Source organism: Pseudomonas asplenii (assembly GCF_001293465.1).
Lineage (GTDB): Bacteria > Pseudomonadota > Gammaproteobacteria > Pseudomonadales > Pseudomonadaceae > Aquipseudomonas > Aquipseudomonas fuscovaginae_B.
Genome location: NZ_JSYZ01000018.1, coordinates 295,058 through 385,499, shown reverse-complemented (window position 1 = coordinate 385,499; position 90,442 = coordinate 295,058). Strand labels below are relative to the sequence as shown.

General features: G+C 63.4%; 81 protein-coding genes and 4 pseudogenes. 46 read left to right on the top strand and 39 right to left on the bottom strand.

The features are described 5' to 3' along the window. The 8 genes and pseudogenes from PF66_RS33510 to puuE all read right to left on the bottom strand — a co-directional run. Nucleotides 1–155 (bottom strand): annotated as a pseudogene (locus PF66_RS33510) (OprD family porin); the annotation flags it as partial. A gap of 271 nt (nt 156–426) precedes the next feature. Beyond that, nucleotides 427–1,212 (bottom strand): outer membrane protein OmpK, encoded by a 786-nt coding sequence (locus PF66_RS23325; protein WP_054063938.1) that lies wholly within the window; start codon nt 1,210–1,212, stop codon nt 427–429. 203 nt (nt 1,213–1,415) lie between these two features. Further along, complete coding sequence (locus tag PF66_RS23320; protein ID WP_054063937.1) at nt 1,416–2,771, bottom strand: nucleobase:cation symporter-2 family protein; 1,356 nt, start codon at nt 2,769–2,771, stop codon at nt 1,416–1,418. Between the two features lie 226 nt (nt 2,772–2,997). Beyond that, the gene (locus PF66_RS23315) at nt 2,998–4,299 is read right to left on the bottom strand and encodes a urate hydroxylase PuuD (RefSeq protein ID WP_054063936.1); all 1,302 of its coding nucleotides are present in this window, start codon (nt 4,297–4,299) and stop codon (nt 2,998–3,000) included. Between the two features lie 132 nt (nt 4,300–4,431). Further along, complete coding sequence (locus tag PF66_RS23310; RefSeq protein ID WP_054057797.1) at nt 4,432–4,944, bottom strand: ureidoglycolate lyase; 513 nt, start codon at nt 4,942–4,944, stop codon at nt 4,432–4,434. A gap of 160 nt (nt 4,945–5,104) precedes the next feature. Continuing rightward, nucleotides 5,105–6,106, bottom strand: coding sequence for an allantoicase (gene alc / locus PF66_RS23305; protein WP_054057796.1), 1,002 nt, complete (start codon nt 6,104–6,106; stop codon nt 5,105–5,107). A 78-nt stretch (nt 6,107–6,184) separates the two neighbouring features. Further along, nucleotides 6,185–6,700, bottom strand: coding sequence for a 2-oxo-4-hydroxy-4-carboxy-5-ureidoimidazoline decarboxylase (gene uraD / locus PF66_RS23300; RefSeq protein WP_054063935.1), 516 nt, complete (start codon nt 6,698–6,700; stop codon nt 6,185–6,187). Continuing rightward, nucleotides 6,697–7,635 (bottom strand): allantoinase PuuE, encoded by a 939-nt coding sequence (gene puuE / locus PF66_RS23295; protein ID WP_054057794.1) that lies wholly within the window; start codon nt 7,633–7,635, stop codon nt 6,697–6,699. The genes uraD and puuE overlap by 4 nt, the downstream gene beginning before the upstream one ends. Before the next feature lie 408 nt (nt 7,636–8,043). Between puuE and uraH the strand changes: the two genes are divergently transcribed. Next, the gene (uraH, locus tag PF66_RS23290; RefSeq protein WP_054057793.1) at nt 8,044–8,397 is read left to right on the top strand and encodes a hydroxyisourate hydrolase; all 354 of its coding nucleotides are present in this window, start codon (nt 8,044–8,046) and stop codon (nt 8,395–8,397) included. 113 nt (nt 8,398–8,510) lie between these two features. Here uraH and PF66_RS23285 read toward each other — a convergent pair whose 3' ends face one another. The 3 genes from PF66_RS23285 to PF66_RS23275 all read right to left on the bottom strand — a co-directional run bounded on the left by PF66_RS23285 (nt 8,511) and on the right by PF66_RS23275 (nt 11,314). Continuing rightward, nucleotides 8,511–9,137, bottom strand: a complete 627-nt coding sequence (locus tag PF66_RS23285) for a LysE family translocator (protein WP_054063934.1) — start codon at nt 9,135–9,137, stop codon at nt 8,511–8,513. 74 nt (nt 9,138–9,211) lie between these two features. After that, nucleotides 9,212–10,561, bottom strand: coding sequence for an NCS2 family permease (locus tag PF66_RS23280; protein WP_054063933.1), 1,350 nt, complete (start codon nt 10,559–10,561; stop codon nt 9,212–9,214). A gap of 312 nt (nt 10,562–10,873) precedes the next feature. After that, a complete protein-coding gene (locus PF66_RS23275; RefSeq protein WP_054057790.1) occupies nt 10,874–11,314 on the bottom strand; it encodes a MarR family winged helix-turn-helix transcriptional regulator in 441 nt (146 codons plus the stop codon). Between the two features lie 83 nt (nt 11,315–11,397). On the opposite strand from PF66_RS23275, the gene PF66_RS23270 reads away from it, so the two are divergent. The 3 genes from PF66_RS23270 (at nt 11,398) to PF66_RS23260 (ending at nt 13,680) form a co-directional block, all read left to right on the top strand. Then, complete coding sequence (locus PF66_RS23270; RefSeq protein ID WP_054063932.1) at nt 11,398–12,564, top strand: PLP-dependent aminotransferase family protein; 1,167 nt, start codon at nt 11,398–11,400, stop codon at nt 12,562–12,564. Nucleotides 12,565–12,574: 10 nt separating this feature from the next. Then, entirely contained in the window at nt 12,575–13,177 is a 603-nt protein-coding gene (locus PF66_RS23265; protein ID WP_054057788.1) for a glutathione S-transferase family protein, read from the top strand. A 107-nt stretch (nt 13,178–13,284) separates the two neighbouring features. Then, a complete protein-coding gene (locus tag PF66_RS23260) occupies nt 13,285–13,680 on the top strand; it encodes a lysozyme inhibitor LprI family protein (RefSeq protein WP_054057787.1) in 396 nt (131 codons plus the stop codon). Nucleotides 13,681–13,739: 59 nt separating this feature from the next. On the opposite strand, the gene PF66_RS23255 is transcribed toward PF66_RS23260, so the two are convergent. From PF66_RS23255 to PF66_RS23235, 5 genes are all read right to left on the bottom strand, one after another. Then, nucleotides 13,740–14,111, bottom strand: a complete 372-nt coding sequence (locus tag PF66_RS23255; protein WP_054057786.1) for a glutathione S-transferase N-terminal domain-containing protein — start codon at nt 14,109–14,111, stop codon at nt 13,740–13,742. A gap of 101 nt (nt 14,112–14,212) precedes the next feature. Then, nucleotides 14,213–14,758: a GTP cyclohydrolase I FolE gene (gene folE, locus PF66_RS23250; protein ID WP_010449813.1), complete on the bottom strand. Its 546-nt coding sequence runs from the start codon at nt 14,756–14,758 to the stop codon at nt 14,213–14,215. 78 nt (nt 14,759–14,836) lie between these two features. After that, a complete protein-coding gene (locus PF66_RS23245; protein WP_054063931.1) occupies nt 14,837–15,394 on the bottom strand; it encodes a Smr/MutS family protein in 558 nt (185 codons plus the stop codon). Nucleotides 15,395–15,469: 75 nt separating this feature from the next. Continuing rightward, nucleotides 15,470–15,793, bottom strand: coding sequence for a hypothetical protein (locus PF66_RS23240; protein ID WP_054057784.1), 324 nt, complete (start codon nt 15,791–15,793; stop codon nt 15,470–15,472). 132 nt (nt 15,794–15,925) lie between these two features. Further along, on the bottom strand, nt 15,926–16,516 hold the full coding sequence (locus PF66_RS23235; protein WP_054057783.1) for a cysteine hydrolase family protein: 591 nt from the start codon (nt 16,514–16,516) through the stop codon (nt 15,926–15,928). Between the two features lie 219 nt (nt 16,517–16,735). Between PF66_RS23235 and prmB the strand changes: the two genes are divergently transcribed. Next, nucleotides 16,736–17,644 carry a 50S ribosomal protein L3 N(5)-glutamine methyltransferase gene (prmB, locus tag PF66_RS23230; RefSeq protein WP_054063930.1) on the top strand — a complete coding sequence of 303 codons (909 nt, stop codon included), beginning with the start codon at nt 16,736–16,738 and terminating at the stop codon, nt 17,642–17,644. A 110-nt stretch (nt 17,645–17,754) separates the two neighbouring features. Here the strand turns inward: prmB and PF66_RS23225 are convergent, their stop codons facing one another. Both PF66_RS23225 and PF66_RS23220 read right to left on the bottom strand, forming a co-directional pair. Continuing rightward, nucleotides 17,755–18,546: a hypothetical protein gene (locus PF66_RS23225; RefSeq protein WP_054057781.1), complete on the bottom strand. Its 792-nt coding sequence runs from the start codon at nt 18,544–18,546 to the stop codon at nt 17,755–17,757. Between the two features lie 100 nt (nt 18,547–18,646). Next, complete coding sequence (locus tag PF66_RS23220; protein WP_193394225.1) at nt 18,647–19,648, bottom strand: alpha/beta hydrolase; 1,002 nt, start codon at nt 19,646–19,648, stop codon at nt 18,647–18,649. A gap of 82 nt (nt 19,649–19,730) precedes the next feature. Here PF66_RS23220 and aroC point away from each other — a divergent pair, with 82 nt between their 5' ends. From aroC to PF66_RS33740, 4 genes and pseudogenes are all read left to right on the top strand, one after another. Continuing rightward, entirely contained in the window at nt 19,731–20,822 is a 1,092-nt protein-coding gene (gene aroC / locus PF66_RS23215) for a chorismate synthase (RefSeq protein ID WP_054057779.1), read from the top strand. Continuing rightward, nucleotides 20,822–21,976 (top strand): MFS transporter, encoded by a 1,155-nt coding sequence (locus tag PF66_RS23210; protein ID WP_054063928.1) that lies wholly within the window; start codon nt 20,822–20,824, stop codon nt 21,974–21,976. The genes aroC and PF66_RS23210 overlap by 1 nt, the downstream gene beginning before the upstream one ends. Nucleotides 21,977–22,000: 24 nt before the next feature. After that, nucleotides 22,001–22,546: an acireductone dioxygenase gene (locus PF66_RS23205; protein ID WP_054063927.1), complete on the top strand. Its 546-nt coding sequence runs from the start codon at nt 22,001–22,003 to the stop codon at nt 22,544–22,546. A gap of 397 nt (nt 22,547–22,943) precedes the next feature. Continuing rightward, nucleotides 22,944–23,123: pseudogene (locus PF66_RS33740) on the top strand (helix-turn-helix domain-containing protein); the annotation flags it as partial. A gap of 18 nt (nt 23,124–23,141) precedes the next feature. On the opposite strand, the gene PF66_RS23195 reads toward PF66_RS33740, so the two are convergent. Then, complete coding sequence (locus PF66_RS23195) at nt 23,142–23,414, bottom strand: DUF3509 domain-containing protein (RefSeq protein WP_017906369.1); 273 nt, start codon at nt 23,412–23,414, stop codon at nt 23,142–23,144. Between the two features lie 379 nt (nt 23,415–23,793). Between PF66_RS23195 and PF66_RS23190 the strand changes: the two genes are divergently transcribed. The 5 genes from PF66_RS23190 to PF66_RS23170 all read left to right on the top strand — a co-directional run bounded on the left by PF66_RS23190 (nt 23,794) and on the right by PF66_RS23170 (nt 29,575). Beyond that, complete coding sequence (locus tag PF66_RS23190) at nt 23,794–25,632, top strand: long-chain-acyl-CoA synthetase (protein ID WP_054063926.1); 1,839 nt, start codon at nt 23,794–23,796, stop codon at nt 25,630–25,632. A 108-nt stretch (nt 25,633–25,740) separates the two neighbouring features. Next, nucleotides 25,741–26,259, top strand: coding sequence for an ankyrin repeat domain-containing protein (locus PF66_RS23185; protein ID WP_054057774.1), 519 nt, complete (start codon nt 25,741–25,743; stop codon nt 26,257–26,259). Nucleotides 26,260–26,352: 93 nt separating this feature from the next. Continuing rightward, nucleotides 26,353–26,883, top strand: coding sequence for a hypothetical protein (locus PF66_RS23180; protein ID WP_054063925.1), 531 nt, complete (start codon nt 26,353–26,355; stop codon nt 26,881–26,883). Between the two features lie 76 nt (nt 26,884–26,959). Then, on the top strand, nt 26,960–27,151 hold the full coding sequence (locus PF66_RS23175; protein WP_010449788.1) for a PLDc N-terminal domain-containing protein: 192 nt from the start codon (nt 26,960–26,962) through the stop codon (nt 27,149–27,151). 342 nt (nt 27,152–27,493) lie between these two features. After that, nucleotides 27,494–29,575, top strand: a complete 2,082-nt coding sequence (locus PF66_RS23170; RefSeq protein ID WP_054063924.1) for an LTA synthase family protein — start codon at nt 27,494–27,496, stop codon at nt 29,573–29,575. Between the two features lie 75 nt (nt 29,576–29,650). Here PF66_RS23170 and PF66_RS32240 read toward each other — a convergent pair whose 3' ends face one another. Continuing rightward, nucleotides 29,651–29,803 (bottom strand): DUF3309 family protein, encoded by a 153-nt coding sequence (locus PF66_RS32240; protein WP_081005919.1) that lies wholly within the window; start codon nt 29,801–29,803, stop codon nt 29,651–29,653. 49 nt (nt 29,804–29,852) lie between these two features. Further along, on the bottom strand, nt 29,853–30,107 hold the full coding sequence (locus tag PF66_RS32820; protein WP_152973074.1) for a hypothetical protein: 255 nt from the start codon (nt 30,105–30,107) through the stop codon (nt 29,853–29,855). Between the two features lie 13 nt (nt 30,108–30,120). Here PF66_RS32820 and PF66_RS23165 point away from each other — a divergent pair, with 13 nt between their 5' ends. Together PF66_RS23165 and csrA are read left to right on the top strand one after the other, a co-directional pair. Continuing rightward, nucleotides 30,121–30,936 carry an SDR family oxidoreductase gene (locus tag PF66_RS23165; protein ID WP_054057771.1) on the top strand — a complete coding sequence of 272 codons (816 nt, stop codon included), beginning with the start codon at nt 30,121–30,123 and terminating at the stop codon, nt 30,934–30,936. A gap of 185 nt (nt 30,937–31,121) precedes the next feature. Further along, nucleotides 31,122–31,319 carry a carbon storage regulator CsrA gene (gene csrA / locus PF66_RS23160; protein WP_054057770.1) on the top strand — a complete coding sequence of 66 codons (198 nt, stop codon included), beginning with the start codon at nt 31,122–31,124 and terminating at the stop codon, nt 31,317–31,319. A gap of 10 nt (nt 31,320–31,329) precedes the next feature. Here csrA and PF66_RS23155 read toward each other — a convergent pair whose 3' ends face one another. The 4 genes from PF66_RS23155 to PF66_RS23140 form a co-directional block, all read right to left on the bottom strand. Continuing rightward, entirely contained in the window at nt 31,330–31,557 is a 228-nt protein-coding gene (locus tag PF66_RS23155) for a YheU family protein (protein WP_017906378.1), read from the bottom strand. A gap of 86 nt (nt 31,558–31,643) precedes the next feature. Next, on the bottom strand, nt 31,644–32,837 hold the full coding sequence (locus PF66_RS23150) for an osmoprotectant NAGGN system M42 family peptidase (protein WP_054057769.1): 1,194 nt from the start codon (nt 32,835–32,837) through the stop codon (nt 31,644–31,646). A gap of 215 nt (nt 32,838–33,052) precedes the next feature. Beyond that, nucleotides 33,053–34,798 (bottom strand): N-acetylglutaminylglutamine synthetase, encoded by a 1,746-nt coding sequence (ngg, locus tag PF66_RS23145; RefSeq protein ID WP_054063923.1) that lies wholly within the window; start codon nt 34,796–34,798, stop codon nt 33,053–33,055. A 4-nt stretch (nt 34,799–34,802) separates the two neighbouring features. Further along, complete coding sequence (locus PF66_RS23140; RefSeq protein WP_054063922.1) at nt 34,803–36,575, bottom strand: N-acetylglutaminylglutamine amidotransferase; 1,773 nt, start codon at nt 36,573–36,575, stop codon at nt 34,803–34,805. Nucleotides 36,576–36,846: 271 nt separating this feature from the next. Here PF66_RS23140 and PF66_RS23135 point away from each other — a divergent pair, with 271 nt between their 5' ends. Continuing rightward, a complete protein-coding gene (locus PF66_RS23135) occupies nt 36,847–41,679 on the top strand; it encodes an NEL-type E3 ubiquitin ligase domain-containing protein (RefSeq protein ID WP_241494421.1) in 4,833 nt (1,610 codons plus the stop codon). 1 nt (nt 41,680) lies between these two features. Here the strand turns inward: PF66_RS23135 and mnmC are convergent, their stop codons facing one another. Continuing rightward, the gene (gene mnmC / locus PF66_RS23130; protein ID WP_054063921.1) at nt 41,681–43,675 is read right to left on the bottom strand and encodes a bifunctional tRNA (5-methylaminomethyl-2-thiouridine)(34)-methyltransferase MnmD/FAD-dependent 5-carboxymethylaminomethyl-2-thiouridine(34) oxidoreductase MnmC; all 1,995 of its coding nucleotides are present in this window, start codon (nt 43,673–43,675) and stop codon (nt 41,681–41,683) included. Nucleotides 43,676–43,814: 139 nt separating this feature from the next. Here mnmC and pap point away from each other — a divergent pair, with 139 nt between their 5' ends. Next, nucleotides 43,815–45,341, top strand: a complete 1,527-nt coding sequence (gene pap, locus PF66_RS23125; protein ID WP_054063920.1) for a polyphosphate:AMP phosphotransferase — start codon at nt 43,815–43,817, stop codon at nt 45,339–45,341. A 102-nt stretch (nt 45,342–45,443) separates the two neighbouring features. After that, nucleotides 45,444–46,628 (top strand): thiolase family protein, encoded by a 1,185-nt coding sequence (locus tag PF66_RS23120; protein ID WP_054060553.1) that lies wholly within the window; start codon nt 45,444–45,446, stop codon nt 46,626–46,628. A gap of 76 nt (nt 46,629–46,704) precedes the next feature. On the opposite strand, the gene PF66_RS23115 is transcribed toward PF66_RS23120, so the two are convergent. Next, nucleotides 46,705–46,908 carry a DUF6316 family protein gene (locus PF66_RS23115; protein WP_017906389.1) on the bottom strand — a complete coding sequence of 68 codons (204 nt, stop codon included), beginning with the start codon at nt 46,906–46,908 and terminating at the stop codon, nt 46,705–46,707. 26 nt (nt 46,909–46,934) lie between these two features. Then, on the bottom strand, nt 46,935–47,120 hold the full coding sequence (locus tag PF66_RS32815; RefSeq protein WP_152973073.1) for a hypothetical protein: 186 nt from the start codon (nt 47,118–47,120) through the stop codon (nt 46,935–46,937). Between PF66_RS32815 and PF66_RS23110 the strand changes: the two genes are divergently transcribed. Next, nucleotides 47,119–48,081 carry a DMT family transporter gene (locus tag PF66_RS23110; protein WP_054063919.1) on the top strand — a complete coding sequence of 321 codons (963 nt, stop codon included), beginning with the start codon at nt 47,119–47,121 and terminating at the stop codon, nt 48,079–48,081. The two genes, PF66_RS32815 and PF66_RS23110, sit on opposite strands and share 2 nt — an antisense overlap. A 151-nt stretch (nt 48,082–48,232) precedes the next feature. Here the strand turns inward: PF66_RS23110 and PF66_RS23105 are convergent, their stop codons facing one another. Continuing rightward, nucleotides 48,233–49,627, bottom strand: a complete 1,395-nt coding sequence (locus tag PF66_RS23105) for a class II fumarate hydratase (protein ID WP_054060550.1) — start codon at nt 49,625–49,627, stop codon at nt 48,233–48,235. Between the two features lie 195 nt (nt 49,628–49,822). Between PF66_RS23105 and PF66_RS23100 the strand changes: the two genes are divergently transcribed. The 7 genes from PF66_RS23100 (at nt 49,823) to PF66_RS23070 (ending at nt 57,632) form a co-directional block, all read left to right on the top strand. Then, nucleotides 49,823–50,344, top strand: coding sequence for a DUF2059 domain-containing protein (locus PF66_RS23100; protein WP_017906393.1), 522 nt, complete (start codon nt 49,823–49,825; stop codon nt 50,342–50,344). Nucleotides 50,345–50,356: 12 nt separating this feature from the next. Beyond that, nucleotides 50,357–50,653 (top strand): BolA family protein, encoded by a 297-nt coding sequence (locus PF66_RS23095; RefSeq protein WP_054063918.1) that lies wholly within the window; start codon nt 50,357–50,359, stop codon nt 50,651–50,653. A gap of 101 nt (nt 50,654–50,754) precedes the next feature. Beyond that, nucleotides 50,755–51,693, top strand: a complete 939-nt coding sequence (locus tag PF66_RS23090; protein WP_054060548.1) for a rhodanese-related sulfurtransferase — start codon at nt 50,755–50,757, stop codon at nt 51,691–51,693. A 36-nt stretch (nt 51,694–51,729) separates the two neighbouring features. Beyond that, a complete protein-coding gene (locus tag PF66_RS23085; RefSeq protein ID WP_192842784.1) occupies nt 51,730–52,332 on the top strand; it encodes a DsbA family protein in 603 nt (200 codons plus the stop codon). Continuing rightward, the gene (locus tag PF66_RS23080; RefSeq protein ID WP_054063917.1) at nt 52,325–54,124 is read left to right on the top strand and encodes an ABC transporter ATP-binding protein; all 1,800 of its coding nucleotides are present in this window, start codon (nt 52,325–52,327) and stop codon (nt 54,122–54,124) included. The genes PF66_RS23085 and PF66_RS23080 overlap by 8 nt, the downstream gene beginning before the upstream one ends. 209 nt (nt 54,125–54,333) lie before the next feature. Further along, on the top strand, nt 54,334–56,793 hold the full coding sequence (locus PF66_RS23075) for an EAL domain-containing protein (protein ID WP_054060545.1): 2,460 nt from the start codon (nt 54,334–54,336) through the stop codon (nt 56,791–56,793). 83 nt (nt 56,794–56,876) lie between these two features. Beyond that, a complete protein-coding gene (locus PF66_RS23070) occupies nt 56,877–57,632 on the top strand; it encodes a TenA family transcriptional regulator (protein WP_416773450.1) in 756 nt (251 codons plus the stop codon). 57 nt (nt 57,633–57,689) lie between these two features. Here the strand turns inward: PF66_RS23070 and PF66_RS23065 are convergent, their stop codons facing one another. From PF66_RS23065 to PF66_RS23045, 5 genes are all read right to left on the bottom strand, one after another. Continuing rightward, complete coding sequence (locus PF66_RS23065) at nt 57,690–58,616, bottom strand: GGDEF domain-containing protein (RefSeq protein ID WP_054060543.1); 927 nt, start codon at nt 58,614–58,616, stop codon at nt 57,690–57,692. A gap of 363 nt (nt 58,617–58,979) precedes the next feature. Then, complete coding sequence (locus tag PF66_RS23060) at nt 58,980–59,720, bottom strand: YciK family oxidoreductase (protein WP_054060542.1); 741 nt, start codon at nt 59,718–59,720, stop codon at nt 58,980–58,982. Between the two features lie 124 nt (nt 59,721–59,844). Beyond that, nucleotides 59,845–60,516, bottom strand: a complete 672-nt coding sequence (gene mupP, locus PF66_RS23055) for an N-acetylmuramic acid 6-phosphate phosphatase MupP (RefSeq protein ID WP_054060541.1) — start codon at nt 60,514–60,516, stop codon at nt 59,845–59,847. 3 nt (nt 60,517–60,519) lie between these two features. Beyond that, nucleotides 60,520–61,218 carry a bifunctional 2-polyprenyl-6-hydroxyphenol methylase/3-demethylubiquinol 3-O-methyltransferase UbiG gene (ubiG, locus tag PF66_RS23050; protein ID WP_054060540.1) on the bottom strand — a complete coding sequence of 233 codons (699 nt, stop codon included), beginning with the start codon at nt 61,216–61,218 and terminating at the stop codon, nt 60,520–60,522. A gap of 64 nt (nt 61,219–61,282) precedes the next feature. Continuing rightward, entirely contained in the window at nt 61,283–62,614 is a 1,332-nt protein-coding gene (locus PF66_RS23045) for a TRZ/ATZ family hydrolase (RefSeq protein WP_054063916.1), read from the bottom strand. Between the two features lie 114 nt (nt 62,615–62,728). Here PF66_RS23045 and mtnA point away from each other — a divergent pair, with 114 nt between their 5' ends. The 13 genes and pseudogenes from mtnA to PF66_RS22980 all read left to right on the top strand — a co-directional run bounded on the left by mtnA (nt 62,729) and on the right by PF66_RS22980 (nt 78,930). Continuing rightward, nucleotides 62,729–63,805 (top strand): S-methyl-5-thioribose-1-phosphate isomerase, encoded by a 1,077-nt coding sequence (gene mtnA / locus PF66_RS23040; protein ID WP_054063915.1) that lies wholly within the window; start codon nt 62,729–62,731, stop codon nt 63,803–63,805. Between the two features lie 324 nt (nt 63,806–64,129). Next, entirely contained in the window at nt 64,130–66,928 is a 2,799-nt protein-coding gene (gene gyrA, locus PF66_RS23035) for a DNA gyrase subunit A (RefSeq protein WP_054056885.1), read from the top strand. 202 nt (nt 66,929–67,130) lie between these two features. Continuing rightward, nucleotides 67,131–68,216 (top strand): 3-phosphoserine/phosphohydroxythreonine transaminase, encoded by a 1,086-nt coding sequence (gene serC, locus PF66_RS23030; protein ID WP_054056887.1) that lies wholly within the window; start codon nt 67,131–67,133, stop codon nt 68,214–68,216. Next, nucleotides 68,216–69,310 carry a prephenate dehydratase gene (gene pheA / locus PF66_RS23025; RefSeq protein ID WP_017906408.1) on the top strand — a complete coding sequence of 365 codons (1,095 nt, stop codon included), beginning with the start codon at nt 68,216–68,218 and terminating at the stop codon, nt 69,308–69,310. The genes serC and pheA overlap by 1 nt, the downstream gene beginning before the upstream one ends. 11 nt (nt 69,311–69,321) lie before the next feature. Continuing rightward, entirely contained in the window at nt 69,322–70,434 is a 1,113-nt protein-coding gene (hisC, locus tag PF66_RS23020; protein ID WP_054056884.1) for a histidinol-phosphate transaminase, read from the top strand. 10 nt (nt 70,435–70,444) lie between these two features. Continuing rightward, nucleotides 70,445–71,362: pseudogene (locus tag PF66_RS23015) on the top strand (prephenate dehydrogenase/arogenate dehydrogenase family protein); the annotation flags it as partial. A 20-nt stretch (nt 71,363–71,382) separates the two neighbouring features. Further along, entirely contained in the window at nt 71,383–72,072 is a 690-nt protein-coding gene (gene cmk / locus PF66_RS23010; protein WP_017906411.1) for a (d)CMP kinase, read from the top strand. Between the two features lie 120 nt (nt 72,073–72,192). After that, nucleotides 72,193–73,878, top strand: a complete 1,686-nt coding sequence (rpsA, locus tag PF66_RS23005; RefSeq protein ID WP_010449734.1) for a 30S ribosomal protein S1 — start codon at nt 72,193–72,195, stop codon at nt 73,876–73,878. A gap of 193 nt (nt 73,879–74,071) precedes the next feature. Continuing rightward, complete coding sequence (locus PF66_RS23000) at nt 74,072–74,353, top strand: hypothetical protein (protein ID WP_054056882.1); 282 nt, start codon at nt 74,072–74,074, stop codon at nt 74,351–74,353. A gap of 133 nt (nt 74,354–74,486) precedes the next feature. Further along, nucleotides 74,487–74,783 carry an integration host factor subunit beta gene (gene ihfB / locus PF66_RS22995; RefSeq protein ID WP_054056881.1) on the top strand — a complete coding sequence of 99 codons (297 nt, stop codon included), beginning with the start codon at nt 74,487–74,489 and terminating at the stop codon, nt 74,781–74,783. 614 nt (nt 74,784–75,397) lie between these two features. Then, nucleotides 75,398–76,417, top strand: a complete 1,020-nt coding sequence (locus tag PF66_RS22990; RefSeq protein WP_054063914.1) for an MraY family glycosyltransferase — start codon at nt 75,398–75,400, stop codon at nt 76,415–76,417. 80 nt (nt 76,418–76,497) lie between these two features. Then, nucleotides 76,498–78,492 (top strand): polysaccharide biosynthesis protein, encoded by a 1,995-nt coding sequence (locus PF66_RS22985; RefSeq protein WP_054063913.1) that lies wholly within the window; start codon nt 76,498–76,500, stop codon nt 78,490–78,492. A 111-nt stretch (nt 78,493–78,603) separates the two neighbouring features. Further along, nucleotides 78,604–78,930 carry a ComEA family DNA-binding protein gene (locus PF66_RS22980; protein ID WP_054063912.1) on the top strand — a complete coding sequence of 109 codons (327 nt, stop codon included), beginning with the start codon at nt 78,604–78,606 and terminating at the stop codon, nt 78,928–78,930. A gap of 68 nt (nt 78,931–78,998) precedes the next feature. Here PF66_RS22980 and PF66_RS22975 read toward each other — a convergent pair whose 3' ends face one another. The 3 genes from PF66_RS22975 to eat form a co-directional block, all read right to left on the bottom strand. Further along, the gene (locus PF66_RS22975; protein ID WP_017906749.1) at nt 78,999–79,559 is read right to left on the bottom strand and encodes a TetR/AcrR family transcriptional regulator; all 561 of its coding nucleotides are present in this window, start codon (nt 79,557–79,559) and stop codon (nt 78,999–79,001) included. A gap of 99 nt (nt 79,560–79,658) precedes the next feature. Then, nucleotides 79,659–79,826, bottom strand: a complete 168-nt coding sequence (locus tag PF66_RS32235) for a DUF2897 family protein (RefSeq protein ID WP_081005883.1) — start codon at nt 79,824–79,826, stop codon at nt 79,659–79,661. 121 nt (nt 79,827–79,947) lie between these two features. Beyond that, entirely contained in the window at nt 79,948–81,312 is a 1,365-nt protein-coding gene (gene eat, locus PF66_RS22970; protein ID WP_054063911.1) for an ethanolamine permease, read from the bottom strand. 260 nt (nt 81,313–81,572) lie between these two features. Between eat and pyrF the strand changes: the two genes are divergently transcribed. Continuing rightward, entirely contained in the window at nt 81,573–82,271 is a 699-nt protein-coding gene (gene pyrF, locus PF66_RS22965) for an orotidine-5'-phosphate decarboxylase (protein ID WP_054063910.1), read from the top strand. 83 nt (nt 82,272–82,354) lie between these two features. Here the strand turns inward: pyrF and PF66_RS22960 are convergent, their stop codons facing one another. After that, nucleotides 82,355–83,362 (bottom strand): NADP-dependent oxidoreductase, encoded by a 1,008-nt coding sequence (locus PF66_RS22960; RefSeq protein WP_054056875.1) that lies wholly within the window; start codon nt 83,360–83,362, stop codon nt 82,355–82,357. A 250-nt stretch (nt 83,363–83,612) separates the two neighbouring features. On the opposite strand from PF66_RS22960, the gene PF66_RS22955 reads away from it, so the two are divergent. The 4 genes and pseudogenes from PF66_RS22955 to PF66_RS34015 all read left to right on the top strand — a co-directional run bounded on the left by PF66_RS22955 (nt 83,613) and on the right by PF66_RS34015 (nt 88,129). Continuing rightward, entirely contained in the window at nt 83,613–84,374 is a 762-nt protein-coding gene (locus PF66_RS22955) for an SDR family oxidoreductase (protein ID WP_054063909.1), read from the top strand. Between the two features lie 250 nt (nt 84,375–84,624). Then, nucleotides 84,625–86,049, top strand: coding sequence for a PLP-dependent aminotransferase family protein (locus PF66_RS22950; RefSeq protein WP_054056873.1), 1,425 nt, complete (start codon nt 84,625–84,627; stop codon nt 86,047–86,049). A 112-nt stretch (nt 86,050–86,161) separates the two neighbouring features. Further along, nucleotides 86,162–87,220 (top strand): annotated as a pseudogene (locus PF66_RS34020) (methyl-accepting chemotaxis protein); the annotation flags it as partial. 27 nt (nt 87,221–87,247) lie between these two features. Next, entirely contained in the window at nt 87,248–88,129 is an 882-nt protein-coding gene (locus PF66_RS34015) for a methyl-accepting chemotaxis protein (RefSeq protein WP_425299818.1), read from the top strand. A 131-nt stretch (nt 88,130–88,260) separates the two neighbouring features. Here PF66_RS34015 and PF66_RS22940 read toward each other — a convergent pair whose 3' ends face one another. Beyond that, nucleotides 88,261–89,451, bottom strand: a complete 1,191-nt coding sequence (locus PF66_RS22940; RefSeq protein WP_054056871.1) for a benzoate/H(+) symporter BenE family transporter — start codon at nt 89,449–89,451, stop codon at nt 88,261–88,263. A 218-nt stretch (nt 89,452–89,669) separates the two neighbouring features. Between PF66_RS22940 and PF66_RS22935 the strand changes: the two genes are divergently transcribed. Beyond that, nucleotides 89,670–90,425 (top strand): GntR family transcriptional regulator, encoded by a 756-nt coding sequence (locus PF66_RS22935; RefSeq protein WP_054056870.1) that lies wholly within the window; start codon nt 89,670–89,672, stop codon nt 90,423–90,425. Nucleotides 90,426–90,442: the final 17 nt, after the last annotated feature.

Below are 90,442 nucleotides of genomic sequence, written 5' to 3'. Positions count from 1 at the left end.
GGGTTGGTGAAGTTGCGGTTGAAGTAGGCGTTGCGCAGATTCAGGTTGGCGCTGGCATCGTCGACGAAACCCTCGGCACAGGCCAGGGAGGGGAGGGTCAGGGCGAGGCTTGCAGTGCCGGACAGCAACAGCGATCGGGAGGGGCGCATCATCATGAGGGTGAAGCTCCTGCGGTTTTTATTGTTATTGGTGTTATACGTCGTCGTACAACATTGAGCGGATTATCAACAGCTGAAAAACGCCTTGTCAACGTGCAGGCAGGCCGGGAAACAGGGGGAAGCCACAAGGAAGTGCGGGCAACCTGGCTTGGAGGCTTGAGTTGGAGCTGTCGGGCCCGACGGGAGAGGGGGAGGTATTTTTTGCGGTGATGCGATGGCGTGCGGGGCGACGCCGCAAACGGGGAGCCCGGCGGGCTCCCGTTCTGCCTCAGAAGTGGTACTTGACCAGCAGGCTCGCGGTGTCCTGGTTGGTCTTGAACGCACCGGAATCCTCGATGCCGTACTTGTTCTTCCAGTAGTCGTACTCGATACCCACGTACAACTGCTTGGCGCTCCAGTGCAGAGCCTTGCCCAGGTCGTACTTGATCTGCGGGTTGAAGTGCAGGTTGGCGTGGTAGGTGCCGCGTGAGGTCTGGTCGTTGTCGACCACCCAGTCCATGAAACCGTCGATCAGCACATTGGAGTCACCCACCGGGATGGTGTAGGACCAGACCGGCGTGATCTGCCAGACGTTGTCGCCAGGGCGGTTGCCTTCGGTCTGGCGCTGATAGAAGTTCAACTGGAAGTAGTCGAAACCGGGGATCGCCAGGTCAAAGCCCGGGCCGAACAGGTAGGATTCGCTGTCGCCTTCGCCGAACTCGTAGGTCAGTGCCAGCAGCACGTCCTTGATCGGGCCGAATTCCAGTTTCTGGTCGAGCATCTTGCCGAACGACAGGCGTGGGCTGAACTCGCCGTAGTAGGTGTTGGGGCCGACGTTGCCGTCGGCCTTGCCGTTGTAGAAGATCCGATCGAGGAAGAAGAAGTTGTCGCCATATTTCCAGGCGTCGGCGTGCTCGAAGGTGACGGTCTGCTGGATCTGCGGGTTGACCGCAAAATTCTTGCCCCACAGGTAGGTCAGGCTGTTGTTCTGCCACTGCAGTAGGTCGTCGGCCACGGCGGTACCGGTCGACAGCAGGGTCCCCGCGAGCATCAGGCTCGTGCAAGTACGTTTCATCAGGTTGCTCCCAAAGTTAAGAAGTTCGACGTCGAAGTCGTCCGGCGCTCTGGTGTGGCGCCTTTTTTCGGCTGTAAACGAGAGGGCGCGCAGGATACAGAGGCACGCCGGTGCTCTCAAGCCCGCGCGACAGAGCGTCGCCGGGCCGGGCGACAGGTTTCAGGCTGGCACCGGGGCAGCCTGTCGCGTGCCGCCCCGGTCACTCAGTGCGGGTGCACGTGCCCGCTGAGGGCGGCCCGTTCGGCGCCGCCGAGGACGTTGAACAGCAGGTTCAGGGTGACGGCGCTGACGGTCGCCATGGCGATTCCGCTGTGGGTGATCGGCCCCATCCACTGCGGCAGGTGCGCGAAGAACTCCGGACGGACCACGGGGATCAGGCCCATGCCGATGCTCACGGCCACCAGCAACTGGTTGCGGCGGTCGGAGATGTCGGCCTCCTGGAGAATCTTGATCCCGGTGGCGGCGACCATGCCGAACATGGCGATGGCCGCGCCGCCGAGGACTGCCGGTGGAATCGAGGCCACCAGGAAGGCCGCCTTGGGCAGCAGGCTGAGGACGATCAGCAAGCCGCCGGCGACCATGGTCACCGAACGGCAGCGCACGCCGGTCATCTGCACCAGGCCGATGTTCTGGGCGAACGAGGAATGGGTGAAGGTGTTGAAGAAACCGGCGAAGAACGAGGCGCCGGCATCGCACAGCAGGCCGCGGCGGAGCATCCGTGGGGTGACTTCCTGGCCGGTGATCTTGCCCAGGGCGAGGAACATGCCGGTGGACTCGACGAAGATGATCACCACCACCAGGCACATGGAGAGGATCGGCGCGAGGTGGAATTGCGGCAGGCCGAAATGCAGCGGCGTGACCACCTTGAGCCACGGTGCCTGGGCCAGGCCACTGAGGTCGACCATGCCGATCAGGCCGGACAGCACGTAGCCCAGAACCATGCCGATCAGCACCGAGATGTTCACCCAGAAACCGCGCATGAAGCGGTTGATCAGCAGGATGGTCGCCAGCACCAGGCCGGCGACCGTCAGGTAGATCGGCGAGCCGAACTGCGCCACGGCGCTGCCGCCACCAGCCCAGTTGACCGCCACGGGAAACAGCGAGAGGCCGATGGCGGTGATCACCGTGCCGGTGACCAGTGGCGGGAAGAAGCGCACCACCCTGGACATGAACGGTGCGATCAGCATGCCGAAGAAGCCCGCGGCGATGGTGGCGCCGAAGATCCCGGTCATGCCGATGCCGGGCATGCCGGCCATGGCCACCATGCTGCCGACGGCGGCGAAGCTGGCGCCCATCATCACCGGCATGCGAATGCCCAGCGGACCGATGCCGAAGGATTGCACCAGGGTGGCGATGCCGGCCACGAGCAGGTCGGCATTGATCAGAAAGGCGATTTCCTCACGACTCAGGCCGGCGGCCTGTCCGATGATCAGCGGTACGGCGACGGCCCCGCCATACATCAGCAGGACGTGTTGCAGGCCCACCAGCAGCAACTGCAACAGGGGCAGGCGGGCAAGGGCGGGTGCTTCGGGTATGCGCGGTTCGGATAGCTCGGACATGCAACACCTCGGATGTTTTTATTCTTGTGGTTCTGGCGCTGTGTGGTTGCCGACAGCGCTTGCTGTTGTCGGTAAGGCAGGCGTTTCACGGCGGGTCGCTGATCTCGAGGTCGCCCGCTGACCTGTGGGAGCGAGCTTGCTCGCGAAGTCCCTGGCGCCCTTGAGGGGCCTTTCGCGGGCAAGTCGGATCGCCGCATCGCCTGCTCCTGCAGGGGCCTGGTGCTCCTCAGGGTGTGTGTGCCCCCTGGTTGATCCAGGCGCCAATCAGGTCACGTTCCTGCTGGGTCATCTGGGTGATGTTGCCCAGGGGCATGATCTGGGTCGCGACGGCCTGGGCCTGGATACGCGGGGCCAGTTGCTGGATCTGTTGCGGGGTGTCGAACATGATCCCGGCCGGCGCGCTGCTGAACAGCGGGCTGGTGGGCTTGGCCGAATGACAGACCGCACAACGCTCCTGAATCACGCTGTGCACCTTGTCGAAGGCGACGGCATCAGCGGCTGGTGTCGCCGCCGGTGCGGGAGGGCTCGGTTCCACTGCCGGGGCCGGCTTGAGGCCACCGCCGAGGGCGGTTTCCGGCAAGGGCTGGTACTCGATCTTCGCCGGCGTCCTGGCGACTTCGGGGGCGCTCGGGTTCGATGCCGGGCCGGTGACGTAGGCCAGGCAGATCATGCCCAGCGCCGCGATCGGCAGGGTCCAGGCGAACTTCTGGCTGTTGTGCCGGGTGTTGAAGTAGTGCCGCACCAGTACCGCCAGCACCGCGATCCCGGCCAGGATCAGCCAGTTGTAAGGGCTGCCGTAGGTGCTCGGGAAGTGGTTGCTGATCATGATGAACAGCACTGGCAGGGTGAAGTAGTTGTTGTGGCGCGAGCGCAGCAGGCCCTTGGCCGGCAGGGCCGGGTCCGGCGTGCGGTTCTCGGCGATGGCCGCCACCAGCGCGCGCTGGGCCGGCATGATGATGCGGAACACGTTGCCGACCATGATGGTGCCGATGATCGCCCCGACGTGCAGGTAGGCTCCGCGTCCGCTGAACACCTTGCTCAGGCCGTAGGCCGCGGCGATCAGCAGGATGAACAGGATCAGGCCGAGCAGGGCCGGCCGCTTGCCCAGCGGCGAGTCGCAGAGAAAGTCATAGACGAACCAGCCGGCGACCAGTGCGCCGACGCCGATGGCAATGCCTTGCGCGCCACTCAGGCCGCTGCCGGGGGCGACCAGGTAGAGCAGGGGATTGGAGTAGAACACCACGCACAGCAGCGCGATGCCCGACATCCAGGTGAAGTAGGCTTCCCATTTGAACCAGTGCAGGTTCTCCGGCATGCTCGGCGGGGCCAGCTTGTACTTCTCCAGGTGGTAGATGCCGCCGCCGTGGATGGCCCACAGGTCGCCGGCCAGGCCGGTCCTGGGGTTGACCCGGTTGAGGTTGTTTTCCAGCCAGACGAAGTAGAACGAAGCGCCGATCCAGGCGACGCCGGTGATCATGTGAACCCAGCGTACGCTCAGGTTCAGCCATTCCAACAGATGTGCTTCCACAGTCTTTACCTCTCTCCCGTCGCACTTTTTGCAGAGCGATCGGGCCTTTTCTTATTGAAGACGGTGTGAAAACGCAGCGAGCGATGGCAAGCCGGGGCGGTGTTCAGCGCAGCCTTGCCTGGCACAGGGTTTTCACTCCGTCCGCTGGTGGGGGGCGAGGATCAACTGCTCATCCTCTGTGAAAAAATGCTCGTCGCAGTTGTTACCGCTGCCACTGCGATCAACCACCAGGAAGTCATCCCGCTTTTCGATCGTCAGGACCGGATGGTGCCAGACGCCGCGATGGTAATTTATGCCCTGCCTGCCATTGGTGATGAAGGCGCGGACCAGACCTGATACAGGTGCATCGCCAAGTGGCGCGACCACGATCAGAAAGGGGTTGCCGAGCAGCGGAATGAAAGCCTGGCTGCCCAGCGGATGGCGTTCGAGCATGCGCACGGTCAGCGGCATGTCCAGCGCATCGGCGCGGAAGATGCTGATGATCGCCTTGTCGTCGGGCGTCGCGGTTTCCACCGTGGCCAGGCGATGAAAGCGCTGGGTCGAACCGTTGTTGATCATGAAGTGGTCGCTGCCGTCGGTTTCGATCACGTCACCGAAAGGGGCGAAGGCTTCTTTGGTCAGCGGTTCAATCGTCAGTGTGCGCATGCTGTTCTTCTGTTCTCTAATTCGTTGGTTCGTTACCGCACGGTCCCGCAGGAGCCGGCGATGCGGCGATCCGACTGGCCCGCGAAGCTTTTCAGCGGCCTTGCGGGCCCATTCGCGGCGGTTCGGCGCTCCGACAAGCCAGGCTCCTGCAGGGTTTGCCTCAGCCTTGTCTGGCGACCTTGCCCAGCAGGCGCAGGCGGCTCACACCACCATCGGGGAACACGTTCAGGCGGACGTGGGTGATCGGGCCCAGCGCCTTGATCTGCTCGGCGAAGGTGTGCTCGGCGTGCATTTCCAGCTTCTGGCTCGGCAGCAGTTCGCGCCAGAACAGGCTTTGGGTCTCGATCTGGCTGTCGGTACCGCCCTTGACGTAGGCGCCCTGGATCGAGCAGCTGTCCGGGTAGTTGCCCTTGAAGTGCAGGGTATCGACGATGATCTTCTCGATCTCGCCCGGATGCCCCAGGGCGACGATCACCCAGTCATTGCCCGGCGTGCGACGGCGGGCGGTTTCCCAGCCGTCGCCCATGTTGACGCCGCGGCCCGGGTTGAGGATGTTGCTCATGCGGCCGAAGTGTTCGTCGGAGCAGGCCAGGGCGCGGCCGCCGTTGAGTGCGGCGGCGAGGTCTACCTGTTCGTTGTCGCCCACGGCCGACCAGTCGCGGTACGGAATGCCATGCACCCGCAGGCGGGCCACGCCACCGTCCGGGTAGATGTTGAAGCGCAGGTGGCTGAAGTGCTGCTCGTTGTGGATTTCATGGTAGTGGTGGCTGTTGCCCTGCAGCTCGACGGCCGGCAGTACTTCGACCCACCGGGTGTTTTCGTCCGGCTCGCCTTCGCTCAGGAAGCAGGCCTCCAGCGACGCCGAGGGCGGGTAGTTGCCGGTGAAGAACGAGGTATCGATGTCCACGCCCTTGATCGAGCCGGGTACGCCCAGGCGGATCACGGCGCTGTCGTAGCCTTCGAAGCGCTTGCGGCGCGATTCCCAGCCATCCATCCACTTGCCGTTGTCATCGAACACGCCTTCCTTCCATACCGCCGGCGTTGGTTGGAACAGGCGGTTGGCATCGGCGAACCAGTCGTCGGTGACGGAAATGATCCGGGTGCCCAGGCGGGCGTCGGCCAGGTTGACGAATTTTTCGAAAGGTGCGGCGTAAGCTTTCATTTTTCTTGTCTGCCTTTGAACAAGTGGCTGGGGATGTTCGCCGGACCCCGGGCCTCCTCGGCGCCGGGGCGTGGCGCGCTATAGGGTCAGTAATCGGAACAGGGCGATCTTGTTGATCTCGGCCAGCGCGCACTGGAACTCGGTGTCCACCGGGTTGTGGATACGCGTTTCGAACGCGGCAAGGATCTGATGCCGGTTGCTGCCTTTTACCGCCATGATGAAGGGAAACCTGAACTTGGCCTTGTAGGCCTCGTTCAGCTCGGTGAAGCGCTGGAACTCTTCGGCCGTGCATTGGTGAATACCGGCACCGGCCTGTTCGTGAGTGCTGGCGGTGGTCAGTTGGCCCTGGATCGCGGCCTTGCCGGCCAGGTCCGGGTGGGCGTTGATCAGGGCCAGCTGGCTGGCATGATCGGCGCTCAACAGGATGTCGCTCATGCGCTGGTGCAGGGTCTCGATCTGGTCGAGCGTCGCGTCCTGGCCCAGGTCGAAGGCCCTTTCGGCTACCCATGGCGAGTGTTCGTAGATGTCGGCGAAGGCCGCGACGAAGGCCGCGCGGTCCAGGGTCGACGGCTTGAGGGTCTGGAACGCGCTCATTGCGCCGGCTCCTGATAGGCGGGCTGGTAGGGGTGGTTAGCGTGCCAGTGGCGGGCGATGTCCACCCGACGGGCGAACCAGACCTGGTCGAAGCCCTTCACGTAGTCGAGGAAACGCTGCAGCGCGGCCAGGCGCGCCGGGCGCCCGATCAGCCGGCAGTGCAGGCCGATGGAGAGCATCTTCGGCGCCTCGGCACCCTCGGCGTAGAGCACGTCGAAGGCGTCCTTGAGGTACTGGTAGAAGTCGTCGCCCTGGTTGAAGCCCTGCACCTGGGTGAAGCGCATGTCGTTGGTGTCGAGGGTGTAGGGAATCACCAGGTGCGGCTTGCCGGTCGGGTTGTTCGGTTCCCAGTAGGGCAGGTCGTCGTCGTAGGTGTCCGAGTCGTAGAGGAAGCCGCCTTCCTCCATCACCAGGCGACGGGTGTTGGGGCCGGTGCGGCCGGTGTACCAGCCCAGCGGGCGTTCGCCGGTGATTTCGGTGAGGATGCGGATGGCTTCGTGCAGGTGCTCGCGCTCCTGCGCCTCGTCCATGTACTGGTAGTCGATCCAGCGGTAGCCGTGGCTGCAGATCTCGTGACCGGCCTCGACCATGGCGCGGATGACATCCGGGTGGCGCTGGGCGGCCATGGCCACGGCGAAGATGGTCAGCGGGATGTCGAGTTGCCTGAACAGCTTGAGAATCCGCCAGACCCCGGCGCGACTGCCATACTCGTAGAGCGATTCCATGCTCATGTTGCGCTGGCCCTGCAGGGGTTGCGCCGCGACCATCTCCGACAGGAACGCCTCGGACTCCTTGTCGCCGTGCAGGATGTTGCGCTCGCCGCCTTCCTCGTAGTTGAGCACGAAGGACAAGGCGATACGGGCATTGCCCGGCCAGCGGGGGTGAGGAGGGTTACTGCCGTAACCGATCAGGTCGCGTGGGTAGTCAGCGCTCACTGCAGTCTTCCTTCTTGTTCGTGGTGACGGTTGCGTGGCGTCCCGTTCTGGTCGGGTGGCGTCACGGCGATGAATTGATTGTATACAACTTTATCGCCGGTTTGTAAGCCCGTTTTTTTCCAGATGCTGCTGATCCTACCTGTTCCGTTCGTCACTGAAAACCTGTCTGATCGGTCAGCTAATGGATTCAAGGTCGGCTACTCACTGGGCTTCTGTCAAGATTCATGCCGACGGATGGAAACCCGGAAAAGCGTGAAATTTATTGTGTACAATTTTTCGTAAAAGTGTCTTAATCATTTCATTGCCGTATCTCCGGGGCTTTCCCCGCCGGTCCGGCATCTCCTTCATCCACTGACTCCGGGAGGCGCGAGACCCGGTCTGCCGCAGGCGGGCGGGTACGCAGAAGCAATGGGACGTTTGACTACGCATGTTTTGGATGCCGCGCATGGCTGCCCCGGCAGCTCGATCCAGGTCGAGCTGTATCGGGTCGAAGGCACCGTGCTGGAGCTGGTCGCCAGGGCCGTGACCAACGGCGACGGCCGCTGCGATACACCGCTGCTGCAGGGCGATGACTACCGTTCCGGGGTCTATCAGTTGCAATTTCATGCCGGTGACTACTATCGGGCCCGCGGCGTGACGCTGCCGGAGCCGGCCTTTCTCGATGTGGTGGTGCTGCGTTTCGGCATCAGTGCCGAGCAGGAGCACTACCACGTTCCCTTGCTGATCTCGCCCTACAGCTATTCGACCTATAGAGGAAGTTAGATCCCCTCAAGAACTGCGCAACCACTTCTTCGGTTCCTCTTGCCCGCCCACACTGCGGGCTTTTTTTGCCCGGTTGTTGTGTGGGATTTTCGGGCCCTTTCGCGTCATGCGCTCTACCGGCTCAACAGCGAAGCCGCCCCCGCCCCACTGAACAACCCGGCACTGACCCGATTGAACCAGCTCTGCCCCTTGCCACTACGCAGGTATTTCGCCGCGCCGTGGGCGCCCAGGCCGTAGGTCAGCTTGCACAGCAGGTCGAGCACGGTCCAGGTGGCGATCATCACCAGCAACTGGCCGAGGAACGGCTGGTCGGCCTTGAGGAACTGCGGCAGGAAGGCGGCGAAGAACAGGATGTCCTTGGGGTTGCTCGCCCCCAGCACGAAAGCGCGCCCAAACAGGGCACGAAAGCGCGGCACAGGTGCAGCTTCGGGCACGTTCGCCGCCCGTGCCGGCTGGCGCGACTGCTGCCAGCTCTGCCAGGCGAGGTAGAACAGGTACAGTGCGCCGACGACCTTCAGTGTGCTGAACAGTTGCTCCGAGGCCAGCAACACGGCCCCCAGGCCCAGGGCCGAGGCGCTGAGCAGGCAGATCGAGGCGCTGACGCCGCCCAGGAAGGCCGGGTACGAACGGCGCAATCCATAGTTCAGGCTGTTGCTGATCATCAGCAGCGACAGCGGCCCGGGAATGAGGATCACCACCAGGGCGGCTCCGCTGAACAACAACCAGGTTTCCAGGCTCATCAGGTTTCTTCCTCATGCAAGGGCCCCATCGCAATGGGGCCGGTTGTTTGGTTGCCGGCTACGCCAGTCTTCTCCTACAGGAAGATGAACTTGGCGATGAAAATGACGCACAGGACCCACAGACTGACGGAAATGTCCCTGAACTTGCCGGTTCCCGCCTTCAACGCCACGTAGGTGATGAAGCCCAGGGCGATCCCGTCGGCGACCGAGAAGGTCAGCGGCATCATGATCGCGGTGACGATCGCCGGAATGCTCTCCGTCGCTTCTTCCCAGGCGATATGCGCCAGGCTGCCCATCATCAGCATCGCCACGTAAATCAGTGCACCTGCGGTCGCGTAGGCAGGGATCATGCCAGCCAGCGGCGCGAAGAACATCGCGGCCACGAACAGTATGCCTACAGTAACAGCGGTCAGACCAGTCCGACCACCCGTTGCAACGCCGGCAGCACTTTCCACGTAGCTGGTGACCGGTGGCACGCCGACCACCGCACCGAATACGCTGGATACGCTGTCGGCCTTCATCGCCCGCGACAGGTTCTCGATGCGGCCGTCGGCGTTGACCAGGTTGGCGCGCTGGGCGACGCCCATCAGGGTTCCGGCGGTGTCGAACATGTGCACGAAGAGAAAGGCCAGGACCACGCTGATCATGCTGACGTTGAAGACGCCCGCCAGGTCCATGGCCATCCAGGTCGGCGCCAGGCTGGGCGGGGTGGAGAACACCCCGTGGTACTCGACCAGGCCCAGGCCCCAGCCGATCAGGGTGACACTGATGATGCTGATCAGGATGGCGCCGAATACCCGGTGGTAGCTGAGGATCGCGATCATCAGGAAACACATGGCGGCCAGCAGCGGGCCGGGCTCATGCAGGGCGCCGAGCCGGACCAGGGTGGCAGGGCTCGCGACGACGATCCCGGCGGTCTTCAGGCCGATGAGCCCGAGGAACAGCCCGACCCCGGCGCCCATGGCATGGCGCAGGCTGACCGGGATGCTGTTGAGCAGCCATTCGCGGACCCGGGACAGGGTCAGGGCCATGAACAGCACGCCGGAAATGAACACCGCGCCGAGGGCGGTCTCCCAGTGATAGCCCATGGTGCCGACCACGGTGTAGGTGAAGAAGGCGTTGAGCCCCATGCCGGGCGCCAGGCCCACCGGCCAGTTGGCGTAGAGCCCCATCAGCAGGCAGCCGAGGGCGGCGGCGATGCAGGTGGCGACGAAGGCGGCGCCATGGTCGATGCCGGCATCGGCCATGAGGTTGGGGTTGACGAAGATGATGTAGGCCATGGTGATGAAGGTGGTCACCCCGGCAATCAGTTCGGTCCTGACCGTGGTGCCATGCAGCCTGAGCCTGAACAGGCGCTCCAGCAGGCCGGTGCTCGAAGGCGGCGAGAGATCCAGCGTGGGTGCTTCGGATTTGCGGCTTTCCACAGCGATTACTCCTCAGGGTTTTATTGTTATTTCCAGGGCCGGACACGTCATGGTGGGCAGCGGCTCCTTGAGGGAGCGCGGATTTGTTGACCGAAAGGTCAGGAACTTACACGAAGCGGATTATGCTTTTGTATACAAAGAAAGCAAATAATGTTTTTGACGGTGTGTGCGATATTTCGGCGGGGCGGGCTATATGGGCTGCTGGTCGGCAGGGGCAGATGGGTCTTGAGAGGGCTGATGGCTTCGCGGGCAAGCCCACACAGCCGCTACAAAGGCTGTGGGAGCGGGCTTGCCGCGAAGCGCTCGGCGTGGTCAGGCCTGGCGGCTGTCACCCAACGCCCGATTGACCGCCATCCAGCCATCCACCGCCGCCTCGCCCGCCTGGGCGAAGGCCTTCTGCAACAGCTTGACCTGCTCGCGGCGCAACGACTCTTCCAGGCTGGTCCCGTCGGGGGTCAGGCAGAGCAGGCGTTTGCGCTTGTCCGTCGGTGAGGCGACGCCTTGCACCAGTCCCATCTCGGTCAACTGGCGCAACGGCATGTTCAGCGCCTGCTTGCTGACGCCCAGGCGATCGAGCAGTTCCTTGACGCTGAGGTCCGGATAACGTCCGATGAAAAACACGATCCGCTGATGCACCCGGCTCAGGCCACGCCGTTCGAGCATTTCGTCGGCCTTGGCGGTGAATGCCTGGTAGCCGAAGAAAAACGCCTCCATGGCGTCCTGTTGGGTGTTGGAATTTTTAAGGTCAAGCATATTGACGTATTGGTCCGTGGCGTCGTAATTTCGGTCAAGCAGTTTGACGTATTTTCCTTTCACTCCGCTACCGGTGACCTGTCATGGCCTTCTCCGAACGTGTTACGCGTCTTAAAAGCTCGCTGATTCGTGAAATCCTCGCTGCCGCCCAGCGTCCCGAGGTGATGTCGTTTGCCGGTGGGCTGCCGGCCGAGGCGATGCTGCCGACGCTGGAGTGGGAGGGCATGCCGCGGGCCATGGGCCAGTACGGCATGAGCGAGGGCGAGCCGGCCCTGCGTGAAGTGCTGGCGGCCCAGGCGCGGGCCCTGGGTGTCGACTGCCAGGCCAGCCAGGTGCTGGTGCTCGGCGGTTCCCAGCAGGCCCTCGACCTGGCCGCCAAGCTGCACATCGACAAGGGCACCGAGATCCTGCTGGAAGGGCCGACCTACCTGGCGGCCCTGCAGATCTTCCAGTTGTTCGGGGCCGACTGCCTGAGCATTCCCCAGGAATCGGACGGACCCGACCTGCAGCAGTTGCGCGCCCGCCTGGAGCGACACCGGCCGGCGTTCGTCTACCTGATCCCGACCTTCCAGAATCCGTCCGGCGTCTGCTACAGCGAGGCCAAGCGCGCCGGTGTTGCGGCGTTGCTGGACGAGTTCGGCGTGACCCTGATCGAGGACGAACCCTATCGTGAACTCAGCTACGACGGGGTCGATGCCGTGCCGATCGTCGCCGGTCTGAAGAAGGCCAGCTGGATCTACACCGGCACGGTCTCCAAGACCCTGGCCCCCGGCCTGCGGGTTGGCTACCTGATCGCCAGTCCCGACCTGTTCCCGCACCTGCTCAAGCTCAAGCAGTCGGCGGACCTGCATACCAACCGCGTCGGGCAGTGGCAGGCGCTGCAGTGGATCGGCACGGAAAAATATCGCCAGCACCTGCAGGCGTTGCGCAGTTTCTACCGGACCCGCCGGGATGCGTTCGCCGAGGCCCTGCAGCGGCATTTCGCCGACCTGGCCGACTGGCAGGTGCCCCAGGGCGGGCTGTTCTTCTGGTTGACCCTCAAGCATCCGCTGGACACCCGGACCCTGCTCGATGCCGCCCTGGCCCGGGATGTCGCGTTCATGCCTGGCGAGCCTTTTTTTGCCGAACCGGAGCGTAATCCGGGTAATCTGCGTCTGAATTTCAGCCATATCGCGCCGGAGCGCCTGGACGAAGGTCTGGGCCGACTGGCTGCTGTCGTACGTCATGCACAGGCCGCAAGAGCGGCTTAAGGGGAGGGCCATGTACAAGGTTTACGGGGATTACCAGTCGGGCAACTGCTACAAGATCAAGTTGATGCTGCATCTGCTGGGTCAGGAGTACCGTTGGCACCCGGTGGATATTCTCAAGGGCGACACCGAGACGGCGGAATTCCTGGCGAAGAACCCCAATGGCAAGGTGCCGGTGCTGGAGTTGGAGGACGGCACCTGCCTGTGGGAATCCAATGCCATCCTCAACTTCCTGGCCGACGGCAGCGAGTTCCTGCCGAGCGAGCCGCGCCTGCGTACCCAGGTGCTGCAATGGCAGTTTTTCGAGCAGTACAGCCATGAGCCCTACATCGCGGTGGCGCGTTTCATCGAGTTCTACCTGGGTTTGCCCGAAGAGCGGCGCGAGGAGTACCTCAAGTTGCAGAAGCGCGGGCACAAGGCCCTGAAGGTCATGGAGAAGCAGTTGCAGCAGACCCCTTACCTGGTCGGCGAGCACTACTCGATCGCCGATATCGCGCTGTACGCCTACACCCACGTCGCGCACCAGGGCGGCTTCGACCTGAGCATCTACCCGGCGATCCAGGCCTGGCTGCAGCGGGTGGCGAGCCATCCCCGGCATGTCGGTATGCTGGATTGAGCGAAAAGTCTGCAAACACTTGAACCGGCCCCAGGGCCGGTTTTCTTTTGCCGGCGGCGAGGGCCTGGCGCAAACTCAAGGGCCTATCCACCGACATGGGGACATCCATGAAATATCCGCTTGCAGCCTTCCTGACGTTCGCCCTGTCGGGCCTGGCCGCTGTCGCCCAGGCGGCTGACGGTTGTGATGCCAGCCAGGCGTCGATGAATACCTGCGCGGCCCAGGCATTCAAGCGGGCCGACGACGACCTGAACCGGTACTACAAGGCGCAGATGGACTATCTGAAAGGCCCGGCCGGCAAGGAGGCGCTCAGGGATGCCCAGCGCAAGTGGCTGGCCTTGCGCGATGCCGACTGCCGGTATCGGGTCGGCAAGCCGGAGGAGGGCGGCTCGATGTGGCCGATGCGCGACCTGCAGTGCCGAACCGAGCTGACCCGCCAGCGTGCCGCGCAGTTGAAGGCCTATACCGAGTGCCGCGGCGAATACGATCAGTGCCCCAACTGAAAAGGGTGTGACCGCCGCGAACAGGTTCCTGCAGGTGCCGAAGTTCTGACGCGGCCTTTTCAGGCCGCGGCGAAACGCTTGTCCAGGTAGTCGATGATCACCTTGGATTCGTACATCCAGGTGGTCTGGCCGTTTTCCTCGATACGCAGGCACGGCACCTTGATCCTGCCACCCTGTTCGAGCAGGGTCTGGCGGTCCTGTTCGTTGTTCTTCGCATCGCGCAGGGCCACCGGCACGTTCAGGCGGTGCAGGGTACGGCGGGTCTTCACGCAGAACGGGCAGGCATGGAATTGATACAGGGTCAGGCCTTTGGCGGCGGCGTCGACCTTGGCCTGGTTCTCGGCGCTGCGTTGCTGCTTGCGCGGGCGGGTGAGGAAGTCGATGAGGATGATGAGTTGGCCCAGGCCGACTCGAAGGGCTTTGACTAACACGCGATAGCCTCGTGGGCGGTGGAGGAGGCAGGCAGCTTACCTGATTTTCCCCAGGCGAAAAAAACCGGCGATGAACGCCGGTTTCTTCAGGTCGCCCGGTGTTACTTGATCAGGGCGAGGAATTCGCTGCGGGTCGCTGCATTCTCGCGGAATTCGCCGAGCATCACCGAGGTGATCATCGACGAGTTCTGCTTCTCGACACCGCGCATCATCATGCACATGTGCTTGGCCTCGATCACCACGGCAACGCCCAGGGCGCCGGTGACCTGCTGGACCGCATCGGCGATCTGGCGGCTGAGGTTCTCCTGGATCTGCAGGCGGCGGGCGTACATGTCGACGATCCGCGCAACCTTCGACAGGCCCAGCACCTTGCCGCTCGGAATGTAGGCCACGTGGGCCTTGCCGATGAAGGGCAGCAGGTGGTGTTCGCACAGCGAGTAGAGCTCGATGTCCTTGACCAGCACCATTTCGCTGTTATCGGAGCTGAACAGGGCACCGTTGGTGACTTCTTCCAGGGTCTGTTGATAACCGCGGCAAAGGTACTGCATGGCTTTGGCGGCACGCTTGGGCGTGTCGAGCAAACCCTCGCGGGAGACGTCCTCGCCGAGTTGACCGAGGATCGCCGTGTAATTCTGTTCCAGGGACATGAATCTACCTGTGGGAGTTTACGCAAAGGCCAAGGATACGGCGGCTGGCAGCCGCCTGCAAATTCGATGACAGTCCGGTTACTCGTCGCGGCCTTCCATCATCGTCCGCTTGAGCATCACATACACCGCTCCGGCCCCGCCGTGCCGGGCCTGGCAGGAGGTGAAACCGAGCACCTGGGCGTGCTGGCGCAGCCAGGTGTTGACGTGGCTCTTGATCATCGGGCGCTTGCCGTCCAGGCGCACGGCCTTGCCGTGGGTGACGCGCACGCAGCGGATCTCGAATCTGGTCGCTTCGGCGAGGAACGCCCAGAGGGTTTCCCGGGCCTTTTCCACGGTCATGCCATGCAGGTCGAGGCTGCCTTCGAAGGGGATCTGCCCAGCCTTGAGCTTGCGCATCTGGCTTTCCTGCACGCCGTCGCGGGACCAGTACAGCTCGTCTTCGGGGCCGACGTCGATCACGAACTGGTCGGACAGGCCGTCCACCGTGGCGACTTCGCTGCGCAAGGTTGCCGCCTGGCGCAGCTTGGCCAGTTGAGCGCGGTCGGACCTGGGTTTGCCGGTATCGGCACGATCGTGCTTGATCGGCTTTACGCCGCGGATCTCGCTTTGAAACAGGGAAAAATCGTCGTCTTGCATGTCAGTCTCCGCAGGAACCGCCAGTTTACCCAAGTGCCGGGCTTCACGTCACAGGCGATTCCTCGAAGGTCGGGATCAGTCGTGCCTTTTCATCAGGTGCGGGGCCATGTTCAGCGCCTGGCCACGGCGTCTGCGCCGACGGCAGCGCCGCCACAGCCAGACGCCGACGTACAGCACCAGCAGGCCCGCCACCAGGATCGCCGCCGAGGCGCCGGGGTTGGTGTTCAGCTCGCCCATGGCCGGGGCGTGCCCCAGCAGGCTGGCGGTGCCGGCCATGGCCAGCAATACGCCGAAAGTCGCCAACAGCGCCGCGAAACCGGCGCACAGACGCGAACGCCAGTTGCTTTCGCCCTTGGGGCGCAGCCGGCGGGCGTCGAATCCATCATCGGATATCTTCATTCCGATTTCCTCTTTGATTATCGGCCGTTCGACCGGGAGATGGTCGGCTTGTTCCGGACGTGAAGGGGAAATCGGAAAATGAGTGCGGCGCCAAGGGATGGGCGATCGCCTGGAGCGCCCATCCCGACGGGCTCAGATTAGGTCTCTGGTCAGTGCCAGGGTGGCGAAATTGTCGGCCATGATTGCCATTTCGGTGCGCTGAACCTGGGCCGCGCTGATGATCTCGCCCTTGTGGGGCAGGTCGCGGGTGGCGCAGGCGTCTTCCACCAGGGTGCAGCGAAAGCCCAGGTTCTTGGCGGCGCGCACGGTGGTGCTGACGCTGGAGTGGCTCATGAAGCCGCAGACGATCAGGTCCAGCGAGCCGAGGTCCTGCAGGTGCTTTTCCAGGCCGGTGCCATGGAAGGCGCTGGGCAGCAGCTTGCCGATCAGCGTTTCGTCGCCCTGGGGTTCCAGGCCGGGAATGAACTCGCCGCGTTCGCCCTGTGGATCGAACAGGCCGCCGACGGTACCCAGGTGGCGGATGTGCACGATCGGCCGGCCGGCCGCGCGGGCCGCAGCGACCAGTTGCTTGATGTTGTCGACGGCTTGCGCCATGCCGGACAACGCGAGCGGACCGCTCAGATATTCTTTCTGGGCGTCGATGATCAACAGGGTGGCGTGGCTCAGGTTGGCTGCCGCATAACCTCGGCCACTGAGTTGAAACATCGTCTTTGGAACGGACATTCGAGGGGCTCCTGTGCGTGGGGCTTTTACCCATTGTCCTCCGGCTGAGCGTTTATGTGAATCGCTACCGACGCAAGCGCCGTGGTTACTGGCCTGCAGCCATGTCAAGAGGTGAGCGCCGACGGTCGGAAAGGTCCGCGCCGAGGTCTTTTTGCCGGGTTTCCACCCGGCGTCCGTTTGGCTGTTAGAATTGCCCGTCGTTTTTTCAGGAGTCTACCCGTGATCACTTCCCGCCTGCGCACCCTGCGCGACCATATCCGTTGGGCTGTCAGCCGTTTTCACGGTGCGGAGCTGTTTTTCGGTCATGGTACCGACAATGCCTGGGACGAGGCTCGGCAACTGGTGCTGGGCGCCTTGCACCTGCCCTGGGAAATCGCCGACAGCTACCTCGACTGCCGCCTGGAGGACGAGGAACTGACACATCTGCAGCACCTGCTCAAGCGTCGGATCGAGGATCGCGTGCCGACCGCCTATCTGCTGGGCGAAGCCTGGTTCTGCGGCCTGCCGTTCATCGTTGACGAGCGGGTGCTGATCCCGCGCTCGCCGATCGGCGAACTGATCGAGAACCGCTTCGCCCCCTGGCTGGGTGCGGAGCCGGCCCGCATCCTCGACCTGTGCACCGGCTCGGGTTGCATCGGGATTGCCTGTGCCTATGAGTTCGAGCAGGCCGAAGTGGTGCTGGCGGACCTGTCCTTCGACGCGCTGGAAGTGGCCAACCGCAACATCGAGCGCCATGGCGTCGACGAGCGGGTGTTCACGGTTCAGGGCGATGGTTTCGACGGCTTGCCGGGCCAGCGTTTCGACCTGATCGTCTCGAACCCGCCGTATGTCGATGCCGAGGATTTCGCCGACATGCCGGCGGAGTACCACCATGAGCCGGAACTGGGCCTGGCCTGTGGTGACGACGGCTTGAACCTGGTGCGGCGGATGCTCGCCGAAGCGGCGGACCATCTGACCGAGAAGGGGCTGCTGATCGTCGAGGTGGGCAACAGCCAGGTGCATGTCGAGGCCTTGTATCCGCAGGTGGACTTTGCCTGGCTGGACTTCGAGCGTGGCGGGCACGGGGTGTTCATGCTGACGGCGCAGCAGTGCCGCGAGCACCAGGCGCTGTTCGCCTCGAAGATCTAGGTTGCCCGTTCGCGGATGAACCCTGCTCCCTCAGTGTCAGCGTTGTTCGCAGGATTCATGCGCGGCGCGAGCACTTGTGGGAGCCAACTGGCTGGGGGATATCCACCTGGCTAGCGGTGGGTGGCGATCCAGATCAGCAGCCCGGCCTGGAACACCGCGAAGGCCACCAGGCAGGTGATGGTGAAGCGCAGCCCGCTGTCTTCACGCTTGAGCTTGCTGACCCGTTCTTCCTGCTGGCGCAGTTTCACTTCCTGCTCCTGCAGATTCTGCTCGGCCTGCTGGAGCATCTGCGAGGCTTCGAGAATCTCCACGAACTGCACTTTCTCGGTGTTCCACTGGGCCAGCAGTTCGCCAACCTGCATGTCCTTGTAGCTGCCCTTGAGGTGCTGCGGGTCGGCGTAGACCACGTCGAAACCCTGGACCCGCAGGAAGTGGTCGCGGCGCAGGCGGGTGTCTTCGTTCAGCGCGTCCTTGTTCTGCAGGGGGGCGCCGTCGATGCGGTAGTGCGACCATTTCTTCTGCGCCCAGATCGCCGCCTGGGCCACCAGGAAGCGTCCGATTCCACGGTTCCACGGTTCCACCTGCAGGCCGCCCTCGGGCCCGAAGTGCACGCGTTTGGTGGTGTGGTCGACCCACATGTCGAGCTGGTTCTGTTCCTTGCGCACCTTTTGCGCCGGCAACTGGATGCTCATGCGCAACAGGCTGCGTTCCTTGCCGTTGCGCTCGGCGTAGCCGAACTGGACAAAGCGCAGCGGCCGTCCGCCGGTGTTGCGGTCGGTGGCCAGGGGGGCCAGGCGCAGCATCTTGAAGTGCTCGGGTTGCACATCGGCCCACGGCAGTTCCACCGGCGCGGGTTCGACGGCTTCGGCGTTGCTTTCGGGTGACGCTTGAGTTTCTGTCATTCGGCGAGATCCTGTCCGTGTCCAGCTTGCCAGTCACAATATCGATACCGGCAATGCCCTTATCGGCCGGTTCTGCCAGGACTGGAGGGCAAAAATCATCTCAATGGCGAGCAAGTCCGTCGATAAAGCCGGTAATCGGCTTTTCAAGGCCGGCGGCCAGCGGCAACTGCGGGTTATTGTAGGAGGCCAACTGCTGCCGGATATCGTCGGGCACGATGCGCAGGATGTGGTTCATGCCGTCGATGATCGCCAGTTGCGCATCCGGCTTGGCCGCCTGCAGCGCCTTGGCGTCGTCGACGCTGACCTGGATGTCGTTGCGCCCCTGGACGATCAGGGCCGGCATCGTCAGGTGGCTGAATGCCGCCGCCGGGTCCTGGCGGAACAGGCTGATCAGGTAGGGCTGGACGCTGGGGCGAAAGATCGGCTCCAGCGGCTGCGGGATATTGGCGTCCGGGTGTCCGGCCTTGAGGCTGTCGAGCAGTTCGTTGCTGCGCAGCATCAGCGCCGGTGGCAGGCGCCTGGCCAGTTGCTGGCGCAGTACCTGGTCGACCGGGCGACCGCTGCCCGACACGGAAATGACCCCGGCGGCCGCCAGCTTCGGCGCGGCGAGCGTGGCGATCAGCGCGCCCTCGCTGTGGCCGAGCAGGATCAACTGCCCCAGGCGTGGATCGGCCTTGAGCTTCTCGCCCCAGGCCACGGTGTCGGCGACATAGGCCTGCACGCTCAGGTTGCGCTCATTGGGCGTGGCCGCCAGGCTGGCCGCGACGCCACGCTTGTCGTAGCGCACGCTGGCGATACCGTGGCGGGCCAGCATCCAGGCCAGGCGCTTGAGGCTGTCGTTGCGTCCACCATCGGGATTGTTGCCATCACGGTCGGTGGGCCCGGAGCCGGCGACGATCAACACCACCGGTACCGGCCGGTCGGACTTGGGCAGCAGCAGCGAGCCGAACAGTTCACCGGTGCCGGTATCGAGTTCGATCGGCCGTTGCAGGACGACACCGGCCTGGGCAAGGCCGCTGAAGAGGGTCAAGGTCAGGAGCAGAATACGCAGCATCATCGGGCCATCATGGACAAGGTGCCGGTTGGACTCGCAACCGTCGATAAGGTTCGAGGATGAACTCGTCGGTCAGCCTGCGTATACTGGGCCGCTCGGTTATCTAGATCTGATTCGCGGAGCGCCCTGCATGTCCGGCAATACCTACGGCAAGCTGTTCACTGTCACCACCGCTGGCGAAAGCCATGGTCCGGCGTTGGTCGCCATTGTCGATGGCTGCCCGCCCGGCCTGGAGCTGTCGCTGGAAGACCTGCAGCGCGACCTCGATCGGCGCAAGCCCGGCACCAGCCGGCACACCACCCAGCGCCAGGAGCCCGACGAGGTGGAGATCCTTTCCGGGGTCTTCGAAGGACGGACCACCGGCTGCGCCATCGGCCTGCTGATCCGCAACACCGATCAGAAGTCCAAGGACTACTCGGCGATCAAGGACCTGTTCCGCCCGGCCCACGCCGACTACACCTACCACCACAAGTACGGTGAACGCGACTACCGCGGCGGCGGCCGCAGTTCCGCCCGGGAAACCGCCATGCGCGTGGCTGCCGGTGCCATCGCCAAGAAGTTCCTGGCCAGCCGGGGCATCGTCGTCCGTGGCTACATGAGCCAACTGGGCCCGATCGAGATTCCGTTCAAGACCTGGGACTCGGTCGAGCAGAATGCCTTCTTCAGCCCCGATCCGGACAAGGTGCCGGAGCTGGAGGCCTATATGGACCAGTTGCGCCGCGACCAGGACTCGGTCGGCGCGAAGATCACCGTGGTGGCCGAAGGGGTGATGCCCGGCCTCGGCGAGCCGATCTTCGACCGCCTGGATGCCGAACTGGCCCATGCGCTGATGAGCATCAACGCGGTCAAGGGGGTGGAAATCGGCGCCGGTTTCGCCAGCGTCGCCCAGCGTGGGACCGAACACCGCGACGAACTGACCCCCGAAGGTTTCCTCAGCAACAACGCCGGCGGCATTCTCGGCGGCATTTCCTCCGGCCAGCCGATCGTTGCGCACCTGGCGCTCAAGCCGACGTCCAGCATCACCACGCCGGGTCGTTCCATCGACATTCACGGCAACCCGGTGGACGTGATCACCAAGGGCCGTCACGACCCGTGCGTCGGTATCCGTGCCACGCCGATCGCCGAAGCGATGATGGCGATCGTGCTGATGGATCACCTGCTGCGTCATCGCGCGCAGAATGCGGATGTGCGTGTCAGCACCCCGGTGCTGGGCCAGCTGTAATGTCGGGAGCGCCGCTCCCTTACTGGCGGCTGTCCGGTTTCTACCTGTTCTACTTCGCCCTGCTCGGCGCCACGGCGCCGTACCTGGCGCTGTATTTCCATCATCTGGGGTTCGCCCCGGCGCGGATTGGCGAGCTGGTGGCCATTCCGATGCTGATGCGCTGCGTGGCGCCGAACATCTGGGGCTGGCTGGGCGACTACACCGGCCGGCGCCTGCTGATCGTGCGCTGCGGCGCGGCCTGTACGCTGCTGGCGTTCTCGCTGATCTTCCTCGACAAGAGCTACGCCTGGCTGGCGCTGGTGATGGCCTTGCACGCGTTCTTCTGGCACGCCGTGCTGCCGCAGTTCGAGGTCATCACCCTGGCGCACCTGCAGGGCCAGCCCGGGCGCTACAGCCAGATCCGCCTGTGGGGCTCGATCGGTTTCATCCTGGCCGTGGTGCTGCTCGGGCGCCTGTTCGAATGGTTGAGCCTGGATATCTATCCGCTGACGATCGTGGCGATCATGGCCGGCATCACCCTGAGCACCGCCTGGGTGCCCAATGCGCAACCGGCCGGCCATGAAAGCCGGCCCGCGGGCGAGGGCTTTCTCGGCCAGTTGCGCAGCCCGGGCGTGCTGGCCTTCTACCTATGCGTCGCGTTGATGCAACTGAGCCACGGTCCCTACTACACCTTCCTGACCCTGCACCTGGAAAACCTCGGCTACAGCCGCGGGCTGATCGGCATGCTCTGGGCCCTGGGGGTGGTGGCCGAAGTGCTGATGTTCCTCGGCATGAGCCGGATTCTCGCGCGGTTTTCCGTGCGCCGGGTGCTGCTGGCGAGCTTTCTCCTGGCGGCCTTGCGCTGGCTGCTGCTGGGCTCCTTCGCCGAACACCTGGGGGTGCTGCTGTTCGCCCAGTTGTTGCACGCGGCCACGTTCGGCAGCTTCCACGCCTCGGCCATTCATTTTGTCCAGCGCAGTTTCGGCTCGCGCCAGCAGGGGCAGGGCCAGGCGCTCTACGCCGCACTGTCCGGCACCGGCGGGGCACTGGGCGCGTTGTATGCCGGCTACAGCTGGAATGCCCTGGGGCCGACCCTGACTTTCAGTATCGCCAGCCTGGCGGTCCTGGCCGCCGCGATTATCATTGCCACCCGCATGCAAGAGGATCGGCCCTGAGCCTTTCCCGAGGAAATAGAAGCCATGAGCATTCTGTCCGTTTACCCCGTCAGCAGCCCGGAACTTGCGAACAAGGTCCTGACCCACGTCGACGATATCACTGCGACCCTGGCGGAGCAGGGCGTTCGCTTCGAGCGTTTGTCCGTCGCTACGCCGATTCGCCCCGGCACCCCTGAGGAAGACGTGCTCGAAGCCTGTCGGGCCCAGCTCGATCCCCTGATGAGCGAGCACGGCAGTGTCGCGGTCGAGGTCATCAGCCTCGACAACAGTCACCCGCAGAAGCTCGAGCGCTGTGCGCAGCTGTTGCGTGAGCAGCGCCAGCAGGCCAATGAGGTGCGGTGGTTCCTTGGCGGGCGCGGGCTGCTCAGCCTGCATATTGGTGATTATGTTTATGCGGTGCTGTGCGAAAGGAACGATCTGATCACCATTGCGGCCGGTACGTCGTACTGGTTCGACCTGGGCGAGGAGCCGCGTTGCGTGGCGGTCCGGCTGTTCGACAAGACTGAGGGGCGGGTTGCCAGCCCGGTCGAGGACGATATCGCCGGGCGTTTTCCCCGCCTGGACGACTGAAGGTCTGGAGCGCCGACATTAAACAGTCGCCACACGGCTTGAGTGATTAAAACTTGAGTCGGAAGTGAATGTTTCAATTTGTAGGATGCTGCCTAATGAAATGTCGGCCATCCCTGTTTATGTTTGTGGTCGGTTGTTAATTCCCACTTCTGTGTAACTCTCTGTTTTCGGCGGTTGTTCGGGCAACAACTGTGCGAACTGTTGAAAGTCACAGGGAGGAACAGACATGAGCATTCCCACTCTATCGGCGGCGGGCGTCGCGCAGATGGCCCGGCCTCGACCGGCCGATATCAAGGAGTCGAGGGACCCGCTTAAACAGGATGTTGTTCAGGTGGTGCTATTGCCGGCTCTGAAGAAAAATCGCCGCAATCGCCTCGCCAAGGCCCCGACCCTGAGCGAGAAGGAACTGGAAGTGCTCAAGTGGGCCAAGGCGGGCAAGACGGTGTGGGAAATCAGCGTGATCCGCAACGTGTCCGAAGCCACGGTGAAGTTTCATCTACGCAACATCTATCACAAGCTGGGGGTGAGCAACCGTGCCCACGCCGTTGGCGAGGCCGTCCATCGCGGCCTCGTCTAGCTCACCTGCCGCGCGGGCTCAATGATAGGAGGGCAGGGCAAAACGGTTCTGGCTTTGCAGCAGGGAAATGGCCGGCAGTTCGCTGGGCTGGCCGGCGAGGTCGCGGCGAATCGCGCTGATCACCCAGGTCAGCTGTTCCGCGGTGTGCAGCTGGGCGTAGGAGATTGAGCGTTTCATCTGCTTGCCGTCGCGGTCACGCAGCGTGAGCAGCACGCCACCGTCAGGGCGTGGCTGGGTGGTGACTTCGTAGTTGGAGAATACAGAAGAGAATTTTTCCTGGATCAGGTCCATGTCGATCGACTCCGTCAGCTAGTGAATGACTAGGGATGGAGTGAGAGGTGCAGTGATTGTGCCAGTATTCCGTTTTTATAAATCCCTTTAAAATCAATAAGTTATGATTATATTGGTTTTGTGGTGTCGTGCAAAATGCAAGATCCGCCGTCGTGCATCCTGCATTTTGCCCAGCGCCGGCCAATGCCGCCCCTGACGGGCGCGAGGATACAAAACTTTGCAAAACCTTCGTGTACAGCTTCGCCAGGGTTGCCGTATTTTCGATTCGAGGCGGGCCCCCGGCGACGCTGCGAATCCCGGGGCTGCAACAAGGACGGTGGGCGAGGTTGTCGGCCCGGACGACGTTCGCTCGATAATAATAAAAGACAGGATGTGACCCATGAACGTTCAAACCGATGACGTGATCACCTGGGGCATGATGCTCCGCAAGCTTCCCACCGTTGCCAAGGCGCTGCCGCGTGTCATCCGCGGGCTCAAGCTGTCCAAGGTGAAAGCCCCCGACCAGCCCTGCGGGCTCGCCTGGAGTTTCGAACAGGCGGTGGCTCGCAATCCTTCGGGAGCGGCGCTGCTCTATGGCAACCGTTCCCTGACTTATCAGCAGACCAACCAGTGGGCCAACCGCATAGCCCATTACCTGATCGCTCAGGGCATCGGCAAGGGCGATGTGATTGGCGTGCTGATCGAGAACCGCATCGAGTTGCTGGTGACGATCCTGGCGGTGGCCAAGGTGGGCGGGGTCTGCGCGATGCTCAACACCTCCCAGACCCAGGGGGCGCTGGTCCACAGCATCACGCTGGTGTCGCCGGTGGCGATGGTCGTCGGGGCGGAACTGCTCGGGGCCTATTCGGCCGTGCGCGAGCAGGTGGCGATCGACCCGGCCCGGCACTACTTCGTGGCGGATCAGGACACCGATGCCGATCCGGGTGAAGCGCCCGCGGGCTGGATCAACCTGATGAGCGCCAGCCTCGGCCAGGACCAGGCGAACCCGGCCAGCAGCCAGCAGGTCTTCTGTGATGACCCCTGTTTCTATATCTATACCTCCGGCACCACTGGTCTGCCCAAGGCCGGGATCTTCCGTCATGGTCGCTGGATGAAGACCTACGCCAGCTTCGGCCTTATCGCCCTCGACATGGGGCCGCAGGATGTCCTCTATTGCACCCTGCCGCTGTATCACGCCACGGGCCTGTGCGTGTGCTGGGGCTCGGCGATTGCCGGGGCGTCGGGGTTCGCCTTCCGGCGCAAGTTCAGCGCCAGCCAGTTCTGGGACGAGGCACGGCGTTTCAACGCCACCACCCTGGGTTACGTGGGCGAGTTGTGCCGCTATCTGCTGGACCAGCCGCCCAGCGCCGCGGACAAGCACAACAAGGTGGTGAAGATGATCGGCAACGGTCTGCGCCCGAGCGTCTGGCGGGAGTTCAAGCAGCGTTTCGACATCGACCACATCAGCGAATTCTATGCCGCCAGCGATGGCAACATCGGTTTCACCAACGCGCTCAACTTCAACAACACCATCGGCTTTTCCCTGATGTCCTGGGCCCTGGTGGAATACGCCCCGGATTGCGGAACACCGCTGCGCGACGCCGACGGTTTCATGCGCAAGGTGCCCAAGGGTGGCCAGGGCCTGCTGCTGGCGCGGATCGACGACAAGGCGCCGCTGGACGGCTACACCGAATCGGCCAAGACCCAGAAGGTCGTGCTGTGCGACGTGTTCGAAAAGGGCGACCGCTATTTCAATACCGGCGACCTGCTGCGCGACATCGGTTTCGGGCATGCCCAGTTCGTCGACCGCCTGGGTGACTCCTACCGCTGGAAGGGCGAGAACGTGTCCACCACCGAAGTGGAGAATATCCTGCTGCAACACCCGCATATCGCCGAAGTGGTGGCCTACGGGGTGGAAATCAGCAACACCAACGGCCGGGCGGGAATGGCCGCGATCACGCCTGCCGAGTCGCTGGCCACCCTGGATTTCGCCGAGTTGCTGAGTTTCGCCCGCCAGCAGATGCCGAGCTATGCGATTCCGCTGTTCCTGCGGGTGAAGCTGAAGATGGAAACCACCGGCACCTTCAAATACCAGAAGGGTCGGCTGCGGGACGAGGCCTTCGACCCCGGCAAGGTCGGCGACGATCCGATCTACGCCTGGCTGCCGGGCTCCGACACCTATGTGCAGGTGACCGGGCGGATTCACGAAGAGATTCATGCCGGCAAGTTCCGTTATTGATTCTGGCTATGGAAGGGCTTGAAAAATAAGGCATGACAGGGAAACTCAAGGTCGGGAAACTGGCTCCATAGATGAGCCGTTTCCCGTTCAGCCACAGGGAGTTCCGAGATGTCCGATCAAGCCCGACAAATGACCGAAGAAGAAGCCGCCGAATTTGCCGAACAGGTGTTCGACGTGGCGCGCAAGGGCGATGCCGCCATGCTGGCCGCGCTGCTGAGCAGCGGCCTGCCGGTCAACCTGCGCAACCACAAGGGTGACACCCTGCTGATGCTCGCCAGCTACCATGGCCATGTCGATGCGGTGCGGGTGCTGCTCGAACACAAGGCCGATCCGGAAATCCGCAATGCCAACGGCCAGAGCCCGATTGCCGGAGCCGCCTTCAAGGGCGACCTGCCGATGGTCAGGCTGCTGATCGAAGGCGGCGCGCAGGTCGAGGGCGCATCGGCGGACGGTCGTACGGCCTTGATGATGGCGGCGATGTTCAACCGCACCGCGATCGTCGAGTACCTGCTCAGCCAGGGAGCCGACCCCCGGGCCACGGATGCCAATGGTGTCACGGCGCTGGCGGCGGCCCGGACCATGGGCGCGACGGACACGGCCGCGCAGTTGCAGCAACTGGAGGCCTGAGCTTGCCGGCGTCGTGCCGGTCTTGTACCTGCGCGGCGCCGTTATTTGCGCTATCCTTCGCGCCCCCGAACAGCCCCAGGTCGCAGTGTCTCCATGAAAACCGCCCTTATCGAACTCATCACCAAAATCAGCTCCGGCTGCATGGGCGAAGCCGAGATCCTGCAGATCGCCGACGAGGCCGCCCAGGCCTATGCGGACGAGGCCGGTTTCCTGGCGGCCAATCCGGATATCAACTACGACGACAGCTTCCCGATCCCCCTGGGTGAGTGGGTCGTGGTCGGCAGCCTGCCGGAGACCGTGCTGTTCCAGGCGGACACCTACATGGACCTGTTTGCCCAGATCGTCGCGTCCTTCGGCAAGGACGTGCCGTTCAACATCAAGCCCAAGCAATTGGCCAAGGTCGAGGCGCTGACGGCACTGAACCGCATCCAGATCCAGCTTTCGAGCATGAACCCGGAAATGGGGGGCTACGTGCTGCTGAACTTCAGCCAACTGCTGGATGATGAACTGCAGGCGGTGCTGGTCTACGGTAGTGACCTGCCACGGGTGCTGGAGTTGTGCGAGCAGGTCGGCATCGCCGCCGCACCGTCCCTGGAAGCCCTGCGGATCGCGCTGCACGTCTGAGGCGGGAATTGGACGGAACCCTGGTCGTGGCCGGCTATCCTACTAGTGCCAGTCCTCATCATTCGGGAGCAGCACCATGGGTTCGACCTTCAATGGCCTCGTTGGCCTGATCATCCTGGCCCTGGATATCTGGGCCATTCTCAACGTCCTGAAAAGCGGTGCCGAAACCGGGATGAAAATCCTCTGGGTACTGCTGATCGCCCTGCTGCCGGTACTGGGGCTGATCATCTGGGCGATTGCGGGGCCACGGGGCAACGTACGGATCTAGCGGCCTGGGTGGCGGTCGGGCGTTTCCTGCCGGAGTGGCGCGGCGCGTTTCGGCAGGCCGTTCCTTTTTGTGTGTCAAAACATGCGTCCAACGAAATTTTCACATTCCGTCTACGACAATTCCTTCGCTTGATTTAGCGCTCTCTCATACTGCAATCCGTTGTTCTGAAAAGGTTTTTCCTTTGGTGAGAGAGAATTTCAACGGTTAATGACGATACATGGGTGGTAAACCACCGATGATCGTGCAACATTTGCCGGCTTCGCGCCCCTCTCGCGTCACAGGGAGGGCAGGGCGCCGCAGAACCCGACTTCTCAACCTGAATCCAACGAGTCTCCAATCGACATGGCAAACCCGGACGCCCTGAGCACGCAGCGCTCCTCAACGCGCCTGCCGCAACCGTCAGTCAAGTCTCACCTGGCTTACACGCTGTTGTGTGCATTGATCATGATGGTGATGTTCACCCTGCTGCGGGTGGCATTGCTGGTCTACAACCGCGAGATGATCCTCGACACCCCGGCCTCGACCTTCCTCGAGGCGTTCGGTAACGGCCTGCGTTTCGATATCCGTATCGTGGTCTACCTCTGTATTCCGTTGACGCTGGCGTTCCTCAGCGCCCGGGCCATGGCCGCACGCGGCCTGTTCCGCTTCTGGCTGACGGTGACCTCGAGCCTGGCGCTGTTCTTCGGCCTGATGGAAATGGACTTCTACCGCGAGTTCCACCAGCGCCTCAACGGCCTGGTGTTCCAGTACGTGAAGGAAGACCCGAAAACCGTGATGAGCATGCTCTGGTACGGTTTCCCGGTGGTCCGCTACCTGCTGGCCTGGGCCGTGGGTACCGTGGTGCTGAGCCTGCTGTTCCGCGGCGCCGACCGGATCACCCGTCCCCGTGGCGGTTTCGCGGTGAGCACCGGCAGCCGTGCCGTCGCCCCCTGGTATGCGCGTACCGTGCTGTTCGTAGTGCTGCTGCTGGTCTGCGTCGTCGCCGCCCGCGGCACCCTGCGCCAGGGCCCGCCACTGCGCTGGGGAGATGCCTACACCACCGAATCGAACTTCGCCAACCAGCTGGGCCTCAATGGGACGCTGACGCTGATCTCGGCGGCCCAGAGTCGCCTGTCCGATGATCGCGACAATATCTGGAAAGCCACCCTGCAACAGCCGCTGGCCCAGCAGACCGTGCGCGACATGCTGCTGACCGCCAATGACAAGCTGGTCGACAGCGATATCGCCGCGATCCGCCGCGACACCCTGCCACCGGCGCAGAACACCCTGCCGATCAAAAACGTCGTGGTGATCCTGATGGAAAGCTTCGCCGGTCACTCGGTAGGCGCCCTCGGCCGTCCCGGCAACATCACCCCTTATTTCGACAAGCTGTCCAAGGAGGGCCTGCTGTTCGAGCGGTTCTTCTCCAACGGTACCCACACCCACCAGGGCATGTTCGCCACCATGGCGTGCTTCCCGAACCTGCCCGGTTTCGAGTACCTGATGCAGACGCCGGAAGGCAGCCACAAGCTGTCCGGCCTGCCGCAACTGCTCAGCGCCCGCAAATATGACGACGTGTACGTCTACAACGGCGATTTCGCCTGGGACAACCAGTCGGGCTTCTTCGGCAGCCAGGGCATGACCACCTTCATCGGCCGCAACGACTTCGTCAATCCGGTATTCTCCGACCCGACCTGGGGCGTGTCCGACCAGGACATGTTCAACCGCAGCCTGGAAGAGTTGAAGACCCGGGAGGCGAGCGGCAAGCCGTTCTATGCCTTGCTGCAGACCCTGTCCAACCATACCCCGTACGCACTGCCGACGCCCCTGCCGGTCGAGCGCGTCACCGATCGTGGCACGCTCAACGAGCACCTGACGGCCATGCGCTACTCCGACTGGGCCCTGGGCCAGTTCTTCGAGAAGGCCCGCAAGGAGCCCTACTTCAAGGACACCCTGTTCGTGGTGGTCGGTGACCATGGTTTCGGCAACGAGGAGCAGATCACCGAAATGGACCTGGGACGCTTCAACGTGCCGCTGCTGCTGATCGGCCCGGGCATCCAGGAGAAATTCGGCGCGCGCCGCGACACCGTCGGTACCCAGATCGATATCGTCCCGACCATCATGGGCCGCCTGGGCGGCGAGTTCCGCCAGCAGTGCTGGGGGCGTGACCTGCTCAACCTGCCGGAAGGCGACCACGGTATCGGCATGATCAAGCCGTCGGGCAGCGAGCCGACCGTGGCGCTGGTCACCGGCGACCGTGTGCTGGTGCAGCCCAAGGATGTGCCGGCGCGTCTGTGGAGCTACCACCTGGGCGCCACCCCAGGTGGCGAATTGCTGCCGAACTCGCCGGACGAAGCCGAGCTGAAGCAGAAACTCGGTTCCTTCATCCAGACCGCGACCAAGAGCCTGCTGGATAACACCGCGGGTGTGGCACCGACCAAGTAACACCTGGCCGGTTATTCCTGCAACATGAAAAACGCCCCGAGACTTCGGGGCGTTTTTCATTGCCGGGTGCTGGCGTCATATCCTCCCGAGCAGAACCAGAATCAGCAGAATCACCAGCACGGTACCGATGACGCCCGATGGGCCGTAGCCCCAGTTCCTGGAGTGCGGGAACACCGGCAGACCGCCGATCAGCAATAGAATCAGGATGACAATCAGAATAGTACCCATGGTGTTTTCCTTGTTGGTTGTCCCGTCAGTACACGATTCGATTCATCATTCAAATAACGAACCGGTTTAAATTTCCGACTGGCACGCCGCAGGGAAAATTCAGTTTTTTATTCAGGTATTTTTCCGCCATCGATTGCCTTCGCTCCATGTCGTCGATGCACTTTCGGCGGTTCACCCGTGACGCTTGCGGCACCCCCGGAAGTTGTCCTCGGGCGCGACTTTGCCTCCAGTATTCAGCAATCTGATGGTGCATGGGTGGGTGATATTCCTTCGCTACACTGCGGCTCACTTCTTCCGAACGCACAAGGCATCCTCCTATGCAAAATCGCATCATGATCACTGGCGCAGGCTCCGGCCTGGGTCGCGAAATCGCCCTGCGTTGGGCGCGTGAAGGCTGGCGGTTGGCCTTGTCCGATGTCAGCGAAGCCGGGTTGCTGGAAACCCTCGCGCGGGTGCGCGAGGCGGGCGGCGACGGCTTCACCCAGCGTTGCGATGTGCGTGACTACAGCCAATTGACGGCCCTGGCCCAGGCCTGTGAGGACAAGTTCGGCGGCATCGATGTGATCGTCAACAATGCCGGCGTGGCTTCCGGGGGCTTCTTCAGCGAACTGTCCCTGGAAGACTGGGAGTGGCAGATCGCGATCAACCTGATGGGGGTCGTCAAGGGCTGCAAGGCGTTCCTGCCGCTGCTGGAGCAGAGCAAGGGCCGGATCATCAATATCGCGTCCATGGCCGCCCTGATGCAGGGCCCGGCGATGAGCAACTACAACGTCGCCAAGGCTGGCGTGGTGGCCTTGTCCGAGAGCCTGCTGGTGGAACTGGCGCAGGAGGAAATCGGCGTTCACGTGGTCTGCCCGTCGTTTTTCCAGACCAACCTGCTGGACTCCTTCCGTGGCCCGACGCCCGCCATGAAAGCCCAGGTCGGCAAGCTGCTGGAGAGTTCGCCGATCACCGCCAGCGACATCGCCGACTACATCTACCAGCGTGTCGCCGAGGGTGAGTTCCTGATCCTGCCCCATGAGCAGGGCCGCATGGCCTGGGCCCTGAAGCAGAAGAACCCGCAGTTGCTCTATGACGAAATGACCGTGATGGCCAACAAGATGCGGGCCAAGGCCAGGCAATCCGGCCAGTAGGCGGGCAGGGCGCTCCGCTCGGACATCGCTGTGGCGAAAAGTCTGATGGGGCGCAGTATGAAATCTGATTCTGTAGGGCGAATCGGCCGTGTCGGTAAGGGCGGGCTGATTTGCCGCTGTTGCATTGAAGGCGCTGAACCGGCCGGGCAGTCTTGGGCACTCATAAACCCTTGAGGATAAGTGCCATGCTTGTATTGAGCCGTGTCGTGGGCGAGAAGATTTCCATCGGCGACAACATCACCGTGCGGATTCTCGCGGTCAATGGCAACCACGTGCGTTTTGGCGTGGAAGCGCCGAAGAACGTCAATGTCCATCGTGCCGAGATCTACCGCCGGATCCTGACGAAGGTCGACTCCGTCCGTGATCCGGTGGCGCAGCGCTAGGGGCGCCGCTTCAGTCGAAGAACTCCTTGGGCACCGCGTGCTTGGGCAGCAACTGGCACTGCTGGCTTTCCAGGTCGAAGAAGATCACTGCCTGGCCCTTGCTCAAGGCCTGCCGGACCCGCAGCACACGGGTTTCCTGGGGCGTATCGTCGCCGTTGTCGGTGCCGTCGCGGCTGACGAAATCCTCGATCAGCCGGGTCAGGGTATCGGGTTCGAGTTGGTCGTGGGGAATCAGCATGAAAGGCTCTCTTCGGGAATCGCCGTGATCCTACTGCGACTGGCCGGGCACGGCTACCGGTAATCGGCCGGCAGCCGCGTTTGCCCTCAGTCGAGCGGGTTGCGCTGGCCGATCAGGCTGTCCACCGTCGGCACCCGGGTGTCGCTTTCCATCTGGGTCTCGTGTTCCAGTTGCCGGCTGAAACGGTCGAGGGAGCCACTGGCCGGCTGCGCATCGCTGGCGAATACCGGCGGGCTGAGCAGGTAGGCGCCGAGCAGGCGGCTCAAGGCCGCCAGGCTGTCGATATGGGTGCGTTCATAACCGTGGGTGGCATCGCAACCGAAGGCCAGCAGCGCCATGCGACTGTCGTGCCCGGCGGTCGCCGCCGAATGGGCATCGCTGAAGTAGTAGCGGAACAGGTCGCGGCGCACCGGCAGTTCACTGGCTGCCGCCAGGTTCAGCAGGTGGCGTGACAAGTGGTAGTCGTAGGGACCGCCGGAGTCCTGCATCGCCACGCTCACCGCGTGTTCGTTCGAGTGCTGGCCGGGCGCGACCGGGGCGATATCGATGCCGACGAACTCGCTGACATCCCAGGGCAGGGCCGCCGCCGCACCGCTGCCGATCTCCTCGGTGATGGTGAACAGCGGGTGGCAGTCGATCAGCGGTTGCACGCCGCTTTCGACGATCGCCTTGAGCGCGGTGAGCAGGGCCGCGACGCCGGCCTTGTCGTCCAGGTGCCGGGCGCTGATGTGGCCGCTCTCGGTGAACTCCGGCAAGGGGTCGAAGGCGACGAAATCACCGATGCCGATGCCCAGCGCGTCGCAATCGGCGCGGGTCGCGCAATAGGCATCCAGGCGCAGTTCGACGTGATCCCAACTGACCGGCAGTTCATCCACGGCGGTGTTGAAGGCGTGCCCGGAGGCCATCAGCGGCAACACGCTGCCGCGGATCACTCCGGTATCGGTGAACAGGCTGACCCGGCTGCCCTCGGCGAAACGGCTGGACCAGCAGCCGACCGGCGCCAGGCTCAGCCGGCCATTGTCCTTGATCGCCCGCACGGCGGCGCCGATGGTGTCCAGGTGGGCCGACACGGCGCGGTCCGGGCTGCTCTGGCGACCCTTGAGGGTGGCGCGGATAGTGCCGCGGCGGGTCAGTTCGAAGGGAATGCCGAGTTCTTCGAGGCGTTCGGCGACATACCGCACGATGGTGTCGGTGAAGCCGGTCGGGCTGGGGATGGCGAGCATTTCCAGCAGTACCCGTTGCAGGTAGTCGAGGTCGGGATGGGGGAGTGGATGGGTCATGGCGACTCCTTTGTATCAGGGGACGTGGTGGGCCGGGATCCTGGTCCAGGCTGGAGGGCGCTTTCGCGGGCAAGTCCGGCTCCTACAGTGCAATGCGGTGCATCAAGCCGGATGAGCACCCGTAACCCGTAGGAGCCGGGTTTGTCCGCGAAGACGTCTGTCGACCTTGGCCAAGAGCCGGGCGTCTTCCACGATGGGACAGTGGCCGGGGTTGTCTACTGCGTGGGCCGGCTATGGGGAAACAGCAGGTCGATGAACCGCTCCGCGGTCGGCTGGGGTTCGTGGTTGGCCAGCCCGCAGCGTTCGTTGGCCTCGATGAACACGTACTCCGGCTGGTCCGCCGCCGGCACCATCAGGTCCAGGCCGACCACCGGGATGTCCAGGGCCCGCGCGGCCTGCACGGCGGCTTCGGCCAGCGTCGGGTGCAGGATCGCGGTGACGTCTTCCAGGCTGCCGCCGGTGTGCAGGTTGGCCGTGCGGCGCACCGCCAGTTGTTCGCCCCTGGGCAACACGGTGTTGTAGTCGTAGCCGGCGGCATGCAGGGTGCGCTGGGTTTCCGCATCGAGGGGGATCCGGCTCTCGCCGCCGGTGGCGGCCTGGCGTCGGCGGCTCTGGGCCTCGATCAGGGCGCCGATGCTGTGTTGGCCATCGCCGACCACCTGTGCCGGGTGGCGCAGCGCGGCGGCCACCACCTTGAAGCCGATCACCACGATGCGCAGGTCCAGACCTTCATGAAAGCTCTCCAGCAGCACTCGGCTGTCGAAGGCGCGGGCGGCCTTGATCGCCTGTTCGACTTCCTCGGCACTGCGCAGGTCCACCGCCACCCCCTGGCCCTGCTCGCCGTCCAGGGGTTTGACGACGATGCGCCCGTGGGCGCGCAGAAATGCCAGGTTGTCCTCGGCGCTCGCCGCACGCTGTTGCTGTGGTACGTTCAGGCCGGCCTCGCTGAGCACCCGGTGGGTCAGGCTCTTGTCCTGGCACAGGCTCATGCTGATGGCGCTGGTCAGGTCGGTCAGCGATTCCCGGCAGCGTACCCGGCGCCCGCCGTGGCTGAGGGTGAACAGGCCGGCGGCGGCATCGTCGACCTGCACGTCGATGCCGCGCCGGTGGGCTTCTTCCACCAGGATCCGGGCATAGGGATTGAACCCGGCTTCCGGCCCCGGACCGAGGAACAGCGGCTGGTTGATACCGTTCTTGCGCTTGATGGCAAAGGTGCTGAGGGTGCGGAAGCCGAGCTTGGCGTAGAGGCTCTTGGCCTGGCGATTGTCATGCAGCACCGACAGGTCGAGGTGGTCCAGGCCACGGCTCATGAAGTGCTCGACCAGGTGCCGCACCAGCACCTCGCCGACGCCCGGGCGGCTGCAGTGCGGGTCGACCGCCAGGCACCAGAGGCTGCAACCGTGCTCCGGGTCGTGGAAGGCCTTGCGATGGTTGAGGCCCATGACACTGCCGATCAGCGCACCGCTGTCCTCGTCCTCCGCCAGCCAGTACACCGGCCCGCCCTCGTGGCGCGGGGTCAGCAGTTCCGGGTCGATCGGCAGCATGCCGCGGGCGAGGTACAACTGGTTGATCGCCTGCCAGTCCTCGGGGCTCTGTGCCCGGCGAATGCGGAAACCGCGAAACACCCGGGTGGCCGGGCGGTAGTCGCTGAACCACAGGCGCAGGGTATCCGACGGGTCGAGGAACAGTTGCTGAGGCGCCTGGGCCAGCACCTGCTGCGGTGCGGCGACATACAGGGCGATATCGCGTTCGCCGGACTGCTCGTTGAGCAGTTCCTCGGCCAGCGCGGCCGGGTCGGCGAAGGTGTGGCCGACCAGCAGCCGGCCCCAGCCGCAGTGTACGGCCACCGGTTCCGGGGCCGGCTCGTTGCCGTCCTCGGCCAGGCGCGCCTGCAGGCGTTCGTAGGAAGGCGGCTGGCCGCGCAGCAGGCGTTGGCTGTAGGTCGTGGCGTGAGCTTTCATCCGATCAGATCCCTTGTTCGCTGAGCCACAGGTTGAGGGCCGCCAACTGCCACAGCTTGGAGCCGCGCAGCGGAGTGAGCTGACCCTGTGGATCGGTCAGCAGGCGGTCGAGCATCGCCGGGTTGAACAGGCCGCGGTCCTGGCTCGGGTCGAGCAGCAGCTTGCGGACCCAGGCCAGCGTCTCACCCTGCAGGTGCTTGAGGCCGGGCACCGGGAAGTAGCCCTTCTTGCGGTCGATGACCTCGCTGGGAATGACCAGGCGGGCGGCTTCCTTGAGCACCTGCTTGCCGCCGTCCGGCAGCTTGAAGCGGGCCGGGATGCGTGCCGACAGTTCCACCAGCCGGTAGTCGAGGAACGGCGTGCGGGCTTCCAGGCCCCAGGCCATGGTCATGTTGTCGACGCGCTTGACCGGGTCGTCCACCAGCATCACCGTGCTGTCCAGGCGCAACGCCTTGTCCACGGCGGCATCGGCCCCGGGCAGGGCGAAGTGCTCGCGAACGAAATCGCCCGCCGCGTCCTCGCCGAGCAACCAGGCTGGCTGCACGGTCGCGGCATAGTCGTCGTAGCTGCGGTCGAAGAAGGCTTCGCGGTAGGCCGTCCATGGGTCGGCCGCACCGTCCACCTGCGGATACCAGTGGTAGCCGGCGAACAGTTCGTCGGCACCCTGGCCGCTCTGCACCACCTTGCAATGCCGGGCCACTTCCCGCGACAGCAGGTAGAAGGCAATGCAGTCGTGGCTGACCATCGGCTCGCTCATGGCGCGGAACGCCGCCGGCAACTGCTCGATGATTTCCCGTTCGTCGATGCGCAACTGGTGATGCCGCGTGTCGTAATGGCGGGCGATCAGGTCCGAGTACTGGAATTCGTCGCCGCGCTCGCCACCGGCATCCTGGAAGCCGATGGAGAAGGTCGACAACTGTTCCACCCCGGCTTCACGCAGCAGCCCGACCAGCAGGCTCGAGTCGACGCCGCCGGACAGCAGCACGCCGACATCCACCGCCGCCCTCTGGCGGATCGCCACCGCTTCGCGGGTGCTGGCGAGCACCCGGTCGCGCCAGTCTTCCAGGCCCAGGTCGAGTTCATCAGGCGCCGGACCATAGTTCAGCGACCACCAGGTCTGCTGTTCGCGCTGGCCGTTGGCGTCGATGCGCAGCCAGGTCGCCGGTGGCAGTTTCTCGATGCCCGCCAGCAGGGTGCGCGGCGCCGGTACCACGGCATGGAAGTTCAGGTAGTGGTTGAGGGCGACCGGGTCGAGCAGCGGGTTGATGTCGCCACCTTGCAGCAGTGCCGGCAGGCTTGAGGCGAAGCGCAGGCGCTGTGCGTTGTGGGAGAGGTACAGCGGCTTGACCCCGAGACGGTCGCGGGCGATGAACAGGCGTTGCGCATCGCGTTCCCAGATCGCCAGGGCGAACATGCCGTTGAGCTTGGGCAGCAGGGCTTCGCGCCAGGCGTGGTAGCCCTTGAGCAGCACTTCGGTGTCGCCACCGGAGTAGAAGGCGTAGCCCAACTGCTCCAGTTCCCGGCGCAGTTCGGGGAAGTTGTAGATGGCCCCGTTGAAGGCCAGGGACAGGCCCAGGTCGGGGTCGATCATCGGCTGCGCCGAGGCATCCGACAGGTCCATGATTTTCAGTCGACGGTGGCCCAGGGCAATCGGCCCCTGGCTATGGAAGCCCCAGGCATCGGGGCCGCGTGGGGCCATGTGGTGGGTGATCCGCTCAAGGGCGGCCAGGTCCGCGGGGTGTCGATCGAAACGTAGTTCTCCAGCAATTGCGCACATAAGTCCTTACCGGTTATCCGTTGGGGAGGGTCACTCTGGAACTGACTCGCTGAGGACGGGGGAGTTTTATATCAATCCGTTATAAGCGATCCGCCGAACAGCGGGCCAAGCGTGGGGCCGTGGCCATGGGCACTCGCGCACAAGGGTGCCAGCGGGTTATGCGAAAGCCCTGAATTCCTGATGCAACAGGCTGATATGCAACAGGTTTTTGAGATTTTCCAGGACGCCGTGATTGATACCTTCAAGGCTCATGGATAAAAGGAGTGTTGAAATGTCAGCCGTTAAACTGCCGGTGCCACCCGGGCTGGACGAGTTCAGTGAAAACGAGGAGGTGATCCGGGCCAATGCTCCCGACTGGTTGTTGCTGGCCCGCCCGGAAAGGATCGTACAGCTGCGCGAGTACATGAGCCGCAGCCAATTGTTCAAGGATGATGTGTCGGCCTGGCTCAGGGAGCTGAAGCCGGTCCGGGCGTTCTGTGAGCCGTTGCTCGCACAGAGGCTGCAGGAGCGATTCGGAGCGGGGCTGGACCTGCACACGGACATGCTGGTCATCGCCGATCGCTGGCCCGAATTTCCGTCTCCGCTTGGTGCCCCCGTTGTCTTTCCGATGACATTCACCCAGCACGGCCTGCTGGATGCCGCGCTGCAGAACTTCGCCGCGGATGAGCAGTTTCCACCGCAAACGTACCTGCGCTTCTCCGGCAGCGCCAGGCCGGAGTTCACGCCACAGGCCTTCATCGATCTGGTACGCGAACTGGACCTCGGTGGACGTTATCAGCAGCACTTGTGCAGGGTCTTGCATCTGCCACTCGAAGCCGGGCAGGAACTGGACGCTGAAGGTGCCAGGATCGAGTTCGCCATGCAGCAGCAGGCCAAGGCGGACATGCTGGTGGATGCCACCATCGCCTTGATGAAAAAGGAACTGGACGAGAGTGCCCATACGCAGCTTTGCCGGTTGATCGAATCGAACGTCAGCGTTGCCGCCGATGGGGCGCGGATACAGGTCAACGAATTGCAGATGCTGGGCGTGACGCTGTCGCGCGTACGTCTGTTCACCCTGCACACGGGGCCGTCGGATGGGGATCGCGGGTTGCTGGTTCACATCCCCAACGATCCGCTCAGCCGATTCAGGTTCTACCCCTCGCTCGAAGATTTTCGCGCCGAGTTATGCGAGCGCCTGTGGCAGCCGTCCTACGAGGCATTCTTCAGTCGTCTGGTCGAGCAGCGCGATCTGCCGGCGTTTCTTGCCGCGTTGCGTCGCAGCCTGAGCCGGGAAACCCTGAGCGCCAAGGCCTTGCTCAATCGGCAGGCCGACCTGAAGTTGCGCTTGCTGCCGTCGAACGACGAGCTGTTTTCCCTGCTCCATCGACAGCAACTGCAGCGCTTGCAGGACGATGCCCGGGCGGTTGCCGTGCCGACCGAGGATGTCGACCAGGACGCCCGCAACGCCCGTTACCAGGCCCGCCTGGGGCTGGGCATGACCCTGCTGAACCTGGCCTCCTTCGCCAACCCCTGGCTGGGGCTGCTGATGATGGGGGTGGCGGTCGGGGAAATGCTGGCGGAAGTCTACGAGGGCTACCAGGACTGGCAGCGTGGTGATCATGACAAGGCTATCACCCATATGATGGCGGTGGCCGAGGACCTCGCGACGATGATTGCCCTGGGCACGGCCCTGCAGGTGGGTGGCAAGCTGGTCAAGGGCCTGTTTCGCCAGGAGTCGGCGTTCTTCGATGAGCTGGTGCCGGTGCGCTCGGACGATGGGCGCTACCGGCTCTGGCAGCCCAGCCTGGAACCCTATGCCCATGACGAGCCCTTGCTCGCCCGGCAGGACCCGGACACGCAGGGCTTCTACCCGGAGGTCAGCGATGACGGGCATCGTTACCTGGATATCGCCGGTCGCCCTTATCGGGCCTATCGGGACGAGGCTGCCGATGCCTGGCGCCTGCGTCATCGCAGCCGCCCCACGGCCTACGAACCGCTGCTGGAACACAATGGTGCGGGCGGCTGGCGCCTGGCCCATGAATGGCCTCCGGGCTGGGAGGATCCGGCCTACCTGTTGCGTCGCCTGGGGCCCGAGGCCGCCTGGCTGGACGATGTGGACATCGAGCGGATTCTGTCGGTCCACCGTCTTGATGCGCCGCTGTTGCATCGCCTGCACATGAACAGGGCGCAAATCCCGGCGACGGTGCTCGACTCGATCCGGCGTTTTCGCCTGGACCGCGAACTCGGCTGGCTGGCCGATGCTGCCGATGCCCCGCCGACGCGACGCCTGCTGGACCTGAAGCTGCAGATCCTGCCGGACCTGCCGGGCTGGCCCCGGGGGCGCACGATCCTGCTGCTGGATGCTGCGGACAAGCCGCTGTATGAGTACGGCGTCGACCTGACCTCGCAGCCAAGGCCACTCAAGGTGGCGGCCAGGGATCTGGAGTCGAGCGGCCTGCAGGCCCTGATCGACGTGCTTGATCCTGCGCACAGGCAGGCCCTGCTCGGCGAGCCGGTGAAACCTGGCGAGGAGCTGCCTGGGCTCGAACGTGCGTTGCAGCAGCATGTGCGTACGCATCGTCATGCCTTGTTCGAGCGGGTCTACCGGCTGCGCTGGCTGTTGGCCGATGGGTTGCCGGAGAGTGTGCGCCAACGTTTCCCCGAGTTGCCGAGTGGCGTACTGCGCGAGGTGGCCGAGCAATCCAGTGTCAGTGTGAAGGATCGCCTGCTGGTCGATTCGCGCCTGCCCCTGCAACTGGTCGAGGACCTCACCGACGCCGCCCGCGAGGTTCGGGTCGATCGGGCCCTGGAGGGCGGCTTCCTGCAGTCGACCGTGAATCCCGATACCGCCAGGTTGCAGTTGCCCGTGCTCGAGAAGTTGCTGGGATGGCCGCTCGATCTGCGGATCGAATTACGCCAGGATGCCGTCAGCGGCCCGCTGCTGGCCGAGTTGGGCAACGTCGGTCTGCCCAGGCGGCGGATTTTCGTCAGGACCGAAGAGGGCTACCAGGCCTTCGACGCGAGCGGCAGTGCGCTCGGGCAACGGGCGACCGGCAACGACGCCCTGAGCGCAGCCCTGCTGGGTTCGTTGAGCGTCAGTGAACGCATGGCAATGGGCATGAGGCTGGAGGAGGAGGCCCAACTGCATAAGCTGTTGCTCAGCACGGCCATGACGCGGCCTCGTCAGGAACTGGAGGCGACGCTGGGCCTGGCAGCGCGAAAAGCTGACCATGAGCCGGCCCCCTGGCGCCGGATGGACCGCTCCGGTTGTTCACGCACCCGGCGTGGCGGGATCGAGACGACTCGTCGCGGGTTGCGGCGGGTGACCCGTCTGTATCCCGATTTATGCGAGGCGGAGGTCCGCGCCTTCATGTTGCAGTTGGGTGACGATTCGGCACTGGTGCGCAACCGGATTCGCTCGCTGGAACTGGAGTTGGAACTGTTGCGCTCGTTATTGAACAGTTGGTATGGCCGGTCTTTCGAGCAACGGGGGCAGTCCATCTGGCTCGGAGGCATGCAGGAAGGCCGCATGCAGGCCTCGCAGATTCTCGAGCGTTGCTGGCGCCGGCAAACCCCCAGAACCTATGACGACAGCGGTGCGGCGATCGGCTATGGCCTGAGCCTGGAGGGGTTGCGGGTGGTCAGCCTGCCGGAACTGCCCGAGTCGATCAGTTTCGAGCATGTCACCGAACTGTCCCTCAAGAGCATGGACCTGACCACCATCCCGAGCAGCTTCCTGAGGCGGTTTCCCCAACTGCGCAAGTTGGACCTGGGCAACAACCGGTTGCGTACGCTGCCGCCAGCCATTGCGCATATGGACGAACTTCGCGAACTGCATCTGCAGGAAAACCGGATCGTGCTCACCCGCGAGGCGGCGGCCCAGCTTTCCACCCTGCAGCAATTGGAAGTGCTCAACCTGAACGGCAACTCCGATGTCGGCCGCCTGGATGTCGTGCGAATGCCGCACCTGCGCCGGCTGTTTCTGCGCGGTACCGGTATCGACCACCTGCCGGAAGGGCTGTTGACCCGTACCAGTCTGTCCGCGGCGGACTTGCGTGGCAACCTGATTCAGCAATTGCCCGCCGAACTCTACGATGCGCCGTCGCCGATCACTCGGCGCATCATCCTGCGTCATAATCCGCTGGGGCCCGCCAACCAGAGTCCGCTGGCCGCCTATCGTTTGCGCACCGGCATCACCTTTGGCATACCGGAGTCGGAACTGGCGCTCGACGAATACAGTTCGCGCCTGCGTTGGCTGGCGGATGTCGAGGGGGAGCGGCGTGCCCAGCTGCAATCACTCTGGCAGGGCCTGTGGCATGAACCGGGCAGCCAGGAACTGTTTGATCTGCTGGGCCGCCTGGGCGGCAGCGCGGACTACCTGAAGACCCGTAGCGACCTGACACGACGGGTCTGGGAGGTATTGGAGGCGGCGGGTGAGGACGGTGGGCTGCGCCGGGAATTGTTCGACCTGGCGGCCAATCCGCTGACCTGCGTCGACAGTGCGGCGCAGAGTTTCAGCCATCTGGAGGTTCGCGTATTGCTGGCCAAGGCACGGGCACTGGCGATAGAGGGCGATGAACCGGTGCAGTTGCTGAAGTTGGCACGGGGCCTGTTCCGGCTGGAGCAGATCGATGCCATCGCGCGGAGTCATGTCCGGGCACTGGCGGAAAACCCGGAGGTGCCGTCGTCGAGCGCGGTCGATGAAATCGAAGTGAACCTGGCCTACCGGATTGGCCTGGCGCGCCTGATGCACGTGCCCGGGCAGCCGAGGGAAATGCTGTTCAGGTCCATCGCCCATGTCACCGAGGAGCAGATCCAGGCAGCGCATGCACGTATCCTGCAGGCCGAGCAGACGCCGAGCCTGACGACCTTCATCGCCGGGCGCGATTTCTGGATCGATTATCTGAAAAAGAAATACCCGCGGGATTTTTCCCGGTTCAACCAGCCCTTCCACGATCAGGAGGAACAACTGCTCAGGGAGTCTCCCACCATGCACAGCGAGCGTTACTTCCGGCACCTGGAGGCCTTGATGGACAGCCACAGGGCCGAGGAGCAGATGTTTCTCATCAGCCTGACCCGCCAGGAAATGTACGAGCATCCCGCGCCTGCACCGGGCAGTTGATTCAGTGGCCGGTCCGCGCCTTGCCGCGGGTCAGCTCGCGCCAGGCGAAGCGGTTCGGGTGGCAGGCTTCGGCGACGGCGCGGGGCAGTGGCAGCGGCTCGTTTTCCAGCCAGGCGGCGAGCAGTTCGCCCGACAGCGGCGCGGTGATCAGGCCGCGTGAGCCGTGACCGCTGTTGACGTACAGGCCCTCCAGCCAGGGGCAGGCCTGCGGCGGTATCTGGCGGGCATCCTTGGCCAGCACCGCATAGGTTTCGGCGAATCGCCCGGCGTCGGCCAGCGGGCCGATGATCGGCAGGTAGTCCGGGCTGGTGCAGCGATAGGCCGCGCGGCCTTGCAACTGCTCGGGGTCTTGCGCGGCCACCTGCAGGCGTTCGGCCAGATCGGGGGAAATCTCCCGCAACAGCTCCAGGTTGCCGAGGTGTTCCGCCGTGGTCGGGATCAGGTCCTCGCTGTTGAACGCGAAGCTGGCCCCCAGGGTATGTTCGCCCAGGCGTGCCGGGGCGACATAACCTTCGGCACAGACCACGGTGCGCAGGGTGCTGCTGCCGGTGGTCTGGGCCAGGCGGGTGATCTGCCCGCGAATGCGTTTGAGCGGCAGTGGCGCCGTCGCCGCGAAGCGCTTGATGTCGGCGGCGGCGGCGAGGATGACCACCGGCGCACTGCCCAGCAGGGTGTCGGCGTTCCATGCCTGCCACTGACCGTCGACCCGGCGCAGTTCGACGGCGTCGCTGTGGGGGCGTACCTCGATGTTCGGGTGGCTGGCTTGCCAGCCGCACAGGGCCGGCGGATGCACCCAGCCGCCCTCGGGGAAGAACAGCCCGCCGTGCTCCAGGGCGATACCGGCTTGCGCCTCGGCGGCCGGACGGTCCAGCACGTGCAGCAGGTCGGGGCTGAACGCCGCGGCCAGTTGCGCCTGGCGGCCGGCTTCCTTCTCGTCGAAGGCCAGTTGCAGGACGCCGCAACCGTCCCAGTGGAGGCCCTTGTGCAGTCGTTCGAGCAGGCGCCGGGTATGCCCGAAGCCGCTGAGGATCAGTTGCGACAGGGCGGTGCCGTGGGCCGACAGCTTGAGGTAAAGCACGCCTTGCGGGTTGCCCGAGGCATCCCGGGCGAGGGCTTCGCGACGCTCCAGCAGGGTCACCTGCCAGCCGCGGGCGGCCAGGCTGGCGGCGCTGGCGCAACCGGCCAGGCCGCCGCCGATCACCAGTGCCCGGCGCTCCTTGACCCACTGCTCGGGGTAGGCGAACCAGGGCCGCACCGGCACCGGCCTGGCCGCGTCCTCCGGCCAGCCGAGGAACTCGCCGCGCAGGATTTCCCACTTGTGGCCGATGCCCGGCGTGCGTTTCATCCTGAAGCCGGCCGCGTTCAGCGAGCGGCGGACCCAGCCGGTGCTGGTGAAGGTGCTGATGGTCGAGCCTGGGGCGGCCAGTCGCGCCAGTTCGGCGAACAGCTCGGGGCTCCACATTTCGGGGTTCTTCGACGGCGCGAAACCGTCGAGGAACCAGGCGTCGACCCGGGCGTCCAGTTGCGGCAACTGTTCCAGCGCATCACCGACCAGCAGGGTCAGGCTGACCCGGCCGTTGTCCAGCAGCAGGCGCTGGAAACCCGGGTGGATCGCCACGTATTGTTCAAGCAGGGCGGTGGCGAAGCTCGCCAGTTCCGGCCACAGCGCCAGGGCGCGTTGCAGGTCGGCGTGGCTCAGGGGATATTTTTCCACGCTGACGAAATGCAACCGTGCATCCTGCGGTGCGCATTGCTCGAACAACTGCCAGGCGCAGAGAAAATTCAACCCGGTGCCGAAACCGGTCTCGCCGATCACCAGCCGGCCACCCGGCGGCAGGGCCTGGAAGCGCTCCTGCAGGCGGTTCTGCTCGATGAAGACATAACGGGTCTCTTCCAGGCCCGAGTCGTCGGAAAAGTACACATCATCGAACACCCGGGAGCGGGGTCGTCCCTGGTCGTCCCAGTCGAGCTGGGCGTGTGGCGGTACGCGGTTCATGGAGCAACTCATCGGCAAACAGTCGGCCATTCTAGCCGATTGGTCCGGGTCGGATTGATCCACGACAAATGTCGGGGATTTCGCCGCCCACCGTGCGGTCCGATCCGTTAATCTTGGGCAATTCTGGAAGGAGCCACCCATGTTCGAATCCGCTGAAATCGGTCACGCCATTGATAAGGAAACCTTCGAAGCCGAGGGGCCCGCCCTGCGCGAAGCCCTGCTCGAAGCCCAGTTCGAATTGCAGCAGCAGAAGCGTTTCCCGGTGATCGTGCTGATCAACGGCATCGAGGGCGCCGGCAAGGGCGAGACGGTCAAGCTGCTCAACGAATGGATGGACCCGCGCCTGATCGAGGTGCGCACCTTCGACCAGCAGAGCGACGAGGAACTGGCCCACCCACCGGCCTGGCGCTACTGGCGCATGCTGCCGGCCAAGGGGCGGATGGGGGTGTTCTTCGGCAACTGGTACAGCCAGATGCTGCAGGGCCGGGTGCATGGCCTGTTCAAGGACGCGGTGCTCGACCAGGCGATCGCCGGGGCCGAGCGCCTGGAGAAGATGCTCTGCGATGAAGGGGCGCTGATCTTCAAGTTCTGGTTCCACCTGTCCAAGAAGCAGATGAAGGCCCGGCTCAAGGCCCTCAAGGACGACCCGCTGCACAGCTGGCGGATCAGCCCGCTGGACTGGCAGCAATCTGAGACCTACGACACCTTCGTGCATTTCGGCGAGCGGGTGTTGCGCCGCACCAGCCGCGACTACGCGCCCTGGCATGTGATCGAGGGCGCCGACCCGCATTACCGCAGCCTGACCGTGGGCAAGATCCTGCTCGAAGGCCTGCAGGCGGCGCTGAAGAGAGCCCGGACCCCGTCCGTGCCGAATACCGCGCCGCTGCCGTCGGGCGTCGACCAGATGAGCCTGCTCGACAGCCTGGACATGAGCCTAGCACTGGACAAGGCCGACTACGAGGAACAACTGATCACCGAACAGGCGCGGCTGTCGGGCCTGATGCGTGACAAGCGCATGCGCCGGCATGCACTGGTCGCGGTGTTCGAAGGCAACGACGCGGCAGGCAAGGGCGGGGCGATCCGTCGTCTGGCCGCGGCACTCGACCCGCGTCAGTACAGCATCGTGCCGATTGCCGCGCCCAGCGAGGACGAGCGTGCCCAGCCGTACCTGTGGCGCTTCTGGCGGCAGATCCCGGCGCGCGGCAAGTTCACCGTGTTCGACCGTTCCTGGTACGGCCGGGTGCTGGTGGAGCGGGTCGAGGGCTTTTGCAGCACCGACGACTGGATGCGCGCCTATGGCGAGATCAACGATTTCGAGGAACAGTTGAGCGATGCCGGGATCATCGTGGTCAAGTTCTGGCTGGCGATCGACAAGCAGACCCAGCTGGAGCGTTTCCAGCAGCGCGAGGATATTCCCTTCAAGCGTTTCAAGATCACCGAGGACGACTGGCGCAACCGCGACAAGTGGGACCTCTACCGCACCGCGGTGGGCGACATGGTCGATCGCACCAGTACCGAGATTTCGCCCTGGACCCTGGTGGAGGCCAACGACAAGCGTTGGGCACGGGTCAAGGTGCTGCGTACGATCAACCAGGCGATCGAGGGCGCCTTCGCCCAGCGTGACAAGCATGACAAGAAGGGCAAGAAGGACCGCAAGGCGAAGTAGGTCGATGGTGGCGCATACGCCGAATGAATGATTGTCGCGGTCCCGGATCAGCCGAGCCTATGCTCAGGCTTTCCTGGACCGACAATGACAATGAGGTGTCCCATGCGTGAAGTGGTGATCGTCGATAGCGTGCGTACCGGCCTGGCCAAGTCGTTTCGCGGCAAGTTCAACCAGACCCGGCCCGACGCCATGGCCGCCCATTGCGTCAATGCGCTGCTGGCGCGCAGCGGCATCGACCCGGCGAGTGTCGAGGACTGCATCGTCGGCGCCGGCTCCAACGAAGGTGCCCAGGGCTACAACATCGGCCGCAACGTGGCGGTGTTGTCGCAACTGGGGACCGGTACGGCGGGCATGACCCTCAACCGTTTCTGTTCCTCGGGCCTGCAGGCGATCGCCATTGCCGCCAACCAGATCGCTTCCGGCTGCAGCGACATCATCGTCGCCGGGGGCGTCGAGTCCATCAGCCTGACCCTCAAGAGCGTCAATACCGACAACCTGATCAACCCGTTGCTCAAGGAGCAGGTGCCGGGCCTCTACTTCCCGATGGGACAGACCGCGGAAATCGTCGCCCGGCGCTATCAGGTCAGCCGCGAGCAGCAGGACCTCTATGCCCTGCAGAGCCAGCAGCGCACCGCAGCGGCCCAGGCCGCCGGGCTGTTCGTCGACGAGATCGTGCCGATGACGGTGACCTATGCCGTCGAGGACAAGGCCAGCGGGCAGATCCAGCAGATGCAGGGCGTGGTCGACCGGGACGACTGCAACCGGCCGGACACCACCCTGGAGAGCCTGGCCGGCCTGAAGCCGGTGTTCGCCGAGGACGGTTCGGTGACCGCGGGCAACTCGTCGCAACTGTCCGATGGCGCCTCGATGACCCTGGTCATGAGCCTGGAGCGGGCCCTGGCCCTGGGGCTCAAGCCCAAGGCGTTCTTCCGTGGCTTCACCGTGGCCGGCTGCGAGCCGGACGAGATGGGCATCGGCCCGGTGTTCTCGGTCCCCAGGTTACTCAAGGCCAAGGGGCTGACCGTGGCGGATATCGACCTGTGGGAACTCAACGAAGCCTTTGCCTCGCAGTGCCTGTACAGCCGCGACCGGCTGGAGATCGACAATGCGAAGTACAACGTCAATGGCGGTTCGATTTCCATCGGCCACCCGTTCGGCATGACCGGTTCACGCCAGGTCGGGCACCTGGTGCGCGAGCTGCAGCGGCGTAACCTGCGCTACGGCATCGTGACCATGTGCGTGGGCGGCGGGATGGGCGCCACGGGGCTGTTCGAGGCTGTACGCTGACGGTTCTGCGGGAAATTCCGGGGTGGGAGCAAGGCTTGCCCTCCCGGCCCTGGAACCTCCCACAGGATCCGCGAGCTCAGAGGAAGTCCTGGATATCCTGCGCCAGTTGCATGCGCTTGATGTAGAGCTGGCTGCCGCGCTCCGCATCGGTCCGGCTGAAAAACGGCCCTTCCAGGGTGTTCTCCCGGGTGCTGAAAAAGTACAGGCCATTGATCGCACTGACGCGGTCGCTGCGAAAGTGCACGGCCTCGGTGCTGTCCTGGGCGCGTTTGCCGAACATGGAGAAAAACTCCGCTAGGGGTAGTGTCAGATAATCAGCATAAATCTTCTGCAGATAGGATGCTCGATCGAACGATCAACGGCAGAAGTCAAGTGGTTGGCGCCGTTCTGACGTTGCTCGATGTCGTTTTCAATCGGCGCGGATGGCTGTGGGAATGCGCCTGAGCCGCTTAGAATGGCGACACGAATCCATCGCTCCACGGGACTGTCCATGCACATTTCATCCGGCCGTTGGGGCTACGGATTGTTTCTTGCCCTGCTCACCGCTGTGCTCTGGGGCATCCTGCCGATCAAGCTCAAGCAGGTGTTGCAGGTGATGGACCCGGTCAGCGTGACCTGGTGCCGGCTGATGGTTTCCGGAGGTTTTCTGTTCTTCTACCTGGCGGCCAGCAAACGGCTGCCGAACTGGCGCGCCCTGGGGCCACGGGGCGGCTGGCTGGTGCTGCTGGCGGTGTTCGGGCTGGTGGGCAACTATGTCCTGTACCTGATGGGGCTCAGTCTGTTGAGCCCCGGCACCGCGCAACTGGTGGTGCAGATGGGGCCGATCTTCCTGCTGGTCGCCAGCCTGTTCGTGTTCAAGGAGCGTTTCAGCCTGGGGCAGGGGATCGGTCTGGCGGTGCTGCTGATCGGCTTTGGGCTGTTCTTCAACCAGCGCCTGGAGGAGTTGTTGACGTCCCTGGGCAATTACACCGCCGGGGTGCTGCTGGTGTTGCTGGCGTCCACGGTCTGGACCTTCTATGCCCTGAGCCAGAAGCAACTGCTGACGGCGTGGAACTCCTTGCAGGTGATGATGGTGATCTACCTGTGCTGTGCCTTGTTGCTGACACCCTGGGCGCATCCGGTGCAAATCCTGCAACTGAGCCCGTTGCAGGGCTGGCTGCTGTTGGGCTGCTGCCTGAATACGCTGGTGGCCTATGGGGCCTTTGCCGAGGCGCTGGCGCACTGGGAGGCTTCACGGGTCAGCGCGACGCTGGCGATCACGCCGCTGATCACGTTCGGCTCGGTGGCCCTGGCCGCCTGGATCTGGCCGGACTACGTGCACGCCGAGGACATCAATGGCCTGGGTTACGGCGGGGCATTGCTGGTGGTGCTCGGTTCGGCGCTGGTGGCCCTGGGGCCATCGCTGATTGCCGGGCTCAAGGCGCGACGGGCCAGGGGGTTGTCCACCTCGTAGCCGGTGATCCACGCAGGCCCAGGGAATCGGCCTGCTGGCGATGGCGGCCTTGTCCGACAGCACAGGAAGTGCTGGATGGCCGCCGTTGGCCGGTCGCCAGCAAACCGGCACCTACAGGTTGTGCGCCGGGCTTGTCGGCGGCAGAGCCGGGTCAGCCGTTCTTGCCTGCCTCCAGCATGTTTTCGGGGCGGACCCAGGCGTCGAACTCTTCGTCGGTGAGGTAGCCCAGCTCCAGCGCCGACTCGCGCAGGGTGAGGTTCTCGGCATAGGCCTTCTTGGCGATTTCCGCCGCCTTGTCGTAGCCGATATGCGGGTTCAGCGCGGTGACCAGCATCAGCCCACGCTCCAGGTGCGCAGCCATCTGTTGCGGGTCGGGTTCCAGCCCGGCGATGCAGTGGGCCTGGAAGTTGCTGCAGCCGTCCGCCAGCAACTGAATCGACTGCAGCAGGTTATGAATGATCACCGGCTTGTACACGTTCAACTGCAGGTGGCCCTGGCTGGCGGCGAAACCGATGGTCACGTCATTGCCCAGGACCTGGCAGGCGAGCATCGACAGCGCTTCGCACTGGGTCGGGTTGACCTTGCCGGGCATGATCGAACTGCCCGGTTCATTGGCCGGCAACTTGACCTCGGCGAACCCGGCGCGGGGCCCGGAGCCGAGCAGGCGCAGGTCGTTGGCGATTTTCATCAGTGCCACGGCCAGGGTCTTCAGTGCCCCGGACAGGCTGGTCAGCGGTTCATGGCCGGCCAGCGCGGCGAACTTGTTCGGCGCGCTGACGAAGGGCAGGCCGGCGAGGGCGGCGATTTCCGCGGCGATCGCTTCGGAGAAACCATGGGGCGCGTTGAGCCCGGTGCCCACCGCCGTGCCGCCCTGGGCCAGTTCGCAGACGGCCGGCAAGGCCGCGCGAATCGCCCGTTCGGCGTAGTCGAGCTGGGCGATGTAGGCGGAAACCTCCTGGCCGAAGGTGATCGGCGTCGCGTCCATCATGTGGGTGCGCCCGGTCTTGACCAGCTTCATGTGCCGCGCCGCCAGTTCGGCCAGGCCGCCGGACAGTTCGGCGATCGCCGGCAGCAACTGCCGGTGCACCGCCTGGACGGCGGCAATGTGCATGGCGGTGGGGAAGCAGTCGTTGGAGCTTTGCGAGCGGTTGACGTGGTCGTTCGGGTGCACTGGCGACTTGCCGCCACGGCCCTTGCCGGCCAGTTCGTTGGCGCGTCCGGCGATGACCTCGTTGGCGTTCATGTTGCTCTGGGTGCCGCTGCCGGTCTGCCAGACCGCCAGCGGGAACTGGTTGTCGTGTTCGCCGGCGAGCACTTCGTCGGCCGCCTGTTCGATCAGTCGGGCGATGTCGGCGGGCAGGTCGCCGTTACGGTCGTTGACCCGCGCCGCGGCCTTCTTGATCAGGGCCAGGGCGTGCATCACCGCCAGCGGCATCTTTTCGCTGCCAATGGCGAAGTTGATCAGCGAGCGCTGGGTCTGTGCCCCCCAGTAGGCTTCTTCCGGGACATTCACCTGGCCAAGACTGTCGGTTTCGATACGGCTCATCGGACACGCTCTTCCTTAAATGACTGATTGGTGAAGTTTAGGCCGTGATCTGCCGGCCAGGTTCCCCATACAGGTTTTACCGGAGCAGGGACGCTGGAACCTGTCACAATCGGTGTCGGGGTTGAGTGACACACTTTGTTAGGCGCAGAATGGGCGTTCTTGGGGTTTTACCTCGCCTGCTAGAAAGGAAACTCGATGACCCGTCTTCGTGCCATCTGTACCGCGGTTGCTCTGGTATGTGCCAGCGGCCAGGTTTTCGCCGATACCGCCAGCCACAACGCCAGTGCCGAAGCTTTCCTGACGCTGGCCCACGCCGACAAGCTCGGAACCCCGGTCTACGCACAAGTGCAGCAGATGTTCGCCCAGCGCTTTGCCCAGACCCAGGCGCCGGACTCGAAAAAGCCGCTGCTCGACACCTACCAGGCCAAGGCCAACGCCGCCCTGGACCAGGCGATCGGCTGGGACAAGCTCAAGCCCGACATGGTCAAGCTGTACACCAGCAACTTCAGTGAGTCGGAGCTCAAGGACCTGGTGGCCTTCTACCAGTCGCCGCTGGGCAAGAAAGTCCTGGAGAAAATGCCGCAACTGACCCAGCAATCGGCCCAGATGACCCAGGCCAAGCTGGAGAGCGCGGTACCGGTGGTCAACAAGCTGCTGGAAGACATGACCAACGAGCTGGCGCCGGCCAAGCCTGCCGCACCGGCCAAGAAGAAGTAAGCGGGGCCCGGGATGAACATGCAACAACGTATCGAGACCGCCCTGGGCGCGTTGCACCCCGAGCACCTGCAGGTGCTGGATGAAAGCCACATGCACAGTCGCGGGACCGAGACCCACTTCAAGGCGGTGCTGGTCAGCGAGCAGTTCGCCGGGTTGAACAGCGTCAAGCGCCACCAGAAGGTCTACGCCACCCTGGGTGACCTGATGGGGCAGTTCCATGCGTTGGCCCTGCATACCTACACCCCCGAGGAGTGGGCAAAAATCGGCGTGGCACCGGCGTCGCCGACCTGCGCCGGCGGAGGACACTAGGCTCGCCTTTTGTTAGAATCCGCAACGCGCCGCTTCGTCGGCGCGTTTTTTTTGCATCCGGTTCGCCCTTTGCGAGGGCAGCCACCTGGAGAGAAATACCCATGACTCAACCTGTCGTCGTGGCGGCACTGTACAAGTTCGTCACCCTCGAAGATTACGTCGCCTTGCGCGAACCGCTGCTGCAGGCGATGCTCGCCAACGGTATCAAGGGCACGCTGCTGATCGCCGAAGAAGGCATCAACGGCACCGTTTCCGGCAGCCGCGAAGGCATCGACGGCCTGCTGGCCTGGTTGAAGAACGACCCGCGCATGGTGGACCTGGATCACAAGGAGTCCTACTGCGACGAGCAGCCGTTCTATCGGACCAAGGTCAAGCTGAAGAAGGAAATCGTCACCCTCGGCGTCGAAGGCGTGGACCCGAACAAAAGGGTCGGTACCTATGTCGAGCCACAGGACTGGAACGCCCTGATCGCCGATCCGGAAGTGCTGCTGATCGATACCCGCAACGACTACGAGGTGTCGATCGGCACCTTCGAAGGCGCCATCGATCCCAAGACCACCAGCTTCCGCGAGTTCCCCGACTACATCAAGGCCAACTTCGATCCGGCCAGGCACAAGAAGGTCGCGATGTTCTGCACCGGCGGCATTCGTTGTGAAAAGGCCTCGAGCTACATGCTCGGCGAGGGTTTCGAGGAGGTGTACCACCTCAAGGGTGGCATCCTCAAGTACCTCGAAGAGGTGCCTCAGGAACAAAGCCAGTGGCGCGGTGACTGTTTCGTCTTCGATAACCGCGTGACCGTGCGGCACGACCTGAGTGAGGGCGACTACGACCAGTGCCACGCCTGCCGTACCCCGGTCAGCGTCGAGGATCGCGCCTCGGAGCACTATGTGCCCGGCATCAGTTGCCCGCATTGCTGGAACACCTTGAGCGAGAAGACCCGTCGCAGTGCCATCGACCGGCAGAAGCAGATCGAACTGGCCAAGGCGCGCAACCAACCGCACCCGATCGGCTATAACTATCGTCAAGCTTCCGAGGCCTGAACCATGTCCGCGCGCCTGCTCTATGTGATGGATCCGATGTGCTCCTGGTGCTGGGGTTTCGCCCCGGTGGCCGAGGCGCTGGTCAGGCAGGCGCAGGAAGCCGGGGTAGAACTGCACCTGGTGATGGGCGGCCTGCGCACCGGCAGCGGTGCCGCGCTGGAGCCCAATACCCGGCGCTACATTCTCGAGCACTGGCAGGCGGTCACCGAGACCACCGGCCAGCCGTTCACGCTCGACGGGGCCCTGCCGGACGGTTTCGTCTACGACACCGAGCCGGCCTGCCGGGCAGTGATCACCGCCCGCAGCCTGGCGCCGGACTGCGCGTGGGCGCTGGTGGGGCTGATCCAGCGAGCCTTCTATGTCGAGGGGCGTGACGTCACGCAGGCCTCGGTACTGGTGGAACTGGCGGAAAAGGCCGGACTGCCGCGCATCGAGTTCGCCGGCGCTTTCGATACCGCCGAGCAGCATGCGGCCACCGCCGCCGATTTCACGTGGGTCCAGGACCTGGGTATCGCCGGTTTCCCGACGATGCTGGCCGAACGCAATGGCCAACTGGCCCTGCTGACCAATGGCTACCAGCCGCTTTCCGAGTTGTCGCCGCTGCTCGGCCGTTGGCTGGAGCGCGCGGCCTGTGCCTGACGCGGCATCGGCGCAGGACCGCCTGAGCTGGGCGGAGATTCGCCGTCTGGCACTGCAACACCGCAAGGCCCTGTGGATCGCCAACTCGGTCGCCGTGTTGGCGACCTTGTGCAGCGTGCCCATCCCGTTGCTGTTGCCACTGCTGGTGGACGAGGTACTGCTCAAGCACGGCAACGCGGCACTGCAGGTGATGAATCACCTGCTGCCCGGCCCCTGGCAGACCGCCGTCGGCTACATCGGCCTGATGTTGCTGGCGACCCTGTGCCTGCGTTGTGCCGCGCTGCTGTTCAACGTCCTGCAGGCGCGGTTGTTCGCCGGCCTGGCCAAGGACATCGTCTATCGCATCCGTATCCGCCTGATCGAGCGCCTGAAGCGGATCTCCCTCGGCGAGTATGAAAGCCTCGGCAGCGGCACGGTGACCACTCACCTGGTCACCGACCTGGACACCCTCGACAAGTTCGTCGGGGAAACCCTCAGCCGTTTCCTGGTGGCGATGCTGACGCTGCTCGGCACCTCCGCCATCCTGGTGTGGATGCACTGGAAGCTGGCCTTGCTGATCCTGCTGTTCAACCCGCTGGTGATCTATTTCACGGTGCAGTTGGGCAAGCGGGTCAAACACCTGAAGAAACTGGAGAACGACAGCACCTCGCGCTTCACCCAGGCGCTGACGGAAACCCTCGAGGCCATCCAGGAAGTCCGCGCCGGCAATCGCCAGGGATTTTTCCTCGGCCGTCTCGGGCAGCGGGCTCGTGAGGTGCGCGATTATGCCGTGGCCTCGCAGTGGAAAAGCGATGCCTCGGGGCGGGCCAGTGGCCTGCTGTTCCAGTTCGGCATCGACATCTTCCGTGCCGCGGCCATGCTGACCGTGCTGTTCTCGGACCTGTCGATCGGCCAGATGCTCGCGGTCTTCAGCTACCTGTGGTTCATGATCGGTCCGGTGGAGCAGTTGCTGAACCTGCAGTACGCCTACTACGCCGCCGGCGGCGCGCTGACGCGGATCAACGAGTTGCTGGCACGGGCCGACGAGCCGGCGTACCCGGGGGGTGTCGATCCCTTCGTCGGGCGCGAAACGGTGGGCATCGAGGTGCGTGGACTGAGCTTCGCCTACACCGAGGAGCCGGTTCTCGACCAGCTCGACCTGTCCATCGCGCCCGGCGAGAAGGTGGCGATCGTCGGTGCCAGCGGTGGCGGCAAGAGCACCCTGGTGCAACTGCTTCTCGGGCTCTACGTGCCGCAGTCCGGAACCATCCGCTTCGGTGGTTCGACCCAGGCCGAGATCGGCCTGGAAACCGTGCGCGAGCATGTCGCCGTGGTGCTGCAGCATCCGGCCCTGTTCAATGACACGGTGCGTGCCAACCTGACCATGGGCCGCGAGCGCAGTGACGAAGCCTGCTGGCAGGCGCTGGAGATCGCCCAGCTGGAGAGCACCATTCGCGGCCTGCCACAGGGCCTGGACAGCATCGTCGGGCGTTCCGGCGTGCGTCTGTCCGGCGGCCAGCGCCAGCGCCTGGCTATCGCGCGGATGGTCCTGGCCGAGCCCAAGGTGGTGATTCTCGACGAGGCCACCTCGGCTCTGGACGCCGCGACCGAATACAACCTGCACCAGGCCCTGGGCCGCTTTCTCAACGGCCGTACCACGCTGATCATTGCGCATCGGTTGTCGGCGGTGAAACAGGCGGACCGGGTGCTGGTCTTCGATGGCGGGCGAATCGCCGAAGATGGCGACCACCAGCAACTGATTGCCGACGGGGGCCTGTACGCCAAGCTCTACGGGCACCTGCAGAAAATTTGACGCCCTCGGGTTTGACTCGATTTTCCATGCCCGGTGGTTGAATTAATGACAATAAACGAGTTTTCCCGGTAGGGTCGCGCAACCGGCCAAAAGCACGGGTAGCCAGCTGATCAACAATCCATCCGAGGTTGTCGAAATTAGCCTAGGCTGTGCTTTCAAGGGCGAAAACTCTCGGCTGTTCATACGGCGGCACTGGTGCAAGGGTACCCATGAAGCGCAAGCAGACTCTCGGAACGCCCCGGCTGTTGGGCATCGTCTGGCCTTTTATCGCCGTCGTCCTGTTGCAGGCACTGCTGGGCTGCCTCAGTCTTTATGTGCTTTCGGCGGTGCGTGGCTATGTGGCGGGCGAGAGTCTCTGGTCCAAGGGCCAGAAGGACGCCATCTACTACCTCAATTTGTATGCCGACAGCCGCGACGAGGCGATTTTCCTCAAGTACCAGCAGGCTATTGCCGTCCCCCAGGGCGGGCATGAGTTGCGTATCGCCCTGGATGCGCCGATCCCGGACCTGGAGGCGGCACGCCGGGGCATCCTGCAGGGCGGCAACCACCCCGATGATGTCTCCAGCATCATCTGGCTGTATCTGAATTTTCGCCACTTCAGCTACCTCGAGCGGGCGATCGAGAAGTGGACGGTGGGCGACAGCTACCTGGTGCAACTGGATGAAGTCGCCCGGCAGATGCATCAGGCCATTTCCGCCAACCGGGCCACGACGGCCGACATCAAGCGCTGGAAAAACCATATCTTCGCCATCAACGACGGCGTGACCCCGGCGGCGAAGGCGTTCAGCGATGCCCTGGGTGAGGGCTCGCGGGTGATTCTGCGCCTGCTGCTGGTCACCAACGTCACGACGGCCCTGGTACTGATCATCCTGGCCTTGCTGCGTACCCACAAACTGCTGGCTCAGCGCCATGCCTTTGCCGATGCACTGCAGGTGGAAAAGGAGCGGGCGCAGATCACCCTGGAATCGATCGGTGACGGCGTCATCACCACCGATGTGGAGGGGGCCATCGTCTACATGAACCCGGCTGCGGAGCAACTGACCCACTGGAAGGCCGGGCAGGCCTATGGCTTGCCGCTGGGAGCGCTGTTCAACCTGCTCGACGAGAATGCCCAGGACGAAGGCTTCATGCTGATCGAGCATATTCTCGGCGGGCGGCTGGGCGGTGGCAGCGAGCATTCCAAGCTGATCCAGCGCCTCGATGGCAGCACGGTGTCGGTGACCTTGGTCGGGGCGCCGATCCGCAATGCCGGCAAGGTCAGTGGCGCGGTGCTGGTGCTGCATGACATGACCCAGGAGCGGCAGTACATCGCCAACCTGTCCTGGCAGGCCACCCATGACGCCTTGACCGGCTTGGCCAACCGTCGCGAGTTCGAATACCGGCTGGAGCAGGCCCTGCACAACCTGACGCGCCAGCCGGCCCGGCATGTGCTGATGTTCCTCGACCTGGACCAGTTCAAGCTGGTCAACGACACCTGCGGGCATGCGGCCGGCGACGAGCTGTTGCGGCATATCTGCGCGCTGCTGCAGTCCGGCCTGCGCGAGGGCGATACCCTGGCGCGACTGGGTGGGGATGAATTCGGAATCTTGCTTGAGAATTGTCCGCCAGACGCGGCTGAAAAAATTGCGGAAAACCTGCGTCAGACCGTACAGAACCTGCACTTCGTCTGGAAGGGCCGACCTTTCGTGACCACCGTCAGTATTGGCCTGGTGCACCTGCACCAGATGCCCGCCACCCTCGAAGCCTCGCTGCGGGCGGCGGACATGGCCTGCTACATGGCCAAGGAAAAGGGTCGTAACCGGATTCAGGTGTATCACGCCGACGATTCCGAGCTGTCCCTGCGATTCGGGGAAATGGCCTGGGTCCAGCGCCTGCACATGGCGCTTGAGGAGAACCGTTTTTGTCTGTATTCGCAGGAAATTTCCCCGCTGGGTCAGACCGATCCCGCAGGTGGTCATGTAGAGATCCTGCTACGCCTGCACGATGAAGCCGGGCGCATGATCCTGCCCGACAGTTTTGTTCCGGCCGCTGAGCGTTACGGCCTGATGAGCCAGTTGGATCGCTGGGTCGTGCAGAACGTGTTCAAGGTGGTTGCCGAGTGCAGCGCCCAGGGGCGTGCGGAGCCGATGGCCATGTGTGCGATCAATCTGTCAGGCACGACCATCGGCGACGAGGGGTTCCTGGAGTTCCTCCACGAACAATTTGCGTTGCATGGTATTTCGCCACAGATGATTTGTTTCGAGATCACCGAGACCAGCGCCATCTCCAACCTCGGCAGTGCGATTCGTTTTATCAATGAGCTCAAGGGCTTGGGTTGTCACTTCTCGCTGGATGACTTCTGCGCCGGTATGTCTTCGTTCGCCTATCTCAAACATTTGCCTGTAGACTTCCTGAAGATCGATGGAAGTTTTGTAAAGGATATGCTGGACGACCCGATTAACCGGGCCATGGTCGAGGTGATCAACCACATCGGGCATGTGATGGGTAAGCGAACGATTGCAGAGTTTGTCGAAACGCCGCAGATCGAGCAGGCCTTGCTGGAGATCGGCGTCGATTATGCCCAGGGCTACGTGATCGAACGCCCGCAGTTGTTCACCTGCGACAGTCTGTTGCGTCGCCCTGCCCGGACTCGTCCGCTGTTGTTCAAGGCGCCCGGCACTTTCCGCTGAAACCCTTCCAGATCGGCCTAATCACCACTCAAAAGGAAAGGAGCTCAACAGTGATCGACGCATTCAGCAGAACCGGCCCGCTTATGGAAGCCACCAGCTATCCGGCCTGGGCACAACAGCTCATTCGGGACTGTAGCGAGAGCAAGCGCCGTGTTGTCGAACACGAACTTTACCAGCGGATGCGCGACAACAAGCTGAGCGCGAAAACCATGCGCCAGTACCTGATCGGTGGCTGGCCGGTGGTCGAGCAGTTTGCGTTGTACATGGCCCAGAACCTCACCAAGACCCGCTTTGCCCGTCATCCTGGCGAAGACATGGCGCGCCGCTGGTTGATGCGTAACATCCGCGTGGAGCTGAACCACGCCGACTACTGGGTGCACTGGAGCCGGGCCCATGGCGTGACGCTGGAAGACCTGCAGGCGCAGCAGGTGCCCCCGGAGCTGCATGCTCTGAGCCACTGGTGCTGGCATACCAGTTCGGCGGATTCGCTGGTGGTGGCCATTGCCGCCACCAACTATGCCATCGAGGGGGCCACCGGCGAGTGGTCGGCGCTGGTCTGCTCGACCGGCGTCTATGCGGCGGCGTTCCCCGAGGAAGAGCGCAAGCGCGCGATGAAGTGGTTGAAGATGCACGCCCAGTATGACGATGCCCACCCCTGGGAAGCGCTGGAGATCGTCTGCACCCTGGCGGGGACCCATCCGAGCCAGGCGTTGCAGACCGAGCTGCGTCAGGCCATCTGCAAGAGCTACGACTACATGTACCTGTTCCTGGAGCGCTGCATGCAGCTGGAAAAGACTCCGGTCGCCCGTGAGCGCGTGGCAGAACTCGTCGGCAGTTGAGCCGATGAAGGACGGCGGGCCGTTCCGCGGGCTGGCCCCGCAAGCGACGCCAGAGGGCTAGCCCGCCATTGCCAGTCGGTTGCGACCTTCGCGCTTGGCGACATACAGGGCGCTGTCGGCGCGGCGCAGCAGGCTCTGCAGCGACTCCCCGGGCAGCAGGGTGGCACAACCCAGGCTCACCGTCAGTGCGATGGTCTGCTCGTTGGCGGCGTAATCCCGGGACTGTGCGGTCTGGCGCAGGCGCTCGCCCACCAGCGCCGCTGCCTCCCGGCCGGTGTTGGAGAGGACGACGAGAAATTCTTCTCCACCGTAGCGGAAGATCATGTCGATGTTGCGCAATTGCTCCTTGATCGAGGTGGCGACGGCCTTGAGTACCTGGTCGCCGGCCGCGTGACCGTGGCTGTCGTTGATGCGCTTGAAGTGATCTATATCCAGCATCAGCAGCGACAGCGGCTGGCTATGGCGGCGCGCCAGGTCGATTTCCCGCTGCAGGGTCTGGTCCATGGCGATGCGGTTGCCGGTTTCGGTCAGGGGGTCGCGCAGGGCGCTCTGGGTCGCGGCGCGATAGAGCAGGGCGTTGCGCATCGGGTAGAGCAGGCAGGACAGCAGCGATTCGAGGTTGCCCAGCTCCTGTTCGGTGAAGCGCTGGCTGCGCCGAAACAGCAGTTCGCCCATGTGTTCGCCTTCATGGCTGAGGCTGTAGCTCACCGAGTGGTGGCCGCGCTGGCCGAACTCCAGGCGCAAATCGCTCGGCTGGTGCGTGTAGACCAGCGACTGCAGCGGCACCAGGCGCTGGATCTCGCGGAAAAACAGGCCGAGGATGCGCTCCGGCTCCAGGCTGGTCTGCAATTGCAGCATCAGTTGCTGGCGCAATTGCGTCAGTGTGGTCGGACGGTGGAACAGGGAGGGGGCTTGGCCGAAACCCAGGCGCTGCAGCTTGGCGCTATCGAAATCAATGGCGTTGGTCTGGATCGGTGTCTTCATGGTAGCGGGCCCCCTGGGCTCAGCATGCAGTCTTACAGGCTGGCGAATGCGGCTTGGGGCTGCGCAGCGTACTGGTCCATCAGTCCCGTAGGACCTTTGGCATCAGTCTAGTCGCTCGGGCCGGGCTTTGCGGGCCTGGCCGATGGAATGCCCCATGGCGTTCACCTGGCGTGTCTGAAGGAAGTTAGAGCGAAAGTCGTGCCAATCCGTTCACTTGAATATAAGTCGTTTAAATTCAGTGACTTGTTTTTTTGAGGCGGAATAAGACAAGGCGGGGCGGCAATTCCTTGACTTGCCGTAGTGGCTTTTTGAGATTTATTGCGTGCCGTGCCGGTATTCCGGCACGGTGCGCAGGGCGGGAGCCTACTGGGCGTTGAAGGCCTGGCCGTTGATGCCGGTACTGTCCGGGCCCATCAGGTAGAGATAGACCGGCATGATCTCTTCCGGGGTCGGATTGTTCAGCGGGTTTTCGCCGGGGTAGGCCTGGGCGCGCATGCTGGTACGGGTGGCGCCCGGGTTGATGCTGTTGGCGCGCACTGGCGCGACGTTGTCCAGCTCGTCGGCGAGGGTCTGCATCAGGCCCTCGGTGGCGAACTTGGAGACGCCATAGGCGCCCCAGTAGGCGCGGCCCTTGCGACCGACACTGCTGGACGTGAAGATCACCGAGGCATCCCGGGACAGCTTGAGCAGTGGCAGCAGGGTGCTGGTGAGCATGAACATCGCATTGACGTTGACCTGCATGACGCGCATGAAGTTGTCGCCCGAGAGCTGTTCCAGCGGGGTGCGCGGGCCGATGATCGAAGCGTTGTGCAGCAGGCCGTCGAGATGGCCGAACTCGTTCTCGATCATCGCCGCCAGTTCGTCGTACTGGTGCGGCAGGGCGGTTTCCAGGTTGAAGGGAATCACCACCGGTTGCGGGTGGCCGGCGGCCTCGATTTCGTCGTAGACCTGAGTCAGGTTGGCTTCGGTCTTGCCCAGCAGCAGTACCGTGGCGCCGTGGGCGGCGTAGCTCTTGGCAGCGGCCGCACCGATGCCGCGACCGGCGCCGGTGACCAGGATCACCCGGTCCTTGAGCAGTTCGGGGCGGGCGGAATAATCAAACATGGCTAAACCTCAACAAATTGGGGAGGGGCGCTACCGGTAGGCGCCGGCTTGCTGGCGATCGCTTGACGCGGTGTGGCTGTTCGGCCGCGGCGTCTGGATCGTCAGCAAGCCGGCTCCTGCGGGGTCAGCAACTGCACAGGGCGTTGTCCAGCACGCGGCGCAGTTCCAGCGGATGGTCGACGACCACATCGGCGCCCCAGTGATCGGGGTTGTCGTCCGGATGGATGTAACCGTAGCGCACCGCGGCGGTGCGGGTCCCGGCATCCCGACCCGATTCGATATCGCGCAGGTCGTCGCCGACGAACAGGACGCTGGCCGGGTCGAGGTCGAGCATCTTGCAGGCGAGGATCAGCGGCTCGGGGTCCGGCTTGCTCCGGGTGACGTGATCCGGGCAGATCAGCAGCGCCGAGCGCTCGGCCAGGCCGAGCTGCTGCATGATCGGCTCGGCGAAGCGCACCGGCTTGTTGGTGACCACACCCCAGACCAGCCTGGCCTTCTCGATATCCTCCAGCAGTTCGCCCATGCCGTCGAACAGCCGGCTGTGCACCGCGCAGGCCTTGAGGTAGCGCTCGAGGAATTCCTGGCGCAGTTCCTCGAAGCCCGGTGACTCGGGGTCCATCATGAAGGTCACCGCCACCATCGCCCGGGCGCCGCCGGAGATCTCGTCGCGGATCAGCTTGTCGGCAATCGGCGGCAGCCCGCGATCAGCCAGCATGGCCTGGCAGATGGCGATGAAGTCCGGCGCGGTATCGAGCAGGGTGCCATCCATGTCGAAGAGAACCGCTCTCAAGCGCATCGGTCACTCCTCGCGCAGGGTCTGGATCATGTAGTTCACGCCCACGTCCGCGGCCAGCTTGTAGTGCTTGGTCAGTGGGTTGTAGGTCAGGCCGATGATGTCCTTGACCGCCAGGCCCGCCTGGCGGCTCCAGGCCCCCAGCTCGGATGGGCGGATGAACTTCTTGAAGTCGTGGGTGCCGCGCGGCAGCAGGCCCATGATGTATTCCGCACCGACGATGGCGAACAGGTAGGCCTTGGGGTTGCGGTTGATGGTGGAGAAGAACACCTGGCCGCCGGGTTTGACCATGCGGAAGCAGGCGCGGATCACCGACGACGGGTCGGGCACGTGCTCGAGCATCTCCAGGCAGGTGACCACGTCGAACTGCTCGGGCATTTCCTCGGCCAGGGCTTCGGCGGTGATCTGCCGGTATTCGACATCGACGCCCGATTCCAGCTGGTGCAACTGGGCCACGGCCAGTGGCGCTTCGCCCATGTCGATGCCCATGACGGTGGCACCGCGCTGGGCCATGGCTTCGCTGAGGATACCGCCGCCGCAGCCGACGTCGAGGACCTTCTTGCCGGCCAGCCTGACCCGCTCGTCGATCCAGTTGACCCGCAGCGGGTTGATGTCGTGCAGCGGCTTGAACTCGCTCTCGCGGTCCCACCAGCGGTGGGCCAGGGCTTCGAACTTGGCGATTTCTGCGTGGTCGACGTTGCTCATGGGGCTATTCTCCAAAGCTTGAAAATCAGGGTGATCCCGGGCTGTTGGCGCCCGGGACGATAATTCAGCAGGCGTGTCCGCCGATGCGCTGGCCCCAGTCCCGGGCCGCGGCGATCAGTCGCTGTTCATCCAGGCGGGTCAGGCGCCGGTCGTCGAGCAGTTGCCTGCCGCCGACCCACAGGTGTTGCACGCAGTCGCGTCCGCCGGCGTAGATCAGCGTGGACACCGGCTCGTAAATCGGTTGCTGGGCCAGGCCGCCGAGGTCGAAGGCGACGAGGTCCGCGGCCTTGCCGACCTCCAGGCTGCCGATTTCGTTGTCCAGGCCCAGGGCCCGTGCGCCGTTGAGGGTGGCCATGCGCAAGGCGCGATGGGCATCCAGGGCGCTGGCCGAACCGGCGACGGCCTTGGCCAGCAGGGCGGCGGTGCGGGTTTCCCCGAGCAGGTCGAGATCATTGTTGCTCGCCGCGCCATCGGTGCCTATGGCCACGTTGACACCGGCCTGCCACAGGCGTTCGACCGGGCAGAAGCCGCTGGCCAGTTTCAGGTTCGATTCCGGACAGTGGATCACGCTGGTGTTGCTTTCTACCAGCAAAGCCAGGTCTTCATCGCTGATTTGGGTCATGTGCACGGCTTGCAGGCGCGGTCCCAGCAGGCCGAGCCGGGCCAGCCGGGCGAGAGGGCGCTCACCGTGCTGCTCGAGCGCCTGCTGGACCTCGAAGGCGGTTTCATGCACGTGCATGTGGATTGCCGCGTCGAGTTCTTCGGCGATCACGCGGATTTTTTCCAGGTTTTCGTCACCCACGGTATAAGGTGCATGTGGGCCGAAGGCTATCTTGATTCGGGGGTGGTGCTTGAGGTCGCCGAACAGTTCGATGGCCTGGCGCAGGGCTTCGTCGGTGCTGGCGGCCCCGGGGATCGGGAAATCGAGGATCGGCATGGCGATCTGTGCACGGATGCCGCTGTCATGCACGCACTCGCTGGCAACTTTCGGGTAGAAGTACATATCCGAAAAACAGCTGATCCCGCCCTTGATCTGTTCGGCGATAGCCAGGTCGGTGCCGTCGCGGACGAAGTCCTCGCTGACCCATTTGCCTTCGGCCGGCCAGATATGCTGCTCCAGCCAGGTCATCAGCGGCAGGTCATCGGCGAGGCCGCGGAACAGGGTCATGGCGGCATGCCCGTGGGCATTGATCAGGCCTGGAGCGAGCAGTGTCCCCGGCAGTTCGCGGACCTCTTCGGTCGCCAGCTTCAAGGCCTCGGCCCGCGGGCCGATAAACGCGATACGCCCGTCACGGATGCCCAGGCCGTGCTCCTTGAGGACCACGCCAGCCGGTTCGACAGGTACCAGCCAGGTGGGCAACAACAGCAGGTCGAGCGGGGCGGCGATGTTTGGCATCGGGGGCGGCTTCCAGGCTTCATGCATATATTGAGACAGCGAAGTATACCCGAGCGTCCAGGCGGGGTGATCGCTATAATCGACGGCTTTTGTTTCATCACTGCGGAGTGAGTCATGCGCGATCGGTTGTTGGCAGCGGAAAAGGTCAAGGCCATCGATTGGTGCCAGGGGACCTTGCGCCTGCTCGACCAGCGCATTCTGCCGTTCGAGCAGAACTGGCTGGATTGCGGCAGCGCCGTGGCGGTCGCCGAGGCGATTCGGCTGATGGCCGTGCGCGGCGCCCCGGCCATCGGCATCTGTGCGGCCTATGGCGTGGTGCTGGCGGCGCGGGCACGGCTTGCCGAAGGGGGCGACTGGACTGCGGCGCTGGAGGAGGATTTCGCCGTGCTGGCCGCTTCACGTCCGGCTGCGGACAGTTTGTCCTGGGCGCTGGGGCGCATGCGCGAGCGGCTGGGCCGGCTTCGCGAGGGCGCCGATCCGCTGGCGGCGCTGGAGGCCGAGGCGGTCGCCATCCACGACAGCGATCGCGAAGCCAACCTGACCATGGCGCAGTTGGGCGTCGAGCTGATTCGCAAGCATCAGGGCAATGCCCAGGCGATTCTTACCCATTGCAATACCGGGGCCCTGGCCACCGGTGGTTTCGGCACGGCGCTGGGGGTGATTCGCGGCGCCTTCGTCGAGGGCATGGTCGAGCGGGTCTATGTCGATGAAACCCGGCCCTGGCAGCAGGGTTCGCGCCTGACCGCCTGGGCGCTGGCCAGCGAAGGCATCCCGGTGACCGTGAGCGCCGATGCCGCCGCCGCCCAGGTCATGAAAACCAGGGGCGTGACCTGGGTCGTCATCAGTGCCGACCGCATTGCCGCCAATGGTGATGTGGCAAGCAGGATCGGTACTTACCAATTGGCCGTCTGCGCCATGCATCACGGCGTGCGCTTCATGGTGGTGGCCGCGAGTTCGACCATCGACCTGGCGTTGGCCAGCGGCGAGGAAATCGCCCCGCAGGAGCAGGGCGGCGATGAATTGCTGGGGGCGGACGGGAAGCGCCTCGATGTCTCCATGGAGACCTTCAGTCCGGTCTTCGACGTGACCCCGGCGGATCTGATCGATGTCATTGTGACCGAGAAGGGCGTCGTCGAGCGGCCGGACACCGCCAAGATCGCTCAACTGATGTGCCGCAAGCGTCTGCACTGATCCGATTTTTTCCGGCCAACTGGCTTTTCCCGGCGATAAATGCCCGCATTTTGCTTCTAAGCCCCTCCGGATGCGCTCTCGGAGGGTTTCGTTGGTCGCCTGTCGGGTTCCTTGTGTATCCGGGGATAGGTGCGTGGCGGCGATTGTGATAACATCCGGCGGTTTCCAGGGTTGCCCGAACCGGCTGCCCTTACTGCGCAGATCCATGGCATAACTCGTTGATTTGTCGTAAGTCGCTGCCAGGCATCAGGTCGGCAGCGACAAGCTTCGTTCGTCCCATATGGATGTGACGAAGTTTCACCAGAAAAAGGAATCAGGCTTCTCATGGGCGAACTGGCCAAAGAAATCCTCCCGGTCAATATCGAAGACGAGCTGAAACAGTCCTACCTCGACTACGCGATGAGCGTGATCGTCGGACGGGCACTGCCCGATGCGCGTGATGGCTTGAAGCCCGTGCACCGGCGTGTGCTGTTCGCGATGAGCGAGCTGGGTAACGACTGGAACAAGCCGTACAAGAAATCTGCCCGTGTGGTCGGTGACGTGATCGGTAAGTATCACCCGCACGGTGATACCGCTGTATACGACACCATCGTTCGGATGGCGCAGCCATTCTCCCTGCGCTACCTGCTGGTCGACGGCCAGGGCAACTTCGGTTCCGTCGACGGCGACAACGCCGCGGCCATGCGATACACCGAAGTGCGCATGACCAAGCTGGCGCACGAGCTGCTGGCCGACCTGCACAAGGAAACCGTGGACTGGGTGCCCAACTATGACGGCACCGAGCAGATCCCGGCGGTCATGCCGACCCGTATCCCCAACCTGCTGGTCAACGGTTCCAGCGGTATCGCCGTGGGCATGGCGACCAACATCCCGCCGCACAACCTCGGCGAAGTGATCGACGGTTGTCTGGCGCTGATCGACAACCCCGATGTCACCGTCGATGAACTGATGCAGTACATCCCCGGTCCGGACTTCCCGACCGCGGGCATCATCAACGGCCGTGCCGGCATCATCGAGGCCTATCGCACCGGTCGCGGGCGCATCTACATGCGTGCCCGCTCGACCGTCGAGGATATCGACAAGGTCGGCGGTCGCCAGCAGATCGTCATTACCGAGCTGCCTTACCAGTTGAACAAGGCCCGTCTGATCGAGAAGATCGCCGAGCTGGTCAAGGAAAAGAAACTCGAAGGCATCACCGAGCTGCGCGACGAATCCGACAAGGAAGGCATGCGCGTGGTGATCGAGCTGCGCCGGGGCGAAGTGCCGGAGGTGGTGCTCAACAACCTCTACGCCCAGACCCAGTTGCAGAGCGTGTTCGGTATCAACATCGTGGCGCTGGTCGACGGCCGTCCGCGGATCCTCAACCTCAAGGACTTGCTGGAAGCCTTCGTTCGCCATCGTCGCGAAGTGGTGACCCGGCGTACCGTGTTCGAACTGCGCAAGGCGCGTGAGCGTGGCCATATCCTCGAAGGTCAGGCCGTGGCGCTGTCGAACATCGACCCGGTGATCGCCCTGATCAAGGCTTCGCCGACGCCGTCGGAAGCCAAGGAAGCGCTGGTCAGCACGCCCTGGGAGTCCAGCGCGGTGATGACCATGGTCGAGCGCGCTGGCGCCGATTCCTGCCGTCCGGAGAACCTCGATCCGCAATACGGCCTGCGTGACGGCAAGTACTACCTGTCGCCGGAGCAGGCCCAGGCTATCCTGGAGCTGCGCCTGCACCGCCTGACCGGCCTGGAGCACGAGAAGCTGCTGGCCGAGTACCAGGAGATCCTCAACCAGATCGGCGAGCTGATCCGCATCCTCAACAGCGCCGTGCGCCTGATGGAAGTGATCCGCGAAGAGCTGGAGGTGATCCGTGCCGAGTACGGCGACGCGCGTCGCACCGAGATTCTCGATGCCCGCCTCGACCTGACTCTGGGCGACATGATCCCTGAAGAAGAGCGCGTGGTGACCATCTCCCACAGCGGCTACGCCAAGACCCAGCCGCTGTCGGCCTATCAGGCCCAGCGTCGTGGCGGCAAGGGCAAGTCGGCGACCGGCGTCAAGGATGAGGACTACATCTCCCACCTGCTGGTTGCCAACAGCCATGCCACGCTCCTGCTGTTCTCCAGCAAGGGCAAGGTCTACTGGCTCAAGACCTACGAGATTCCCGAGGCGTCCCGCGCCGCCCGCGGTCGCCCGCTGGTCAACCTGTTGCCGCTGGACGAGGGTGAGTACATCACCACCATGCTGCAGATCGACCTGGAGGCTCTGCAGCAAAGCGCCGGTGCCGATGACGAACTGGACGATGCCGATGATTCGGTGATCGAGGGCGAAGTGATCGAGGCCGATGACGTTGCCGATGCCGCCGAAGAAGTCGACGGTGATACCGCCGAGCTGGTGGCCGAGCCGACCGGTGCCTACATCTTCATGGCCACCGCGTTCGGTACGGTCAAGAAAACCCCGCTGGCCCAGTTCAGCCGTCCGCGTACCAGCGGCCTGATCGCCCTGAAACTGAAGGAGGGCGATACCCTGATCGCCGCCGCGATCACCGACGGTGCCAAGGAGGTCATGCTGTTCTCTGATGCTGGCAAGGTGATTCGCTTCGCCGAAAGCGGCGTCCGCGAGATGGGGCGTGGTGCCCGTGGTATCCGTGGCATGCGGATCGGCAAGGGGCAGAAGCTGATCTCCATGCTGATTCCGGAGTCGGGTGCGCAGATCCTGACCGCTTCCGAGCGTGGTTTCGGCAAGCGTACGCCGCTGAGCAAGTTCCCGCGTCGTGGTCGTGGCGGCCAGGGCGTGATCGCCATGGTCACCAAGGACCGCAATGGCCAGTTGATCGGTGCGATCCAGGTGCAGGAAGGCGAGGAGATCATGCTGATTTCCGACCAGGGCACCCTGGTTCGTACCCGTGTCGACGAAGTTTCCAGCCTGGGTCGTAACACCCAGGGCGTGACCCTGATCAAGCTGGCCAATGACGAAACGCTGGTCGGCCTGGAACGGGTCCAGGAGCCGTCGGAAGTCGAGGGCGAGGAGCTGGAGGTTGCGGCGGACGTCGAGGTTGATGGCGAAATGCCAATCGACGGCGTGGTCGGCGATTCGTCTTCGGACGAGGCGGCCGATGAAGTTGAACGGCAGGATTAATTAAACGCCTGCGCCTGACGTTGTAGCTACTGTAGGGCAACCCATCGTTGGACGGTGGGTCGTGATCGAACGCGGAGCGGTCGTTGTCGGACCGCTTTGTCGTGTCAGGAGTATCGAGATTCGCTGAAGCCGGCGAGTCGTTCCTGCAGGGTGCCGGGCAGGCCTGGCGGCATGTATATCTTCAAGCATAGCGAGAGTGGATGTGAGCAAACGAGCCTATAACTTCTGCGCAGGTCCTGCTGCGCTGCCTGAAGCTGTCCTGTTGCGTGCCCAGTCGGAGTTGCTGGACTGGCAAGGCAAGGGGCTGTCGGTCATGGAAATGAGCCATCGCAGCGATGAGTTCGTCTCCATCGCCGAGCGGGCCGAGCAGGATCTGCGCGATCTGCTGGATATCCCCTCGAACTACAAGGTGCTGTTCCTGCAGGGCGGCGCCAGCCAGCAGTTTGCCCAGGTTGCGTTGAACCTGCTGCCGGAAACCGGCAAGGCCGACTACATCGAGACCGGTATCTGGTCGAAGAAGGCCATCGAGGAGGCTTCGCGTTTCGGTAACGTCAATGTCGCCGCCAGCGCCAAGTCCTACGATTACTTCGCCATTCCTGGCCAGAACGAGTGGAAGCTGTCGAAAGACGCTGCCTATGTTCACTACGTCTCGAACGAGACCATCGGCGGCCTGGAGTTCGACTGGATTCCGGAAACCGGCGACGTGCCGCTGGTCACCGACATGTCTTCGAACATTCTCTCGCGTGCGGTGGACGTTTCCCGTTTCGGCATGATCTACGCCGGTGCGCAGAAGAACATCGGCCCGAGCGGTATCGTCGTCAATATCGTGCGTGAAGACCTGCTGGGTCGTGCCCGTTCGATCTGCCCGACCATGCTCGACTACAAGGTCGCGGCCGACAACGGCTCGATGTACAACACCCCGCCGACCCTGGCCTGGTACCTCTCGGGCCTGGTGTTCCAGTGGCTCAAGGAGCAGGGCGGTGTCGAGGCCATCGGCAGGCTCAACGATCTGAAGCAGCGCACGCTGTATGACTTCATCGACGCCAGCGGCCTGTACAGCAACCCGGTCAACAAGAGCAACCGCTCGTGGATGAACGTGCCGTTCCGTCTGGCCGACGATCGCCTGGACAAGCCGTTCCTGGCCGGTGCCGACGCTCGCGGCCTGCTGAACCTCAAGGGGCACCGTTCCGTGGGCGGCATGCGTGCCTCCATCTATAACGCCGTGGGCATCGATGCGGTCAACGCGCTGGTGGCGTACATGGCAGAGTTCGAGAAGGAACACGGCTGATGGCTGAACAGGAACTCAAGGCGCTGCGCCTGCGTATCGACAGTCTCGATGAGAAAATTCTCGAACTGATCAGCGAGCGTGCCCGCTGCGCCCAGGAAGTCGCACGAGTGAAGATGGGCTCGCTGGCCGAGGGCGAAGTGCCGGTTTTCTATCGTCCCGAGCGGGAGGCCCAGGTGCTCAAGCGCGTCATGGAGCGCAACCAGGGGCCGCTGGGCAACGAGGAAATGGCGCGGTTGTTCCGCGAGATCATGTCCTCCTGCCTGGCCCTGGAGCAGCCGCTGAAAGTGGCCTATCTGGGCCCCGAGGGAACCTTCACCCAGGCGGCGGCGATGAAGCACTTCGGCCATGCGGTGATCAGCAAGCCGATGGCGGCGATCGACGAGGTGTTCCGCGAGGTTGCCGCCGGTGCGGTGAACTTCGGCGTGGTGCCGGTGGAGAACTCCACCGAGGGCGCGGTCAACCACACCCTCGACAGCTTCCTCGAGCACGACATGGTGATCTGCGGCGAAGTCGAGCTGCGCATTCACCATCACCTGCTGGTGGGTGAGAACACCAAGACCGACAGTATCAGTCGCATCTACTCCCACGCCCAGTCCCTGGCCCAGTGCCGCAAGTGGCTGGACGCCCATTACCCGAATGTCGAGCGCGTGGCGGTGTCGAGCAACGCCGAGGCGGCCAAGCGGGTCAAGGGCGAGTGGAACTCGGCGGCGATCGCCGGGGACATGGCGGCTGGCCTGTATGGTCTGACCCGCCTGGCCGAGAAGATCGAGGACCGTCCGGACAACTCCACGCGGTTCCTGATGATCGGCAACCAGGAAGTGCCGCCGACCGGCGACGACAAGACCTCGATCATCGTTTCCATGAGCAACAAGCCGGGTGCGCTGCACGAGCTGCTGGTGCCGTTCCACGACAATGGCATCGACCTGACGCGAATTGAAACTCGCCCTTCGCGCAGCGGCAAGTGGACCTATGTCTTCTTCATCGACTTCGTCGGCCATCACCGCGACCCGCTGGTCAAGGGTGTGCTGGAGAAGATCAGTCAGGAAGCGGTGGCGCTGAAGGTGCTGGGCTCCTACCCGAAAGCGGTTCTGTAAGGACGTTGAACATGAGTGGCGACTTCCTCGCCCTGGCGCAGCCGGGCGTGCAAAAACTTTCGCCTTACGTTCCGGGCAAGCCCGTGGATGAATTGGCGCGCGAGCTGGATATCGATCCGGCGAAGATCATCAAGCTGGCCAGTAACGAAAACCCGCTGGGCGCCAGTCCCAAGGCGCTGGCGGCGATTGCCGACGCGTTGGCCGAACTGACCCGCTACCCGGATGGCAATGGCTTCGAGTTGAAGCAGCGCCTGTCCGAGCTGTGCGGTGTGCAGGCCAGTCAGGTGACCCTGGGCAACGGTTCCAACGATATTCTCGAACTGGTCGCCCGGGCCTACCTGGCCCCGGGGCTGAACGCGGTGTTCAGTGAGCATGCCTTCGCGATCTACCCGATCGTGACCCAGGCTGTGTCTGCCGATGCCCGTGTGGCGCCGGCCAGGGATTTCGGCCACGACCTGCCGGCGATGCTGGCGGCGATCGATGAGAACACCCGGGTGGTGTTCATCGCCAACCCGAACAACCCGACCGGGACCTGGTTCGGGCCGCAGGCGCTGGAAGCTTTCCTGGCCGCGGTTCCCGAGCGTGTGCTGGTGGTGCTGGACGAGGCCTATATCGAGTACGCCGCGGGTGATGATCTGCCCAATGGCCTGAACTACCTGGCGCGCTATCCGAACCTGCTGGTCTCCCGTACCTTCTCCAAGGCCTATGGCCTGGCGGCGCTGCGGGTCGGCTACGGGCTGTCGTCGCCGGCGGTGGCGGATATTCTCAATCGCGTGCGCCAGCCATTCAACGTCAACAGCCTGGCCCTGGTTGCCGCGCGTGCGGCCCTGGACGATGTCCAGTACGTCGCTCGCAGTCGCGAGTTGAACGAGGCTGGCATGCGGCAGCTGGAAGCCGGTTTCCGTGAGTTGGGCCTGGAGTGGATTCCTTCGCGGGCCAACTTCATCGCGGTCGATGTCGGTCGCGATGCCGGGCCGGTCTACCAGGACCTGTTGCGCGAAGGCGTGATCGTGCGCCCGATCGGGGGTTACGGGTTGCCGCGGCATCTGCGCGTCAGTATTGGCCTGGCCAGTGAAAACAGCCGTTTGCTCGAGGCTCTGGGCAAGGTTCTGGCCCGTGGTTGATGTCATGCCGATGCAATCTGTGACGCCTATGATCGGCCGCCTGGTGGTGGTCGGTCTCGGGCTGATTGGTGGTTCCTTTGCCAAGGGCCTGCGTGAAAGCGGCCTGTGCCGGGAAGTGGTGGGGGTCGATCTGAATCCGCAGTCGCGCCGCCTGGCGGTGGAGCTGGGGGTGGTCGATCGCTGCGAGGAAGACCTGGCGGCCGCTTGCCGCGGTGCCGATGTGATCCAGCTGGCGGTGCCGATCCTGGCCATGGAGAAGATGCTCGGCCTGTTGGCGGGCATGGACCTGGGTCAGGCTATTCTTACCGATGTGGGCAGTGCCAAGGGTAACGTGGTGCGTGCCGCTGGCGAGGCGTTTGGCGCCATGCCGACGCGGTTCGTGCCGGGTCACCCGATTGCCGGCTCCGAGCAGAGCGGGGTCGAGGCCTCCAATGCCAGGCTGTTCCGGCGGCACAAGGTGATCCTGACGCCGCTGGCCGAGACCGACGCGCAGGCGCTGGCCACGGTCGATGCGCTGTGGCGCGCGCTGGGGGCGGATGTGGAGCACATGGATGTCCAGCGGCACGATGAAGTGCTGGCGGCGACCAGTCATCTGCCGCACCTGCTGGCCTTCGGTCTGGTCGACTCCCTGGCCAAGCGCAACGAGAACCTGGAGATCTTCCGTTACGCCGCAGGCGGCTTCCGTGACTTCACGCGGATCGCCGGCAGCGACCCGGTCATGTGGCACGACATCTTCCTGGCCAACCGCGATGCGGTTCTGCGTGCACTGGATACCTTCCGCGGCGACCTGGACGTCCTGCGCGATGCCGTCGATGCAGGTGACGGGCATCAACTGCTGGATGTGTTCAAGCGGGCCCGGGCGGCGCGCGAACATTTCGGCAGGATCTTGGCCCGACGGGCCCGCAAGGACACAATGAACGTCAACGATGATCAGAAAGAGGCTCAGTCGTGAATATTCAAGCTCCAGTCATCGCCATCGACGGACCTAGCGGCTCGGGCAAGGGCACCATCGCCGGTTTGCTGGCCAAGCGTCTGGGCTGGTGTCTGCTGGACTCCGGCGCGCTCTACCGGTTGCTGGCCTTCGCGGCGCGTAATCATGGCGTCGACCTGACCAACGAGGAATCCCTCAAGTTGCTGGCCGCGCATCTCGATGTGCAGTTCATCGGTGCGACCGACGGTCAGCCGGAGCGCATCATCCTGGAAGGGGATGACGTCACCCAGGACATCCGCAACGAGTCGATCGGTGCCGGTGCTTCCCAGGTCGCTTCCCTGCCGGCGGTACGCGATGCGCTGCTGCAACGCCAGCGGGCATTTCGCGAGGCGCCCGGCCTGGTGGCCGACGGCCGCGACATGGGCACCGTGGTGTTTCCCGATGCGCCATTGAAGATCTTCCTGACCGCCAGCTCCGAGGAACGTGCCCGTCGCCGTTACTTGCAGTTGAAGGCCAAGGGCGATGATGTTAGTCTGTCGAGTCTGCTGGATGAGATACGTGCGCGTGATGAGCGTGACACCCAGCGCGCGGTGGCCCCGCTCAAGCCGGCGGCCGACGCGATACAGCTGGACTCCACGGAGTTGTCCATCGAGCAGGTGCTGGAACGCATCATGAGCGAGATCGCCATTCGCGATATCGCCGGGTGACCAAGAGGGGTGCAGGGGACCAGTCATAGTCCTGCATGGCCTCTTTCATATGAACGTAACCCACATCGTCTGGGGTGTGGCAGATGGGCGTATTCTTCGCCCTCATCAACAGGAATTAAAATGAGCGAAAGCTTTGCGGAACTCTTTGAAGAGAGCTTGAAGACCCTGAATCTTCAGGCTGGTTCGATCATCACCGGTGTTATCGTTGATATCGATTACCAAGCTCGTTGGGTAACTGTCCACGCTGGTCTGAAGTCTGAAGCTCTGATCCCGCTGGAACAGTTCTACACCGATGCTGGCGAACTGAACATCAACGTCGGTGACGAAGTTCACGTGGCGCTGGATTCGGTTGAAGATGGCTTTGGTGAAACCAAGCTGTCCCGTGAAAAAGCCAAGCGCGCTGAATGCTGGATCGTTCTGGAAGCAGCCTTCGCAGCCGAGGAAGTGGTCAAGGGCGTTATCAACGGTAAGGTTAAGGGCGGCTTCACTGTCGACGTTAACGGCATCCGTGCGTTCCTGCCAGGTTCCCTGGTTGACGTCCGTCCAGTGCGCGACACCACGCACCTGGAAGGCAAAGAGCTCGAGTTCAAGGTCATCAAGCTCGACCAGAAACGCAACAACGTTGTCGTTTCCCGCCGCAGCGTCCTGGAAGCCGAGAACTCCGCCGAGCGTGAAGCTCTGCTGGAATCCCTGCAGGAAGGCCAGCAGGTCAAGGGTATCGTCAAGAACCTCACCGACTACGGTGCATTCGTTGATCTGGGCGGCGTCGATGGCCTGCTGCACATCACCGACATGGCCTGGAAGCGCATCAAGCATCCATCGGAAATCGTCAACGTTGGCGACGAGATCGATGTCAAGGTTCTGAAGTACGATCGCGAGCGCAATCGTGTTTCCCTGGGCCTGAAGCAACTGGGTGAAGACCCGTGGGTTGCCATCAAGGCTCGTTACCCAGAAAGCACCCGCGTGACCGCGCGTGTCACCAACCTGACCGACTACGGCTGCTTCGCTGAGCTGGAAGAAGGCGTTGAAGGTCTGGTGCACGTTTCGGAAATGGACTGGACCAACAAGAACATCCATCCTTCGAAAGTCGTACAAGTCGGCGACGAAGTGGAAGTCATGGTTCTGGACATCGACGAAGAGCGTCGTCGTATCTCCCTGGGCATCAAGCAGTGCAAGTCGAACCCATGGGAAGACTTCTCTGGCCAGTTCAACAAGGGCGACAAGATCTCCGGTACCATCAAGTCGATCACCGATTTCGGTATCTTCATCGGTCTGGACGGCGGTATCGACGGCCTGGTTCACCTGTCGGACATCTCCTGGAACGAAGTCGGCGAAGAAGCCGTACGTCGCTTCAAGAAGGGCGACGAGCTGGACACCGTCATCCTGTCGGTTGACCCAGAGCGTGAGCGCATCTCCCTGGGCATCAAGCAGCTGGAAAGCGATCCGTTCTCCGAGTACGTCTCGGTCAACGACAAGGGCGCTGTTGTCAAGGGCACCGTGAAAGAAGTTGACGCCAAAGGCGCCATCATCGTTCTGGCCGACGATATCGAAGCAACTCTGAAAGCCTCCGAAATCAGCCGTGACCGCGTTGAAGACGCGCGCAACGTCCTGAAAGAAGGCGAAGAAGTAGAAGCCAAGATCATCAGCGTTGATCGTAAGAGCCGCGTAATCCAGCTCTCGATCAAGTCGAAAGACGTTGAAGACGAGAAAGAAGCCATCCAGAGCCTGAAAGCCGCTCCGGAAGGTGAAGCAGCTGACACCACCATGGCTGCTCTGCTGCGTCAGGCAATGGCCAAACAGAACTGAGTTCTGTCTGACTGTTGAAAAAAGGGCGACTTCGGTCGCCCTTTTTTGTGCCTGGGATTTGCCTGTATCCGGCGCGAAACAAAATCGGTCTTGCGACTGTCATATTTATAAGTGTAAAGATGTTGGTGTCTGAGGCAGTCGTTGTTTCGTTGTCAGTGGCTTTTCTCAGGGCGTTGCCTGGATAAGGATGTAAATGAGCAAGCTCATAGCGGTAATCGCCCTGGCGTTGCTCGCCGGGTGCACCACCAATACCAAAACTCACGTCAGGCATGGGGTGAGTGGTATCGAGATCGATTGCTCGGGGCTCGGCTCCGGCTGGGACAAGTGCTACAAGCGCGCTGCTCGCGAGTGCAAGGCTCAGGGCTACAAGGTCGTGACCAAATCCAGTGATGCAAAGGATGAGGAGGGCGACTATCTGTTCGGCTGGAACCCTGCGGGCTCCGTCACCCGCACCATGCTGGTCATCTGTAATTAACCGCTACGGGCCCTCTCGGACCTCGACGCATCTTGTATGCAGATAAGTCAATGGGTGGGCTGTTCAAAACCATCCAGCCGTGCTACAACCTTCGAAATGCTTTTCCTAGCTGCTTGAAAAAGAAGGGAAAAATATGACGAAGTCGGAGTTGATCGAACGAATTGTCACCCATCAGGGCCTGCTCTCGTCCAAGGATGTCGAGCTGGCCATCAAGACCATGCTTGAGCAGATGTCCCAGTGCCTGGCGACCGGAGATCGGATCGAGATTCGTGGGTTCGGTAGCTTTTCCCTGCATTATCGCGCACCAAGGGTGGGGCGTAACCCGAAGACCGGTCAATCGGTCAGCCTGGACGGCAAGTTCGTGCCGCATTTCAAGCCGGGCAAGGAGTTGCGTGATCGGGTGAACGAAGAAGAGGAGAGCGATCACTGATCAGCTTGCCAGGTTCAATGGCCTGTTGATTGTGGCGGTACGTATCACGACTGCTTGGTAGCGGTGTGTTCCTGGATCGCCTGAAGGTGTAGTTGGCAATATTCTCCGATCAGAATTGGAACTCAGGCCTCTCTGAGCTAGCGCTCTGATAGAGGTAGGAAGTTTCGCCATACTGACTTGCTCCATTGAGTTGTATATTGCTGGTTTTTCCTCCCGATACTGAACGGGCTGTTTTTCCTGGGCTGGTTGGCATCCTGTTTTGGGGAGTGCGACGGGCCGGAATGCCCATACCCCTCGCGTTTCGTCCCTGTCTTTTTGTCTTCCGCTTTTCCTGTTCGTGATGGCAAGCATCGAGTTGTTGCGTAGAATGCGCCCTTGCTCCGAGTTCAGGCCTTGCATGCACCGCTTCTGAGGCTGCGATTGGCTGATGAAGCAAGCTTCTCTGCCGGGTGAGCTGCACTCGGTTACCTCGATGCCATTGACTTTGCGTCAGGGCAGATCGCCTTCTGGGCGTAATTTCATGTTTCCTGCGTTTGTTTGGAACTTGTCGGGTCGAGTGGGCGGCGAGCTTTCCTGAATATCTTATTTTGAGTGTGTCCGGGATCTTGAGTCTGATGATGATTTTCTTGTGCTGTCTGATCGTTTTGACGGTGTCGCTGTTTTTGACAGGAGCGCTTCGCCGTTATGCATTGGCACGCAGCCTGATGGATGTTCCCAACGAGCGCAGTTCCCATTCCGTTGCGACTCCCCGCGGTGGTGGCGTGGCGATTGTCATCAGCTTCCTGGCGGTTTTGCCGATTCTGGCGCTGATGGGTATTCTGCCCTGGCCGACGGTCTGGGGATTTCTGGGGGGCGGCGGCGCCGTCGCTGTAGTCGGTTTTCTCGACGATCATGGGCATATCGCTGCGCGTTGGCGATTGCTGGCGCACTTTTCCAGTGCGGCATGGCTGCTTTTCTGGTTGGGTGGCCTGCCACCGCTGGAGATTTTTGGCGTCCAGGTCAGCCTGGGAGTGGCAGGCTCGATTCTGGCGGCGTTCTATCTGGTCTGGATGCTCAATCTCTACAACTTCATGGATGGCATCGACGGGATTGCCAGCGTCGAGGCGGTGACAGCCTGTCTGGGAGCCTGTCTTGTCCATATGCTCGGGGGCGAGACAGCCCTGGTCTGGCCGTCATTGCTGTTGGCCCTGGCTGTGTGTGGTTTTCTATACTGGAACTTTCCACCTGCCCGTATATTCATGGGTGATGCTGGCAGTGGTTTTCTGGGGCTGGTGCTTGGAGGGCTTTCCCTTCATGCCGCCTGGGTCAAACCCCAACTGCTCTGGGTCTGGCTGATTCTGTTAGGGGTCTTCGTGGTCGATGCCACGTTCACCCTGGTGCGACGCCTCTTGCGTGGGGACAAGGTCTACCAGGCTCATCGCAGCCATGCCTATCAGTACGCGTCACGGCAGTTGGGCAGCCATTTGCCGGTGACACTGGCAGTGGCAGCCATCAACGTTTGCTGGTTGCTGCCGATCGCCTTGTGCGTCGGGCTGTCGATACTCGATGGTATCACCGGGTTGCTGATCGCCTACGTGCCTCTGGTCTTTCTGGCGTTCAGGTTTCATGCCGGTGAGCTGGAGAAAGCGGGCTGAGCCAAGGTTTTCCCAGGTTGTGGCTCAATGTATTGATGGCGGTATGTGCTGCTTTTTCGGATATAGGCTTTAGAGGGATTATGGATAAGATTCGAGCCTTTTTGCTGGGTCTCCCGCGTCGGCAAAAGCGCATTCTTCAAGTGATTGCCGACATCTTCCTGGTCTGGCTGGCCCTGTGGATGTCGTTCGTCGTCAGACTGGGGCTGGACGATGTGATCAACCCGCTCGCTCAACACCGCTGGTTGTTTCTCTCCGCTCCCGTTGTGTCCATTCCATTGTTCATAAAGTTCGGCCTGTATCGTGCCGTGATGCGCTATTTCGGCAATGATGCGCTGATCGCCATCGTCAAGGCCGTGAGCCTGTCCGCGTTGATCCTCGGGGTTGTGGTCTACCTCTACAGCAATCACCAGACGCTGGTTCCCCGATCCATCATGTTCAACTACTGGTGGCTGAGCCTGATCATGATCGGTGGCCTGCGTTTGGCCATGCGCCAGTATTTCCTTGGCGACTGGTTCGGTACCACCCAGCACATGCCGTTTGCCAACCGTGACAACGGTTTGACGAAGGTGGCGGTGTACGGCGCCGGAGCCGCCGGCAACCAGCTGGTTGCGGCCTTGCGGATGGGGCGGGCCATGCAGCCTGTCGCTTTCATCGATGATGACAACAGTATTGCCGACCGCAGTATCTCGGGTTTGAAGGTCTACAAGCCCAAGCATATCCAGCAGATGATCGACGCCACCGGGGCTCAGGAAATCCTCCTGGCGATTCCTTCTTCTTCGCGTGCCAGGCGTCGGGAGATTCTCGCTCTTCTCGAGGGCTTTCCGTTGCACGTGCGCAGCGTGCCCGGCTTCATGGACCTGGCCAGCGGGCGGGTCAAGGTCGATGACATCCAGGAAGTCGACATCGCCGACCTGCTCGGGCGTGATGCCGTGCCTGCCCAGGCCGAGCTGCTCGAACATTGCATCAGGGGGCGTTCGGTGCTGGTGACAGGGGCTGGCGGTTCCATCGGCTCGGAACTCTGCCGGCAGATCCTGGCCCTGCGCCCGACGACGCTGCTGCTGTTCGAGCACAGCGAGTTCAATCTCTACAGCATTCTGTCCGAGCTCGAGCGCCGGGTGGATCGTGAGTCGCTGTCCGTGCGCCTGCTGCCGATCCTCGGTTCGGTGCGCAACCAGGACAAGCTGCTGTCGGTGATGAAGACCTGGCATGTCGAAACGGTCTATCACGCCGCAGCCTACAAGCATGTACCAATGGTCGAGCACAACATCGCCGAAGGCGTACTGAACAACGTGATCGGCACGCTCAACACCGCCCAGGCGGCATTGCAGGCGGGGGTGGCCAACTTCGTGCTGATTTCCACCGACAAGGCGGTGCGCCCGACCAACGTCATGGGCAGCACCAAGCGACTGGCCGAGCTGACCTTGCAGGCTCTCAGTCGCGAACAGGCGCCAGTGCTCTTCGGTGACTCGGGCAACGTATCGCGGGTCAACAAGACCCGTTTCACCATGGTCCGCTTCGGCAACGTGCTGGGGTCGTCGGGCTCGGTGATCCCGCTGTTCCACAAGCAGATCAAGGCGGGTGGCCCGCTGACGGTGACGCATCCGAAGATCACCCGCTACTTCATGACCATCCCCGAGGCCGCGCAACTGGTGATCCAGGCCGGCTCCATGGGGCAGGGCGGCGACGTCTTCGTACTCGACATGGGCGAGCCGGTCCGGATCGTCGAGTTGGCCGAGAAGATGATTCATCTTTCCGGCTTGAGCATCCGCTCCGACAAGAACCCCCATGGCGATATCGCCATCGAGTTCTCCGGTCTTCGTCCGGGAGAAAAGCTTTACGAAGAGTTGCTGATTGGCGACAACGTGGCGGCGACCCCCCATCCGATGATCATGACCGCCCATGAAGACATGCTGCCCTGGGATGTGCTCAAGTTGCGTCTGGCCGAACTGCTCGCGGCCGTGGAAAACGATGATTACGCACGGGTCCGGCAATTGCTGCGGGAAACGGTCAGTGGTTATGCGCCGGATGGCGAGATCGTCGACTGGATCTACCAGCAGCGCCGCATGGAGCCCTGAGCTACACACCCGGTAACGGCCTGGCTTTTGACAGGCTCCGGGCATCACCTAGGTTTGAAATGCAGCTTCGGAAAAGCTGCTTTTCCCCTACGATGCCATGGAGTGACATTTATGCGTACAGGCGTTCTTCCTTCCCTGCTGTTAACCCTTCTGCTCGGCGCCAACGGTGCCGTCAATGCCGCACCGGCGGCTCAGCAGCAGACCCCGGTGCCCAGCCAGGCCGCGCCTGCGGCCAAGGTCGGCAAGGTCAATCTCAACACCGCCGATGCCGAAACCATCCAGCGCGAGCTGTCCGGTATCGGCGAAGCCAAGGCCCAGGCCATCGTTGCCCATCGGGAGGCGAACGGACCTTTCTCTTCGGTGGATGAATTGCTTGAGGTGAAAGGCATCGGCAAGGCGATTCTCGACAGGAATCGCGACCAGCTGGATATCAATTGACGTTGTTTGACTGAGGCTGGAGGCTGGTCGAAAGACCGGTCTCCTGTAGCGATGGGGAGCTTGCAGCCCTATTCGACCTGATCCTTCAGGTGCGCCTTGGTCACTTCCAGGATCTTCTTCGCCAGCTCCGGATCTTCGGCACTGCGCGACATCACCAGTGCGCCCACCAGGGTCGCCAGCATGACGATACTTTGCTCTTCGGCATCCGGCCCCGAGCCCAGTGCGGTTTCCACCTGCTTGAGGCGCGATTCGATCACCGTATCGGTGGTTGGGCTGGGTTCGCCACGCTGGCCCAGCTCCGAGCACATGGTCGGAATCGGGCAGCCGTGTTCGGGGGTGGTCAGGTGCCACTCGGAGAGGTAGCTGTCGATGAACGACTGCAGGGGCTTGTCCTGGCTGAACAGCATGTCGCAATGTACGTCCAGTTCCGCCGCCGCTTCCTGCAAGGCCTTTTCGACCAGTTCATCCTTGGACTTGAAGTGCGCGTAGAAGCCGCCATGGGTGAGCCCCAGGGCTTTCATCAGCGGCTGCAGGCCGGTGGCACCGATGCCGTCGCGGCGAAAACGGGCCGCCGCTTCCTTGATGATGCGCTCGTGGGTCTGGGCTTTATGGTCTTGCGAATAGCGCATGGCGGAGCCTCCAAATCTGCAGTCAATGATAACTGCGACTTGGAGGTGAATTGCCATACTTTTTTGTTGAAGTGTTCAATATTGTTCAAGCAGCGGCTGTCAGCGGTTCTGCGCGTCCTTGGCATCCGCCTCGGCGTTGCGTTGCTGGACGCGTCGGCGCTGTTCGTCCGTCAGTTCCACCTTGTTGGCGGTGTCACGCAGCATCATCAGGCCGCCAACGATGGAGCCGACCGCCACCACGATGATCAACCAGGCATACCAGGGCATAGGGTTCTCCTCGATGGGCCGCTGCGGCACGAACGGTTCGTGCGCGATGGCGGCCCTTGCCACTTTGAGTGAAGCGCTTTCTCAGTGGTTCAATTGTAAACCCGTCAGGCCCCGATGATGCTCACAGTCCGGTCAGCATCGCATCTGCCGGGGCAGCGGCGCGCAGTTGGCCGGTGAGCAGGAAGTAGAGGAAACCGGCGGCCATGAAAGCGACGAAGATCAGGCCGATCAGGGCATTGAACCAGGCCATGGCAATGAGGCAGATCACCGCCAGGACCAGCGCGATGGCGGGCACGAACGGATAGCCCGGCGCGCGGAAGGTGCGTTCCAGTGCCGGCTCGGTCCGACGCAGGCGGAACAGGCTGAGCATGCTCATGATGTACATGACGATGGCGCCGAACACCGCCATGGTGATCATCGCCGCAGTCAGGGTCAGGCCGCCAAGGTTGATCAGGCCGTCGCTGTAGATGGCAGCGATGCCGACCAGGCCGCCGGCGATAATGGCACGGTGCGGGGTCTGGAAGCGCGACAGTTTCGCCAGCGACGCCGGCAGGTAGCCGGCGCGGGCCAGGGCGAAGAACTGCCGCGAGTAGCCGAGAATGATTCCGTGGAAGCTCGCCACCAGGCCGAACAGGCCGATCCAGACCAGCATGTGCAGCCAGCCCGAGCTGTCGCCGACCACGGCTTTCATTGCCTGGGGCAAGGGGTCGTTGATGTTCGACAGGGTGCGCCAGTCGCCGACGCCGCCGGCGAAGAACATCACGCCCATGGCTAGCAATACCAGGGTCAGGATGCCGCTGATGTAGGCCTTGGGAATGGTCCGTTTCGGATCCTTGGCTTCCTCGGCGGCCATGGCCGCGCCCTCGATCGCCAGGAAGAACCAGATGGCGAAGGGGATGGCGGCGAAGATCCCGGCAATCGCCGGGGTACCGAAGCTGTCCGCACCGGCCCAGCCGTTGAGGACGAAATGGCTGAAGCTGAAAGCCGGGGCGACCACACCCATGAACACCAGCAGTTCAGCCACCGCGAGGATGCACACCACCAGCTCGAAGGTGGCGGCCAGCTGGACGCCGAGAATGTTCAGGCCCATGAACACGATATAGGCGCCGACGGCGGCATGCCGGGGATCGAGCGCCGGGAACTGCACGTTCAGGTAGGCACCGATGGCCAGGGCGATGGCCGGTGGCGCGAAGACGAACTCGATCAGGGTCGCGAGGCCGGCGATCAGCCCGCCTTTCTCGCCGAACGCCCGTCGGCTGTAGGCAAATGGCCCGCCGGCATGGGGAATGGCGGTGGTCAGCTCGGTGAAGCTGAAAATGAAGCAGGTGTACATCGCCGCGACCATCAGCGAGGTCACCAGGAAGCCGAGCGTGCCGGCCACGCCCCAGCCATAGCTCCAGCCGAAATATTCGCCGGAAATCACCAGGCCTACCGCGATGCCCCATAGATGCAACGTGCCCAGCGTGGGTTTGAGTCGAGTGTTCATGTGTTTCTCCCTGAACCGTTTGGATACTGCTCGGATCAGGCGTTTGCAGCGGGCGTGCCAGTGACGCAAGGTGTGTCGCAAAGCCGGAAAGGCTGTCGTATCGAGGATATTTCGCCGAGGTTGCCCCGGATTTCGACTTTAATTGGTGCAAGTGCGGGCGTTTATGGCGCGTGTTCGGCACATTTGCCGATCACCGGGTCCCGATCGTCCCCGCGTTCCGCTACAATGCGCGCCGATTTCGACTTGCCTGAGAGCCCTCCATGTCCGCCTGCCAGACTCCCATCATCGTCGCCCTGGATTACCCCACCCGTGACGCCGCCCTGAAACTGGCCGATCAGCTGGACCCGAAACTGTGCCGGGTCAAGGTCGGCAAGGAACTGTTCACCAGTTGCGCCTCGGAGATTGTCGGCACCCTGCGCGACAAGGGTTTCGAGGTGTTCCTGGACCTCAAGTTCCACGATATTCCCAACACCACCGCCATGGCGGTCAAGGCTGCGGCGGAGATGGGCGTGTGGATGGTCAACGTGCACTGCTCCGGCGGCCTGCGCATGATGGCGGCTTGCCGTGAGGTACTGGAGCAGCGCAGCGGGCCCAAGCCACTGCTGATCGGCGTGACCGTGCTGACCAGCATGGAGCGTGAAGACCTGGCCGGCATCGGCCTGGACGTCGAGCCACAGGTGCAGGTATTGCGCCTGGCAGCCCTGGCCGAGAAGGCCGGGCTGGATGGCCTGGTGTGCTCGGCGCTGGAAGCCAGCGCGCTGAAGAGCGCGCATCCCGGCCTGCAACTGGTGACGCCGGGGATTCGTCCGGCTGGCAGTGCGCTGGACGACCAGCGTCGCATCCTGACGCCGCGTGAGGCACTGGAGGCCGGTTCCGACTACCTGGTGATCGGCCGGCCGATCAGCAAGGCAGCCGATCCTGCGCAGGCGCTGGCCGCGGTGGTCGCCGAGCTGGCCTGATCAGCACAGCCCCCGCGTTTCTGTAGAAGCCGGCGCATCGCCGGCTTCTACAGGCAAGGTGCTCTGCACCTTGGCGGGCAGGCTCAGGACACCTTCAGCACCAGCTTGCCGAAGTTCTCCCCGCTGAACAGCTTCGCCAGCGTCTCGGGGAAGGTTTCCAGCCCCTCGACGATATCTTCCTTGCTCTTGAGCTGCCCCTTGGCCATCCAGCCGGCCATCTCCTGCCCGGCGGCGGCGAACTGCGCGGCGTAGTCCATCACCACGAACCCTTCCATACGCGCGCGATTGACCAGCAGCGCCAGGTAGTTGGCCGGCCCCTTCACCGCTTCCTTGTTGTTGTACTGGCTGATCGCACCGCAGATCACCACGCGCGCCTTGAGGTTCAGACGGGTCAGCACGGCATCGAGGATGTCGCCGCCGACGTTGTCGAAATACACGTCGACGCCCTTGGGGCATTCGCGTTTCAGCCCGGCGCCGACATCCTCGCTCTTGTAGTCGATGGTGCCGTCGAAGCCCAGTTCGTCGACCAGGAAGCGGCACTTCTCGGCTCCTCCGGCAATCCCGACCACCCGGCAGCCCTTGAGCTTGGCGATCTGCCCGGCAATGCTTCCCACCGCCCCGGCGGCACCGGAGATCACCACGGTTTCACCGGCTTTCGGCGCACCGACATCCAGCAGCGCGAAGTAGGCGGTCATCCCGGTCATGCCCAGTGCCGACAGGTAGCGCGGCAGCGGTGCCAGTTTCGGATCGACCTTGTAGAAACCGCGTGGCTCGCCAAGGAAGTAGTCCTGCACCCCCAGGGCACCGTTGACGTAGTCGCCGACCGCGAAGCCCGGATGATTCGAGGCGATCACCTGGCCGACGCCCAGTGCCCGCATCACTTCGCCCAGGCCCACCGGCGGGATGTAGGACTTGCCTTCGTTCATCCAGCCGCGCATCGCCGGGTCGAGGGACAGGTATTCGTTCCTGACCAGGATCTGGTTGGCGCCCGGCTCACCCACGGGGACTTCCTGGTAGGTAAAGGTCTCGCGGGTCGCGGCCCCGACCGGACGTTTGGCCAGCAGGAATTGGCGATTGTTCTGGGTGGTCATGGCAGGTACTCGATGAGGTCAATGAAGCCTTGTAGATAGACCCTGAGCGCCGCCAGGGCAAGTTTTGCCGGTCGGGCGAATAGGGGGCGATCCACTGCGTTGATAGTGATACGCGGGCGGTTATCACCACAACTTATCACTCCGGTGCATGAAGCGGTAACCGGCCTCCTGATAGTGCTGCCCGGTGATGCCGGCCTCTGGCTAGACTCAGCCCGAACGATCTCTCACGCACTCTGCGAGGACAAGAACCATGAGCATGACGTTTTCCGGCCAGGTGGCCCTGGTGACCGGCGCGGCCGCCGGAATCGGCCGGGCGACCGCCCAGGCTTTCGCAGCCGAAGGGTTGAAGGTGGTGGTGTCCGACCTCGACGTGGCGGGTGGCGAAGGCACCGTCGAGTCGATTCGGGCCGCGGGTGGCGAGGCGGTTTTCGTACGCTGTGACGTCACCCGGGAAGCCGAGGTGCAGAAGCTGATGGAGCAGGCGATCGCCGCCTACGGCCGGGTCGACTACGCCTTCAACAATGCCGGGATCGAGATCGAGAAGGGCAAGCTGGCCGATGGCACCCTGGACGAGTTCGACGCGATCATGGGCGTCAACGTCAAGGGCGTCTGGCTGTGCATGAAGTACCAGTTGCCGCTGATGCAGGCCCAGGGCGGTGGCGCCATCGTCAACACGGCGTCGGTGGCCGGCCTGGGGGCCGCACCGAAGATGAGCATCTATGCCGCGTCCAAGCATGCGGTGATCGGCCTGACCAAGTCGGCGGCGATCGAATATGCCAAACGGGGCATCCGGGTGAACGCCGTGTGCCCGGCGGTGATCGACACCGACATGTTCCGCCGGGCCTACGAGGCCGACCCGAAGAAAGCCGAGTTCGCCGCGGCCATGCATCCGGTGGGGCGGATCGGCAAGGTCGAGGAGATCGCCAGCGCGGTGCTTTACCTGTGCAGTGACGGTGCGGCATTCACCACCGGTCACTCCCTGGCGGTGGACGGCGGCGCCACGGCCATTTGACCGGTTGCATCATTCGTCGATGGCTGTAGTTCCAGAGTAAAAATAACCCGCACATGCGGGTTTTTTTATGTCCGTCGATGTTGCGCGTGCCGTCGGAGCATTCGCTCATTCATGCAGGGAGTATGCTGCAGGCCACGATTGGCGTGACTTGCAGCGAGGCCTGGAAAGGCTTTTTGTGCAAGCGGCGGTGGTGGCTTTGTATGGTTAACTGTTTAACGGGAAATAACCGTGCGTTGGAGCGTCACATACAATGGATCTGGAAATCGATCGGCAGGCCCTGGTGCCTGTCGTGCAGCAAATCGTCAACGCCATCGTCGAATGGATCCGCCGGAGCAGGGCCTGTCCGGGCACCCGCCTGCCATCGGTGCGACAGTTGGCCAAGGAAAACTCCCTCAGCCAGGCCAATGTCAGCGAGGCCTACGAGCGCCTGGTGACCCAGGGAGTACTGGCGTCACGCAACGGCTCGGTGTTCATCGTCGCGGAAATGCCTGGCGCGTCCCGGGCTTCCAGCGAGCCGGAGTGGTACGAGGGGCTGGAGGCCAAGTGGGGGACCTTCAACGAGCATCCTCTGGGCGAGTTGAAACTTGGCTGTGGCTGGATCCCCCAGGGCTGGCGCGAGAGCGACGACATCGGCTATGCCGTGCGCGAGGTCAGTCGTACGCAGATGCAGGGCCTGTTCCACTACAGCACGCCGCTGGGGCTGCCGGCCTTGCGCCAGCAACTGCACAAGCGGCTGACCCAGAAGGGCATCCATTCGGTGGACGGCGAGGTGCTGACCACCCTGGGAGTCACCCAGGGCCTCGACCTGCTGGTGCGCACGCTGCTCAAACCGGGTGACTGCGTCATGGTGGAAACGCCGGGCTATGGCAATCTCTACCGACTACTGACGCTGCAGGGCATCGAACTGCTGGAAGTGCCACGCACCCGTTCGGGGCCCGACATCGACGTGTTGCGGGCATTGCTGCGCACGCACCGGCCCAAGTGCCTGTTCATCAACAGCCTTTGCCACAACCCCACGGGCAGCAGCCTGACCCTGCCGGTCGCCACGCAACTGTTGCAACTGGCCCAGGAGGAGGACTTCCTGATCGTCGAGGATGGCGTCTGCAGCGACCTGCAGGGTGGGCCAGGGGTGCAACTGGCGGCGCTGGATGGCGAACAGCGGGTGATCTACCTCGGTGGTTTCTCCAAGACCCTGAGCAGTTCGTTGAAGGTCGGCTTCATCCGCGCCCATTCCGGGCTCATCCAGCGCCTGGCCGAAGTGAAGATGATCACCAGCCTGGGCGCTTCGCGGTTCACCGAGTGCGTCGTTGCCACGTTGCTGGCCAATGGCGCCTATCGCAAACTGGTCCAGCGTCTGCGCCAGCGCCTGGGCACGGAAATGGCCGCGACCCTGGACGTGCTCGAGGAAAGCGGCTGGGAAGTGTTCAGCGAACCCTCCGCCGGCATGTTCGTCTGGGCTCGCAGCCGACGCTACAACCCGGCGCAGGTCCAGGCCGGTGCCCGCCAGCTCGGGGTGTTGCTCGCCCAGGACTCGGCCTTCACACCGCGGGCGACTTCTGCCGGCTGGTTGCGGATCAACGTGGCGTATGCGATGGATTGCCGGGCGCGGAAATTCTTCCGGTTGCTGGGTGATACCGGATCGACCTCGACGATTCTGAAAACGACGCAGATGTAGCTTTTGGCCATTATTCCGGCGCCAAAGGCTTGTGTTTCACTGGCCGTGGTTGCGAATCTGCACGAATCTTGAATGGCTTGCGCCTTCAGCATTCGACCGGAGATTACGCCCCATGATTTCTGCCGTGCAAGGACATTTCGCCAACCTCGGTATGGCGAAGAAGATGGGTATCGGTTTTACCCTCGTGTTGCTGCTGACCGGGGTAGTGGCGGCAATCGGCGTCTGGTCCTTGCAGGCCGTCAGCCTGCGCTTCGACGGGCTCAAGCAGATGTCGGCGCTCAACAGCAGCCTGCTCAGGGTGCGTCTGCTCGAACAGGATTATGCCCTGCACTCCAACCCCAAGACGGTGGATGCCCTGCATGAGGGCGTCGATGCGCTGGCCACCCAGGCACAGGCGCTCAAGGCGCAGTCGCCGGCCAACGTCGCGGTGATGAATGATGTCGAGCAGGCCCTGGCGGCCTATCGCAAGGCCTTCGACGAGTTCGTCGGGCTGACCCAGGCCAAGGACCTGGCGCTGGAAATGGCCAGTTGGTCGGTGTCCAGCGTGGCCAACAACCTGGATGTGCTGCAGGCCGGCTTGGCCGATGACGGCAGTTACACCCTCAAGCAGTCCCAGGGCCAGGACGGCAATGAATTCCTCGAGCAGGCCGCGCAGGTCAGTCACGTCTCGCAACTGATGCTGCAGGCGATGAACGAGGCGCGGGTGCGCCTCGACCAGAGCCGCAAGGGCGATGAGGACAACCAGAACCAGGGCAGGATCGAGCAGGCCGAGCAGGCACTGGCTGGCGTCGAGCAACTCAAGGGTACGGTCAAGGACGCCGGCTACCAGACGGTGCTCAACGAGGTCGGGGGGCATATCGCCAGCTTCAATGACAAGCTCACCGAATACACCGACCTGCTGGCGCAGGAAAAGAAGGTCTACCGGCAACTGCATGAGCGCGCGGCCCAGGTGGTCGAGCGGGTCAACCAGGCCTATGCTGCCGAAGACCAGTCGATGCAGGCCGAGCTGAAGAAGAACTCGCTGTTGATCATCGCTTCCTCGGCGCTGGCGCTGCTGGTCGGTCTGGTGGCGGCGCTGGTGATCACCCGCCTGATCGTCGCGCCGTTGCGCAGTGTGATCCGTGTGGCGCAGCAGATCGCCGCCGGTGATCTGAGCGCGACGATCGAGGTGCGGCGCCGTGACGAGATCGGTCAGTTGATGCAGGCGATGCAACAGATGGCTGCCGGACTGAGCAGCATCGTCAGTGGCCTGCAGGCCGGGATCGAACAGTTGGCGAATTCGGCTCATTCCCTGTCGGCAGTCACCGAGCAGACCAACCTGGAAGTCAGTACCCAGAAGGAAGAAACCGAACAGGTGGCGACGGCGATGAACCAGATGACCGCCACCGTCCACGATGTCGCGCGCAATGCCGAAGAGGCGGCACATGCCGCGCAGACCGCCGACGACAAGGTCGACAGTGGCCAGCAGGTGGTGCGCCAGAGCATGCAGCGCATCGAGCAGTTGGCGGACTCGGCCAACTCGACCAGCGCAAGCATCGAAAGCCTCAGTGCGGAAATCCAGAACATTGGCACCGTGCTCGCTGTGATCAAGAGCGTCGCCGAGCAGACCAACCTGCTGGCGCTCAATGCCGCCATCGAAGCGGCCCGTGCCGGTGAGCAGGGCCGCGGGTTTGCCGTGGTGGCGGATGAGGTGCGGGCCCTGGCGCGGCGTACCCAGCAATCCACCGAGGAAATCGAGCGGCTGGTCAGCGCCTTGCGGGCGGCCGCGCAGTCCTCGGTGGAGCAGATCCGCAGCAGTGGCGACCTGGTGAAGCTGGCGGTCAGCGATGCCTTGCAGACCGAGAGCGCGCTGGGCAGCATCGCCTCGGCGGTGTCGTTGATCCAGCAGATGAACCAGCAGATCGCCGCGGCGGCCGAACAGCAGAGTTCGGTGGCCGAAGAGATCAACCGCAGCGTGACCAGCATTCGCGCCAGTGCCGATCAGTCGGCGGTGGCGATGCAGGGCAATGCGGCGTCCAGCATCGAGCTGGCGCAGTTGGGGATGGAGTTGAAGGGTATGGTCGGGCACTTCCGCACTTAGTAGGACTTGTCTGCAATTTTTGTAGGAGCGGGGCTTGCCCGCGAAGCTTTTAGCGGCCTCAAGGACCCTTTCGCGGGCAAGCCCTGCTCCTACAGGTGCGGTGTCGAAGGTGGACCGGCGTGCCCTTGCTGTCAGGCCTTGCGCCAGTTGAGGATCAGCAGCGTCAGCACGCCGGCGACGATACCCCAGAACGCCGAGCCCACCGAGAACAGGGTGAAACCCGAGGCGGTGACCATGAAGGTGATCAGCGCGGCTTCACGCTCCTTGGGCTCGTTCATGGCGATGCTCAGGCCGTTGATGATCGAGCCGAACAGCGCCAGGGCGGCGATCGACAGCACCAGTTCCTTGGGCAGCGCGGCGAACAGCGCCGCCAGCGTGGCGCCGAAGATGCCGGCGATGCCGTAGAAGATCCCGCACCAGACGGCCGCGGTGTAGCGCTTGCTCTTGTCCTCATGGGCATGCGGGCCGGTGCAGATCGCCGCACTGATGGCCGCCAGGTTGATGCCGTGGGAGCCGAACGGTGCCAGCAGCAGCGAGGCGATGCCGGTCACGCTGATCAGCGGCGAGGCCGGGACGTTGTAGCCGTCGGCCCGCAGCACGGCGATGCCGGGCATGTTCTGCGAAGTCATGGCCACCACGAACAGCGGGATGCCGATGCTGATGGTCGCCGCCAGGGAGAACGACGGCGTGGTCCAGACCGGCGTCGCCACCTCCAGCTGGAAGCCGCTGAAGTCCAGCAGGCCCAGCAGCCCGGACAGGGCGGTGCCGACCAGCAGGGCGGCGAGCACCGCGTAGCGCGGCGACAGGCGCTTGGCCAGCAGATAGGTGAAGAACATGCCCAGCACCAGACCGGTGCGGTGCTGGGCGGCGACGAAGATCTCGCTGCCGATCTTGAACAGGATGCCGGCCAGCAGCGCCGCGGCCAGCGAGGCGGGCAGGCGCCTGACCAGGCGCTCGAAGCTGCCGGTGAGGCCGCAGATAGTGACCAGCACGGCGCAGGTGATATAGGCGCCGATCGCTTCGCCGTAGGTGACGCCGGACAGGCTGGTGATCAGCAGGGCCGCCCCGGGTGTCGACCAGGCAACGGTGACCGGCGTGCGGTAGCGCAGGGACAAGCCGATGCTGCAGAGTGCCATGCCGATCGACAGGGCCCAGATCCACGAGGAGATCTGCCCGGCACTCAGGCCGGCGGCCTGGCCGGCCTGGAACATCAGCACCAGCGAGCTGGTGTAGCCGGTCATCATCGCGATGAAGCCGGCGACCACCGCGGAAGGCGAAGTGTCGGCCAGCGGGCGCAATCGCGCGTGAGTGAGGTCGGTCATGGGGGCTTTCCTTGTACGGATAAAACGGGGCGTTGATGGCACTTGCAGCCTAAACGCAAAGGTAACTGTTTATTGCAGTACAGCCGTGACCGCAAACAGCCGTACAGTCGTGTTGGTGCTCCAGGTTGTGTACAATATGCCATGATTTTACGCGATACTTGTCAGCGATCCATTGTGGCTAATGACAGTCCATTGCCCCGTTTTCGACTCGAGCACCCATGAACGAACAGTTGCAGCCCCTCAAGAAACAACCGCGAGCAGGCAAGGCCGGCCGCAGCGTGACCCAGGACGATATCGTCTACGCGCATATCTTCGAGGCGATCCTCGAACAGCGCCTGGCGCCCGGCACCAAACTGAGCGAAGAGGCGCTGGGGGAGATTTTCGGGGTCAGTCGGACCATCATTCGTCGCGCCCTCTCGCGCCTGGCCCATGAAGGGGTGGTGCTGCTGCGGCCCAACCGCGGCGCGGTGGTGGCCAGCCCGAGCGTCGAGGAAGCCCGCCAGGTGTTCTTCGCCCGGCGCATGGTGGAAAAGGCGATCACCGAACTGGCGGTGCAGCATGCGACGGCCGAGCAGTTGGCCGAGCTGCGGCAGATGGTCCGCGACGAGCGCGAGAGCTTTTCCCGGGGGGATCGCGGGGCGGGGATCCGCTTGTCCGGCGAGTTCCACCTGAAGCTGGCGGAAGCGGCGATGAATGCCCCGCTGATCAGCTTCCAGCGCAGCCTGGTGTCGCAGACTTCGCTGATCATTGCCCAATACGAAAGCGGCAATCGCTCGCACTGTTCCTATGACGAGCACAGCCAACTGATCGATGCCATCGAGGCGCGGGATGCGGCGCAGGCGGTGGAGCTGATGATGCACCACATGGACCATATCGACAGCAAGCTCAATCTCGACGACGACAGTGCATCGGATGATCTGCATGCGGTGTTTTCGCACCTGCTGCAGACCAAGCGGCCGTCGGCAAGGCCCTAGGCTGTGTACGAAATTGT

Bases quoted from the DNA above. Each gene is read 5' to 3' on its own strand.
- PF66_RS23325 (WP_054063938.1), bottom strand. From the start codon at position 1,212: ATGAAACGTACTTGCACGAGCCTGATGCTCGCGGGGACCCTGCTGTCG.
- PF66_RS23320 (WP_054063937.1), bottom strand. From the start codon at position 2,771: ATGTCCGAGCTATCCGAACCGCGCATACCCGAAGCACCCGCCCTTGCC.
- PF66_RS23310 (WP_054057797.1), bottom strand. From the start codon at position 4,944: ATGCGCACACTGACGATTGAACCGCTGACCAAAGAAGCCTTCGCCCCT.
- alc (WP_054057796.1), bottom strand. From the start codon at position 6,106: ATGAAAGCTTACGCCGCACCTTTCGAAAAATTCGTCAACCTGGCCGAC.
- uraD (WP_054063935.1), bottom strand. From the start codon at position 6,700: ATGAGCGCGTTCCAGACCCTCAAGCCGTCGACCCTGGACCGCGCGGCC.
- uraH (WP_054057793.1), top strand. From the start codon at position 8,044: ATGGGACGTTTGACTACGCATGTTTTGGATGCCGCGCATGGCTGCCCC.
- PF66_RS23285 (WP_054063934.1), bottom strand. From the start codon at position 9,137: ATGAGCCTGGAAACCTGGTTGTTGTTCAGCGGAGCCGCCCTGGTGGTG.
- PF66_RS23275 (WP_054057790.1), bottom strand. From the start codon at position 11,314: ATGCTTGACCTTAAAAATTCCAACACCCAACAGGACGCCATGGAGGCG.
- PF66_RS23270 (WP_054063932.1), top strand. From the start codon at position 11,398: ATGGCCTTCTCCGAACGTGTTACGCGTCTTAAAAGCTCGCTGATTCGT.
- PF66_RS23265 (WP_054057788.1), top strand. From the start codon at position 12,575: ATGTACAAGGTTTACGGGGATTACCAGTCGGGCAACTGCTACAAGATC.
- PF66_RS23260 (WP_054057787.1), top strand. From the start codon at position 13,285: ATGAAATATCCGCTTGCAGCCTTCCTGACGTTCGCCCTGTCGGGCCTG.
- folE (WP_010449813.1), bottom strand. From the start codon at position 14,758: ATGTCCCTGGAACAGAATTACACGGCGATCCTCGGTCAACTCGGCGAG.
- PF66_RS23245 (WP_054063931.1), bottom strand. From the start codon at position 15,394: ATGCAAGACGACGATTTTTCCCTGTTTCAAAGCGAGATCCGCGGCGTA.
- PF66_RS23240 (WP_054057784.1), bottom strand. From the start codon at position 15,793: ATGAAGATATCCGATGATGGATTCGACGCCCGCCGGCTGCGCCCCAAG.
- PF66_RS23235 (WP_054057783.1), bottom strand. From the start codon at position 16,516: ATGTCCGTTCCAAAGACGATGTTTCAACTCAGTGGCCGAGGTTATGCG.
- PF66_RS23225 (WP_054057781.1), bottom strand. From the start codon at position 18,546: ATGACAGAAACTCAAGCGTCACCCGAAAGCAACGCCGAAGCCGTCGAA.
- aroC (WP_054057779.1), top strand. From the start codon at position 19,731: ATGTCCGGCAATACCTACGGCAAGCTGTTCACTGTCACCACCGCTGGC.
- PF66_RS23210 (WP_054063928.1), top strand. From the start codon at position 20,822: ATGTCGGGAGCGCCGCTCCCTTACTGGCGGCTGTCCGGTTTCTACCTG.
- PF66_RS23205 (WP_054063927.1), top strand. From the start codon at position 22,001: ATGAGCATTCTGTCCGTTTACCCCGTCAGCAGCCCGGAACTTGCGAAC.
- PF66_RS23195 (WP_017906369.1), bottom strand. From the start codon at position 23,414: ATGGACCTGATCCAGGAAAAATTCTCTTCTGTATTCTCCAACTACGAA.
- PF66_RS23190 (WP_054063926.1), top strand. From the start codon at position 23,794: ATGAACGTTCAAACCGATGACGTGATCACCTGGGGCATGATGCTCCGC.
- PF66_RS23185 (WP_054057774.1), top strand. From the start codon at position 25,741: ATGTCCGATCAAGCCCGACAAATGACCGAAGAAGAAGCCGCCGAATTT.
- PF66_RS23180 (WP_054063925.1), top strand. From the start codon at position 26,353: ATGAAAACCGCCCTTATCGAACTCATCACCAAAATCAGCTCCGGCTGC.
- PF66_RS23175 (WP_010449788.1), top strand. From the start codon at position 26,960: ATGGGTTCGACCTTCAATGGCCTCGTTGGCCTGATCATCCTGGCCCTG.
- PF66_RS23170 (WP_054063924.1), top strand. From the start codon at position 27,494: ATGGCAAACCCGGACGCCCTGAGCACGCAGCGCTCCTCAACGCGCCTG.
- PF66_RS32240 (WP_081005919.1), bottom strand. From the start codon at position 29,803: ATGGGTACTATTCTGATTGTCATCCTGATTCTATTGCTGATCGGCGGT.
- PF66_RS23165 (WP_054057771.1), top strand. From the start codon at position 30,121: ATGCAAAATCGCATCATGATCACTGGCGCAGGCTCCGGCCTGGGTCGC.
- csrA (WP_054057770.1), top strand. From the start codon at position 31,122: ATGCTTGTATTGAGCCGTGTCGTGGGCGAGAAGATTTCCATCGGCGAC.
- PF66_RS23155 (WP_017906378.1), bottom strand. From the start codon at position 31,557: ATGCTGATTCCCCACGACCAACTCGAACCCGATACCCTGACCCGGCTG.
- PF66_RS23150 (WP_054057769.1), bottom strand. From the start codon at position 32,837: ATGACCCATCCACTCCCCCATCCCGACCTCGACTACCTGCAACGGGTA.
- ngg (WP_054063923.1), bottom strand. From the start codon at position 34,798: ATGAAAGCTCACGCCACGACCTACAGCCAACGCCTGCTGCGCGGCCAG.
- PF66_RS23140 (WP_054063922.1), bottom strand. From the start codon at position 36,575: ATGTGCGCAATTGCTGGAGAACTACGTTTCGATCGACACCCCGCGGAC.
- PF66_RS23135 (WP_241494421.1), top strand. From the start codon at position 36,847: ATGTCAGCCGTTAAACTGCCGGTGCCACCCGGGCTGGACGAGTTCAGT.
- mnmC (WP_054063921.1), bottom strand. From the start codon at position 43,675: ATGAACCGCGTACCGCCACACGCCCAGCTCGACTGGGACGACCAGGGA.
- pap (WP_054063920.1), top strand. From the start codon at position 43,815: ATGTTCGAATCCGCTGAAATCGGTCACGCCATTGATAAGGAAACCTTC.
- PF66_RS23120 (WP_054060553.1), top strand. From the start codon at position 45,444: ATGCGTGAAGTGGTGATCGTCGATAGCGTGCGTACCGGCCTGGCCAAG.
- PF66_RS23115 (WP_017906389.1), bottom strand. From the start codon at position 46,908: ATGTTCGGCAAACGCGCCCAGGACAGCACCGAGGCCGTGCACTTTCGC.
- PF66_RS23110 (WP_054063919.1), top strand. From the start codon at position 47,119: ATGCACATTTCATCCGGCCGTTGGGGCTACGGATTGTTTCTTGCCCTG.
- PF66_RS32815 (WP_152973073.1), bottom strand. From the start codon at position 47,120: ATGGACAGTCCCGTGGAGCGATGGATTCGTGTCGCCATTCTAAGCGGC.
- PF66_RS23105 (WP_054060550.1), bottom strand. From the start codon at position 49,627: ATGAGCCGTATCGAAACCGACAGTCTTGGCCAGGTGAATGTCCCGGAA.
- PF66_RS23100 (WP_017906393.1), top strand. From the start codon at position 49,823: ATGACCCGTCTTCGTGCCATCTGTACCGCGGTTGCTCTGGTATGTGCC.
- PF66_RS23095 (WP_054063918.1), top strand. From the start codon at position 50,357: ATGAACATGCAACAACGTATCGAGACCGCCCTGGGCGCGTTGCACCCC.
- PF66_RS23090 (WP_054060548.1), top strand. From the start codon at position 50,755: ATGACTCAACCTGTCGTCGTGGCGGCACTGTACAAGTTCGTCACCCTC.
- PF66_RS23085 (WP_192842784.1), top strand. From the start codon at position 51,730: ATGTGCTCCTGGTGCTGGGGTTTCGCCCCGGTGGCCGAGGCGCTGGTC.
- PF66_RS23075 (WP_054060545.1), top strand. From the start codon at position 54,334: ATGAAGCGCAAGCAGACTCTCGGAACGCCCCGGCTGTTGGGCATCGTC.
- PF66_RS23070 (WP_416773450.1), top strand. From the start codon at position 56,877: ATGGAAGCCACCAGCTATCCGGCCTGGGCACAACAGCTCATTCGGGAC.
- PF66_RS23065 (WP_054060543.1), bottom strand. From the start codon at position 58,616: ATGAAGACACCGATCCAGACCAACGCCATTGATTTCGATAGCGCCAAG.
- PF66_RS23060 (WP_054060542.1), bottom strand. From the start codon at position 59,720: ATGTTTGATTATTCCGCCCGCCCCGAACTGCTCAAGGACCGGGTGATC.
- mupP (WP_054060541.1), bottom strand. From the start codon at position 60,516: ATGCGCTTGAGAGCGGTTCTCTTCGACATGGATGGCACCCTGCTCGAT.
- ubiG (WP_054060540.1), bottom strand. From the start codon at position 61,218: ATGAGCAACGTCGACCACGCAGAAATCGCCAAGTTCGAAGCCCTGGCC.
- PF66_RS23045 (WP_054063916.1), bottom strand. From the start codon at position 62,614: ATGCCAAACATCGCCGCCCCGCTCGACCTGCTGTTGTTGCCCACCTGG.
- mtnA (WP_054063915.1), top strand. From the start codon at position 62,729: ATGCGCGATCGGTTGTTGGCAGCGGAAAAGGTCAAGGCCATCGATTGG.
- gyrA (WP_054056885.1), top strand. From the start codon at position 64,130: ATGGGCGAACTGGCCAAAGAAATCCTCCCGGTCAATATCGAAGACGAG.
- pheA (WP_017906408.1), top strand. From the start codon at position 68,216: ATGGCTGAACAGGAACTCAAGGCGCTGCGCCTGCGTATCGACAGTCTC.
- hisC (WP_054056884.1), top strand. From the start codon at position 69,322: ATGAGTGGCGACTTCCTCGCCCTGGCGCAGCCGGGCGTGCAAAAACTT.
- rpsA (WP_010449734.1), top strand. From the start codon at position 72,193: ATGAGCGAAAGCTTTGCGGAACTCTTTGAAGAGAGCTTGAAGACCCTG.
- PF66_RS23000 (WP_054056882.1), top strand. From the start codon at position 74,072: ATGAGCAAGCTCATAGCGGTAATCGCCCTGGCGTTGCTCGCCGGGTGC.
- ihfB (WP_054056881.1), top strand. From the start codon at position 74,487: ATGACGAAGTCGGAGTTGATCGAACGAATTGTCACCCATCAGGGCCTG.
- PF66_RS22990 (WP_054063914.1), top strand. From the start codon at position 75,398: ATGATGATTTTCTTGTGCTGTCTGATCGTTTTGACGGTGTCGCTGTTT.
- PF66_RS22985 (WP_054063913.1), top strand. From the start codon at position 76,498: ATGGATAAGATTCGAGCCTTTTTGCTGGGTCTCCCGCGTCGGCAAAAG.
- PF66_RS22980 (WP_054063912.1), top strand. From the start codon at position 78,604: ATGCGTACAGGCGTTCTTCCTTCCCTGCTGTTAACCCTTCTGCTCGGC.
- PF66_RS22975 (WP_017906749.1), bottom strand. From the start codon at position 79,559: ATGCGCTATTCGCAAGACCATAAAGCCCAGACCCACGAGCGCATCATC.
- PF66_RS32235 (WP_081005883.1), bottom strand. From the start codon at position 79,826: ATGCCCTGGTATGCCTGGTTGATCATCGTGGTGGCGGTCGGCTCCATC.
- eat (WP_054063911.1), bottom strand. From the start codon at position 81,312: ATGAACACTCGACTCAAACCCACGCTGGGCACGTTGCATCTATGGGGC.
- pyrF (WP_054063910.1), top strand. From the start codon at position 81,573: ATGTCCGCCTGCCAGACTCCCATCATCGTCGCCCTGGATTACCCCACC.
- PF66_RS22960 (WP_054056875.1), bottom strand. From the start codon at position 83,362: ATGACCACCCAGAACAATCGCCAATTCCTGCTGGCCAAACGTCCGGTC.
- PF66_RS22955 (WP_054063909.1), top strand. From the start codon at position 83,613: ATGAGCATGACGTTTTCCGGCCAGGTGGCCCTGGTGACCGGCGCGGCC.
- PF66_RS22950 (WP_054056873.1), top strand. From the start codon at position 84,625: ATGGATCTGGAAATCGATCGGCAGGCCCTGGTGCCTGTCGTGCAGCAA.
- PF66_RS34015 (WP_425299818.1), top strand. From the start codon at position 87,248: ATGCAGGCGATGCAACAGATGGCTGCCGGACTGAGCAGCATCGTCAGT.
- PF66_RS22940 (WP_054056871.1), bottom strand. From the start codon at position 89,451: ATGACCGACCTCACTCACGCGCGATTGCGCCCGCTGGCCGACACTTCG.
- PF66_RS22935 (WP_054056870.1), top strand. From the start codon at position 89,670: ATGAACGAACAGTTGCAGCCCCTCAAGAAACAACCGCGAGCAGGCAAG.